Below are 115,343 nucleotides of genomic sequence, written 5' to 3' on the forward strand. Positions count from 1 at the left end.
GAGGTTGGGGTGGCTGGGGCGGCCCAAGCTACGTAAACCAATACATTGAAGGCACCATTATTATCGATTTCTTAGATCCTGCTAAAAAGATTTTATTCTGGCACGGACAGGGAAGCGGCTTTAATTTAGATAATTTTAGTAAACGCGAACAACGTCTTTATACCGGCGTTAAAGAAATATTGGCCCAATATCCACCAAATGTGGTAGCTGCCAGATAAGCTTTATTATAGGCTAAGCATATTTAAATAGCAATTCATTAATTGCTGAGTAACTACAGGGCTGTTGAATTTTTGAACAAATTCCAGCCCTTTTTCTTTCATTTCTTTTTGCAGCTGTGGCGATCCGATGATGCTGTTGATGGCTTTGGCTAAAGCACCTGCATCGTTAGGCGAAACATAGAGGCTGTTGGGGCCACCTGCTTCCTCTAAACATGAACCTGTTGCTGCCACAACCGGCACTGCGGAATATAAAGCTTCAATAATGGGGATGCCAAAGCCTTCGTAAAACGAGGGGTAGGCAAAAACATCAGCCATCTGGTATATGCCGGGTAAATCGGCAAAGGGAATGTTTTGTAAAAATACAATCCTGTTTTTTAAACCAAGCTGCTCAATCTCTTGTTCAACCGTTTTGAAATATGGGGTACGTTTGCCAATTACGACCAGTTTATATGCTTCGTTCACCTCTTTTAAAGCCTGTACCATTAGTTTCAGGTTTTTACGTGCTTCGATGGTGCCTACGCTGAGGATAAACTTTTCTGGGAGTTTGTAAGTGGCTCTAATGCGGCTTAGGTTTTCTTTTGCAAAAGGGCTTTTGAAACTATCATCACAGCTTTGATAAATAACTGAAATTTTAGCAGGGTCAATACCGTACAAATCAACAATATCTGCTTTTGTTTTTTCGCTGATGGCGATAATCCGGTCGGCACGTTCGCAGGCCGATCTGCTTTTCCATTCGTAAAGCTTACGATCTATAAATTTGTAATACTGTGGAAAACGCAAAAATATTAAATCGTGTATGGTAACAACCGATTTAATGTGGGTATGCTGTATAGCTAAAGGGATTTCGTGGCTTAAACCATGAAAAATCTGAATGCCATCCTGGTTAAGGTCTTTAAGGATATTTAAGCTACGCCATAAAAACGACCCTGTTTTAGGGAGTTTTAATTCGATGTTTGGTTGGTCAAAAAAAGCATCGATCTGTTTGGCCGCTTTCACTTTGGGCGTGTAAACCAAATACTGGTTTGCCGGAAACTGCTGTGCCAGCTGCTCGATCAGCGAACGGCTGTAATTGCCCAGCCCGGTTAAATTATTGGCTGCGCGCTTGCCGTCGAATCCAATTTTATGGGGAATGCTTAAAGCCGAAAGCTCAAAGCTTGATTGCTCAAGTTCTGTACTTTCGGCTTTTTGTGTTTGTGTTTCGCTTTTAGCTTTCACCTTAGGGTTTGGCTTAAACGGCTACATTATTTTCTCTCAACGCATCGTTAAGTGAAGTTTTCTTATCTGTACTTTCTTTACGTTTACCTATAATTAAAGCACATGGCACCTGAAATTCGCCAGCAGGGAATTTTTTAGTGTAGCTACCTGGAATTACTACCGAACGGGCTGGTACAATACCTTTGTATTCAACCGGAGTTGGGCCGGTAACATCAATAATTTTAGTTGATGCAGTTAAAACCACATTGGCACCAAGTACAGCTTCTCTTTCTACTTTAACACCTTCTACAACAATTGCTCTTGAACCTAAGAAAGCATCATCTTCGATAATTACCGGAGCAGCCTGAACTGGCTCTAATACACCACCAATACCCACACCACCACTTAAATGAACGCGTTTACCAATCTGTGCACAAGAACCTACAGTAGCCCAGGTATCAACCATAGTACCTTCATCTACATAAGCGCCAATGTTAACGTAAGATGGCATCATGATTACACCTTTTGCTAAAAACGAACCGTAACGTGCGCTGGCCATAGGCACAACACGTACACCAGTTGTTTTATAATCGGTTTTTAAATCCATTTTATCGTGGTAAACAAATGGGCCGTTTTTAATTTCTTTCATCTCGCGAATCGGGAAATATAAAATTACCGCTTTCTTTACCCATTCATTAATGCCCCAGGAGTTTAAAACTGGTTCAGCAACGCGGATTTCGCCCTTATCTAAGCCCATAATTACGGCTTCGATGGCTTCGCAATAGTTGCTGTATTTTAAAAGGGTTCTGTCCTCCCAAGCGGCTTCAATTAATTTCTTTAAATCTGAATACATGATGTTTTTAAATTTTACGCAAAATAAATCAATTTTTGCTTATTAAAGGGCTAATTGTTTAAATTGTTTTGTTATTTGGTTAACTGGTTAATTGTTTAAAGCGGTTAACTGGGTATGCAGGTGGTTAAGTGGTTAATTGTTTAAATCGGTTAACTGTGTGTAGGTGGTTAACTGGTTAATTGTTTAAATTGGTTAACTGTGTGTAGGTGGTTAACTGGTTAATTGTTTAAATTGGTTAACTGTGTATGCAGGCGGTTTACTGGTTAGTTGTATAAATTGGTTAACTGTTGGAAGTAGCACCTACAATTAACCGATTAACCAATTTATACAATTAACCAACATAGCGATTAACCAGTTTATACAATTAACCAATACAGCAATTAACCTAATTACGTACTTTTGTACCTCTATGTCAGAAACAGAAAAACTAAGGATCGATAAATATTTGTGGGCCATCAGGTTGTTTAAAACCCGCAGTTTGGCTACTGATGCCTGTAAGGCGGGTAGGGTAAAGCTTAACGGCCAGAATATTAAAGCATCGGCCATTGTGAAAATCGGCGATGTTTATCAGGTATCGAAGGGAATTGAAAAGAAGGTAATCGAAGTAGTAGAATTTTCGTACAACAGAACCGATTCGCCAACTGCATTAACCAAGTATAAAGATTTAACGCCCGTTGAAGAAACCCATGCTTTTAAGTCGGCTTTCCATGCGCCAACGCTAAAACGCGACAGAGGAACTGGCCGTCCAACCAAAAAAGACAGACGGGAAACCGACGATTTATTGGGTGGAATATTTGAAGAGGAGTAGTTAGTTTTCAATTACCAGTTTTCAGTTCGCAATTAAAAGTTTTGAGTTACCAGTTTTCTGCACGCGTACTGTTAACTGCCAATTGAAAACTGAATCGCTATTCTGTTCACTTGCCCGTATTCAATTTGCGGTTTTCTTCCTGCGTACTGGTAATTGCATACTGTAAACTGAAATGCCTCATTCTATAACTCATCATGGCAGTTCTGCCCAGTTTTTCAATCAGCTTATAATTGGCTACAGCGCCAACTGCAGCCCCAACAAAGGGGAGCATTTGGGCCAGTTTGGCCAGATCAATATAATCACGGTATTGTTGTTGAAAGGTTAGCCAGTCAAATTCATCAATATTAGTAGGCAGTTTGTGCGCCTTATTATCCCAATCCTGCATTTTAATAAAAACCTGCTGACTTTCTCCTTTACTCGAAAAAGCAAGTTGAAAAATGTGCAGGATGTACAAGCGCTCGCGGTAATCTTTTACGTCATAACCATAAACTGCCGCGATATCGAAAAGCATTTTCATTTTGATGCCGAGTAACAAGGGGAAATCGGCTAAACTCATTAAAAAACCACCCGCGCCGGTAATACCGCCTTCTGCTGCCCCTGTATTTTTGTAATTTTCGATCTTTTGTTTAATCAGGGCCTCCCGATGCATCAGTGTTAAATCGGTAACAGGCTTCGAAGTTGTAAAAGTAGAACCAAAAAGAACCGCTTTAACCATTTGTTTGATGGCTGCAGTAATGGCCTGATGCACTTTATCCGGAATAACGCTGTTAATTTTCTTTTGAACCTTATCGGTTACCTTACTCAAAAGTGATGGCTTCTGCAAGATTTTAAACTTCCAGAACTCCATTTCGCTCGTTATTTTTTGCTCGTAGGTCATGTAAAATATACTGCAATAATTATTCCTTAAAATTTAACAAAATTTAATGATAATAAAACAATAGAAAACGATATATTTAGTTATCTGAAACAATATCTAAACCTTTCATTATGAAAACATTGAAAATCTTGTCTTTGCTCGTGCTGGCAGCCGGGACAGCGCAGGCACAAGGTGTAAAATTTGCGGTTAATCAACCCGCTGCAGGTAGCAAAGTGAAGTTTACCTATACGCCAAAAGGAACCAATCTCGAAAACCTGGCCGATGTAAAATGTACCAGCTATACTTTCTTCTCGGGTACAAACCCAAAGAATGCCAAAGTTGAGCTGGTAAAAGATGGCGAAATTTATAAAGGTGAAATTAGTACACCCGATAGCGCAACCGTTGTAGGACTGGCTTTCTCGGTTGGCGACCAAAAAGATGAAGCACCAGCAGGTTATGTTTTGGAACTTACAAAAGGTGGGAAAGTAGCGCCTGAGGCCTATCTTAACGAAGCTTTCCTCTATGGTTTAGCCGGTAATTATTACCTGGGACTTACACTCGATCCTGAAAAGGCTGAAGGACTTTATAAACAAGCTTTTACACTAAAACCAGCACTTAAGAAGAAGAATTTATATGCTTATCTGTCTCTCGCATATAAAGCCGATAAAGAAAAAGGCGGCAAAATGATTAGCGAAAACATTCAGCAGCTGGCTAAAATAAAAGAACCCCAGGAGGAAGACCTGACAACCACCTTAAACTTGTATAATTTGCTAAAGCAAAGGCCACAGGTTGATTCGGTTAAAGCCATTATACTTAAAAAATATCCCATAGGTAATTATGCTTACGGGCAAGATATGAATGCACTTTTTGGCACCAAAGATTTTGCTGAGCAGGAGAAAAAAGCTTTGGATATGATTGTGAAATATCAATACGATCCGGCTAAAAAAGCAGATGAATCAAAATTAAACTCCATTTATAATATTTTAGCTAATTCGAGTATCAAAGCTAAAGCTTTAGATAAATTTGAGTTGTACAGCAGCAAAGTAACCAATAAGCAGAGTAAAGCCAGTTTGTACAATGTTTTTGCCTGGCCATCTGCCGAGAAAAAAGAGAACCTGGAATTAGCAGCAAAATTCTCTAAACAATCGCTCGATTTGATAGAAGCGGCTAAAAATGATGAAGTTCCGTCTTATTTCTCTTCAAAAGATGAGTATATAAAATCGCTCGATCGGGCTTATGCCATGTATGCCGATACCTATGCACTATTGTTGCATCATCAGGGTAATAACAAAGATGCATTGGCTTATCAGGAAAAAGCTAAAGCCTATAACGATGCCAGTGGTAACGAGCGGTATGTAATGTATTTAAATTTAACAGGTAATAAAGATAAAGCCTATACTGAAGCTGAAAAGATCATTAAAGAAGGAAAAGCCACTGACTCTTTGAAAGCTACTTTCAAAACGCTTTACACCACTTTAAAGAAAGAAGGTTCTTATGAAACCTATATCGCCAATTTGGAAAAAGCAGCAATCGAAAAAGAGAAAGCAGAGTGGACCAAGAAAATGATCAATATCCCGGCTCCGGCCTTTTCATTAACCAATTTAAAAGGCGAAACGGTTAGTTTAGCCAGTTTGAAAGGTAAAATTGTGATATTGGATTATTGGGCAACCTGGTGTGGTCCGTGTGTAGCCTCTTTTCCGGGTATGCAAAAAGCAATGGCTAAATATTCGGGCAATCCCAATGTAGTGTTTTTGTTTGTAAACACCTGGCAAACAGAAGATAACCGCGAAAAACTGGTAACCGATTTTATTGCTGAAAAGAAATACAATTTTAATGTGCTTTACGATACCAAGAATGCGAAAGATCCTTCGAAATTTGATGTGGTAAGCGCTTATAAAGTAGATGGAATCCCGACAAAATTTATCATTGATGCAGATGGAAATATCCGGTTTAAAGCAGTAGGCTTTTCTGGTTCGGATGATGGTGTAGTTAAAGAAATAGATGCAATGGTGGGCTTATTGGCGGCAAAAGAGTCAAGCAAATAGGCCGTGTTTTTATAGATATTATTAACGAGAATGATCGTCATTTCGAGCGGAGTGTAAAGCAGTCGAGAAATCTATAACAGATCTCTACACTACGTTCCAGTCGAGATGACGATCTCTTTTAATAGGTAATTCGCAAAGGCGAGGTTTCCCAAAGTTTAAAAGCTTCAAGCGCTTCATCGCGCATAAGCTGTACAATGGGTAAAGTTCTTTTATCCATGGTTTTTTCCAGCTCCTCGTAAATAAATTTATCGCTGAAACCAATGTTTTCGGCATCGGCTTTGGTATTGGCGTAGTAAATGGTTTCAATGCGTGCCCAGTAAATGGCGCCTAAGCACATAGGGCAAGGCTCACAGCTGGTATATACTACACAGCCACTCAAATCGAAAGTGCCCAGTGCTTCGCAAGCCAGACGAATGGCCGATACTTCCGCGTGGGCAGTAGGATCGTTGGTTGAAGTTACTTTATTGGCCGAACCGGCAATAAATTTGCCATCCTTTACAATCACGGCGCCGAAAGGGCCACCTATATGCTGACTTACATTCTCTACCGACAGCGCTATGGCCATCTGCATAAATTCTTCGTGTTGCCTGTTATTTTCCATGGTGATATTAAGGTACAAAAAAAATGCCCCGATTTTGTTCGGGGCATTTCATATTCAGTATTTTAATGCTTATTTTTTGCTGTATTCGGCATTTAAACCTTTAATCACTTCTGATGTTACATCTAAGCTTTCATCGGCAAATAAAATAGCACTGTTACCTTTTGAGTAAGTCAAAACCATTTTAAAGCCTTTTTCTTTGGCATAAACTTTTAAGTAAGCAGCTACTTTATCATAAAGTTTCTCGTTTTCAACAGCTTGCTCGTTTTGTAAAGCACCACCTGCATTTTGCTGATAAGTTTGTAACTCCTGTTGTTTACGGGCCAAACGCTCTTCTGTAGATTTACGTTGATCTGCTGATAGCGTTTGTGCTGATTGCTGGTACTGGGCTACTTCGCGTTGAAAGGCTTGTCCTTTAGCTTGCATATCGGCTTGTGCATTTTTGGTTTTACCCTCAAATTTCACCTTAAGATCTTTAAAATACTCGTATTTTGTTAACAAAGAATCAGAGTTAACATATACAATTTTCTCGCTTGCAGAAACTGCTGCGGTAGTATTATCTGTTTTTTTTGTTTCAGTAGTTTTAGCTTCTTTGTTTTGGCAGGCTGTGAAAGTTGTAATCAAAGCAGCTGTCGCAAATAAACCAAAGGTTTTGATGGTTCTTCTTTCCATTATTGTTTAATAAATTTTAGCAAACTTATATAAATTAGTTTTGATATGCAATTTAAGAGTTGCACAGTACTGACTTAAAACGTCATGCTTTGCAAATTATTTGAAAAGCAATAGCAGTTTTTCATTTTAAAGCTTCTTCCCGCTAATCGCTTTACTACGCAAATAGCTGTAAAAAAGCTATTTACTTCGTGTTCGCTTATATCGGGTTTAGGTGGCTAAAGCAGCTTTAAAATTGGCGGTAGCAGGTGTACAACCAATAAAAGAACCACAAGCTTTGAAAATTCAACCCTATCGGATAGCGATCGGATGAAATGGAAAGCGCCCGATTCTTCGTCGCGACTTGTAATGTAAGGCGGGATTAACGCTGAATTGAAACACAGGATTTGCTTTTCATAACCTTATTTAAACGATGCCTAACAGCTTTTTGCTTTGGCCTTTAAGGGCTCACATCTCTCCCAAAACTTATCCACATATTAGCTTAATTGCCAAAATTTCCGTATTTTTGATACTTATAGTTTTTAATTAATATATGAGCGAAGAACAGGATTTAAAGTCAAATTATTCGGCAGATAATATACAGGTTTTAGAAGGTTTAGAAGCGGTGCGTAAGCGCCCTTCGATGTATATAGGTGATACCGGTGTTAAAGGATTACACCATTTGGTTTACGAGGTTGTAGATAACTCTATTGATGAGGCTTTGGCCGGTCATGCAGATACAATCGACGTTAGGATTTTACAAGGAAACTCGATCAGGGTTGAAGATAACGGCCGTGGTATCCCGACCGGAATTAATACTAAAGAAAATAAATCGGCGCTTGAAATCGTAATGACGGTTTTACACGCGGGTGGTAAATTTGATAAAGATACTTACAAAGTTTCTGGTGGTTTACACGGTGTGGGGGTAAGTTGCGTTAACGCATTATCTACCGATTTAAAAGCAGAGGTGCACCGCGAAGGTAAAATCTGGATGCAGGAGTATAAAATTGGTGTTCCGCAATACGACGTGAAAGAAGTTGGAACTACCGATAAGCGTGGTACGATTGTAACTTTTACTCCGGATGCAACTATCTTTACCCAAACTACAGAGTATAAATACGATACTTTAGCTGGCCGTTTGCGCGAGCTGGCTTTCTTAAATAAAGGCATTAAGCTTACCTTAACAGATGAGCGTGAAACTTTAGCAGATGGCAGTTTCTTCTCAGAAACTTTCCACTCGGAAGGTGGTTTGAAAGAGTTTGTTGCCTTTTTAGATGGTACACGCACTTCAATCCTGGCTGAGCCAATTTATATTGAAGGTATTAAAAACGGTATTCCGGTTGAGCTGGCTTTCCAGTATAACGACAGTTACTCTGAAAATGTACACTCTTACGTAAACAACATTAATACGCACGAAGGTGGTACCCACATTGCAGGTTTTCGTAGAGGTTTAACCCGTACTTTAAAAAACTATGCCGATAAAGAAGGTTTGTTAAAGAACGTAAAAATGGAAATTACCGGCGATGACTTTAGAGAAGGTTTAACCGCAGTAGTTTCGGTAAAAGTACAAGAACCTCAGTTTGAAGGACAAACTAAAACCAAACTGGGTAACAGTGAGGTAATGGGTTCGGTAGATGTGGCTGTAGGTGAGGCATTGGGTAACTATCTGGAAGAAAATCCGAAAGAAGCCAAAATGATTATCAACAAGGTAATCTTAGCTGCTACTGCGCGTGCTGCGGCACGTAAAGCCCGCGAAATGGTGCAGCGGAAGAGCGTAATGGGCGGTTCGGGTTTACCGGGTAAACTGGCCGATTGCTCTGACAGTGATCCGGAAAGATGTGAAATCTATCTGGTAGAGGGTGACTCGGCGGGTGGTACCGCTAAGCAAGGTCGCGATAGAAACATTCAGGCTATTTTACCTTTAAAGGGTAAGATTCTGAACGTAGAGAAAGCGATGGAGCACAAGATTTACGAGAACGACGAGATTAAAAATATGTTTACCGCAATTGGGGTGAGCATTGGTACACCGGAAGATGATAAGGCTTTAAACTTAACGAAACTGCGTTACCACAAAATCGTAATCATGACGGATGCTGATATTGACGGTTCGCACATTACGACCCTGATTTTAACATTCTTCTACCGTTACATGCGTGCATTAATCGAAGCTGGTTATGTTTACATTGCATCGCCACCACTTTATCAGGTTAAAAAAGGTAAAGATTTCGAATATTGCTGGAATGACGTACAACGCGATGCGGCTGTACAACGTTTAAAAGGTGCAGGTAAGGAAGAAAGCGTACACATTCAACGTTACAAAGGTTTGGGGGAGATGAACGCCGAGCAGTTGTGGGATACTACTTTAAATCCGGCAACGCGTACTTTATTACAGGCTACAATTGAAAGTGCTGCAGAGTGCGATCACACTTTCTCTATGTTAATGGGCGATGAAGTTGCACCACGTAGAGAGTTTATTGAGCGTAATGCGAAATATGCGAAGATTGATGCTTAAGTGAGTTTTAAGCTTAAAGCCTAAAGCTGAAAGCAATATAATTTACCCTCTTCAAGTTAAATCCTGGAGAGGGTTTTTTGTTTACTGCCTTCTATACTGTATTTGTTTTAACAGCCCTTCGAGAGGCTACTTGACAAAACCAATAGAAGAGTCGTCATTTCGACTGAAGCCAGCCGGTTTTTCACCGGTGGCGGAACGGAGAAATCTATGGAGACAGATTTAGCTTCGCTGAGCACTTCGTGATTCTCGACTTCGTTGCACTCCGCTCGAAATAACGAGCTCAGAGGCGCTCATTCATATAGATTTATATACCTTAGATTATTCCTCAGGATCGACAAGGCTATTTACAGCTCAGGATAAAGACGCAAAAAAAAGCCATTCAAAAATTTCGAATGGCTTTTATTATTTGTACACTTAACTATAGCTGCTCCTCATCCAAGCAACAAACCATAGTACTTAACTAACCGCTATCAAACGATTTTCTTTATCGACTGGCCCTACAAAATGTAGTACGATCCTACAGGAGCCAGTTCTGTTTGAGGTTTATCCTCGTATATTTTATTGTCATCCAGCATTTGGCACAGATCGCGTTCAATGTTCCGGCAAATAGTGGTGGTAGGTGTATCAGTCGGTTTATTTTCGAAGGGATCCTGAAGGTGTACGGCCATCTTTTCTACCAAAAGGAAAAACGCGGCAATAGCTACAACCAGAGGTACCTCCATATATCCGAAGTATTCAATCAAACCAAAAGGAAGCAATACAATAAATAAATGGATAGACATATTGATGTATTTGCTATAGGTAACCGGAAAAACCGTGTTTTTGATCCTTTCCGAACCGCCCATGTGGTTACATAAGGCCGTAATGGTTTTATCGATCTCTATTTGCTGGTATTTATTTATCCAGCCTTCCTGTAAAGCTTTTTTAAGGTCCATAGCATGCAACTCTAATATAGAAGTGGTTACATTTTTACGCTTTTTAATAAAGGCCATTTCCTCGGCACTGAGGTATTCTTCCAATCCTTTTCGGGCGTTAAATCCTCTTAACGATTGGCTTAAAGCATAACACCAGGCAATTTGTCTTTTGATAAATTTTTCTTTAAAGGCTTCAATCTCATCGGAGCCATAAGGATTCTCTACGAAAGACAATATCTGGCGGGAGATTGATCTCGAATCGTTAACTATGGCCCCCCATAGGATTCTGGCCTCCCACCATCTATCGTAAGCCTGATTGGAACGAAATGCCAATAACAGGGAAATGATGGTTCCCAATAATGCCGGTACTGCAACTGGAATGGATATACGCGTAACGTGGAAGTTTTCGTATAGCACTACAATACCTATTGAGTAGCCTATAACAAACAGAAGTTCTTTCTTGATCTTCCCGAATATATAAGTGAGCGGAATATTATTTCGTAACAGCATATGATAATTTTTTATAAATAATTTTTGATTAAGCACTTGCTTCCTGCAACTGCGTTTCCTGAATCTTGGTATCGATTAAATTTTCTGTAGCCAGCACACTGCTTGATGTTAACTGCATTACCGGGCATCCGGCTCGGCCGGTTAAAATTTTCGGATCGATGCTATATTTGTTGATGGGGGTAAAATTGTAGCCATCTAAGTAGGCAATGCAGTCTACATCAAAAGCTTCGATGAAATTTTTAAAGGCGGCAACAGTGCTTCCGTAAAAATATTCAAGGCCTATAGCATTAATTTGATTAGTATATTTTGCTTTAACCTGGTCTAATTGCTGGTAAAATTCATCGCTAATGTTTTCATAATCGCGACTACGGCGGCTTAGCATCAGCATATCGGTTATCGAATCTGATAATTTAAAAGCGTGCACAAAAATGATATTCAGGGTTTCGTTACGCTGGTTCTGAACAAGCGCATCGATAATGTTAATGCTTCCTAATTTAAAATCGGTAGGTACTAAAACTGTTTTCATGGCTTTATCATTTTTTAAATGAATTAAATATTTATACAAGTTTAGCCCGATATGATTACAGCGAAATAAGAACGGTATTAGAATGAGATTAGAATGCATTCCTTATTGGAGTGGCAGGGATTAATTGTTCATTGGTTCATTCGTCATTAGTTCATTTGGGCTGGCGGTTGTTTATTAGTTCATTCGTCATTGGTTCATTTGTGTTGGTAGTAGCAGAATAATCAATTACCAATAATCAGAGGAGAGACTTTAAGTCAATGATGCATGTACAAGAAATAATAACCAAAAAACAATAATCAAAGGGAGCCTATAAATTAATGATGCATGAACAACGCAATGCCTATTGAACGATTAGGCTATTAACCAATTAGCTATTGACTAATGAACGATTATGCTATGGACTATTAACCAATGAACGATTAGGCTATGAACTATTAACTAATGAACTATTGACCAATGAACAATCAAGCTATGGTAATGAACCGTCGAACTAAATCTTAACAGGTAACAAAACCTTAATCTCAGTACCTACGCCTTCCTGCGATTTGATGGCGATGCTGCCACGGTGCAGGCGGATAATATTTAAAGAAAGGGGAAGTCCCACGCCATAACCTTTAAAATCGTTGGTGTTTGATGCGCGGTAAAAGGGCTCGAATATATGCTGAATATCGGTTTGGGGAATCCCGATCCCTCTATCGGTAACGGCAATAGAAAGGGTATTGGCATTGCTTTCAATACTAACGCTCACCAGCTTTTCATTAGAGTATTTGCAGGCATTACTCACAATGTTGTTTAAGGCCAGTTTCATCAGGTTTTTGTTCGCCCTTAAAGTAAGCAGGTTTTCATCGTCGGGGAGTTTGCTAAAGTCGATTTCGATTTTACTGTTGGGGTGCACCTGGTTAACCGAATCTTTAATTTCCCAGAGCAGTTCGTCCATTCTAACTTCTTCCCAGGGTTGGTTCTTGCCGTTAAAGCCTGATTGGGCCAGGCCAAGCAAACTGGTTAAAATATGCTCCAGCCGTTCAGCTTCGTCTTTGATTTTGGATAGTGCCTTTCCTTGTTTTTGCTCATCATTTATGGTTTTCATGGCTAGCTCTACTTCACCACTGATGATGGTTAAAGGGGTTCTCAATTCGTGCGAAGCATTGCTGATAAAATTATTTTGGGTTTCGAAAGCGGTTTCCAAACGGTTAAGCATGTTGTTAAAAGTTTGGGCCAGTTGCGACATTTCATCGTTTCCTGCTTTAACATCGAGCCTTAAGTGCAGGTTTTCGGCTTTGATTTTTTTTACGCTTTTAATGATGTTACGCAGTGGCATAAGCATGTAGTTGGAGAATTTCCAGCCTACAACAAATGATAAGATAACAGAAAGGAAAAAGCCAATGATCAGGATTCTTTGCAGGTCCTTCAACTCACGAAAGCCAAACGGATCGTTTGCCGAAACAATAACAATGTAACCACTATTTTTATTTTTAAAGAATTTGCCGGCATAAAAATGGTTTTCAACCCGGTAACGGGCCATGGCACCTGTTTTTATCCGGTTGTAAAAGCTTGCCGGCAGCTTCCGGTCGAGTGCTTTAACTTCTCCGGCCCGCATAATGTATTCTTTTTCCGAGGGTAAGCGCTCCAGGTATTGGTTACGCATTTTGGCGTAGGCAGTATTGTTAACATCTTCATAGAGTTTAATCTGCGCAGCAATTTTAACCCTGGCCTCTAAACGTTTGTAGAAATCTTCGAAAGCAAACTCATTGGAAAAATACCATACAAAACCACTTAACAGGGAAATAATAACAGCCGAAAGAATGGCAAAGAGTAAAGTGATTTTTTTAGCAATCTGCATTTATTTTTCTTTTAACACATAGCCGAGACCTACGGCCGTGTGGATGAGTTTCTCACCGGCGTTTTTATCTATTTTTTTGCGGAGGTAATTTACGTAAACATCAACTACGTTGGTGCCCAGGTTAAAGTCTATATCCCAAACATTCTCTAATATATCAATCCGCGATAAAATTTTCGATTTATTTTTGGCCAGGTATTCTAGGAGGCGGTATTCTGTTGCAGTGAGTACAATTTCCTGCTGGTTGCGTTTTACTGTTTTTGCGCTCAGGTTAATTTGCAGATCGGCAATGTTAATGATCTGATCCTGGGTAGTAATGCCGCTGTATCTTCTCAGCAGCATCCTTATCCTTGCAAAAAGCTCGGCAAATTTAAAGGGTTTAATCAAGTAATCGTCGGCACCATTGTCGAGTCCGTTTACTACATTTTCGGTAGTGCCCAATGCCGTAAGCATAATGATCGGGGTTTGGGGTTTCTGCGTTTTAATGATTTTGCAGAGCTCCAGACCGTTTATCCCTGGTAGCATGATGTCGAGAATGATCAGATCGAAATTATGTTCTGCGGCCATCTGTTTCCCGATTAAGCCATCGGGGGCAATACTAACCGTGAAGCCTTCTTCCGTAAGACCTCTCGATACCACAGAAACCACACTCGGTTCATCTTCTACTAGTAGTAAGTTCATTTAAGCAGCAAATAATCTAAAAAATAGCGAAATACAAAATATTTAGCACCAGAAGTTGTTTTTTAATGCTTTTTTAACGCCAAACCGACACAATTGTTTGATTTTTTTTGGGCTAAACAAAAAGAAGGCTCCTCAATTTTAATTGAGAAGCCTCTATAATTGGTGTTAGCTAAAATTAGCTTCCTTTTTCCGATTTTTCTTTCAGCGATTTTAAGCCATCTTCAAAATCTTTGCCGATCATTTTATCCATGCTTACAAAAACGCACATCCATTTCGAAATCATATTGTTTTCGCCACTCATGGTCCAGGTTACTTTCTGGCCGGCGCCATCAGGCTGAATATCGAATTTAGTGTCTGCTAAACTTTCGAAGGGTTTAATGAATTTAAGCTCAATGTCTACGTTGGTACTTGGTTTTGCTGTTAATATAGTCATCGATCCCTGTCCGGTTTCTTTACCTTCCCAGGCGTACACGTGGCCAGGTTGAGCAGGCGTGCCAGCGTAAGTTGTTTTGGCACTTGGTTCCATTTTAGCCCATGGATTCCATTTGTAGAATTCTTTGAAATCGGCAATGTTTTTATAAATAACACTATCAGGAGCGTTAATTACAGTGCTGCGACTAACTGAATAGGTTTTTGGTAATACCAGTCCGCCTATAACAAATATAATTGCCAGTACGACAATGATACCTACTAAGATTCTAAGAAATTTCATATTTGATTGTTTTGGTTAACTTAAATTTATAAAGAAACCAGTATAAATCAAAACAAAATTTGTTTAAACGATTTTGATTTTTGATGGTGGTGCATTTAATTTAAAATGCATTAAATCGGCAATAGACTGCGCCTTTTGTTTAATGGTTTCGGTATTTGGGCCAGCAAATAAGTCATCAACAGTTTGGTAAAAGAGGTTTTTCCAGGTATCGAACTCTGCTGTTTGCAAAGGTGCTTTATCGTTGATGGCAAAATGGGTAAGCATGGGGTTGCCTTTGTAAATGGCTTTGCCAAAAAGGATACTTTCCCAAAAATCGTGCATTTTGGGCAGGTGATGCTGCCAGTCTACCTTCGCTATCTGGGTAAATATTGGTCCGATTTTATCATTCAGCTGTACCTTTTGGTAAAAACTATCGACCAAAAGGATAATGTCTTCCCTGTTGTTAATATCGTTTTTCATAGCGCAGTGAGTTTAGGTTTAAGCATCCAAGTACAATGAGTAATAAAAGTTTGATGCTTTCGATGATGATATACAAAATATGATGATGGCTTGCTGGGGGAGGCATTCCTGCCAGTACCAGTTTTGCCCTTTCATCTAATAATGGCAACAGCCAAAAAGTATCGGCCAGTAAGATAGCCGTAAGTATAACAAGTAGCTTACTTTTTATGTTTTTGAAAGGTGCCGGAAAGGAACAAATTAAAACAATGGCTAACAGGGCAATTTCGATTTTGTTGAGTGCCTGAAAAACCAGCTGTCCAATGCCCAAACCCAATGGAATGGTAATGCCTGGAGCCAGAAACTTAAGTGGTGCTTCTAAAAAACTGATCCCGGCAATTAATCCTGCCCAGAAAATGAGGCAAAAACATGCGATTAACTTCTTCATTTGATACAAATATCACCTAAAATGAACTGTAAAAAATGATTAGGGTCATAAAAAGAAATAATCTTTATTTATACAGCCTTAAAATCATTTTGTTGTAATCGATAACGGCTTTATGCTGCATTAAAATATCGCCCCCAATAATGCCAGAAATAGGAGGGTGGCCAAACTGCTGGTAAGTATCGCTCACCGATTGGAGGTCGAAAGCAACGGTTTCGTAGTTTTTGATTTTTAACGAACCGATTTTTAGCTCAGGGATTGTTGCCTGTATGGTAGTGGTTGTGGTAAAAAGGGTGGCTGCGTTAATTTCTTCAGATACCTGAAGGGTTGCGGCCAGGTGTTTCTCGATTAGGGCTTTATCAAACACGCTGCGCGATGCTCCTGTATCGAGTACGACTAAATGGGTATCTTTAAAAACAACAACTTCTACCAACAGGTGAAAGCCATCGTCTTGCAGGTTAATCAGTTGAAGCGGTATTGAAATTGATCTCATTGATTTTCAAGCTGTAATGCTGAGATACGAAGCATCTGTTTCATTGGTTGCAGATGCTTCGTACCTCAGCATGACATGTAAATTTATACCAATTTCATTTCAGCCAGTACGCTGTTCATATTTCTAACGGCATCGGCACTTTTGTTAAATGCTGACTGTTCATCCTCGGTTAGTTTAAAGTCGATAATTTTTTCCCAGCCGCTGCGGCCAACAATTACCGGTACACCTAAACAGATATCATCCTGACCGTATTCGCCTTCTAAAGAAACGCAGCAGGTAAACAATTTTTTCTCGTCGCGTAAAATGGCTTCAACCAAAGCGGCACCGGCTGCACCGGGTGCGTACCAGGCCGAAGTTCCAATCAGGCCTGTTAGGGTTGCACCGCCAACCATTGTATCGGCAGCAACCTTATCTAAAGTGGCTTTGTCAAGCAAATTGGTTACCGGTAAACTTTGGTAAGTGGCGAGGCGTGTTAATGGAATCATGGTAGTATCGCCATGACCGCCAATTACAAAGCCTTGTAAATCGTTCGGGTTGCAGTTTAAAGCCTGCGATAAATAAAACTTAAATCGCGAGCTATCTAAGGTGCCACCCATGCCAATGATGCGGTTTTTAGGCAGACCTAACGATTTCAGGGCTAAATAAGTCATGGTATCCATTGGGTTGCTGATCACAATAATGATCGCCTCCGGAGAGAATTTTAATATATTTTCTGCAACGCCTTTTACAATACCGGCATTAATGCCAATCAGTTCTTCACGCGTCATACCCGGTTTACGTGGCAAACCAGAGGTAATTACCACCACATCCGAACCTTCGGTTTTACTGTAATCGCCCGTTACGCCGGTAATTTTGGTATCGTAACCCAAAAGGGTTGCGGTTTGCATCATATCAATGGCTTTACCTTCGGCGAAACCTTCTTTAATATCTAATAATACAAGCTCGTTCGCCAGTTCTTTTCGTGCAATGTTATCTGCACAAGTTGCGCCAACTGCGCCTGCTCCTACAACCGTTACTTTCATATATCTAAAATTTTATGGTTTGCTGTATAAATATCAATCGAAGGTATAAATAAATATAAGGTTTAAAAATGCTTTTGAAAACTTTATAGACTGATAAGTGTGCAATCGATACTAAAAGGCTCACAATTGATAGTGACAGGCTAACAATTGATGGTGTCGGGGTAGCAATTGGTAGTGGTGGGTAAGCAATTTATAGTAGCAGGCTAACAATTGATGGTGTTGGCTTAGCAATTGGTAGTGGCAGGCTAACAATTGATGATGGAGGGTTAGCAATTGATGGTGGTACGTTAGCAATTAATAGCGGTGAGTTCGCGATTGACAGTGGCAGGTTAGCAATCGATACTGGCGGGAGTTGCAACTCATAAAGGATGGGAAACATTGAGCGGTGATCATTAAAACTTTATTTCTAATCTGATGGTTATTGATTAAAGCCTATTGTCATGGAAAATAAACCTATTGCAGACCTCGATTATAAAGCCTTTGCCGGCAAATGGTATTCCCTGTATTCGATCCCAACTTTGTTGGATAAACATTGGAAACAGACAACCGAAACCTATACTTTGGCCGATAATGACCATTTTGATGTGTATACCACTTACCACAAAGCGGGTAAACCTGAAGAAAAATCAATCAGGTCGAAGCTGTTTTTTAATGAAGAGAAACACGATGGCGATATGAAAGCCCAGTTTTTATGGCCTTTTAAAATCGGCTACTGGATTATAGAACTGGCCGCCGATTACAGTTACGTGGTAGTGGGGCATCCTGACGAAAAGTACCTCTTTATTATGGCCCGCGAACCCAAAATGGAGGCTGATTTACTGGTGCATATTATTGAAAGATGCAGGCAGAAAGGTTATGAAGTGAGTAAACTGGTGAGTCAGGAGCATTTTGGCTAAACCTATAAGGTTTTTAAAACCTTATAGGTTTATTGAAAGGTTTGCTCGTCATTTTTTGTTGATAATTTGCTGACAACTTCAACCCTCAAAATCCTTATTTTTGAAGAACCGTTATTATTCCTAAACGGCTAATTCTTTACCGCACTATATGTATTTAATTTTTGATACCGAAACCACTGGTTTGCCACGTAATTACAATGCACCCATTACCGATACGGATAACTGGCCACGTTGTATTCAGATTGCCTGGCAGCTGCACGATGAGATGGGGAGATTGGTTGAACATCAGGATTATCTGGTTAAACCAGAGGGGTTTAATATTCCGTACGATGCAGAAAGAATCCACGGTATTTCTACTGAGTTGGCTGCAGAGCAGGGTATTGGCTTTGACGAAATGCTGGCGAAGTTTAACGAGGTACTAAACAAAGCCAAATTTATAGTAGGCCAAAACGTGGGCTTCGATGTAAACATTATGGGCTGCGAGTTTCACCGTTTTGGTGTAGCCAACCGCATGGCCGAAATGCCGGTGTTAGATACCTGTACCGAAGTTACCGCACAGCTTTTACAATTGCCCGGAGGTAGAGGGGGTAGGTTTAAGCTGCCAACCCTAACCGAGCTGCACTCTTATTTATTTGGCGTTCCCTTTAGTGAAGCACACAATGCTACTGCCGACGTTGAGGCCACCACGCGCTGTTTCCTGGAGCTGGTAAAAAGAGAGGTTTTTAAAAAAGAAGAATTACAGGTTGATGTTGAGTACTTTTCGCGTTTCAGGGAAGTAAATCCTGGCTTAATTGAAGGTGTTGGTTTAACACACATCAATTTAAAAGCTGCATCTGACGAAATCCGCAAACGCATTCAAAAAGCTGAAGGTGGCGGTATTTCTAAACAAGAGCTCGCCGGTAACCGGCAGGAGCTTGCCGCTGCAACTTTTGTGCATTTACACAACCATACGCAATTTTCAGTATTGCAAAGTACCATTAGTGTTTCCGATTTGGTAAAAGCTGCTGCTGCGCAAAAAATGCCTGCTGTAGCCATGACCGATCATGCGAATATGATGGGGGCTTTTCACTTTGTAAACAACGTACTTAACCACAATAAAGCTGCCGAAGCCAAAAATGCTGCGGCAATAGAAGCCGGCGAACGCCCTACAGAGGTGGTAATGACACCCATTGTGGGCGTAGAGTTTTTTGTTTGTAACAATCATTTAGATCGTACTGCAAAAGACAATGGCTACCAGATGGTATTGCTGGCGAAGAATAAAAAAGGCTACCACAACCTGGCCAAAATGTCGTCTATAGCCTACACCAAAGGGTTTTATTATGTGCCCCGTATCGACAGGCAGGTTATTGAACAATACAAGGATGATATTATTGTATTATCGGGTAACCTGGGCGGAGAGATTTCGAACAAAATCCTGAACATGGGCGAAAGCCAGGCCGAAGAAGCACTGATTTGGTGGAAGGGAATGTTTGGCGACGATTTCTATCTGGAGGTAATGCGCCACAACCAGGAAGATGAAGACCGGGTAAACGAAACGCTGGTGGCCCTGGCCCGTAAACATGCGGTTAAGCTGGTAGCCACTAACAATACTTATTACGTAAATAAAAAAGATGCCAATGCGCACGATATTTTACTCTGTGTAAAAGATGGCGAAAAGCAGGCAACGCCGATAGGCCGTGGTCGCGGGTACCGTTATGGTTTACCCAATCAGGAATATTACTTCAAGTCGGCCGATGAAATGAAAGCGCTTTTCACCGATTTACCGGAAGCAATTTTAAACATTAAAGAGATTATCGATAAAATCGAGATCTACAAGCTTGCCCGCGAAGTACTCTTACCTAAATTCGATATTTCGGAAGAGTTTTTAGTAGCCGAAGATGAAACGGATGGCGGAAAAAGGGGCGAGAACAAATACCTGAGACATTTAACCTACGAAGGTGCCAAACGCCGTTACGGAACCTTAACCGATGATGTAACCGAACGTTTGGATTTTGAGCTGGCCACCATCGAAAAAACCGGTTATCCGGGTTACTTTTTGATTGTACAGGATTTTATTGCCGAAGCACGTAACCTCGATGTATCAGTTGGTCCGGGCAGGGGATCGGCAGCTGGTTCTGCCGTAGCATATTGTTTGGGTATCACCAATATCGATCCGATTAAATACGATCTCCTTTTTGAGCGTTTCTTAAATCCCGATCGTGTATCCATGCCCGATATCGATATCGATTTTGATGATGAGGGCCGTGGCCGTGTAATGGATTATGTAATTAATAAATACGGTGCCAACCAGGTAGCGCAGATTATTACTTACGGTACTATGGCTGCCAAATCATCAATCCGCGATACGGCACGTGTATTGGATTTACCTTTGTTTGAGGCCGATAAAATTGCCAAGCTGATTCCGAACATGAAGCTGGCCAAAATCTTTACCCTCGACGAAAAGAGTTTAAAAGATGCTTTACGTCCTGATGAGTACGAAAAGGTAGTAGAGCTTAAAAACCTGGGCAGCCTGAAAGATTTAAGTGCCGAAACCATTCAGCAGGCACAGGTTTTAGAAGGATCGTTGCGGAACACGGGTATTCACGCCTGTGGGGTAATTATTACACCGAGCGATATTACCAATTTCGTTCCCGTTTCGGTTGCTAAAGATTCTGATTTATATGTTACCCAGTTCGATAACTCGGTTGTAGAGAGCGCCGGGTTATTAAAAATGGACTTCCTGGGGTTAAAAACATTAACCCTGATAAAAGATACGGTTAAACTGGTTAAGAAAAGACACCAGATTGATCTCAATCCCGATAATTTCCCGATTGATGATGTAATGACATACGAGCTTTTCCAGCGTGGCGAAACCATTGGTATTTTCCAGTACGAGAGTCCGGGTATGCAGAAGTACATGAAGGAACTTAAGCCTACGGTGTTCGACGATTTAATTGCCATGAACGCTTTATACCGCCCGGGACCAATGGAGTACATTCCGAGTTTCGTTCGCCGTAAAAATGGTGAGGAAGAAATTAAATACGATTTAGATGCCTGTGAGGAATATTTAAAGGAAACTTACGGAATTACTGTTTACCAGGAGCAGGTAATGCTTTTATCGCAAAAGCTGGCTGGCTTTACCAAAGGTGAGGCCGACGTTTTGCGTAAGGCGATGGGTAAGAAACAGAAAGAAGTACTCGATAAAATGAAACCTAAGTTTGTAAAACAAGCTTCGGAAAAAGGCCACGATGCCACCGTTTTAGAGAAAATCTGGAAAGACTGGGAGGCGTTTGCATCCTACGCTTTTAACAAATCGCACTCTACCTGTTACGCCTGGATTGCTTATCAAACTGCTTATTTAAAGGCGCATTATCCGGCAGAGTATATGGCTGCGGTACTGTCCAATAACATGAGCGATATTAAACAGGTGGCTTTCTTTATGGAAGAATGTCGCCAGATGAGTGTTACCGTATTGGGACCTGATGTGAACGAATCTGACCTTAAATTCTCGGTAAATGCCAAAGGCGAAGTGCGTTTCGGTATGTCGGCGGTAAAAGGAGTAGGAGAAAAAGCGGTAGAAAGTATCATTGAAGAGCGGTCGGCAAACGGACCCTATGCCAGTGTGTACGATTTTGCCAAACGCTCCAATACCCGTATTGTAAATAAAAAAGCTTACGAGAGTTTTGTGTATAGCGGTGCTTTCGATGCTTTTGGCGGGCATAGGGCGCAGTATTTTTATATTGGGCCGCACGATAAAATGAACGGCATCGAGAAGATCATCAAGTTCGCCAACGATTTTCAGAACAATGAGAGTACTTCGCAGGCCTCTTTATTTGGTGGTTCGAAGGCCGATCTGATTTTAGAACCTTCGTTACCCGTTTCGCCTGAATGGGCATTGATGGACAGGCTGAAGTATGAAAAAGATGCCATCGGGATTTTCCTTTCAGGGCACCCGCTGGATAATTATAAGTTAGAACTCGATAAATTCTGTACCCATAACGTTAAGCAGTTAAGTATTATTAACAAGGTGCGTATGGGCGATAGCAATGAAGAGGTGCTGGCCGAATTTGATAAACTGAAAAACCGCGAGCTTTGTGTGGGTGGTTTAGTGGTAACGGCATCTCAACGCATTACTAAAACCGGTAAACCCTTTGGTACCTTCGTTTTCGAAGATTACGACGATGCTTCAGAAATGGCGCTGTTTGGCGAAGATTTCCTAAAGTTTAAATCGTTTTTAACCGAAGGGTACTTTTTGCAGATCAGGGGTAGGGTAGGCGAACGTTTCGGCAAGGCCGGCGATTGGGAATTTAAGATTACCTCGATTAATTTAATGTCGGAACTGCGGGATAAACTGGCCAAAAGTTTAACCATACAAGTACCGATTGAGCGGGTAAACGATCAGCTGATGCGCGAAATTGAAGCGATACTAGCAGACAATAAGGCAAACTCTGAGCAGCAAAACTGCCAACTTAACTTTGCCGTTTTTGATAGCGAAAAACAGATTATGTTAGATCTTAGCTCAAAAAGTCTTAAAATAAACCCGAACAACAAGTTCCTGGAACAATTACTGGGCTTAAATGTTGTTAATTACAAGTTAAACTAGCGTTTAGCGTTTAGCGCTCAGCGTTTAGGCTTATCAAACGCTATGCGCTCTGCGAAGCCCGCTTTGCGCTTTTACCAAAATAATGTCAAATTGGCATTACAGAATTGGTGGCATTACAATTGAATACATATATTTGAACATAAAAAAAATAATTATGGCATTAGAAATCACAGATGCAAACTTCGAGGAGCTTGTATTAAAATCAGATAAACCCGTATTAGTAGATTTTTGGGCAGAATGGTGTGGCCCTTGTCGCATGGTTGGTCCAGTAGTAGAAGAGATCGCTAAAGAATATGATGGTAAAGCGGTAGTTGGAAAAGTAAACGTTGATAACAACCCTCAAATTTCAATGCAGTTTGGTATCCGTAACATTCCTGCTTTATTATACTTTAAAGGTGGCGAAGTGGTAGACAAACAAGTTGGTGCTGTTCCAAAATCAGTATTAGCCGAAAAATTAAACAAGCAACTGGCTTAGTTTAAGCTAAAACAGAAATAACAGAGCCTCCGGGCTTGTAACATATTTAAAACCCAGATCCAATTAATGGATTTGGGTTTTTTTATCCAGACTTATTTTTGTTTCTTTAATAAAAAACTAACAGTCATGTCTATTAATTTAATAAATAACAAAACTTTAGGTGTTATATTAACCGGTTTAGCACTAAACTGTATAAATATGGCCTGCGTTTCGGCACAAAATCCGGTTGAAACCAATTCACCTTCGGCTGATTATAAGCCAGCCTTTGCAGGGCAAACCAGAATTGCTGGTGTAAAAACCAAAACGGCCCTGGATGTTTCGGTTATCAACGAAAAATTAGAAAACCCATGGGCTATATCGGTGCTTCCGGATGGCAGGTTTTTAATTACCCAAAAGCAGGGTACCATGGTTATTTTAAATGCCGATGGAAAATTAAGCAAGAAGATTACCGGCTTGCCAAAAGTAGATCCATCTGGCCAGGGTGGTTTGCTCGATGTAACTTTAGATCCGAATTTCGCCAAAAACAGGATGGTTTACTGGGCTTATTCAGAACCACAGGATAAAGGTGTTTTACTCGCAATTGCTAAGGGTAAATTGGCTGCAGGTGAAACTGCAATAGAAAACCAAACGATTATTTACCGTGCTACCCCAGCGTATAACGGTAAACTGCAATACGGATCGCGTATTGTTTTTGACAAAAACGGCAATTTATTTGTGAGTACAGGAGAGCGTTCAGGAAGCGATATCCGTATGCAGGCGCAGTATTTAAATTCTTCGCTGGGTAAAATTTTACACCTTACTACCGATGGTAAGGCTGTTGCCAACGGTCCATTTGCAGGTAAGGCCGATGCCCGCCCCGAAATTTATGCACTTGGCTTGCGTAATCCTGATGGTTTGGCGATTAATCCGCAAACCGGCGATTTATGGGAAGCAGAATTTGGCCCGAAAGGTGGCGATGAAGTCAATATCATTAAACCCGGTAAAAATTATGGCTGGCCAGTTATTACTTACGGAACAGAATACAGCGGTAAGCAGGTTGGAGATGGCATTCAGCAGAAAGAAGGCATGGAACAACCGGTGTACTACTGGAATCCGAGTATTTCGCCGGGTTGTATTGCTTTTTACAACAGCAACAGCATAGCCGAGTGGAAAGGCAATTTATTTGTGGGTGGCCTCGGTGGCTCGCACATTATCCGTTTGGTAATTAAAAATGATAAAATTGTTGGCGAAGAGCGGTTACTGGAAGGTAAAGGCGAACGTTTTAGGGATATGGTAGAAAAAGATGGCGCACTTTATTCGGTAACCGATAACGGGCATTTATATCGCATCGCGAAGAAATAAACTGAAATTGTTTTTCAATACAGCCCCGCAGGTTTAAAACCTGCGGGGTATTTTTTTTCTTAGGGAAACCTCACAGGTTTTTAAAACCTGTGAGGTTTGGTAAGGTAGTGCAACCCTTTTTTATAAATCTTTTATTAGCTTTACGCTATGCAGGCAGTAAACTACGAAAACGAAACAAGCTATGGTAATTTAGAATTACTTGCCCGGCAAGTAGTAGAAGGCTTTATTACCGGTTTGCATAAAAGTCCCTTTCATGGTTTTTCGGTCGAGTTTGCCGAGCACCGCCAGTATAACAATGGCGATAATGTAAAAAATATCGATTGGAAGCTCTATGCCAAAACTGATAAACTTTACAGCAAACGTTTCGAAGAAGAAACCAATCTGCGTTGCCAGTTTGTAATCGATGCTTCCTCGTCGATGTACTTTCCGGAACCTAAAAACAACAAACTGTTTTTTGCTATACAGGCTACTGCATCGTTAATGTACCTGTTAAAAAAGCAACGCGATGCTTTTGGTTTGAGCCTGTTTACCGACGAGATCTTACTAAATTCGCCTTCTAAATCGACTACCGTACATCAGAAATTTTTATTTGCCCAGTTAGAAGAGCTGCTGCAAGAGCCTAAAGTAAATGCCAGAACCAATTTAAGTGAGTCGTTGCACCAGGTTGCCGAATTGATTCACAAACGTTCGCTGGTGGTCATTTTCAGCGATTTGTTTAATACCGAAACCAGTACCGGCAAAACGGATGAGTTTTTCGATGCTTTGCAACACCTTAAGTTTAACAAGCATGAAGTGGTGGTTTTCAATGTGGTTGATAAAACCAAAGAAGTCAATTTTGAGTTCGAAAACCGCCCTTACCAGTTTATTGATATGGAAACCGGCGAAACCATTAAAGTGCATACCAATCAGGTTAAAGAAAATTACACTGCTGCGGTGGCTAGTTATCGTCAGCAAATTGCTTTAAAATGTGCCCAATATAAAATTGACTTGATTGATGCCGATATGAACGAAGGGTTTTATCCGGTATTACAGGCTTACCTCATTAAACGGCAAAAGTTGGGGTAACTTAGCCGATTTACGCAAACAACAGTTATGCAATGTTGTTAAATATACATCCCTGATTTAAATTTAAACTCCATAATATGTTAGAAAAAGGCACCATAGCCCCCGATTTTGAATTGAATGCTACGCCCGATCAAAAAATAAAACTCAAAGATTTTAAAGGCAAAAATGTAATCCTGGCCTTTTATCCGGCCGATTGGAGCCCGGTTTGCAGCGATCAAATGGCGCTTTACAACGAAATGCTCAAATACTTTACTAAACACGATGCGCAGATTTTCGGTATATCGGTTGATAGTACCTGGTGTCATCTGGCCTTCGAAGAAAACCGTAAGTTGCATTTTTCTTTACTGGCCGATTTTGAACCCAAAGGTGCTGTTTCTAAATCCTATGGAGTTTACGACGAAAAAACCGGAACAAGTGAAAGGGCGCTTTTTGTAATTGATAAGGAAGGCAAAATTGCCTGGAGCTATTTATCGCCCATTGCGGTTAACCCTGGCGCTGATGGGATATTGGAGGCATTGGAAAAACTTGATCAGCAATAATTATGAGCACATTAAAACCCGAAGTTAACAGCAACGATCATATTCAGGGCGATGATACCGCAACTGTTACCATTGTAGAATTTGGCGATTACCAATGCCCTTATTGTGGAAATGCATATCCTATTCTTAAAGAAATTGAAGAGGCTTTTGGTCACCAGATCAAATTTATCTTCCGTCATTTTCCGCTGGCTAACGCACATCAGTATGCCCTCCCTGCAGCCTTAGCAGCCGAAGCGGCTGGTTTACAGGGCAAGTTCTGGGAAATGCACGATGCCCTTTTCGTAAACCAGTACCGGTTAAATGGCGATTTATTTGATGAACTGGCCGAAACAATCGGTTTAGACCTCGAAAAGTTTCAGCAAGACAGTGCTTCTGATGCGCTGAGCGAGAAAGTAGAAAATGATTTCGACAGTGGTGTACGCAGCGGTGTAAACGGAACCCCGTCATTTTATGTAAACGGAGCCAAGTTTGATGGAGCTGCAACCGACCTGTACCAGATGCTTAAGGAAAGTACAACGTAACAGTTTTTACTGTAATCTCCGCGACGAGGTAGGTATTCCTTTTACTAGAAGACAGTCATGCTGTCCCGAATATTTGGGATCAGTATCTTTTCAATTCAAGAGACCCTGAAATAAATTCAGGGTGACGATGAAGGTATATCTTTTTGATATCAATATGTACTTGATCAGGAGAGCTCTTTCAGTCAAGAGTGAAGTTAATATTCATGACATATTGGATGCGTAGATTTTTGACCTCGTGCACTTCACAGTCATCCTGAGCTAAACGTTGGGAAATAGTAAGGGATTGATTGGGTTTAAGCTTAATCTTCCGCTTTATTTCGTAAGCTTTATTGCATCCTTTGGCTACATTACCATCCAGCAAAAAGGAAATGTACGTTATGATTTCTTTGGTTCTGTTTTTGAATGTGATTTGGGCAAATGTTGTTGAATTGCTACCATGTGTATATTTAAGCGCTTCAAGGTAAACCGGGTTTTGCTTGTTGGTAACATCGTGTGACATTGGTTTTGAGGATTTAGGTTTTTGAGCAGCTATTTTATCTTTAATTACCGGATCATGTTGACTCTTTATTTCCTGAAATGGCATTTTTAGCACTCCATAACAAAGGATCATGAATATTCCTAATTCTTTAGCGAGCATAATTTTAGATTATTTGTTTTAAAACAGGATAACTAACCGTAAGTTATCGCTTTTTTTCAAATAAACCTATTGCAGATTTTGTAGCCGGGTATCAGGGAGTTAAAACAAAAAAAAACCTCATGTATTTTGCAATACATGAGGTATCAGATAAGGGTAACCGGAAAACTAAAAAACTAATTATGAGTTTTTAGAATTTAACAAAATAGAAATCGCTTCGTGTTTTGTTATTTCAAAGGTGCACTTCAATTATGAAGTTTTTGTGAAGAAAGCCCGCCTCGGGTGGATTGCATTATTGATGTTACAAGCTATTGATTGGGCTTATATAAGAGTTAATTAGTAGATCGTCATTTCCACGGAAGCGGGAATCTCAACTCCTTAGTTGGTAAATCAAGAATTTATTAAAAAATTAAACAGGTATTGGATCAAATGATATATTTACGTCTTAAATATATAAATATGAATTACCGCAAACTCATTGCATTAAGTACATTATTCTTATTGCTGTTTACAACCTTGCCAACTTTTGCCCAAAATACAGCAGATTCTACAACTAAAGTGCCAGCCGTTCAGTTAAAGGGGTTTTATAAATATATGGCCGCCAACGTACAGTATCCAGGTAAAGTAATCTTACAGAATGTACAGGGCACCAGTATTTTTCTATTAAAAGTAGAGCATGGCCAGATACAAAACGTAGAAATCGCTTTGAATTTAGACGGGCTGAGTGAAAATGTTAAAACTCTGATTTCAACATATACCTAGCTCCCTAAAACCATGAATGGAAAATATAGCCTTGGTGTTAGATTTATAATAGGAAATGGTTCAAACACAGAAGTTGATGAGAAGGCAATTATACCTGCTGATTATGTTAAACTACCTAGTGTGACAATAATGACATCAAGTCCTCCCAGTACTCTAACTGCACCCGATATTAATACGTATGGGATTGAAGAAGTAGATACGCCACCTAATTTTCCTGACGGATACCAGGCGCTTCAGGAGTATTTCTACAAAACCATTAAGTACCCAGCCGAAGCCCTGAAAAATAAAGTAGAAGGAAGAATTTATTTTAGCTTTAAAATAGATTATGATGGCAATGTAAAGAACGTAAGGGTATTAAGAGGGTTAGGAGCTGGTTTGGATGAAGTTGCAAAGGATGCGATGAAAGATTGCCCGAAGTGGAATGCTGCCATCAAGAATGGCCAGACGGTAAGTACCAAATTTAGCTACTTTGCAGAATGCAGATTGCCTAATCCGTAATTTTTAAAAGATTTCGTCATTTCGAGCAGTCATTGAAAGATATATAAAACAATCGTCATTGTAAGGAACGAAGCAATCTTAATGCGCTCGCTGAGTAGCGATCGTTGTAAGATTGCTTCGTCGGCTGAAAAAGCCTTCTTGCAATGACGACTCCGAAGGGGCTGTCACTAATATTGATTTTATCCAATAAATTACCCTCAGGATTGAAAATCGATGTTTAAGAAACAGTCTCTTTATGTAAATTACTAACGTGATTACAAATTACCCCTCAATTCCTGTTCGCGCTCCAGCGATTCGAAAAGGGCTTTAAAGTTACCCGCACCAAAGCTTTGTGCACCTTTACGCTGAATAATCTCGAAGAAAAGGGTTGGGCGGTCTTCAACCGGTTTGGTGAAAATTTGCAATAAATAGCCTTCTTCATCGCAATCAACCAAAATACCGAGGCTTTCTAAAAGGGCTATTTCTTCATCAATTTTACCTACACGCTGCGGCATCATGTCGTAATAAGCTTCTGGTGGTGCACTCAAAAACTCCACACCACGTGCTTTAAGTTCTTTAACCGTTTTAACGATATCTTTTGTGGCAACCGCAATATGCTGAACACCTTCACCTTCGTAATACTCCAGGTATTCTTCAATCTGCGATTTCTTTTTGCCCTCGGCAGGTTCATTAATCGGGAATTTAGAAAAACCGTTACCGTTGCTCATTACCTTGCTCATCAGGGCCGAATATTCGGTATTAATTTGTTTATCATCGAAAGATAGAATATTTACAAATCCCATCACATCTTCGTACCACTTTACAGCTTCGTTCATACGGTTCCAGCCTACGTTACCCACGCAATGGTCGATGTATAAAAGACCGGCATCGGCAGGTTGGTAATCGCTTTCCCATACTCTGTAGCCAGGCATAAATGTGCCGGTATAATTTTTACGCTCGATAAACATGTGTACCGTTTCGCCGTAAGTATAAATGCCACTCATTTTAACTTCGCCATACTCATCAGTTAAAGTTTTAGGCTCCATATACGATTTAGCTCCGCGTTTGGTCGTTTCTTCGTAAGCACTGTAGGCATCATCAACCCAAAGTGCCAATATTTTTACGCCATCGCCATGTTTTTTTACATGCTCAGATATCGGGTGATCAGATTTTAAAGCGGTGGTTAAGATCAACCTTATTTTTCCTTGCTGCAGTACATACGATGCTCTGTCGCGCACACCAGTTTCGGGGCCGGCATAAGCCAGGCTCTGAAAACCAAATGCTGTTTTATAATAATGAGCAGCTTGTTTGGCATTGCCCACATAAAATTCGATGTAATCAGTTCCATTTATTGGCAGGAAATCTTGTGCCTTGGCTATCTTTTCTGCAAATGTTTGTGTTTCCATTATATTTGTTATTGTTGTAATCGTTTTAATGTTTTAAGATTGAATGTTGTACCCCCCCCCTCAACTATTTATATTAATCTATTTTAGCTTTCTCCCCATTTTAGACTCTGGACTTAGGACTCCCAACTCCCAACTCAGCTACCCTTCTTGCCAGCTTTTGTGGTAATTTTCATCTTCAATTTCCAGGGCATCTTCGGTAATCATTAAAGGCAGAAAAGGATCGATCATTACGGCCAGCTCGTCAGTTTTCTCTTGTCCGATCGATTTTTCTACAGTCCCGGGGTGTGGTCCGTGTGGAATTCCGCCCGGGTGCAAGGTAATTTGTCCTTTTACTACACTTTTGCGGCTCATGAAATCGCCATCTACATAATACAATACTTCATCGCTATCTACATTGCTGTGGTTGTAAGGTGCTGGTATTGCATCGGGATGGTAATCATATTTACGTGGTACAAAAGAGCAGACTACAAAATTATGGCCTTCAAAAGTTTGGTGAACGGGAGGAGGTTGGTGTAAACGACCGGTAATAGGCTCGAAGTTGTGTATTGAGAAAGCGTAGGGGTAATGATAGCCATCCCAGCCTACGTAATCGAAAGGATGCGTGCCATAAGTGTAAGGATAAATTAACCCCTGTTTTTTTATCAGCACCTGAAAATCGCCATATTCATCGTGCGTTTGCAGGTTTTCGGGTAGGCGTAAATCGCGTTCGCAATAAGGAGCATGTTCCATTAACTGGCCATATTGGTTTAAATACCTTTTCGGCGACCTCAAAGGACTAAAACTTTCTACAATGAAGTGGCGGTTTTGCTCGGTATCAAATTCGAGCTGATAAATTGTTCCACGGGGAATAATCAGGTAATCGCCGTAACCAAATTTGATTTCGCCAAAACCGGTTTTCAGCTTTCCGGTACCCTCGTGGATGAAGATCATTTCGTCGGCCTGACTATTTTTATAGAAATAATCAGTCATCGATTTTTTGGGTGCAGCTAAAACGATATGCAAATCGTTATTAACCAGTACCGGCTTTCTGCTTTTTAGGAAATCATCTTCAGGCTTAATGTTAAAACCGATCAGGCTGGTGTGTTTCAGGTGCTTTGCACGGGCAATTTTTGGCTCAACACTGTAAGGTTCGCCCAGTTGTTTTACAATGGTTGGTGGGTGGCAGTGATAAACCAGCGAGTATACGCTCGAAAAACCTTCGGTAGATACCAATTCTTCGGCATAAAGATTCCCGTCTGGTTTACGAAAAACCGTGTGGCGTTTAGCTGGAATCTGCCCCAATTTATGATAAACAGGCATAATATATAATGTTATGGTTAGAAAAAAAATCCTAAGAAATAAACAATTCAAACGCCAATGCGTTTCAATTAAAAAAGAGAAAGTGAAAAGAAATTATAGAGAATATTGAGCCATGATCAGCTTGGATAGCATCTTGTAGCGACGGGCCGCAATTGCGTCGTTTACTAAAGTAATATGTAATGCTTTTAAGATCATGGTTTTAATGCAGCCAAGGTAAGTATTTTATTTAAAATTTGAAATTTTAATTACCTTTAATTACACAACAAATTATCCCGCACATGAAATTTATCTTTACGATCCTATGCTGTCTGGCCTTTGGCTATGGTGGTTTTGCGCAACAACAGCAGTTAACACCAAAAGCCAAATATAAAATCAAAATAGTAGATCGTAAAGGGAAGGTAACCCGTGGATTGTTTTATGCAGCCTACGATGATGGGCTAACTGTAATTAAAAACCGGAGAGATACTGTGAAGTTAAGTGCCGATAGTATTAGCGCGCTTTACATTCATCGACGGGGGATTGTTGGTCCACTGGCACTGGCTGGTGGTTTAACCTTTTTTGTTATTGCAGTACAGAGCGAAAAACTGGTCGAATCGGTTGTGCTTATTGCAGCAGGCGTACCTGCCGGTGTAGCCGGAGGCCTGTTAATTGGTGAACTTTTATCCAACAAAAAATTCTATAAACAACTGCAGGCAAAAGATTTTCCGCTAATCAAACCAAACCTTCAAAAATATACGGTGTTAAAATAATAACGCTTAAATTTTATTTTGAGCAGCCTAATTGCTTAGCTTTGCCGGGTATTTAACCAAATGATATATGAAATTAGTATCCTATAAAACCGAAGACAGAGAGCATCTTGGCGTGTTTGTAAACGGACATATTTATAATCTGAACAGCTGCGATAAGCTATTGCCGGATAATATGAACGAATTTTTGCAAGGTGGTGAAGTGTTAATGGAAAGGGCCAAAAGGATAGACGACCAGATAAAAGAAGGGAGTTTACAGGCCAAGGAAGAAATTTTTTATGAGCTTTTAGCACCTGTTCCACATCCTGCCAGCTGCCGTGATGGATACGCTTTCAGACAGCATGTTGCTGCCGCACGCCGGAACAGAAAGGTTGATATGATTCCGCAGTTTGATGAATATCCGATCTTCTATTTTACTAACCATAATGCCATACAGGGTACAGGCGAAATTGAATGTATGCCCGATCATTTTGATAAACTCGATTTTGAACTTGAAATTGCCGTTGTAATTGGTAAAAAGGGAAGGAATATAACTGCAGCTGAGGCCGATAGTTACATCGCCGGTTATATGGTAATGAACGATATGAGTGCCCGTACGCTACAGATGGAAGAAATGCTCTTAAACTTAGGCCCGGCCAAAGGGAAAGATTTTTCGACGGTTATTGGCCCCTGGCTGGTAACACCAGATGAGTTATTACAATATAAAGTACCTGCAAAGGAAGGTCACGTGGGTAATGCTTACGATTTAAAAATGACCTGCAGGGTAAATGGTATCGAAGTTTCGAGAGGAAATGCAGCAGATATGGACTGGACTTTCGCCGAAATTATAGAGCGTTGTGCCTACGGTGTAGATATTCTTCCTGGGGATGTAATTGGCTCGGGTACAGTAGGTACAGGCTGTTTCTTAGAATTAAACGGCACTGGTTTGCTTAACGATCCAAACTACAAAGTACAATGGTTACAACCGGGCGATGTAGTCGAAATGGAAATTACCGGATTAGGCGCTTTAACCAACAACATCACGAAAGCAGATACGGATTTTTCGATACTGGCGCTGAAGAAGTAAGATAACTTTTTGGTGTTATATCACCTTAATAACTGAGGTTGTATCGAGGTGGTTGTTATCCATAATTCAGTTCTTGATCTAATTACAAGGGATCGTCATCTCGACTGAAGCGCAGCGTAATGGAGAGATCTATTATAGATTTAGCTTCGCTGAGCACTTTGTGGTTCTCGGTTGCGTTGCACTCCACTCGAAATGACGACTTTTGCGAGTTGTAATCTCCGTTTAAATTTTTCTTCTCTATATTAAATTACCTCCAGTGCTATCACTTAACACACAAGATTTAACCCCCATACAACTGCAAAATTACCTGCAGTATGCCATTGCACCGCGGCCAATTTGCTTTGCCTCAACTATCGATGCCGAAGGGAATATTAATTTAAGTCCTTTCAGTTTCTTTAATATGTTTAGCACCAACCCACCGATTTGTGTTTTTTCACCTTCGAGGCGTGTACGTGATAATACGACCAAGCATACTTTAGAAAATGTGCTCGAAGTGAAGGAGTGTGTAATCAATATCGTTAACTATGATATGGTGCAGCAGATGAGTTTAGCCAGCACCGAGTATGCAAAAGGGGTAAACGAATTTGAAAAGGCTGGCTTTACCATGCTAAAATCTGATTTGGTACAACCACCACGTGTGGCTGAAGCACCGGTTCAGTTCGAATGTGTAGTAAATGAAGTTATTCCGCTGGGCGATAGCCATGGTGCCGGAAACCTCATTCTGGCCGAAATAAAACGCATTCACATTAGCGAAGACATTTTAGATGCAGAGGGTAAAATAGACCAGCAGAAAATAGATTTGGTAGCTCGTTTGGGTGGCGACTGGTATTGCAGGGTAACCAGCGATAATTTGTTTAAAGTGGCCAAGCCCCTGGCTAAATTGGGTATTGGTGTAGACCGTTTGCCGCAGGCTGTGCGCTATTCGAAAGTACTAACCGGTAACGATTTAGGTATGTTGGGAAATGTAGAGGTTTTACCGGGCGATGAAGAGATTGATCTGATTAGCACCAATCCGGAAGTGAAAGAAGTGCTTGATGCCACCATCGGTGATGCTACAAACCGGGAAAGGGAATTACACGAGCTGGCCAAAAAGTTTTTAAATAATGGGGAAGTAGAGCTTGCATTAAAGATTGTTTTGCTTTAAATTTATTAAAGACTTAAAGCTATGCATACAATTGTTCAGGTAGACCAGTACATTATTAAATCGGCCGAATTTGCGATTCCGATTTTGGATCATTTGCGCAATCTGGTGCGCAAGGCCGATGCCCGCATTGAAGAAAAAATAAAATGGGGCATGCCCAGTTTCGATTATAAAGGTATTGTATGCCAGATGGCGGCGTTTAAGCAACATTGCGTTTTCGGTTTTTGGAAAGCGTCTATAATGGAAGATGAGTATGGTATTTTCAAAGATAGAGGGGAAGCCATGGGTGGTTTGGGCAGAATAACTTCTTTTGATGATTTGCCGGCAGATGAAATCCTGATTGCCTACATCCAGCAAGCCATTCAGTTAAATGAAGATAACGTTAAACTACCTGCGAAGCCAAAAGCGGCTGAAAAAAAAGAACTGATTGTACCTGAATATTTTATCGATGCTTTAAAAGAAGATCCTAAAGCATTGGCTGTTTTTCAGAATTTTAGTCCATCAAACAAAAAAGATTATGTTGTGTGGTTCGAAGAGGCCAAAACTGAAGCAACCCGCTTAAAAAGACTGGAAACCGCTATTGAATGGATAGGAGAGGGTAAAAGCCGGATGTGGAAATACCAAAAGTAATTCTTTGAAGAGAGGTTAAAGGTTAGAAGGATTGAAGGATTGAAGGTTGGAATGTTGGAAGGACCGAATAACCGAACGATGTTTTAAAGTCCTGTTTCATTCACTCATTCAAAATTCACTCATTTAATTATTTAAAGTATACTCACCACTTTCATGAAACGGTTTTTGTAGTGTCCGTTAAAATCGGTAATGGTTACGCCGCGTGCTTTGCCCGATGAGGCGTGAATAAATTTGATTCCATTTTCATCAATCGAATAAATAATGCCTACATGGCCAATTCTTCTAATCCTCGAGTTACTGCCAGTAAATATCATTACATCGCCAACTTTAGCATTTTCGAGTGTAGTTTCTGTTCCGGTATAGCTAAATTCTCTTGATGAACGGGGTACCTTAAAACCAAAATTGCTGAATACATAGCTCACAAAACCCGAGCAATCGAAACCAACTTTTGGGTTACTGGTTGCATATCGGTAAGGAATGCCGAGCATACTTTTGGCAAAATCGATTAAACTTTCGGTTTGTTTCTCTGGAGCTTTATTTGTTGTTTTACCCTCGTTCGGGAGACTGGCAACCAGCTTTTTAACCAACTCCTGGTATTGGGCTGGTATTACTGTTTGGGCTTTTCCTGCGGTAGCAGACAAAATGAAAAACAAAATCGGGACTATTATTTTTTTCATAGGCTGGAGCCAAAGATATAAAAAATATCCAAAGCGCATTAAAATGTTGAAAATGAGCAGAAACAAAAAAAGTCTGAACAATTTGTCCAGACCCTGATTAATTATATTTGGTTTTGTTATATACCCGGGAACATGGTTTGCGCTCTATCGCCAATTAAGGGAATGGCTTTTTTCTCCCCTTGTGCAGCTCCGATTAAGCCAATTAGCCACAATACAAAAAGGCCGATTTGTATTATGCGGACGATGTAATAACCTACCTCGAAACCCGTGGTAAACAATACGGGGATTAAAAATAAACTTAAACCCCAGCTCAATACGGTCGATACCAGATGAAATAACAGGGTTTGCTTTAAATGATATCTGCTCAATTCGGTCTGGTTATCTTTATACATGGCAAAATAGGCTATGAGCCAGCCAATAAACCAGAAATAGCTTACTATTGCCGCGCTTTTTCCACTGTCGGCTGTTTTAAAGGGAGAATTTGTTTCCATAGTTTTTTAGATTTTAATGTAAATTACTAAAAAATAACAACTTATGGTGTGGTTACTGCAACTGGTAGTATTTTTCCGTTAAAGAATTTGTGTCCGGTTTTTGCAAAATCGCATACATATTTACCCATTTCGAAAGCCATAACCGGACTTTGGTAACCCGGAAAAGCTGCTTCGAGCATTTCGGTTTGTGCAGAGCCCAAAGCCAGGCAATTAATTTTTATACCTGTTTCGGCCAGTTCGAAAGCTAAACATTCGGTTAAAGTGTGTAATGCTGCTTTACTGGCTGAGTAAGCCGAAAGCCCTGGGAATTTAACACTGCCCTGGAAACCGCCCATGCTGCCAATGTTTACAATATGGCTTCCGCTTTGCATTAATGGGAGCACATTTTGTATCATCCTGAAATGTGAAATTACATTGCTTTGCAGCATTTCGCCCAAATCAACCTCAGTGGTTTCTAAAAAGGGTTTGTTAACCAAAGCACCAGCGTTGTTAACCAGGATGTCGACGTGGCCTAAACGTTCTTTTAAAAAGGGAATCAATGCTGCATAATCATCATTTACAATATCAAACTCAACAGGCAAAAGGGTACAGTCGGGGTTAATACCTCTCGCAATTTCTAAAAGTTTACGCAACTTATCTGCCGAACGGGCTATGGCAACAATTTTATTCTCTTTCTGTAAGGTAAATTCTAAAGCAGCTTCGAAACCGATACCACTACTTGCACCTGTAATTATAATGTTCATGAGGAAATATTAATGGTTGTAATGAAAATTCAAAGGTATTAAAAAACCTGATTTAGCATTCTTGTTCTCTAAATGATTGGTATTTTAAGTTTGATGGCTAAACACTTTAGGAAATCGTCATTCCCAACGTGATTGGGAATCTTAACCTATCACACAGCAGGCATTAAGATTCCCGCTTTCGCGGGAATGACATAGCGAAAAATGAATCCACGCCTAAAATTCAAAATCTGCCTAGTCTTCAATAATCAACTGGCTAACCGGATTCTTAATTACATGCAAGCCATCGTTAATTAATTTAGTGTGATCTGGCTCCTTACCGGCTTTAATTTCCAAATAAACCTGAATTTCTTTCTCTAGCTGATGATAGATCTTTTTGTGGTAAACAATTTCGAGTACCTCTAAAGCGCACAGCCAATCTTGCCTGTGGTTTAGCTTTAATTCATTAAAAATATGAGCTAGCTGGTCCGAATTTTCGCCATTTTCGCGTATTGTACGAACGGTTTTATAAAGTTCGTGCAGCTTTAGTGTTTTAGCATCGTAGGTAATTTGATGTGTTTTTTCTTCACTGATCAGAGTGATGGCTTCGTAGGCATCTTTATCTGCAGCACCATTAAATACAGAGGTAATTTTAGCGCCGACAGCCATATCGTAAGTACCCCACTCAGGCCTGAACAAAACATTTCCATTACTTTCGGTAACGGTACAATCGCTAAAGGCAATTAAAATAACTTTATTGTTCTCTTTTAAAACCGCTTTAACGCGGCCCACAACTTTAATTCCGCTATCAAAAAGCAGTTCGGTTTGGTTGCCAATAATTATTCCGGCACTTTCCAGATCTACAGCACTAAAATCTTCTAAAAGCTGATTAGTATTTTTAAGCTTGCCTACCGGCGATGAAAAACCATCGGCATGGTAGTCTTTGCCATGCCCATCGAGCTGTTTACCATTAAAAGCCAGGGCCGATGGACCTGTTGTTTTAATAAAGGTAACTTCATCATCAGGGTTTATGCCCATATCGGTAAAAATACCACTCACCTGTAAGCCTGAACTGTATTCGGCAGTTGCCACATTTTTGCAGGCGATGGCTTTCATGATACTTTCAGATCCACCACGCCTAAAAGCCATGGTATTGGCAAATTGTTCTAAAACATCGATCAGGTTTTGAAAGGTTTCGGTAACAAAAAGTTGCGGCTGGGGCTTGGTAATATCGTACTGATAATTAACCGTATCGATATTGTACCACAGTTTTTCTACATCTTTGTGCATGCAGGTAGCGCTTTCGCCAATTGATGAAAGTAAGCCGGCCCCATAAATTTTAGGGTTTTCTAAAGTGCCAATCAGGCCGTATTCAACCGTCCACCAGTGCAGGCGGCCTAAAAGTGCCATTTCTGAAGGCTCACCCATATTCTCGCTAATATAGCGCAGGTTTTTTTCGGCCTTAGCAATTTCAGCTGCATCTACATCTACCGCTTCTTTTAAAATGGAAAGCTTCCTAATGGCCTCGTAAAGTTCAAAATCTTTGGCCGAAAACATGGCTTTTGCACCGATTGACCCAAAATAGCTGAGGTAATTGTTATAATCGGTATCGGCAATAATTGGCGCATGACCAGCACTTTCGTGTATAATATCGGGTGCGGGCGTATATTCAATGTGGTTAATCTGGCGGATATCGGCAGCAATAACCAGCACCCGGTAAGCCTGATACTCCATAAAAGCTGCAGGTGGGATAAAACCATCTACGGTAACTGCTCCCCAGCCAATTTTACCCAGGTTATCGTTCATGGTTTGCAAATCGGGGATATGCTCAATGCTTAAACCCGCCCTTTGAAGGCCCTTTATGTAGGGGTAATAAGCCACGTTTTTAAGGTAACTGTAGTTTTGGCGCATTACGTAACGCCAAACAGCCTGATCGATAGGGGTGTACTTTTCGTAGTTCTGCGCTACAATAAATTGCTTTAAATGGTTGGGCAATTTTGCAACCTGCGCATTATTAAAATCGTTAAAATGGCTCATTGGGTTAAAGAAAATAAGTTGGTCGATAGCAAAGTTAGGTTGTAGTTTTTACCTAAGCAAGAAAGCTGCCGCATAAATTAACAGGTTAGGGTAATAAAGCTTTGGCTTGTCAGAATCCTGTTTTTAACGGGGTACCATAAAACAAAAATAGTTGCAGATTGGCAGTCAATTAAACCCGACTTAGTGAAAAGCCCGTAAGCCGAAGTATGAGGCGCGGACTTGTAACGGGGGCGGGACTGTAGTGACCGAAAAGTTACCAATTTGCTTTTCGTATAAAATCAGTGTTTTTTCTTTTCTTTCTTGCCTCCTAATTTTTTTACGCTAAAAGTAAAATAATGCTGATACAGGTAGCTGAAAAGGGCCATTAAAACCGATACCAAAATACGTGAAAGCACGGCAAGTGTTGGATAATCTCTTAACAACTCAAGTAAAAATTTTAAGAGTACGTAATTGGCCAGTATATTAATAAACTGGAGGTTTAAAAAACGGAACAGCTGCACCCTGCCTTTTAACTCGCTGTGTGTAAAGATGATATACTTGTTGAGTAAGAAGCTGGTTGGGATAGCGATAGAATAATCAACAAAAAGGGAAGCCGTTTCTCTTTGCACTACCAACAGGCCAAAATTTACTTCCTCGGTTTTGAAAATGAAAAAGTAGGCAAAATAATAGCTTAATATGCCCAGTAACAATGTGCCTCCACCTGTAGCTAAATACCTGAAATTATGCAGCGAAATATATTTTTTAAAAGGCGGGTAAAAAAAATCGATGAGGGCTAATATGGCTACGCGCATTGTTGTTTTTGTTGTTACGGCTGCAAAGGTAAATTAATTTTTAAATTGTAGGATTTTGCCTAAAAGTAAATTCCCTTGTTTTTAAAGACCGGGACTTTATAAAAATATTAAATTTTATTGGTTGTTGCTGTAAAAAGTAGGTTGGGCAACGAAGTCAATAACCGTACAATAATTAAAGGATGGATGAGGCTGTATACTAACGCCAACGGTATTGAGTTTATATTTCTGATCTAATATATTGAAACGATGGCCTAGTGATGGCACGCCACAATCTAAAAGCAGGTGGCAAACAATATCGAGGCTTTTGCTGTAGCCAAAATCGATGTTCTCGCTCATGGCCTTGTTGGGGAAATATCTGGACAGGCGTTTGGAAAATTTATCGCCGTTGCTGCTTTCGTGGGTGTCGAGGTTGTTCCGGTTTAAATCGGCAGCGTGGCCACGGCTTAACGCGGTTAGCCTCTCATCGGGGTAAAACATGGGCAGGTTTTTAATGCCCTGCAGGTGTTTGTATAATGAAGTGTAGTAAGTGTTTGTACGCGTTATTTTTAGCTGATTGTAATTGCGGTATTGCCTTACATTAGCATTGTATTTATTGATATAATCTTCTAAAAAGGTATTGTAAAACCGTGGGCCATCCAGGCGAATGAGATTCATTAACAGGATTACGTTTTTTTCTTCGTTAGTGAGGTAGCTGGCATTTACAGCAGTATTGGCCTTTCTGATTTCGGGATCCGACCATTCCTGAGCCGAAACTTTGTTGTAGGATAAAATAGATAATAACAGGGCTAAAAAAAGGCGGTGCATCCAGGTATGTTTGTCTTTGTATGTGGATAACGCCAATTGAAACCTTTTATTTTCTGGAAGCAGAAATTTAAAACAAATTTAACCGCAAAGGGAATGACATGGTAGGAGCTGTTTGCTTAAGCAGCCATATACTTTGCGGTTAAAATATCAGGGTTTATAAAAACATACCACCCGATGCTTCAATGCGTTGGGCGTTAATCCAGCATGCATCTTCGGTACATAAGAAGGCTATAATGCCACCAATATCATCGGGTAAGCCCACTCGGCCTAATGCGGTGTTGGCGGCAATACCTGCATTTAACTGTTCATTATCGCGTACTACGCCACCACCGAAATCAGTTTCTATTGCACCTGGCGCAACAATATTCGATCTGATACCCCTGGCACCTAATTCTTTAGCCTGGTATTTGGTTAAAGTTTCCATTGCGCCTTTCATTGAGGCGTAGGCGGCGTAACCGGGCGTTGAGAAACGGGCGAGTCCGCTTGATATGTTAATAATGCCTCCGCCATTGTTTAAAACCGGAAGTGTTTTCTGAGTTAAAAAGAATGGCCCTTTAAACTGGATATCAACTAAGGTATCGAACTGTTCTTCGGTGGTTTCGGCAAAGGAGGCATGGATGCCAATACCGGCATTGTTGATTAAGAAATCAAATTTATCGGCATTAAAGGTGTTTTTTAGGATTGCTTTAACCTCTGCTACAAAACTATCGAAGCTTTTGACATCAGCTACATTGAGCTGTAATGCTGCGGCCTTTACCCCAAGCTGCTTAATTTCTGCTACGGTATTTTCGGCTTCTTCTTTTTTAGATTGATAGGTAAGAATTACATTTATCCCTTTTTCTGCGATTTTTAAGGCCGCATTTTTTCCCAGTCCGCGGCTGCCACCGGTTACCAGAGCAATTTTATTTTGTTTTTCCATCTTTCTTTTAATTGGTTAAACAAAATTAGATCGAAAAGTGCTGAAAAAATGGTGACAGTTTAAGTTTTATATGGTGACAATTTCCTTATTTGCCAGCGAACTGAAATAAGCTTCGCGGTATTGTTTAGGCGTTTGACCAGAAAAATGCTTGAAAAATTTAGTGAAATTAGATGGGTCGTAGGTTAAGGTACGTGCAATTTCGGCAATGGGCATACTGATATTCTGGAGCATTGATTTCGAAATATCCATTAAACGCTCTTCGAAAAAATAACAGGGCGAATGGCCCGTGGCCGATTTAATGGTATTGCTTAAATGCGTGGGATGCACATGGATCAGCTCAGCAAAATCTCTCACCTCGAACATTTCTGTAACGCGGCCTGATACCACATCATCAAGATGCTTATCTAATTCTTTTAAGAAATCGGCAGCAATTTCGTGTTGGCGGGCAAAAAACTTTTGTGGAATTTTCATCTCCTGGCAATTGGTATAAACAAATATAATATTGCGGCCAGCAAATCGGAAATTTGCTTTATCCTTAAAACTTTTATGACCTCCTGATTATTTTATTTTTTTACCGCTACCTAGCCAAATCAGGCTGTTTAAAATCATTTGGTTCTGGTTATCATTTTCAAAAGTAAAGGATAGTGTTTTGTTGGTTTTATCGTATTTGTGTTCGTAATCCATGTCGTTATGCCCCATGTTTACATAAACCATTTTGTAGTTCTTGTTGCTCCATGCTACCGGATAATAACCATTGTGCCAAATTTCGTGCGCTTTAGGGCCTGTGCCCAGCGGGAAACTGGTAGAATCGATTGCCAGCAGGATTTGTATGTCGGGATTTTTACGCAGGTCGTTCTGCCACCTGTACCATTCGTTGGGTTGCGATTTAAAGGTTTGCGGCAGATTTTTGGTAACCGGATGTTTCCTGTTTTCTACACGGAGTACTGCCGAAGTTGGTCGCCAGGTATTGCTACCATAACCACCCGAGCCTAAAAAAGTGTTGTGGTACCAATCCCAGTTTTGATCGAAAGCAGATTTAGCCAATGCAAAGGCCGAAAAATGAAAGCCCATCCAGCCGCCACTGTTTTCCATATATTTTTGGAAAGCTTCGCGTTGTTCTGCTTTCTCTGGGCGGGTATCCAGAAACAGAACTACTTGATATTTAGCCAGGAAAGCCGCATTTAAATTATCCCAGTTAGCAGTAGAATCGTAACTGAAATGATATTTGTCGGCCATTTTCGGAAACCACTTATTGGCCTCATGTACAAAGCTGATATGTGCCAGATCGCTTTTTGCGGTATAAAACGCAATTACCCTGAATTTAGGTTTATGCTGTGCATGTAGCATTACTGTGCCCAGCACGATTAATAAAAAAGTAAGTATTGGTTTCTTGAAGCGATGCATTTGGTTAGATTATCTGTCTAAATTAACAAAGCATCTTTAAATTAAATGAATTGAAGCTAGCCATAAAACCAAAATGTGGATTGAAAAGGCGTTCAAACGATTGATAAATTTTGATTAGCTTATCTTGTATCTTTTCAAAACTCTTAACCGCTGATCTTTGATCAACGGCTAAGAGTTTTGCAATTACAATTTAGTAAATGGTAAATCAAAAGTGCCCTCAGTAACATCTACTGATGTGTTGATCGTACCATCCTCGTTAGGTGCTTTAAATGCAAATGTTCCTTTTAATTTGTTACCCGCTTCACTTGTAATAACTAAAGTGCCACTTGCAGCAGCAAATGAGCCGGTAGGACTTTGATCTTTCATGTAAACGCCGGTTCCATCGTTTGCCAAATCGTAAGTGCCTGGGCCATTATACCCAATAACAGAAAGTATCAGGCGCTTATCGCCATTGATGGTTGTAATTGTGAGTAATTTACCAAGAGGAGAAGTTATAGATGATGCTTCGCCGGTAAAGCCAATTTTGGTTCCGTCTATTTTAGCGCTTAAATTATTTGTACTGTTATTGGTTTCGGGTAGTTTAACTGGTACCAGGCTAATGCTAAACTGACCATCGGTAATGGTTTTGCTTGCTAAAGCGGCTATGTTTTCTCCTTTAAATTCGAAAGACCCTTTAATGTATTTATCGGCTAAGTAGCTGGTTACTTTTATGGTTCCGGCCGAAGTACCGTAGTAGGCATCTTGCAAACCTGCAGTACCTTCCATGTAAGTTGCAATATTATGGTCAGCTACTTTATAGGTACCTATTCCTTTAAAATCATCGATAGTTAAACCGAAACCTTTTAAATCTTTGTTACCTATTAGTTGAACGGTAGTTTTGTTATCTAGGGTGTAAAATTGTGCGGTGGCAAATGTGCATTGCAATAAATTGCCGTCGATTTTGCCGCTCATGGTTGATAAATCCCATTCAGGGTGGTAATCGATTTCTTTTTTACAAGATGAGGTAACGAATAGGCAAAATACTGCCAGTAATGCGAATTTGAAAGCTAATTTCACGAGTGCTAATTTGAAAGGTTAATTGGTTAAGGGGCAAAGATATAGAATTTATGCTATATGGTAAATAGGTGCAGTTTTTTAACAAACCTTTCGCGCTGATACCAGTCGTTGTATACCAGTTCGACTTGCTTTACTTCAAAGGTTCCAAAATCAAAATCCCGGTATTTTTCCAGAAGGTTAACCAATGCCGCCGGATTTTGCAACGGTTTTCGAAAGCGAACAATGGTGGCATGTGCCGTTTGGATAGCGTATCGCTTATCGATGCTTTGCTGTAAATCAGAATTTTTGAATGAAACTCTTAAATCGTCACGAATCTGGTTCAACGTTTCGGTTAAAAAGCCCTGTACTAAAACGCACGATGGTGAAGCTGTGAGCCCTTTGAACTGAATTTTGAAGCCTTTATGCCGGGTTAAAACCTCCTGTACCAGGTTAATGTAATCCTGTACACGAATATCATTTAAATCGAAACCTGTATAGCAGGAAATGATAGACATTAAGGTAATATGGATATCGCTGTTCTGGTAAAAATACTGATCGGGCTCAATTGCTTTTACCTCAGCCAAAAATTGCTGGATTTGGGTATTTGTTGCCAAATCAGGTCTGATCACCAGGGTAATGCCCAGGCGCTTGTCTGTTTCATCATCAATTAACGGATCTATTTCGTATTTACCTACAGCAATTTTTGTAATAGCATCTGTGTAAAGTTTATTGTAGTGTTCGTTTAAATTCATTTTCTCTTGCTATTGCCTCAACCCATTACAAATCAAGTGCACCAATAAAACTTTCATTACCCTTTTCAAATGGATAGAAATAGTACACCAGATATTGTTTTATTTTTTTTGGTATCGACTTTTTGGTTGTATCGTTATTTTTAAGCTTGTTTTCAATGCAGGCTACAAATTCTTTAGCCAGTTTTTTATTTTTGAAATCTCTAACAGGTTTAACATCTGTTACAGACAGATCTTCATTTACAACATATTCATAAATGGTAAAATCTTTATGATCTCCAGCAAAACCTTTTAGGTTTTTTAAACATTCACCTGGCAAGGAAATTCTTAAACGTGTTTTATCCGCAGGAGTCAGTTTTTTATTCCTGAAAAATTTTAAAACATCAAGTTTCAGTTTAATCGAATTTTTATGTTTCTGATCTAAACCAGGATATGTTTTTAAATCAAATTCCCGATCAATCTGTTCTGATCCATCACAGTAATGAAAAGTTAACAGCTTATCATCGTTTAAAGAAGCAAAAATTAACCAGGTTGTTCCAACGGGCGTAAAAAAAGCACAGGAGGAGCCTTGGAGACTTGATATTTTCATTTTTGTTGTTCTATCCCCTTTATAAACATCCAATAATTTAACTTCTATATCATGATATTCCTTATTGACCGGATCTTGTGTTATTTTTAAAATTTTGGCAACAGCAATAAAATCACTTCTGTAAATGTTTTCAAGTAAAGTTGGCGTGGCACAACTACAGGCCATGGCCCAATTGGCCAAAAAAACAAAAATAATGGTGCAGATTTTTTTCATATAGCATAGATGAATCAGTAGTTGTAATTCCATAAAAAAGTCGCAGGAGGTAAATCCTGCGACTCATTATTTATTTAACTAAGGTGTACTTAGATGTCTCAGGTGGTAAAACTATGCTAACAAAGTTTTCCAGCTGGTAGCTTTACCAATAATATCACTTAAATCTGCAATGGCAATACGTTCTTGTTCCATACTATCGCGGTGACGGATGGTTACGGTATTGTCTTCTAAACTCTGGTGATCTACCGTGATACAGAAAGGTGTACCTACAGCATCCTGACGGCGGTAGCGTTTACCGATTGCATCTTTCTCTTCATAAATACAGTTGAAATCAAATTTCAGTGCATCCATAATTTCGCGTGCTTTTTCAGGTAAACCATCTTTTTTCGTTAATGGGAAAATAGCCACTTTATATGGAGCCAAAGCAGGGTGTAGGCGCAATAAAGTACGGCTATCCTGTTTATCTTCGGTGCTTAAATCCTGCTCTTCAAAAGCGTTGATCATGGTTAACAGGAACATGCGGTCTAAACCAATTGAAGTTTCGATTACATAAGGAACGTAATTGCCATAAGGTTTACCTTCTTCATTTAAATCGTTGTCGAAATACTGCATTTTCTTACCCGAATATTCCTGGTGTTGCGTTAAATCGAAATCCGTACGGCTATGGATACCTTCAACCTCTTTAAATCCAAACGGGAATTCGAATTCGATATCGGTTGCAGCGTTGGCATAGTGGGCCAGTTTAACGTGGTCGTGGTAGCGGTATTTCTCTGGCGCAGTACCCAAAGCCCTGTGCCATTTTAAACGTGCTTCTTTCCAGTATTCGAACCATTTTTTGTCTTCACCCGGGCGAACGAAAAACTGCATTTCCATTTGCTCGAACTCACGCATACGCATAATAAACTGACGGGCAATTACCTCGTTTCTGAAAGCCTTACCAATTTGTGCAATACCAAAAGGAATTTTCATCCTGCCTGATTTCTGCACATTCAGGAAGTTTACAAAAATACCCTGAGCCGTTTCCGGACGCAGGTACACTTCGTCACTTCCTTCGGCCATGGCACCAAACTGGGTGCTAAACATCAGGTTAAACTGGCGTACATCTGTCCAGTTAGAGGTTTTAGAAATTGGGCAGATTACTTTATAATTTACGATTAAATCTTTTAGCTGAGCCAGGTTTTCTGATTTAAGCGCCAGGTTCATTTCTACTTCCAGTGCTAAACCTTTTTTAACAAATCTCCAGCTTGCCTCTTCAACAAAAGGATATTTGGTATGATCTAAAATCGTTTCTTCATCTTTAAAGCCCGGAACCCAGGCAGCCTGGCCTTCATCGCTTAAACCCAGTATTTCTTGTTGAAACGCTTCAAATTTAGCCCGGTTCTCTTCGCTGAAGTTGGCTAATTCAGCATATAATTCATCAATTTTGTTTTCTAATAACTGATCAGCACGGTAACGTTTTTTCGAATCCTTGTTGTCAATCATCGGGTCGTTAAAACCATCTACGTGTCCGCTGGCTTTCCATACTTTAGGATGCATAAAAATTGCAGAATCGATACCTACAATGTTTTCGTGCATTTGCACCATGGCTTTCCACCAGTAAGTTTTAATGTTGTTTTTTAACTCGGCACCCAATTGGCCATAGTCGTAAACGGCACTTAAACCGTCGTATATTTCGCTGCTCTGAAATACGAAACCGTATTCTTTAGCGTGTGAGATTACATTTTTAAATTGTTCGTCGTTATTCTTTTGAGCCATAATGGAGGCAAATATAATAAAAAGGCGGAGGGTTTAAAGGTATAAGGCTTAAGGTTTTTGGACAATGGCAAAGGAAGGGTTGATTTTCGAATTTGGCAGTTTGTCGTTTCAGTAACCAGTTAACCGATTCAAACAGTTAACCATTTTTTTCCATTTGAAAAGCAATAGTCGTGCTAGTCGGTTTCTGGGCTCCTGCTTTCCGCTTTACTTCGTTACACTCGTGCCCGCTGCAATCAGGTTTAGGTGGCCAACAAGGTAAAGCTATTTATGTTTTTACTTTATCGCATAAAAAACCGGTGCCGCTAAATAATTTTAACGGTACCGGTCTAATTGAGAGACTATATATTTTGCTTAAATGCTGATATCCCTTTCCTCCTCAACACCAAGCACGCCATCAATTTTCTTAATATCTGCAATTTTATGCTTATCCGGAACAATAAGGACTACACCAATTGAATTTAGGATTTCTACCTCTTGTATGCCTGTTTTCTTCAATGCGCTAACAACAGCATCCATGGCACCATCCTGTACAGATATTAACCATTTTGTTTTCATCGTATTATTTTTTCTATTGGGCCAATTGGATCGATAGGGAATTTTGGGTTAACCAAAATCGGAAGCTTATCAATCGGGAATTTAATTAATCGGGTTTTGGTTGGCGCCTGTACTAATCCGGCACCTACATCCCTGCCTGGTAAAGGTAATGCTTTCGCAGTTGATGTTAATTTTCGCCATAAATTAATTCCCCGAAGGCCCGATGCCTGTGCCCATAACGCAGCAATACCTGCAACGTGTGGGGTAGCCATACTGGTACCGTTCCAACTTGCATATTTGGTAGGTAATTTGGTTGATGAATATACATTAACCCCTGGAGCAGCAATATCTACCGCGCCGTAAGTTGGGTAAAGGCCGCCGTTAGAGAAAGCTGCCACGTTCATGTTTACATCTACCGCGCCTACAGCCATAATTGAAGGGCAGTTTGCAGGGTGCATTACTTGTCTTACAAGACCTGGTCTGGCCGAATCATTTCCTGCTGCGGCAATAATTAAAGTGCCTTGTGCCAGTGCACGGGCAGCGGCAGTTTCGAACACGGCAGAATAACCTGCACCGGTTACAAAACCCCTTAACGACATGCTTACCACATCGCAACGGTTTGCAATAGCCCAGTTTATACCGGCAAGAATGGCCCCGTCGCCACCAGAACCGCCATTGCTTAACACTTTTCCAATATAAATACTGGCTGCATAAGCAATACCATATCTTTCAGATGCTGCAGGAGAACTTAGCGGACCACAGGCTGTACCAGTACAGTGGGTACCATGGCCATGACCATCCTGGGTGCTTTCTCCACTGATAAAGCTTTGGTGAACGATGGGACGGCCAGCAAAATCAGGGTGGGTAAAATCGAAACCAGTATCTAATATGGCCACTTTAATGCCAGCGCCATTGTAAGGATTGTAGCGTAAAAAGCTGGTAGGCACAACATTGGTTGCTTTTAAGCCCCAGGTAGCACCAACCGATTCAACTTCAGCTTGTTGTTCCTGGTACTGGTAATCTTCGGTTTCGGCTCCAACCAGTACATTGGTTAATTGGTTTACAGCATCTCTATAGCCTTCTACGTAATTTTGAGTGCTTTCTTCCAGCATACCGATGGCATAAACAACTCTTTCTTTTTCAACGATCATTTCGTTGTCGCCGAAACTGCTGATAGAATTTTCTGCTTTTGGTTTTTCGTTTACAATAGCAATGCCGAGCTTATCTAAAACAATACCGTCTGTTTTAGCCAGATCTTTATCTGTAAAAAACTCGTTTTCAAACTCTAATGAGCTTTTTAAATTCAGACCACTGATACTGTTGATCTGGTTAATCGAATCTGAAGTGTTCGATCCTTCTGGTAGCAGTACAAGGTATCTTCCGGTGTACTCTACTTTTTCTTCTTTTTTCAAGGTTTTTGACATGGTTTAAGGTTTTTAAATTTTGCCTACTCTGTTCAGGATTTTCGGCTTTTTCCTGTTTGTGTTTTTTGGTGTGAAACACTAAGCCAAAGTTGGAACAGTTGCGCTAGAAAAACCTTAGCTAAACCACTATAAATCAATAGTGAAAGCAACAAAATAAAACGCCGTAAAAACAACGGGAAAATATGGGGAAAACCCCATCTACTTTAAGCGAAAGTTTTATCACATTTGGGAATAAAGCTTAACTTTAATTAAAACTTAAAAATTATGGAAATGCAACATTTACCTATCTATGCTGTAGTGTTTTTATGTGGGGCGCTGGCATACTATCTTTTACAAAAGTTAATTGATCTCTTAAACCGAGGTGAAGGGCGGGTAAAGCCCAATACCATGGATCCGGCAATTATCCAGCAAATGGTAGATAATTACCGGAATAACCACCTCGAAGCCATTAACAGGATAATGGAAATAAAAGATGCCCATTCTGTTTCATTTGGTTTAAAAACCTTAAAGAAATTTATCGGCGATATTGAATTTTACGCCAAAAAAGTAGATCCACGCATTGCAGATGGCGCGCTGGGCATCCGTTTTTATTATGCTGCCTATCCAAAAGCGAACGAGTGGGGTGGTTTTGAAAATGAAAAGGAAATTGGAAAAGATTATGCCCAAAGGCATACCCTGATTATGATCCCCACGTTAAAAAAGAAAGCCAGCAATGGTGCTTATCTCGATTATGATTTTAATCCTTTAGACAGAAGTACTTTCCCAATTAAAGAGCGGAGTAAAGAGCAGCCCGTTACTTTAATGGCCATGAGTTCTGATAGCAGTGATGGTCAATCGCGCGAAGTAATGGCCCAAAATCATGGTCAAACCATACCTCCGGCTGACTCAGCTATAGAAAGCTACTAATTTATTAGTAACATGAGCCGCGAACAGCAATTTTTGAGCGACAGTTTCCTTTGGGTAGAAGGAGGGGCTGCATTGATTGCGTTATATTATTTTAAACGCTTGAAGGGGCAGTATTGGCGGTACTTTATCTATTACCTGCTCCTTATTTTTACCTGCGAAATTATTGGTAAATGGGGAGGTGAGTTGATTAGTTTTTCAAAAACAAAGTATTACAATTACATCGTTATTCCCTTTCAGTTCATTTTCTTTTACTGGCTCTATACAGTAAAATCGTTCAAGAATAAAAGGTTATTCTGGGTAATTACCTTATTGTATGTGCTGTCGTTTATTCTTAGCCGGCTATTTTTTAAGGAAAGTAAAGTCTATTTTTCTTTCAATTATACATTAGGCTGCTTGTTGCTTATGTTTCTGGTTATTAAAGAGTATTATAACCAGGTTAACTCTTTAGACATTCTCAATTTTCAGGCAAACAGGATGTTTTATATCAACCTGGGGGTTACTTTGTTTTATATTGGCACATTACCCTTTTTTACTTTTTATTCGTTATTGAGGGCTTATATCCAGATTTGGGATATTTACTTCGATTATTTCCTGATTTCGGGCATTGTAATGTATATCTTATTCTCAATTTCATTTATATGGGGAAAACAGAGCTCTTAATAACGATTATCCTTTTTAACCTGTTTTTTGTACTGTTTGTAGTTGCCATCATGGTTTACATCAAAAAATACAAAGAGCGGAAGAGAGAATATTTGAATGAAATAAAAATTGCCAACGAAATACACCAGAAAGAGCTTTTAAGTACACAGTTAGAAATACAACAGGCCACCATGCAGCAGATTGGTCGCGAGCTGCACGATAACATCGGACAAAAATTAACCCTGGTAAGCCTTTATACCCAGCAGCTTGTGCACGAAAATAAAGTGCCGCAAGCCAGTAACCGGATAGAGCAGATTTATCAGATTATCAACTCATCGCTGCAAGATTTAAGAAGTTTATCGAAAAATCTAACTAATGATAACATAAGTGAAAATGAAATTGTAACTTTAATACAGGAAGAAGTAGACCATATAAACGCTTTAAAAAAATGTAAGGTATCTTTTGAACATGATTTTGAGCATATCGATCTGGAGTTTGTGAAAAAGAACGTATTGTTAAGGATAACGCAAGAGTTTCTTCAAAACAGCTTAAAACATGCACAATGCAATAATATTAGCATTCAGTTAAAATCAGCTGCAGACGTTTTTTTAACGCTAAAAATACAGGATGACGGAATGGGGTTCGATTTTGACAACCTTACTTCTGACGGTATTGGATTAAAAAACATGAAAAAAAGAGCCGAAATTATCGGTGGAGAATTCAATTTAACAAGTAAACCAAACTCAGGCACGGAACTTACTATTATTTTAAATGGCCCGGTATGAAAAAGACAATCGTTATTGTTGATGATCATATCCTGATTGCCAAGGCACTTCAGGGCATTATAGATAATTTCAAAGATTTTGAGGTTATTTATGTTTGTGAAAATGGAATGGAGCTGATTAAAAACTTCGAAAATAGCAACAAAATCCCCGATATTTTACTGCTGGATATCAGCATGCCTGTTATGGATGGCTTTGAAACCGTAACCTGGGTAACGGCAAACCATCCTGAAGTAAAAGTAATGGCCCTGAGCATGCAGGGAGAAGAAAAAAGTGTAATAAAAATGGTAAGCAATGGTGCAAAAGGCTATCTGCTCAAAAATGCGCACCCGGTTGAACTTGAAAATGCGTTGACCAAATTAAATATCAATGGATTTTTTTATCCGGATTGGGCATCAAAAATTATCTTCTCCAGTCTCAATAAAACGAATGAGGTGGAAATCAAAATTTCAGACCGCGAAAAAGAATTTTTAAAATACACGGTTACTGAGCTTAATTACAAAGAAATAGCCGATAAAATGTTTTGTAGTCCGCGTACTGTTGAAAGCTATCGCGATCAGCTATGTGAAAAACTGGAACTCAAAACCCGCGTTGGCCTGGCCGTTTTTGCCATTAAGAATGGATTTGCTTAAGAAGATGGTTAACTGTATGAACTGTAGAATTGGTTAATTGTATGAACTGGTTAACTGTTTAATTGTAATTGATCAATAGGTAAACCTACAGTTAACCGATTTAAACAGTTAACCAATTAACCTTAAAAATTCGACAATAAGTAAACCTGCAGTTAACTGATTTAAACAATTAACCGATTAACCATAAAATTAACCAGCTAAGCACCTAACAACAATTCCATTTTACCTCTTCCATCTTCCATTTTTTCCTACTTTTGAACCATGAAATTTCATTATTTGCTATTTGTGGTTATTGTTGCGCTTTTTGCTTCATGCAAACCTGAAGAAAAAAAGCATCAGTACATTAAGTTTAATACAACAAACGATTTATATCAATTTTTAAACTGGTCGCCCGAACGCCGTTTTCCGTTAATTAGCGCCCATCGTGGTGGTCCAATGCCAGGCTTCCCTGAAAATTGCATCGAAACTTTTGCCAATGCCACTACCTATAACCCCATGGTTATTGAATTTGATATTGCTTACAGTAAAGATTCGGTGATGGTAATTATGCACGATGATAACCTCGACAGAACTTCTACAGGCAAGGGGCCGATTGGCAATTACACTTACGAAGAACTGAAGGCATTTAACCTAAAAGATGATGCCGGGCAAGAAACAAAATTTAAGATCCCAACATTAGATAGTGTGTTAAGCTGGAGCAAGGGAAAAGTATTGTTAACAATCGATTTAAAGAAAGGAGTATCTTACGCCAAAGTAATTGAAAAGGTAAGGCAGTATAAAGTAGAAAGCAATTCGATTATCATTACCTATACCGCTAATCAGGCTCAGGAAGTACATCGTTTGGCTCCCGAATTAATGATTTCGGCTTCGGTACAAAAGAAAGCAGAATTGAAGCGGTTAAATAACATGGGCATTCCAAATAACCGGATTGTAGCTTTTATTGGGGTTACAGCGCCCGATAAAGCCTTGTACCAATACCTGCACAGTAAAGGTATTACAACGATTTTAGGCACTATGGGTAATATCGATAAAAGTTCGCTCGCAAACCCGGCTAAAATGGTTTATTATCACCTCAGTAACAATGGTGCCGATATTTTATCGTCAGATAATATTGCACAAGCTGCTGAGCAATTGGATAAATTAAGGTACAATAAAAAGTTAAGTTCTGCTTTCATCTTTTAACTCCAAAATTTAGCTTTCAGCTTCGGTTTATTAGCTTTCAGCTTTATTCTTTGAGCTTAATCTCCAGTTCATTACCTTTACCGATAACATAAATAATGAGTATTTCAGTTAAAAACCTTTCCAGGCATTACGATAAACAAAAAGCAGTCGATTCGATTAGTTTTGAGGCCAGGCCGGGCCGTATTCTGGGATTTCTGGGACCAAATGGTGCGGGTAAATCTACTACCATGCGCATGCTTACAGGTTACCTGGAGCCAACTTCCGGAACAGCAGAAATATCGGGCAAGAACATTTTGACAGAAGCAATTTCCGCAAAAAAACACATAGGCTATCTTCCTGAAAATACACCACTTTATAGCGATATGTATGTAAAAGAATTTTTAAGCTTTGTAGGCGAAACCTATGGCTTAACTAATTTGGCTGCAAGGGTAGATGAGGTGATTAAAATGGTGGGGCTAACACCCGAACAGCATAAAAAAATCGGGATGCTATCAAAAGGGTATCGCCAACGCGTGGGACTGGCGCAGGCCATTATCCACAATCCTGAAGTTTTAATCCTCGATGAACCTACTTCAGGCTTAGATCCAAACCAGCTGGTCGATATCAGACTGCTCATTAAATCGCTTGGGGCTGCTAAAACCGTGGTTATTTCTACACACATTATGCAGGAGGTAGAAGCCATTTGCGATGATATCATCATTATCAATAAAGGTAAAATTGTTGCCAACGATTCGCTTGAAGGGATAAAGAAAACATACGGAGGCCTTTCGTTAGAAGAAATTTTTAGAAAACTTACTGCTTAATTTCATGCTTGTAACCAAAATCAAACTCACTTTAATTATCGCTCTGGGCTTAATCCCTGCATTATTGAAAGCCCAAAATGTCGCTAACATTGGCATTGGTGGAGAAATCGGATTACCTTCCGGCAACTTCGCAGGTGTATCAGCGGTTGGGCTGGGGGCATCTGTAAAGGCTGATTTGCCTGTTGCAAATAATTTAGCCCTGAGTTTAAATGCAGGCTATATCAATTTTTTCGGTCGTCGAAACCAGGTTCTCCAGGTTCAGGATTTAAGCTACGCACCTGCAAAAGCAGGGTTAAAATACTGGTTAAGCGAAGGCTTTTATGCCGAAGGCCAACTGGGTGTTGCTTTACCGCTAAGCAGCGGACTAAAAACATTGTTTGCATGGTCGCCAGGTATAGGAACCCAGTTTAGGCTTTCAGGAGAAAATAAACTCGATTTGGGCATAAGGTACGAGGGGTGGACAGGTAAGCGCGATAGCAATCTGATTGCCGCAAATACCATCAACACCAAAGGATTTGCAGGGCTAAGATTTGCTTATGTTTTTGGTCTTTAAGCGGTGTATCCAGGCTCATTTTCCCTAAAAATATACAGTGCTTTTTAATCTTCTAACCTAATTACAACTTTTTAGAATAAAAATAGTATTGTGCTAATTAATTGTAGGTCAATTGTTTGTGTTTTGTTTTTCGCTTTTTAGAAATTGTTTGTAACGTTTTTGGCGTAATTATTGTCTATAAATGCAAAATAATTAACGAACAAATAATCTAAAAAACACATGAAAAAGTTATTACTTTCTTTAGTAATGGTTGCAGGCTTAGGCTTCGCAGCTTCAGCTCAAACAGAAGGAGCAGTAAACAAAATTAGCGTAGGACCAGATTTCGCTTTGCCAATTGGAGATTTCGGAGATGTCTACAATTTAGGCTTTGGCGGTTCAGTTCAAGGTGAGTTAAATGTTGCTAAATCTTTAAATTTAACTGGATCGGCAGGATATTTATCTTTCTCTTACAAAAAAGAATACAAGGACGCTTTTAAAGCGCTAGGTGCAGACCTTAAGAATGAAGGTGCTATTCCGGTAAAAGTTGGTGCTAAATATTATTTTGGTGGAAATTTTTACGGTGCTGGTGAATTAGGTGCTGCTTTTGGTACTGGAGAGGGATCGAGTACAGCTTTTGCATATTCTCCAACTTTAGGTGCATCTTTTTCTGTAGCTGATAAATCAAGTATTGATTTAGGCATACGTTATGAAGGTTGGGCAAGAAATGGTTCTACCTCATCATTTATTGGCATCCGTGCTGCTTTTGCATTCGGTTTATAGTAAAAACCTATAACACATTTAAAAGCCTCCAAGCAATTGGGGGCTTTTTCGTTTACAGGAATTTATTTTTTTAAATATTTTAACTATCAAATTAGTTTATTTATCATTGTGGCGTTTTATTTGTCAATCAGGCAAGTACACGGAAAATAAAAACAACTCTAACAAACTTTCTCAAAAAACAGATGAAAAAATTAGTATTATCTTTATTAACAGTTGTAGGTTTAAGTACTGCAGCTTTAGCTCAAAGTACACCGGTTAAATTTGGTTTAAAAGCAGGCGTTGCTTTTCCCAATATGACTTTCTCATCAGGTAGTGCATCATTTAGTTATGATACCAAAACCTCTTATTACGTAGGTGGAACAGTAGAATTCCAATTATCGGATTTGGTTTCTATTCAACCTGGATTAACTTTTACCGATAAGGGAACAAGAATTAACAGCAGTAGTTTTGGTTTTGATAACGATGACTTTTTTAGTGATATTGATGCCACATTAAACTTCAAATATCTTGAAGTGCCTGTTAATGCCCTTGTAAATTTCAAAGTGGCCAATTCGGGTAAATTATTTGTTGGCGCAGGCCCTTATTTTGCTTATGCTTTAAGTGCTAACGCTAAAATGGGATCGGAAAAAGAGAAAATCGAATTTGAAGATTCGGGCTTTAAACGTACCGATTTCGGATTAAATTTCCTTGCCGGTTTTCAGTTAAATAACGGTTTAAATGTTCATGCCGGTTATGGTTTGGGTTTAAGCAATATGGCTGACGACCAAGAAGCTCAAGATTTTAATGCTTCAATCAAGCATAAATTATTTACAGTTGGATTGGGTTTTTCTTTTTAAACTTACAATATTAAAAAGCCTCCTAATTTTGGAGGCTTTTTGCATATTAATAGCTTTCATCAATCTATACCTCATGAAAAAAATAGCTTTATTCTTATTTGCATTAACATTTGGCTTAGCGGTATATGCACAGCAGAAACCTGTGCCGATTTCGGTAAAAGCTGGTATCACATTCCCGAAAATTAAAACACTTCCAGATGCTGATGCGTTGAAAGGTCCTGCCATTGATGAAAGTAATATCAATACATCTTTCTATTTAGGTGCTACGGTAGACATAGCTCTGGGCAAAAATATTGTATTCCAACCAGGTTTTTCTGTTACAGGTAAAGGTACCAAAGCAACATACGTTAACTTTAAGGGAAATAGTAACTCATCTGGTAAAATCAGCCTACTGTATTTTGAGATACCAGCCAACGCAGTTAAATATATTCCAGTCGGAAAAAATAAAATATTTTTTGGTTTAGGTCCGTATTTAGGTGTCGCGTTATCCGGAACAGCCAGGTATACATTGATAAATAATGATGTTATAAAGGCCGATAAAGAAAATATCAGGTTCGGTTCTGACAAAGACTTTAAACGCCTTGATTTTGGTGGAAATGCCCTGGCAGGATTTCAATTAAGTAATGGATTAAATATACAAGCTGGTATTAGTGCCAGTGCAGTTAAAATTTCCAATTCGAAAGATGTTTATTTGAATGCTAAAAATCTGGTATATACAGTCGGATTGGGTTTTTCTTTCTAAACTGTTTAAAAAATAATGATAAGCCTCTTGATGAAAATCGGAGGCTTTTTTTGTATAATGTTATGGGTGATCAAGCTATTTACATCATCTATAAGCCATCAACTATAAACCAATAACCAGGCTAAGCCAACGAAAAAAATCCTTAACTTCGGCATTTAAATTTAACTATGTACGCAGTTTTTAAACGCGAGTTATTCAGTTTCCTCAGTTCGATGGTGGCTTACATTACCATTGGTGTTTTTTTGTTGGTTTCGGGACTTTTACTATGGGTATTTCCCGATACATCAGTTCTGGAGTACGGCTATGCCGAACTCAACGGCTTTTTTAGCCTCGTTCCTTATTTGTTCATGTTCCTGATCCCGGCCATCACTATGCGCGCCTTTGCCGAAGAAAGGAGGGAAGGTACCTACGAGCTTTTGGTTACGCGTCCCATTCAACTCTGGCATATTATCGCTGCAAAATACCTTGCTAGTTTGGTACTGGTTCTGTTTGCATTAATCCCAACAATAATTTATTACTACAGCGTTGCAAAACTGGGTTTCCCCGAAGGTAATATCGATTCCGGTTCGGTAATTGGATCGTACATTGGCCTGTTTTTACTTGGAGCGGCATTTACAGCCATCGGCATTTTTTCATCGTCACTTACTAAAAACCAGGTTATTGCTTTTGTAATTTGTGCCGCTTTGTGTGCATTTGCCTTCCTCGGCTTCGATTATACCAGTCAGGTTAGCGTATTTAAAGCTATCGAAAGCCCGATTACTAACTTAGGCATCAACCAGCATTATACCGCCATTAGCCGTGGTGTTTTAGATACAAGAGATTTGATTTACTTCATCACCTTCTCCGCTTTGTTTTTATTTTTTACCAGGTTAATGATGGGAGGGAAGCGATAATGAATCTGAAAAATAAATGGATCACCGGCATTTTGTTCATCACAGCACTGGTTGTTTTAAATATAATTGGTCAGTATGCTTTTAAGCGTTTTGACTTTACCGCAGATAAAAGGTTTACGCTAAGCGAGAAAACAAAATCGTTGCTGGCCAAAAATGATAAACCTGTTATTATCACTGTTTTTTTAAATGGCGAACTGCCGCCCGCATTTAAGCGTTTGCAAGGAGCTGTAAGTGATATTTTGTCTGATTACCAGGCTTACTCGAAAGCGGATGTAAAGGTAGTTTTTGTCGATCCTCTTGCTGGATTAAGTCAGGCAGATCAGGATACAGTGGTGAACAATTTGTACGAAAGCGGGATTGAAGCCACCAATTTAAGTGTGAAAACCGAAGCCGGATTAACGCAAAAGCTGGTATTTCCGATGGCGATGATTGAAAGTGACGGGAAACAGTTTCCGGTAAAGCTTTTTCAAAATCTTGATACCCGCGGGAGCTACGAGGATAACATTAACCGGGCGGTCGAAAACCTTGAGTATATTTTTACTTCGAGTTTAAAAAAGGTGGTTACAGGTAATAATCCCCGAATTGGTTTCTCCGAATCGAATGGCGAATTATCCGATCAGCAGCTCAATGATGCCATGCATAGCTTATCGAACAGCTATCTGGTTGGTCGAGTAGATTTAAATACGATTGATAAGGCCGGACTTGATAAATTGAAAATGCTGGTGATTGCCAAACCAACCAAGCCTTTTACCGAGACCGAAAAATACAAGATCAATTATTTTGTAATGAATGGCGGGAGGGTGCTATGGAGCATTGATCAGGTACGTGCAGAATTGGATAGTTTAAGGGGACAAAGTGGGCAAATGGCTACGAACAGTAACCTGAACCTGGATGATATGCTCTTTATGTATGGTGCCCGGATTAATTACAACATCATTGCTGATCCGGCAAACAGTGCCGAAATTCCGGTTTCCACAGGTGTAGTTGGCGGCCAGAACCAGATGCAATTGGTGCCCTGGATTTATTACCCCATTTTACTGCCCGATACCACTGAAAGTGTGGTGAAGAAACTGGATGGCGTAAGATCTGAATTTCCAAGTACTGTAGATACAATTGGTGCCAAAAACATCAAAAAATCATATATTTTAACTACTTCCGCTTTCAATAAAGTTTTTGAGGCACCAAAACTGTTTAGCCTGCAAATGGTTGGCGAACAGTTAGATCCGAGGGCTTTTCAAAGTCGCCCGCAACATGTGGGATTAATGTTGGAAGGAAATTTTCCTTCGGTTTTTGCAGGCCGGCCCTTGCCAGCAGGCATTACACAACCTTACAGCTTAGAAAATGTTGGCAAGCCGGCCAAAATGATTGTAATCGGCGACGGGGATATTTTTAAAAACCAGGTTTCGGCACAGAATGGTACTCCATTCCCCCTGGGTTATGATCGTTACTCGCAGCGCACTTTTGGAAATAAAGCTTTATTGCTAAATATTGTTGATTATTTTACTGATGATGACAACTTAATTGCCCTGCGTAGTAAAGAAGTAAAGATCAGATTGCTCGATAAAGGCAAAATTAAACTCGAAAAAACGAAATGGCAGCTCATTAATGTTGCGGCACCTTTACTATTGTTAATATTCTTTGCAATTTTTCAACATTATTACCGCAAATACAAGTACGCTAAATAATTTTTATATTTTTGAAGAAGACTAAAAGATATCATGAGATTTATTGTATCCACATCAACGCTGTTAAAACACTTACAAACTGTAAATGGTGCTTCAAGCAGCAGTACAGTTTTACCCATATTAGAAAATTTCCTTTTCGAGATTAAAGATGGAAACTTAACTATCTCTGCTACCGATTTACAAACGAGCATGACAACTGCCTTGGCTGTAGAATCAAAAGAAGAAGGTAAAGTAGCCGTTCCATCTAAAATTTTATTAGATACTCTTAAAACTTTACCAGATCAGCCAATTGCATTTAATATCGACGACAGTACTTTTGCGATCGAAATTAGCGCCGGTGATGGTAAATATAAATTGAGTGGTGAAAATGGCGACGATTTCCCGAAGATTCCGGTTGTAGAAAACGCTTCTTCTGTTAATTTACCTGCATCGGTTTTAACCGAAGCCATTACTAAAACCATTTTTGCAGTAAGTAATGATGAGTTACGTCCGGCAATGACGGGTGTATTTTGCCAGTTATCGCCACAGCACATTACTTTTGTAGCTACCGATGCACACAAGCTGGTACGTTACCGCCGTATGGATAGCAAGGCCGATAAAGCAACTTCATTTATCTTACCTAAAAAAGCTTTAACACTTTTAAAAGGTGCTTTGCCTTCTAACGATATCAATGTATCGGTAGATTATAATGCAACCAGTGCTTTTTTCAAGTTCGAAAATATCAATTTAGTGTGTCGTTTAATAGACGAACGCTATCCAGATTACGAAGCAGTAATCCCGACAAATAATCCAAATAAATTAATTATCGACAGGGTTCTGTTTTTAAATACACTTCGTAGGGTTGTAATTTTCGCCAATAAAACCACCCACCAGGTAAGGTTAAAAATTAGCGGTAGCGAGCTGAATATTTCATCAGAAGATTTAGATTTTGCCAACGAAGCACACGAGCGTTTAAGCTGTCAGTATGATGGTGAAGACCTTGAAATTGGCTTTAATGCCCGTTTCTTAATTGAAATGCTAAGTAATTTAAGCGGCGATGAAGTTACGCTGGAGCTATCTACGCCGAACAGGGCAGGGCTTTTAATTCCGCAAACCAACGATGAAAATGAAGATGTTTTAATGCTGGTTATGCCGGTTATGCTAAATAATAGTTATTAGTCTACTAATTTTTTAGTTTTTATACAAAGAATGGCTTGGTTTTTGACCGAGCCATTTTTGTTTTCAACCAAATAACAACTAACCATGAAAATCTATACCAATCTCTCAAAGGTAATTCTCCTACTTTTTACTGTTCCGATACTGGCTTTATCGGCCTGCAAAAAAAATGACCCCGATGTGGTGGTTAAAGGCGAAGCCAAAATTAAAGTGGTGAATGCCTCGTTAACAGAAATCCATCAGGAAGTTTATTTAGATGATGCTAAACTTACTGCTGCAGCCTTAGCTTTTGGCGAAACCAGCGAATACGTTAAAATACCTTCGGGCAACCGCAGTGTTGCTTATATGGGCCTGGATAATGCCAATACCAATGCTTCTTTTAATTTTACACCTTCTATAACCTATACCACTTTTTTGGTTAGTAATAAGAATGGAACGCGCGAAATTGTAAGTTATGAAGATAACCTGAGCAATGCGGAAATGGATAAAGCTAAGGTAAAGCTGATTAACCTGAGTCCGAATTTTGCTACAGGTATAAATGTGAGTGTACAGGCGGGTTTGCAATTTGTTAATGGTTTGGCTTTTAAAGAGGCTTCGAATTACTTTACGCTTGATGCCGGCTTGAATTTAAGATATTCTGTTGTGGGTTCGGGCAATATTAAAACGATTGATAATTCGAATTTTGTGGGCGGCAAAATATATACGATTTGGTTTAGCGGCACAACTGCCGCAACTTTAGAGGCGCATATCATCACCGATAATTAATTTCGGTAAATTCATAAGCTTTCTGTTATCTTTACGTTTTATTAGCGTCAGCAATTTGATATGAAAAACAGCCCTTTTATATATTTTAAAATCCTTTTCTTGTTTGCACCTGTATTGATGTTTTTTTCGTGTATTAAGAACGATAATTTCATTAAAGGAGATGCCAAGATCAGGTATTTTCATTCGGCGGTAACAGATACTATTCAAAATTTTTATTTACGGGGTATTCAGTCTGGAGCTTCTACAGCTTATGGTTCAAACAGTAATTATATTGTTGTTGCTGGCGATTCAAGTTATACCATTACCTCCAGAAATATAAACACCGCCGCCGATGTTGCGAGTACAACTAATAAATTTGATATCGGCGCCAATTATTCAATCTTTTATACCCGAAAAACGCCTACCACTCCACCAGTGTTAACGGTTTTTCAGGACGACGTGAAGCAAAATTTAGATTCTGTAAAGCTGACATTCATAAACCTTGGGTATACTTTAAACTCTAATGTTATTGTGAAAGATGATGGAGGGGCTTTTCCTCAGTTTACGATGAAATATGGCGATAGGTTGAGTCATACAATTAAATTAACTAAAGCCACAAGAATTTCATTCGCATTGGAAGCACCCATCGCAACCCAACCAGATGTAAATGCCTTAGATTCACTTCCAACTACTACATCCAAATCAATCGCAATTGCAAAAGGATTGGTTTACACAGTTTTACTGGATGGAACTAAAAAGAATGAACTCCAAATGCGTCTGGTTTCTACCAACTAATTATTATTGCATTTCACTAGCATTTATTCCCTCCGATATTCATACTTTTGCCCAAAATTAGATAAATGGAATTACTACAGCAGCTTATAGACTTTATCCTCCACATTGATGTCCATTTAGCCGAAATTGTTAATGAATACCGTACCTGGACTTACCTTATTTTATTCCTGATCATTTTCGCTGAAACCGGTTTTGTGGTAACACCGTTTCTTCCGGGCGATTCGTTGCTTTTTGCAATGGGTGCTTTAATTGCCGGCGAGCACGAAACAGGTTTAAATATCTGGGTGATGATGATTATTTTAATCGCTGCGGCCATACTAGGTAATACCGTTAACTATAAACTTGGAAGTGTTTTGGGTGCAGGGGTTTTTAAAGAAAAGAACAAAATCTTAAAACTCAAATACTACCATCAATCGCACGAATTTTTTGAAAAACATGGTGGTAAAGCCATTATGCTGAGCAGGTTTTTACCTATTTTCAGAACTATCGCTCCTTTTGTTGCTGGTATTGCCAAAATGCCTTTCGGCAGGTTTACATATTACAATATTATTGGCGGTATTACCTGGATTTTTGCCTTGTTAATTGGCGGGTATTTACTGGGACAGATTCCGGTAATCAAAAACAACTTTGAACTGGTGATTATCTTTATTGCCGTTGTAACCTTTGTTCCTGCTATATGGGCTGCAATTAGAAGCCGTTTACAATCAAAAAAAACTGAAGAAGTTGTTTAGAATTTTTTCAAAATAAGAGATAAGAGAAAAGAGGCTTTAGCAATAAAGCCTCTTTTTTGTTTGTAACTGTTTTAACGTAAATAAATAAATGGTTCAAATCAATTACCGTTAAGGTATAGCAGGTTCCTTAAATCTCTCTGCCAAGTGGTATGCCCTTCTCAAATTTTCGATCTATATCAGTTTCGGCTTTCTTTTCATCCGGAGTTGGTTCTAGCTTAATCAGGTTTTTAAGTACGGGTTGTCCGGCATCAACCCATGCTGAGTACCAGAAAGAGCCAATTTCAAGTATGGCACTGCGCATTTGCTTTTCTACCATATTATTCATCCTGTCGTGATAGCTTTTGGCATATTCTATCGAATACTGTTTTAAAATTGTATTATTCCTTTCCGAAAAACTATATTTCTTATCAGATGGGAAAGATGCATTTAAAGTAGCCTCAAAGGTTAAAACAGTATCTACCAGACTATGTGTATGTTTTACTATGCTCCATGCGGCTTTTAGTGGATTTTCGATATAAGCGGCCTTTCCCACCACAAAGTTATACCGGGTAGAAAAAAGCTCGGGGAGAGGGCTTTCCCAGAAGGCATGAATACCTACCTGATTGGTTAACTGCCCATTGTGGTTGGCTGTGGTATGCAGTGGAACGTGCGCATCGCCAATGTAGTGGCCCAAATCGGCTGAGTATTTTAAGATCTTAACCGAATCACGCGTTTTAAAAGCTTTAACTAAGCTATAGTAGGTTCGCTGAATTTGCCAGGGTAAGATTCCGCTGGCGTTCAATTGCTTTTGACCGTATTTCGCAAGTGCATCGTTCCACTTCTCCGGAATGCTGTCAATAATTTTTTCATAGTTTTCGACATCCAGGTAATGCCTTGGTGCTTCTAAGGTATCGGCATACCTTCGCTTATCAGGATCTACAGCATGCTCGGTAATGTACTTTACATGCTTTTTGTAAAACCCAATCATATCAGCGGGCAGTGTAAAAACAGCAAGATTGTTGATTCTTTGATGTGCAAAGAAACCCCAGGAGGTGCAAAGAATAGGAGGGATGATTAACGCAATTAAAATCGTTAATCTTTTCATTGATGTGAATTTTTCAGGTTAAGAACTATCATGGTTGTTCAGCTTAGCTGCCAACCACGATAGCTTTTTAATCAATTTATGAAAAATTTAAGCATTTTCCATTTTTTCCTTATCTAATTTTTTCATCTGCATCACTACAGCCATTACCCTTTGGGCTCTTTCGGGGTCGGCCATTAACTCGCCAATGTTGGATGGAATAATTTGCCATGAAAGGCCAAATTTATCTTTTAACCAGCCGCACATGCTTTCCTGCCCACCATCTTTAGTTAGGGTATCCCAGTAGTAATCTATTTCTTCCTGGCTATCGCAATTTACCATAAACGAAACCGCTTCGTCAAACTTAAATTGCGGTCCGCCGTTTAGTCCCATAAATTTACTTCCGTTAATTTCGAAAGTAACTACCATAGGGGTAACCTGGGTAATTTTCGAATCTTTAAAAACAGTACAATAATAGTTTGCTGCTGCTTCGGCCTGTCCGTCAAACCAAAGGCATGTTACAAGTCCTTTTGTCATTTTGTTTTGTTGTTGGATTTTTGTTAGTACAAGTTAAGCAAGATCTGAACAGCAGATGGGGCGTAAAAGAGACTTTTTAAGGGGGCGATAAGACCATATAGAGCTCAAAGATTAAAGCTCGGAGACTAAAGCTTAAAGCATACTTAATAAATTAAGCACCGAATTGCGAAAGATGGTGGTCTAAATGTTTATAAAACATGTTGTTCCATTCGGTTTTGTTAAGTACGCCGAAAGAGTGCGATTCTTTTCCTTCGAAATGGTTTTCTCCCAATTGCTGTGTTTTCTGCAGGTAGGCTATAAGGCGCGCTTTCTCCTTTTCAAAATTTCTTTCGTCTTTAATAATGAACTGAGGTCCGGTTGGATTATTTTTCGAATAAGGCTTTTCGCTTACCACTTTGTTTTTAGCCAGGGTTTTTAAAAGGAATTTCACGAACCTGCCAGGTTTAGGATGGATATTATCGTAAACCAATTCGTAGGTTACATTGCAATGCGCCAGCATTTGTACTACGTTCATTTTGCCCCAAAGTTGTGGGGTAGTTGGCGTAAGCTTGTTTATTCTTTCAATAATTTCGCTAGTTACTGCGGGTTGGAAAATGTTCTTCATGTCTATTTATGTTAATTGTATTATGTATACGCTAATTATGAAATGCTTGTTAAAGTTATATTAAAGCACTTGCATTACGATTCCCAATCAAGTTGGGAGTGACGGTCCTCTAAATCTAATTCCTTAACATTTTAAATGAAAACCAGCCCAGTAAGCCAATAATCAAGGCCATTAAAACCCAAAGCCAGGCTTTGTTTTCAAATAAAGGTTTAGCTGTTTTAACCGAGTAGGCCGGGTTTAGCTGTTCTTCGCCAATGCTTAGTGAATTTAGGTTTGCAGGTATTTTATTTTCAAATTTGTCGATCTCGTAACTAGGGGCTATCGCTTTGTTGTTACCATAATACAAAGCGTAAGGCAGTTTTGGGTCATCAAAACGGGCAACCAATTCATAAATACTGCCTTTTAAAGCTAAAGCACTTAAACGTAATGGCTTATTATCATTGTTTTGGATGGTAATCTTCAGTTTTGAAGTTAGGGTATTCGGAAAGCTAAATGCAGTTTTTTCGATAGAGCTAATGGTACCGGTGTAAAGCTCCATGTAATTGTACTGCATGCCTTTATCGGTTTTAAAACTATCGGTAGCGTATTCAATTTTGAACGAGCGGTAAAAATCAAAATCGCTCTGTGCATTTAAACTCAATTGCGATACCGGTACAGGATTGGTTAAATGGATATCGATAATAGTTTCCTTGTGCACTGCATCGTTTTTGATATTGTACGATTGATATTTAATATCCTGGAATACACCTTTTATGGTATCTGTTTTTAGCATTTTTGTGGCTAAAAGCTCTGGTTGGGTACTGTTTTTTACCGCGAGCCGAAAATAGGCGTATTTCGCATCCGGGAAATTTATCCTGGTAAAATGATAGTGGGTAAACTGGTTTTTGATCGACAAAATCCGGTAATCTTTTACAATGGCAAACCAGTTTTGATTATCGTTACTGCCTTCGAGCGTAACTTTCCAGTCGAAATTTTCCTGCTTGAAGTCGAGATTTATCTGGTTAATTACGCCACTTGCCGAAGGCTGAAAAGTATAATAATAAGTGTTGTTTGCTGAACTTTGGTTCAGCTGTTTAAAAACGATTTCCTGTGTATTAATCCGATTATCGCGTTGTTTTAACAGATAAGGGACCTCAACGGTATCTTTCCCCTTAATGCCAAAAATGCGCAGATCTTCAAAACCCGGCTTTAGCTTTTGGTATATGGGGTTGGGCAGTATGATACTGTGCCAGATAGTTTGTACACCTGTAATTTCCCTTTTTAACGGGTAGGGTGCAGTTTGGGCATTTGCAGCTATTGTGCAGGGTAAAAGCCAAAAAAGCAGCTTAGTTTTTAGTCTCCACATCATCTATAATTAAATGTTTGTACTTGTTGTAAAGGAAAGAAATGATCAGCAGTAATACCCCCAGCGATACGAAAACAATGGTTTTTGAAATGGTACTGAGGTAGGCAATGTCGTAAACAAAAAGCTTGATCAGCGTAATACCAAACAGAACCATTGCCCCAATACGCAGGTGTTTTTTGTTTTTGGCTAAACCAATACCTATCAAAAATAGAGAATACGAACCCCAAAGGATGCTTAAACCTAATTTATAGTTACCATCTAAACCTGCCAATGCTAAAATGTTAATCAATTCGCTGCTTACTACCCATAAAATTGAAATGTAAAGCAGGTAATCGAAGGCAGTTTTGAAGCTACTTTTAAACAGACCAGAATTGATTAACCTGTAGAAGATCACAATTAACAAAGCAAAGAAAGCGATAGCAACATAGCGGATGCCAATATTGAAGGCACCAATACTGAAATAGTTACTATCGGGGAATAAATATTCATCCCTTAGTCCGCTTAAATTGTAAAGGCCGTTGGTTAAAAATAAGGTAATAATCAGTAAGTTGATCACCAGGCAGGCAATTGCAAGCTCGCTGCTTTTTAGCTTTTTTAGATTAACATAAGACAAAGCAGCAGCAAAAAACAGGGTGTAGATATAAATCCAGGCTATTTTTAATTTTTCGTAGTTGTAATTGTAGGTATAGCTAACATAGTCTGCATTTGTTTTTGGGTGCGTGTTTATTTTAGAGATTTCGAAAAGGTTATTAAAATGTTTCGAAATCTCCAGTGAGAAAGTAATATACACTACAAACAATAATATTGAAGGAATGCTGTAACTCAATATCTGGCGCATCCAGATCCATTCGGCAGATTTCCCGGTTTCTTTTTTGCTGATGCTGAACATCCAGCTAAAACTGCCAATAAAAATAACTGCCGTTAAGAAACCCACATTAAATATCGGTTTAACGATCTGATAACTGCCATAGTAACTTGCATAAGTGGCCCAGTCTTCTAAAAGGCTTAAAAAGGCAAGAAAGATCAGCGGAAAAGAAAGCTTTTCGTAGATAGCAATTTGTTTAACCCTACCCAGATAAAAGAGTATGGCCGCCTCAACAGTCCAGAATATAGTTACCCAACCGCCATCTAACTGCACCGGAACAGCCATGGTAATAAAGGTAATAACCAAAGCCAGGATAAGATAAAACAGGTTTTTATCGGCCAGTTGTCTTTTGTAAATAATTAAGCTTACCACAAAATGAATTATCCCGTTGGCAAGGGTAAACAAGCCTAAAAATTCTGCACTATTTTTATTGTCGGCTATAATTAAATAACCCATGCCGTAAAAAATGAAGGCATTTAGGAGTATGATGACTACATCGCTTAGGCCGAATACTTCTCTCTTAATGACTTTATAAGCGAGGTTAGTGATGTAGAAAGTAATAAAGAATATCGATGCAAACAGCAGGGCAAGGCCAAAGTACTGGTTCTCAATATTTAAATCAAAGCGCCAGGCAGAAAAAATGAGCCAGCTTAATCCGAAAGAGACATAAAATAAAGGTTTCCAGTATTTTTTAAAGCTCAATACCAAAATACCGATATTGATAATTGCCATGTAGCTAAATAAAACCCCTACTTTGCCAGAGCCATCACTTAATAAGAACGGCACAGCATAGGCGCCTACCAGACCAATGTGGGCAATAACCTGTTTATTGTATTGAATTGCTGCAACTACAGTGAAGGAGGTGAAAATCACCATCAGGCCAAAGGCAAGTGCCTGCGGAATCAGTGCGTAAAAATCGTAAGCGGCATAGGTAATAAAATACATGATGGCAATGGCACCACTAACCAGCACTGCTGAAAAGTTTTCGTATTTGGCCTTTAATTTAATGGCAAAGCCCATTAAACCTGCCCCCATGGCATAGCCCAAAACAATACGGGTTAGGGGGCTAATCATATCGTGATCGATGGCGTATTTTGCGCCAATGGCTACACCGATGATTAAAATCAGGATACCTATTTTACTGATCAGATTCTCGCCAATGAACTTTTCGAAATCTGATTTAACTATATTTTCGCGCTTAAAGCGGTCGGCGAAATTAGGCTGTAACGGATTTTGAGGAGTAGGAAAAGGCGAAGGAACCGGCTGGGGAGTTGCTGCATGTGGTATTACCGGATTTGGTGGTGTATTTTTTGGAGGCGGTACAAAGGTAGGTTCAGCAGCTATAGGCGCACTTACTGATCCCGGTGATTGTAAAGCCCTAACTTCTTGTCTTAACGCCTGAATTTCAGCTTCGAAACTTTGTTGCCTCAACAATAAATTTTCGAGCTTAACTAAAAGCAGGTTTATTTTTTCCGAATTATCCATCCAATATCTGATTTGCGTAACTTATTTTATTAAATATAGGAAATGAATTTTTATAAGGTCAGGAAATTATTTCCTACGCCAGTAACAGCGCTGAATAAAAGGCTACAAATTCGCGAACCAGTGAATAACCATCGCGCCACTCTAAATATTCGGGACTGGCACCAAAAACCTTATCAAAACCATTTTTCCTGAAAAGCATTTTGGTGCGGGTAATGTGGTAATATTGCGAAACCACAATGATACTTTCAATATGGTAGTTGCTTTTTAGTTTTGCGGTGTTTTGTACTGTTTTTAAGGTGTTATCGCCCTGGTTGTCGGTAATAATGGCAGCAGCTGGAACACCCTTTCCGATCAGGAAATCACGCATTTTATCGCCTTCATTAAAACCTTCCTGGCCGTGCCCACCACTTACAAAAAGCATTTTTACCCGCCCGTTTTTATACAGGCTAAGCGCACGTTCCAGTCTTTTTTGCAACCTTTCTGATAAAGTGCCATCTTCATTTACTTTATTGCCTAACACCACACCTAAATCGGCATTTTGTGGGGTGTTGTTCATGCCATCGATAATGGTAACACTGATGTGGATGCCAAACCAAAGTAAGATGAGGATGATGAATGCTTTTGTAACTGGGCTGATTTTCAATTTACGGCCTTTAAAAACAGGCTGATGTCTTGTGTCCATTCGGTTTTATATTGGGTTAGGTAGTTGTCATGACCGGCTAGAGGATAGGTGCGTAGGGTTTTAATTCCTTTCAGGTTGTTGAAAATTTCGTTTATCTCATTGCGTGAAACCCGGGTATCTTTTTCTCCGTATAAGAGCAAAGTGGAACATTTTATACTTTTTGCATCATCAACAGGACGCAGTTTAAAACCATTAAAATGATGTTGAAAGCCTCCCCAAAACACCAGGATATTGGCGAGCGGGAAAGCCGGAATATGTAAAATTTTAAATCTGGCCTGGGTTGTTTTTAACAGACTGCTGTAAGGACATTCCATAATAATCGCAGCAGGATTGATTTTAAAATCGTTCAGTGCTTTCAAAGTAGCTACGGCCCCCATAGAAGTGCCAAACAAAATAATTTGCTTTTTTTCAGTTTGTTTAACGTATTGGTAAACGGTTTTAACTTCCTCTGCTTCGGCAAAACCAATGGTAGTTTCATTGCCTTCCGAACCACCCGAACCCATAAAATCGACCAGCATCGTATTATAGCCTAACTGGTAAAAAATGTTAGCCTTGTTTATCAACCCTGATTTTGACGCGCTGTAACCATGAAACATAATTACAGTACCCTTTGCCTCGGGGTGTTTAATAAACCAGCATTCTAATTTTTTATTGCTTTGTAGTTTAATAGTGGTATAGGGTAAATCTGGTTTCTTTTTATTCTCCGGACGGGGATTTGATACCCCGGTAAAAAGTGTCTTTATTTTTTCAGCTGGCGAGAGTTGCTCTGGCTTAGCGGTTTTGGCTACTTTTAGTGTGGTATAATGCGTGAGTTGGTAAGCCTGGTTATAGGCAATGATGTTTGCGAATACAAATAGGATTATCAGTACCCATAATAAGGTTTTAATTGTGCCCCGTAAAGATTTCTTTGGGATTCGGTTTTGTGATTTAACAGACATGTGGCAGCTTTAAATTTTAACCAGTGTTTTAAATACGCCGTCAATAACTTTGGCCATCCGGTTAATATCGAGTGTTTCCATGGTATCGGTAACCTTGTGATAGTTTTTATTCCGGTAAAAAGAAGTGTCGGTAATCATTAAGGCACTGTAGCCGAATTTCCAGTAATTTAAATGATCAGAAAAATCGATACCCGGCAAGGATGTTGGGCCGCTAAAGGTTTTAGTGAGGATGGTATTCGCTTTTTTAAAACCCGAAGTAAAGCTGTTGGCAAATTTGCCTGCACTAAACTTTTTAACCAGGGTAATGTAATCGCCCTTGTTGCCATAAAACCATGATAAAATGTCCAGTGGGTAAGACTGCGATTTCTTTTCTGTTTTAAAGTAGCCGATCATTTCTAATGAGAGCATACCATATACCTCAATTTTATTGCTTTTGAGCCATTTGGCGTGGATATAACTTCCCATATTTTCGGTCCGGAAATAGGGTGGCTCTTCTAAGGTATAGGCTACTAAATCTACCCTGTGGTTTAACTTCTGGCCTTTTAACATCCTGGCCAGTTCTAAAAGGCCTGTTACGCCGCTTGCATTATCATCTGCACCTTCTTGCTCGCCGCAACTATCGTAATGTGCACCTGCAATTATCCGTTTTTGGTTTTGTGTACCGAAAGAACAGATTACGTTTTTATAGATCTTTTGATCTACTGTATATTCCTGAATGAACACACTATCGGCATATTTCTTAAACACCGACCGGATGTAATCGGCTGTTTGGTTTAGCTGATCGATATTTTGATGACTGCGGTATTTTGACGTTTTGGTTAGGGCTTTTAAATGTGCTTTTATCACCACTGTATCGGGCAATGCAGCCGACCTACACCAAGTTGCTGATAGTAAGCATAAACTTAAAATTAAGATTTTTGAGCGCGTCATTAGTTGAGTTATGGAATACGAATATAACAAATTCGAAAATTACAAGCAGCCATAATAACTTGTTTTATGGAATGATAATGACTTTAGGGAAACCCGATCGATATAGATTTTTAATACATTTACAGCAAAATACAGTTACTATGGAATTATCCTGCCCAATATCGGCCGAAAGAATAAATGAAAATGTGGTGCGTATGATTGCCTTTATGGTAGCTATAGTGGCTACTGTTTGCTTAATTTTTGGCAATTATTGGGCAATAGTATTTTTGATTTTTGACTTTGCCAGCAGGGCCTTTACTTCGGGGAAATTCAGTGTGTTAAAATATGTGGCTGTAAGCATTAACCAAAAACTGGCACTGCCAAAGCAAATGAAAGATTTGGCCCCAAAGAAATTCGCCGCAACCTTAGGCTTTATATTTTGCCTGCTGATTACGGCGATATTCCTGTTTGATTTTCCAACTCTGGCAATGGTTTTTACAGCAGTAATGCTTGTTTTTGCGCTGCTTGAAAGCCTTTTTGCCATTTGTGTAGGCTGTTATGTATATAGTTTCCTGCAATTGTTAAAAGGAAACAAAGCTTAAATTAGGGGTGTAAAGCTTTTCTAACGGCCGGAGCAATTTTAGTCCCATAAATTTCTATCGATTTCATCATTGCGGCATGTGACGGTCCGCCAACATCCATGTGGGCCGAGAAACGGGTTAGCCCGAAAGTTTCTTCCATAGCCAGTATTTTATCTACCGATTGGTTTACATCGCCAATAATTAAAGCGCCGCTTTTGCTCATGCCGGCATCAAACTGGTTGCGCTGATAGGGTGCCCAGCCACGTGTACGACCGATTCTGTTCATCTGTGCCGAATAGAGCGGGTAATAGTAATCTGCTATTTCGCTGGTGTTTTCGCCAAATAGTGAGTGCATGTGTACGCCAACTTCGAATTTATTCATGTCGTGACCGTAAGCCTGGTAAACTTTTTTGTAATAATCGAACAAGGGCTTAAACTGTATTGGCTGACCACCAATAATGGCAAACATTACCGGTAAACCCAGTCTTCCGGCGCGTTCTACCGATTCGGGCGTGCCACCAACGGCCACCCAGATTTTTAAGCTATCGTTTACTGCACGTGGTAAAACTTCCTGATTATTTAATTCTGGCCTGAATTTACCTTTCCAGCTAATTTTAGGTGCTGCATTGATTTTTAACAGTAAATCCAGTTTTTCTTCGTAAAGCTCATCGTAATCTTGCAGGTTGTAGCCAAATAAAGGGAACGATTCGATGAAACTTCCGCGGCCAGCCATTAATTCGGCCCTGCCGTTCGAAATTAAATCGACTGTAGCAAAACTTTGGTACAGCTTTACCGGGTCTGACGAACTTAAAACTGAAACGGCGCTGCTTAACTTGATGTTTTTGGTTACGGTTGCTGCTGCCGCCAGGATAATTTCGGGGCTCGATACTGCATAATCCGGGCGGTGGTGCTCGCCAATGCCATAAAAATCCAAACCCACTTCATCCATGAGTTTAATTTCTGCTATAATTTCCTCAAGTCGTTGTTGTGCGGGTTGAATTTCTCCATTTGCATTGATTTGCAAATCGCCAAACATCCCAATACCTAATTCCATACGTTAAAATATTTTTAACAAAGGTAATGGCTTTGTGTTTGCGGGATTTTGATCTATGGTAAGAAATGGTTAACTCTTTAAATCAATTAACTGGTTAACTGTTTAGCTGAACTCCATGCCCCATGCACACAACGCTATGCTTTTAAGCAGTTTAATTATCCCGGTTGGTTAAGAAAGGATATGTTTTTAAAAATTAGCTTTTACAAGCCCGAATCAAGCTTGCCTAACGAATTTAAGATTGAGGTTAATTCTTCAAACTGATAATCGAAATTGGTAACATCGATATCGAATTTCTTTCCGTTTTTTAACGAGACAGTAATAAAATAATGAGGATGCCTTTGGAGAAAGATCGTATTGTTATCAATTGATTTAATGGTATTAATTTCTTCCCATTTAAAAGTGCCACGGTCTAGAAATGTAACTTCCGCTTCGTTTGCTACTATGGCATAAATCTCTTCATTTTTCTGTAATACTCTTAAAATGAAAACCATATAAAGGGTGTAAAGACAGAACATGATAGCGAAAGTGATTAAATAGCTAAGGTTAAAGGCTCCTGCTATTGCTAAAAATGCTATCGGAAAAAGACAAAATGGAATGATAATAAAGCCAATGTTACTATTGTCTTTTACTTTAATAGATGTGACCATTTTTTGAGCGATTGAGCGGTTAATTTAGCTATTCTTTTTTAGAAACTACAACATCAAATTCCCTGGTAATTTTCCATTTACCTCTATTGATTTGTGTGATCAAGCTGATCTTGTAAAAACTTAGTACCGTTGGGAGCGGATAAGATTTTATCTGTTCAAAAATTTCACTGGTACAGGTAGAATTTCTGGGATGCATTAGCGTGATGTGTGGTAGAAGAGGCCGTGGTGAGTCGTTTATCCCTTTCAAAATTAATTTCCTTAACTGCTGAAAGGAATCGTTACCTGCTTTCGCAGGCATATACACACCCTTCCCATTTTCAAATTGTTCAACGGCTCCAAACGTCATTTGAACCGGACTGTTTAATTTAATGTCTTTGATGTTGGCAAGTACTTGATCCAGTTGTTCAATTTCGTCTTCCCGACACAGGGTAACATGTGCAGGGATTAAGCTATGCTGAATAGGATTAAACTGTGACCTAACCTGCTCAATAACTTCGGTTTGTTGAGTAATAAATAGAGTAAGCTGTTGCCGGATTTGCTGCATAAACTAAGTTAGGCTTTATTTTTAAAGCCTGTTAAAGGAATTGAGCAAACATACTTTTCCCATTGCACGAATAAAACTCTGCAATAAGCTGATGCAATTCTGTGAGACCCTGAAACAGGTTCAGGGTAACGACCAGATTCAACCGAAAACTGCCAACTGAAAACTATTCTATCTTCTTGCCTTTCATCGCAGTTGAAATAGCTGCATCCATTACACGCTCTGCAAATGGTCGGGTAAACTCGTTCAGTTCATCGGCTTTCTTCAAAATAGTATCTTTTTCTTGAGTGGATAGCGCGGTTTTCAGTGCCTCGATGTGTGCCACGGTTTCTGCAATTTCAGTTTCAGATAAATGTTCTGCATGTTTTTTGATAAAACCTTCAGCTGTGTAAACCAATTGTTCACCTTCGCTTCGGGCTTCAATCAGCATGCGCTGTTGTACATCGCTCTGTGCATGTTCAATACTATCCAAAAGCATTTTCTCTACGGTATCGTCACTTAAACCATAGCTTGGGGTAATTTCGATTTCCTGTTTTACACCCGATCGAAGCTCGATAGCCTGTACGGTTAAAATGCCATCAGCATTAAGCAAGAAGTTGATATCTACTTTGGGCAAACCTGCCGGCATGGCTGGAATTCCTTTTAAATCGAACTCAGCAAGTTTACGGTTTTCTTTTACCAGATCGCGCTCGCCCTGGTAAACCGATATTTTCATGTTTACCTGACCATCAATAGAAGTGGTGTATTGTCGGCCGGCTTTGGTTGGTACCTTGCTGTTGCGGGCGATAATAACATCCATTAAACCGCCCATGGTTTCGATACCCAATGAGAGTGGTGTTACATCAAGCAATAAAATATCGGAGCGGTTTCCGGCCAGTACATCTGCCTGGATAGCGGCACCTAAAGCTACTACTTCATCCGGGTTAATATTATCCTGCGGGGTTTTACCAAAGAAATTTTGAACCTGCTGTTTTACAAATGGTGTGCGGGTAGAACCACCAACTAAAATCACCTCATCAATATCAGAAGCTGTTAAATCGGCATCTTTTAAGGCATTTTTGCATGCAGTAATGGTTTCTTCAACCTTAGCTGCGATTAATTGTTCGAATGTTTGCTTATCGAGGGTGCACCAGATTTCGCCTACTTTTTCGTTGTATAAATTCTGGCTCGATAGTGCTTTTTTTGCCGCCTCAGCCTGTAGCCTTAGCGTTTGCATTAAAATATTATCTTCCGCCAGGGTAGCTACATCAAGTTTGTTTTGTGCAATCCAGTAATCTAAGATTGCCCGGTCAAAATCATCGCCACCTAAATAAGTATTCCCGTTTGTAGCCAATACTTCAAAAATTCCGTTCTGGATTTGCAGGATGGAAACATCAAAAGTACCGCCACCCAAATCGTATACAGCAATGGTTTTCTGTTGCGTAGGGTCTAAACCAATTCCATAAGCCAAACTGGCTGCGGTAGGTTCGTTTACAATGCGCATTACATCTAAGCCAGCCAGTTTTCCGGCATCGCGGGTGGCCTGGCGCTGACTATCGTTAAAGTAAGCCGGAACAGTAATCACGGCGCGGTTAACGGGTGTTTTTAGTGCGTGCTCGGCCCTGGCTTTAAGCTCTTTCAGTATTTCGGCCGATAGCTCAATAGGGGTATAGAAACGATCGCCTGCATGGATTTTTACCAAGGCATCGGTATCATCGTCAATAATTTTGTAAGAAAAAGTAGCGGCATGATCAGCTACATCTTTATACGAACGGCCTAATAATCGTTTAACCGAAAATATGGTGTTCGATGGATCGGTGGTTAAAAATTCTTTGGCCTCATTACCTACTATGGCCTCGTTTTGGCTGTTGAAATAAACTACCGATGGCACCAATACGCCCTTGCCCGAATCGTTAATTACCTGTGGGTCTTTATCAGGGTTAATAAAAGCAACCAGGCTGTTGGTGGTACCTAAATCTATTCCGACGATAATTTCTTCCTTTTGAAACGAACCTGTAGCAAGGTTAATCGATATTTTTGCCATAGCCGCAAATTTACAATATTGTTGCTAGGTTTCAGAACCAGAATGTTTTTTAAAAGTCAATTCGTAGGAAGTCTTAAGTCTGGAGTCAATAGTCCAGAGTCCGAAGTCAGGTGTGCTATTACCTTTAAGTTTTATACAGATATATCTTCGGACCTCTGACTTTCTGGACCCCTGACTATTTATTCTTCTCCTCAATCCAAAGGCTCATGTATTTTGTGCTCTGAAGGGTATGGTGGTTTAAAATCTGCCCCATAAAATTAGCCTGTCGGTGTTTAGCTAAGCTTAACAGCAATTCGGTTACCTTTTGCATAAATTCATCGTCAAAAGCAGTTGAGGCGTAACGCTCGTTGATGATCTGAATGCCATGCTTTTGCGCTTCCTGCCATTCGGCTTCGTTTTGATAAAGGAGTGCAGCCTGTTCTGCGAAAGTACTTAAATCATCTTCTACAATACCGTTCCAGGGTAGCTTGCCTTTCATGGCTTCGGCGCCAACCGTTGTAGTTACCGATGGCGTACCGGTTTGCATGGCATCAATAAATTTACCCTTCACACCAGCGCCAAACTGGATCGGTGCAAGTAAAATTCTGTGTTGGGCTATGGTTTCCTGTGCATTTAAAGCTCGACCTTTAATGAAAAATTTTTCAGCTTTATTTTCGAGCTGTAATACCTTTTGAGAAGGATAAGCACCATAAATATTCAACCTCGCTTCGGGAAGTTTTTTGCGGAGCAAGGGCCATACTTTGGTTTTCAGGGTTTGAACGGTATGCCAGTTGGGTTCGTGCAGAAAGTTTCCTATGAAAATAAAATCGGTCCTGTTTGCAAAAGGAACCCAGTTTTGAGTGGTATTTGAGGTAATTTTTTGTTCAAGAAAAGGTAAATAATAAAGTAAGCTGGTTTCAATTTTAAATTGCTCTTCCAGTAGTTTCATCTCCATTTCTGAGATAATTAAGGAAAGATCGCAGCGGAGAATGGCCGCAATTTCGCGTTTGGCTGTATCGGAAAACAGGTTTAGTATTTCTTGCTTTTTGGTGCTCTGCTGCCTTGCCTGGCGTAAAAAATGTAAATCTTCGGTATCTAAAATCCGCAGTGCATCAGGGCATTCCTGCTGTACGCGCCAGCCGTATTGTTCTTCAATCATAAAGCGATCGAACAGCACAATGTCGGGTTTCAGCGCTTTTAAAAAGCTATTGAAACTTTCGTCGTTTAACTTAATTTCCTGCTCAATTACACTTGTATTGCTAAAATCGTGACTGAAATCGCTTTTCGATGCTGCCGAAGCAAAGGTAATCCGGTAGCCTTTGGCCAGAAATAAATCAACTAACTGGATCATCCGGGTACCTGCGGCCGATGAAGCAGGCTCAGGCCAAACCATTCCGATAATCAATAATTTCTTTGTAGGCATGGTTTAAAATTTGTGCAAAATAAAGGTTTTTTGTGTATGCTGAGCTAATTTCCCGCAGATTTAAAGTGATAAGATTCGCAGATCTATGTAGGATTAAAAAGATTAGCACCGATTTATGAAAATCTGTGTTTTTTTCTGCGACATCTGCGGGAAACACTTGACCTTTGTAAAGGATATTACTGAATCTGCTTTTTTCTTCGGTATCTGCGGGAAATAGTTTTAATTTTGCTTTTCGAAGAGAGAAACCACATGCTAGGATTAAAATTGTTGACAGACCCGCGTTGGGCAAATATTGCTGAATCGAATTTAGAAGAAATTTTATCCGACCATGCCTGGTGCGAACAAAAAGCAGCCAGTAACGCCATTACCTTAATTACGCAAAACTCTGAGCACCAGGATCTGGTAGATGAATTAACCGCTATTGCTATCGAAGAAATGCAACATTTTCAGATGGTGATTAACATAATTAAGGAGCGTGGATATACTTTGAGTCGCGAGCGTAAGGATGATTACGTTGGGAAATTAGTAAAATTCAGTAAAAAAGATGGTAGCCGTAACCAGGCTTTTATCGACAGGCTTTTGTTTGCGGCTATGATTGAAGCCCGGAGCTGCGAACGTTTCCGCGTACTTTCTTTGAACATCAAGGATAAAGAACTGGCTAAATTCTACCACGAATTAATGGTTTCTGAAGCTGGTCATTATACTACTTTCTTAAATTTTGCCCGTAAATACAGCATCGATGTAGATGTTGAAAAACGCTGGAAAGAATGGCTGGATTTTGAAGGTGAACTGATTCAGAGTTTTGGTACGAAGGAAGCGATACACGGTTAGATCAGTTTTCAGTTGACAGTTTTGAGTTAGTTATCCTTAACTGGCAACTGCATATTGTTAACTGCTAACTGTGATTTATGAATATTCCATAACCAGATAACGATATCCTGGTAGCTATCTATTCCTTTTTTCTGGTTATTGAGTTTTAAGAAACGATCGAAAGCGGCATCCATGTAGCCGAACATTTGTCCGTTATACTTACGCCAAAACTCTTTTTCTGCTTTAAAATCGGCTATAACCTGTGGTAAGAGTTTGTCGTACAGTATTTTATAATCATCGGGTGCTTTCATCCTGATCTCAAAAAGGATATACCTGAGCATTTCGTAATTAGCCGAGTACTGGTAATTTAAATCAGGACTATTGCTTGCCGTCAGGTAACCTAAGAGGTTGGCTTCATCTTCGTAAGCGATGCCCAGCTGATGGGCGATTTCGTGACAGGAAACATAGGGCTTAACAAAATCAGGCAAATTGGTATTCATGTTAGCCTCGCCCGATAATGGCGCGTAATAGCCCTCGATGCCTACTTTGCTAATAACCCAAGGATTTAGCACTGCTTTTAAACAAGGATTTGAATACCTGAACAATGGATTTTTCTTTTCCATTAAATTGTAGGCCTCGGCTGATGTTTTTTCAAGATCGACGATCTTATAAGCGGGAACTTTGGTCTGCTTCAGTTTTAAAGCGTTCGTTTTATCTACAAAATAATTTCCCAGTTGTACCAGTTCTTTCACTGTGTATTTTTCATAACCAATGCCCAATTCTTCGCTAACACTTGGTCTGCTATAGTTTAAGCCCCAAACTATTTTGAAGATAATGTACAGCAGCAAAAAGAAATTGAATACCTGCAAAGGAATAATAATGCGATCTTGCTTTTTTAGCGCTTTACGTTTTTTATAGAAGCAGATGATTTTATACAATACAAAACCAATTAAAATGGCGTAAATGATATCGCCAATGACAAAAGGAAAAATGCCAGATACAAACCTTAATGCAGATGAAATATAAGGGTAAAAACCGGTTGAATAATATTTTTGAACAGAAGGGGGAAAGAAGCCAAATAAGTAGATGCTAATGGCTACACTTAATATAGTAAGCGATTTTAATGTTAATGAACTAACTTTCATTAAATTATTTATAATGGCCTCTTAACTAGTGGATGTGCAAAGAATCATCAGCTATTTCATAAATGATTCTGTGCTCTTCATTTATTCTTCTAGACCAAAGGCGTGATAAATCATATTTTAGAGGCTCTGGCTTGCCAATTCCTGTATATGGATGTTCGAGAATATCAAGTATCAGTTGTTCAATTTTCTTTTGAACTATTTTATTTCCTGACTTTTTCCAAAATTTGAGATCCGCTAATGCCTCATCATAGTATATGATTTCCATACCCTGGAGCGTGTTAGATGTTTAATTGCCTAGCTATTGAAATAGATAATAAAAGTTTATTTCCACAAATCTTCTACTGCAATTTTAACACCTTTTTCTGCTTTCATTTGCGCTTGACTTCTTTTAATTTTAGCAACAAATTCTGGTTTATAGCGGCTTTTTTCTGTAGTGAAATCAATTTTTAAAGCTTTTATAAATGCCTTTATTGCTGACAGTTGTTCTTTGTTTTTAGGATGTATGATTAATGTTTCCATGTTATTTATTGTAATAAACAAATATAACAAATCTATCTGGTAAATGTTAAGCGCTTGCCTATCTGGTCGGTAGTGAATTTTCCTTTAGTGTAAGCCAGGTTTCCTGATACAAAAGTATGGGTAACGCTTGCTTTAAAAGTATCTCCATCAAAAGGGCTCCAACCACATTTATAAAAATTGTTCAGCTTGGTTACTTTCCACGGATCGTTTAAATCAACCAACACTAAATCTGCCCAATAACCTTCGCGTATAAAACCACGTTTTTCGATATCGAAGCAAATGGCGAGGCTATGCGCTGTTTTTTCAACAATTTTCTCCAGCGAGATTTTGCCCTGCAAATGCATTTCCAGTAAAGCAGGTAAAGCATGTTGTACCAGCGGTCCACCCGAAGGCGCCTGTGCGTAGGCTTGTTGTTTTTCGGCCAGCGTATGTGGTGCGTGGTCGGTAGCAATTACATCGATATTATCATTTAAAACGCCGGCTAAAATACCATTTTGATCCGCTTCTGTTTTAACCGCAGGGTTCCATTTAATAAAATTGCCTTTTTCGGCGTAATCCTGATCATTAAACCAAAGGTGGTGTACGCAGGCCTCAGCTGTAATTTTTTTGTCCTTTAACGGAATGGTATTGTCAAACAGCGCAATTTCTTTAGCTGTCGAAATGTGGAGAATGTGCAGGCGTGTTTCATAACGTTTGGCCAGTTCTACCGCTAACGAAGATGATTTGTAGCAAGCCTCAGTACTGCGAATCAGCGGATGCATTTCAATGGTTAAATCATCGCCATACTTGGCTTTAAACTCGGCCAGATTATGGCGAATAGTCGCTTCATCTTCGCAATGCGTAGCTACTAGGATAGGAGCTTTGCTAAAAATGTGCTCTAAGGTTTTTTCGTTATCAACCAGCATGTTTCCGGTTGAAGAACCCATGAAAACCTTGATTCCGCAAACATTTTTTGGGTCGGTTTTTAAAACCTCTTCAATATTATCGTTACTGGCCCCCATGTAAAACGAGTAGTTTGCTAATGAAGTTTGTGCCGCAATATTGTATTTATCGGTAAGTAATTCCTGTGTTAAAGTATTGGGTACAGTGTTGGGCATTTCCATAAAAGAAGTAATCCCACCGGCAACTGCAGCCATACTTTCGGTAAAAATATCGGCTTTGTGTGTAAGGCCCGGCTCGCGGAAATGCACCTGGTCATCAATCATACCTGGTAAAAGATATTGCCCCTCGGCATTAATTTCCTGTGCACCGTGTGCACTAAGGTTTTGGCCTATTTTGGCAATAAATCCATCTTTAATTAAAACATCGGCAACAATTTTTTGTCCTTCGTTTACAATTGTAGCAGCTTTTATCAGGTAAGTATTCATGGTTTCAAAGGTAGTAATTTGGTGTTTATTTTGCGAGTATCAAGATGCAAGTATCAAGATTTTGAGCTTAAGAATAATTACTGTTGGGAGTTTTGGAGCTATAGATTGATTTGCATTGCCAGTTTTTAAGGCTTTAGATTGTTGATTGGGATCAAACCTTCCACCTTATACCTTCAAACCCTCAACCTTAATCACTATCTTTGTGCGCTATGGCAAAATCGTTCGAAGACTTTAAGTTAAACAGACAAATTTTAAATGCTGTGGCCGATGCCGGTTACACCGTTGCAACACCAATACAGGAAAAAGCAATTGCACCTATATTATCTGGTCAGGATATTTTTGGTATTGCCGAAACCGGTACGGGAAAAACCGCCGCCTTTGTATTGCCCATTTTAATGCAGTTGAAGTATGCGCAGGGCGAAAATATCCGTGCGCTGATATTATCGCCAACCCGCGAACTGGCCATGCAGATTGAAGAACAGGTGAAACTGTTTTCTACTTATACCGACCTGCGCTCGCTGGTAATTTTTGGTGGTATTGGACCAAAAACGCAGAAAGAGCAGCTGGCAAAAGGTGTCGATATCCTGATTGCCACACCGGGTCGTTTCCTCGATTTATATTTAACAGGCGATATTAATACGCAAAGCTTAAAGTTTTTGGTACTGGATGAGGCCGATAAAATGATGGATATGGGCTTTATTGGCTCTATACACCGTATTTTAGAAATTGTACCGCGTAAGCGCCAAAACCTGCTGTTTTCGGCAACGATGAGCGATCTGGTTCAGAAAATTGCCGGCGATTTCCTTAAAAATCCAACCATTATCGAAACGGCACAGCAGGCAACCCCTGCAGCTAACGTAACACAAACACTTTATTACGTTCCGAATTTTAAAACGAAACTCAATTTATTGCAGCATTTACTTAAGAACGATGAGGCGTTTAGCCGCCTGATTATCTTCTGTAAAACCAAAACTGTTGCCGATAATATTTTTGGTTTCATTGAACGTAAATACGGTGCCGAGAACGTTCGTGTAATTCACGCCAATAAGGGGCAGAATACCCGGATTAACTCCATAAATAGCTTTAAGGAGGGAAATGTCAGGGTTTTAGTGGCAACAGATGTGGCCAGCAGGGGGATAGATGTGAGCGATGTGAGCCATGTAATTAATTTCGATGTTCCTATTATTATCGAAGATTATGTGCACCGCATTGGACGTACCGGCCGTGCATTTGCCAAAGGCGATGCCATCACTTTTGCTACAGACGGCGAAAAATACTATATCCGTAAAATCGAAAAACTGATCCGTCAGTCTATTCCGGTTGAAGCCATTCCGCAAGGCGTTTTTATAGAAGAAACTCCTTACGAGGAACGCCAGCACATAGCCAAAGAGATCGATTTGCAAAAACGTAAGGAAGATCCTGATTTTAAAGGCGCTTTCCACGAGAAGAAAAATGCGAAGGCCATTGATCAAAAAGCAAGAGATAAAGCAAAGGCAAAAGCTGGTAAAGCGGTTAAAAGTTTTAAAAAGGGTAAACGTTTTGATAAGAATAAATAACCATGAAACTTCGTGTTACTCCATTAAATATCATCGGTGCAATTGGTTTGAGCTTATTGGTGGTTAGTCTTTTTTCTGAGAAAAATACTGCCCCGAGACAAATTAACCTTAGCGGTTTCTATATGCTCATTTTGGGTTGTTTGGTTGCCGTTACCTTTGTTACTGACCTTATTTTCCGTTTTACTTTAAAAGATATTAAGCGGATCTGGTTAATCGAATCTATTTTTATTGTGATTACAGCAATCTTGATGCTAATATTACAAAAAGTAGTATAATACAAAGGCGAAGTTTTTGGTAAAATCATCATCTTTGCGCCGAATAAAATACGGATAAATCTGAGTAATCGATTTATCCGCGAAATCAATATTAAAATGAGAAAAGCAGAAATTAAAATTACCGTTGAGTTAGACGATAACAATATGCCAGAGAATATTCTTTGGGAAAGTACTGATGCACAAACGAAAGATCAGGTGCCTGTTAAATCGATGATTCTGGCCCTTTGGGACCATAATTATAAAAACTCAATGCGTATCGACCTCTGGACGAAAGACATGCCTGTTGATGAAATGAAACGTTTTTTCTACGAAACTTTACAAACCATGGGCGATAGCTTTTTAAAAGCAACCGGCGAAACCCTGATTGTAGAAGATTTGCGCGACTATTGCGCTCACTTTGCAGATAAAATGGGCATTATTGAAGGACAATAGTTTAGTTGGCAGTTAGCAGTTTCTAAAATATTAATACAAATACGATCAGATGTTAGTTGTAAAAAAAATCAATGCCTACATCGGCTTAATTCTGGGTGCCATTGCCATAACCATTGCACCAATGCTAAAGGTGCCTGTTAAGGGCAACTGGAATTTATATCAGGCAGACCCGCGTTTGCTTTATATTTCTTTGGCTATTTTAGCTTTAACGGCTTTATTCCTGTTTGTAAGGGCTTTAGGCATGTTCAGGGTAATGACTATCATAGCATTAATTTGGAGTGCCGTAATGGCGGTAGCCGTTTGGTTTAAAGTTAACAACTACTTTGGCTCTAAATTTTTTGATAAAATGTTGTCTAAAACCATTCATTTCCAGTGGGGCTGGATTGTGTTACTCGTTGCAGTACTTTTGCTAGCCACCAGCGTTAAAAAAGAGCGCCTGGAGGTAAAATAATATCAAAGCAAAACGCCGATAGCTATTAAGTTACCGGCGTTTATTTTTGAAAGGCAAGGTTATGCCGGATAATTAATTGTTCCCTTTTTTTCTATTAATTTGTTCCAAACCTTGTATAAGTATATCGCCTACCTTTTGAATGTCGGCCGAAGTTTTGGCATCTTTCTCGGCTTTTAAGCGTGCCTTTTCTTCAGCTTCCGCTTTTTCTCGTTGTTGTTGTGCAAGCAAGGCATCTTGTTTTTTGCGTTTGTTTTCAATGTCCTGTGCTTTAGAGTATATTGAAATATAATACATCCGCGATTTCTCGAATTGTTTATCGCTATAATTTACAATAACTTTCGATTTAGGGTCTTGCGCATCCTTTAACAAATCGGTTTTCATCTTTTCGTAGTAAGCCTTATCGCCCGTGCTGAAATAAATAATGCGCGACCAGTTATCACTCAATTGGTATTCGTAACTCACATAACACAAAGAATCGGCCGGCGATTTGAAATAAAAATCGTGCGGGTAAGCTCCTGCCTGATAAGTCATGTCTCTACCTGGCCAGTTAACCTTAATCGATGTGAGATAATTTTCGGCCAGGAAGGTCTTTAATGTTGCCTTTTCCATGTTTAGGTAGTAACTTACAAGCGAAGATGCATCTATGGGGTCGGTATTTTGATAACGGGTAGCAATGTCGGTAACATATGGCGAAACAGCAAACCTGATATATTTCTCTTTGTCGTTATTGGTGCATTTCAGGTTGTTTTTGCTGTAAATTAGATCACCTTCTTCATCTCCTTCACCACCATCTGTCCAATTATTTAGGCGGAACCATTTTTTAATTTTGTTGTGTATCAGCGGATCGGTAAAACTAAAGTCAATGGCATTCAGCTTTTGGTATTTGTTGCTCGAAACGGTTACAGAGGTGCCCTCGGCAAACATATAAGTTGTAGTATAGCCATTAACATTCGAAATTCCTTTACCTTGATAATTTGTTAAAATATTAGATGATTTATAAAGAAATTTGTTGCCCTGGCCTCTTAAAAACTGAACTACGCTTTGTCCGGCTTCTTCGGGGTTGTTATGAACCGTTAACGTATCGGTACTGAAAATTTTAGCCATTACCGGTAAAATAAATGGATCGGTTTTGGTTAAAGTAATGGCATAGGTTAATTGATTTTTATCTTCTCCGCTACTTCCCATTTCGGTTATCTCGGCAATTAAATTGTTGTTTAAGAAATGGTTTGGGCTAAGTGCCTCCCATTTACGGTAACCGAGTACTTTTTCAAGAGCGAGAAATCCTTCCTTCGGTACATCGTTAAGATACCAGTCGATACTCTGTATCTGGTCGCTTGCATTGGCGCGTATGTCTACCTGTATTTTATGACTGCAAATGAGTGATGTACGCACCTGTAACAGTCTGCCACTTTTTTCTCCGTTTTTCGGGTTATCGTATATCGATTCCTCCTCTATACTTTCCATCTGTACGCCCAAAGCTTTCAGTTCGTTGCTAATCATTCGGCTCGCTTGTTCTGTATTGGAACGAAGGAGTTCAATGGCTATACTTTTGGTTTCTGCCGGGGCTGTAGTGGCCTTTTTGGTTTTAACAGGGCTTACTGTTTTTTTTACCTGGGCGCTGGTCTCAGTTGCTATGCAGAATAGCATCAATATAAGGCCGTTTTGAATGAAACTTTTCATGGCTAATTGCTTAAGTTAAATGTAATGGGAAGTGTAAGTGAGTACCTTACGTTGGTGTTGTTTAATTTGGCAGGCATCCACTTTCTGCTGGTAAGCATTGTAACCCGCAGTGCTTCATCTCTTAATGCCATTGGGCCATCTATAATGGATGCACTGATGCTGCCATCGGTTTCTATTATGATTTTGATATTTACCTTTCCCTGTATGTTACTTTCAAATGCTTTTTCGGGATATTTTAGGTTTTCACCCAGAAAAGCACCTAAATCTCCATTAAATTTTGCCGGAACAACCTCAGAGCGGGTATCGTAGATTGCATTTTGGCTAAATGGGGTATGCTGATTTTGTTGGTTCTTTGCTCCGCTGGTTCCGGCATTGTTGTTTGCATTAAAAGGTTGGTTAGCTTGCTTATTTTTTTCTCCGTTATAAGCCTGGTAATTGGGTATGCCGTTATCGCATGCTGCATAATAATACCCTCTTCCGTAATTGGCAGGATCTGTTGAACAATCATCTAGTAAAGTGCCATTATATACTTTGAACGCAAAGCAGGCCGACTCAAAGATCCAGGAAAGTTCGGTTTCGCTTCCAAAGTTGCCATTTTTCCATATTGCATTTGGCTCAAACGTGTGACGCGAATTTGTTCTCGATGGTTTACCTTTAGTTTTGTCGTAAAACACCCAGCTAATGGCTACTCTTTTGCTATACCGGTTTTGTATTTGCCAGTTCCAGTACCATTGTTGCGCACTTTTGTTGAAATATGCCTTTTGAGCCCGGATATAAATGCCTTTATAACATGGATTCTGAACCCATTCGCCCCAGTTAAATTGAGGATTTGAACTCGAATATTGCTGAGCAAAGCTATTTAATGTTATACAAAAACATAATGCCATGGCAAATATAGCCCGGAGCAAAATATTTCTTTTGATTGTATACATGGTTAAGTTTTTTAGGGAAAGTGTATTAAACTTAATAAAAACCAGTCGTAAATTGCTGGTATACATTTTTCTTAATTATCTTATTTTTAAAAGTCCGTAAACTATTTTCAGCATGGCTAGCTGTTCGGCCTTATGGCCATTCTCGGCTTCAATATTGATATACGGAATATTATTTTTGGCGCAGTAAACCGATAAAGAACCATCATCGGTCGGATTATCGTTTTGCAGCACCACATTTTCACCTAAACCTTTTAAATAATTGAAATCGTTTAATGCTGTTACCAGGAAAAAATCATCTAAATCTTTGCCCTCGGCCCTGAAAACAGCCTTGGCTTCCTGATGGTATTTATTTGGTTTGATATAGTCGGTTAATGAAAGGGCACCCTCATTTGTATTATTATGAATAGAGATGGTGTAAGTATTTTGATTTCGGGCACCGTATGCTTTTAAAAGCTCTGCCGAAAAGGTTTTGATGTGGTTAATTACCGCTGCCGGAAACTTAGTTACTCCGCTATTAGACTTTTTTAACGTACTGTCGATCCCGGTATCCGAAAAAATACGGTTAGGATCAAACTCGTAGTTTCTATTTTTAAAGTTGCAGGTTAAAGTGCGTACATTATTCTGGTGTATCTCAAAAAGATTAAAGCTGGTATCTTTGGGTAAATCGTTAAAAGCATCAATCGCCGTATTTTCATTATCGTGTAGCGATAGGAGGGTTGCAATGCCTGCTTTATTTTCTTTGTATTTAGCTATGCAGGATTTTGTCCCCAGCTTAAAAGGGATCTCGGTGTTTAAAGTAAATGCGGTTATTGTGGCCAGATTTAATAAGAGGGCGCTAATTAAGATCTTTTTCATGACTACATGATTTTATGGCAAAGCGTTAATCATAATTTTCTATGCTGTTACTGAAAGTAGCTATTTTTTTGTACGATTTGATTTACAATTCAAATTTAAAATAACAATTTTTTCTTAAGCCTGCAATTGAGTGAAGTATCTGATTTTTGCTGTGAACTATGGGTTATACCATGTGTAGTAAGAAATGCTGTTGCAGTATGTGCTTTTGGAGATGTTGAAGAAACCATTTAAACATAAAACAACAGATTTCGCAAGACTAAAATAACAGCTCACTCATTTATAATGTTTATTGTAGTTTTTCTAATTAACTTTAAATTTAGGTGTCCGTTTAGGATTTTTTAGCAGGATGATTATAAAAAACAGCTCTTTAATCGCTTTCTTCATTTTAGTTTCTGCCATTTTAGGTAACAGCTTTTATTCAACGGCTCAGCCTGTTGTAAAACCTGTTGTTGTAAAGTACGAGACAAAAAAGGTCAGCCTGATCAATAATTCCTTTTACGCTGTTTCCAAAAAGGAATATAAAAATCCAAATCAACTTAAAACTTTAAAATGGCATCTGCTGGATACTACCTTGCAGGACGGTGAGTTTGCCGATACCGTAAGGCAATTCTGGCTAAATTTTAGCACAATAAGCGCACTAGAGAAAGATACCACGCTGATTTTAAAACTGGGCAACAAAAACGAAGAATCGCTGCTGTACGAACTTAAACAGAACCAGCTGGTGCTGGTTGGACGTACTGGTTTTGGTTCGCGTATTAATGATTTATCTGTTAAAGGTGATTACTGGCGAATAAACCTGCCCCTCAGGAAACAAAGTGTACAGCAATTTTATCTTTTAATCAATAAATATCAATACAACATTGCGCACCAATACCCTTATCTGGAAACTTTTGATACGGCATACCATGAGAAAGTAGAAGAACTGATCAGTGCTCCGGTTAGTTTTAAAAACTTGAAATTATGGGTAGCCGGCTTTTATTTTGCCGTATTTGTTTACTGTTGCTTAAAGTTCTTTTTGCAACGCAGGCTTAAATCTTACCTGTATTGTGCCTTAGCTTCCATTTCACTTTTTTTAAGATACTCTCTGCAGGTAGATGCATTGGTGATGGAAACAGATTGGTTCCCCTGGCTTAATAACGATTTTATTTTCCTGCTGTCTTTTATTCCCCAGAGCATTTTTTACATCCTCTTTTTGAGCGAATTTTTACAGGTTAAGCAAAGTAAGTGGTTAAATATATTCCTGAAAATATGCCTGCTGCAATGGTTATTGATGTTGATTATCATGCCGGTTCACTTTGTTTGGCCCGAGCAAAGTATCATAACCAAGATATTTTGGAAATACAATGCGCTGCCCTTTTTGGTATTACTGATTTGGTTAAGCTATTACACCCGTCCAAAGCCCAACAGGGGATATTTAAAATTTGCATTTATAGGTCTGGTTACCCTCGCAGTAGCATTTATTTTTGTAGTTGTGCCCAGGTGGTTGTTTGCATCGGCCTCTTTGCCCGGCTGGTACCATCATTTAAATGCGCAATATGATTTAATTACCCTTGCATTTGTAGTCGATACCATTTTGTTTTTAACTGCGCTTGCTTATAAAGACAGGCTGGATGAGCTGGAGCGGATTAACCTGAAAATAAAGAATACCGAAAACGAGCATAAAATTTTACGCTTGCAAATGAACCCTCATTTTATTTTTAATTGCTTAAATTCAATTAATTTATACATCGAACAAAATGATAGTACTTTAGCTTCCGATTACCTCAGTAAATTCTCTCAGCTCATGCGCTTATCGCTGGTACATTCACGAAAAGAAAAAATCGTCCTTACCGAAGAAATCACCGCGCTAAAACTATACCTAGAGATGGAAAGTATGCGGTTTAAAGGTAAGCTAAACTATGTTTTTGATATCGATGACAACGTTGATGCTGATTTTATAGAAATTCCACCCATGCTAATACAACCTTATATCGAAAACGCAATCTGGCATGGCCTAATGCACAAAAAGCAGGGCGGAAAAATTAGCATTAAAATTAGTCAGGATTTTACCACACAAACTTTAAATATAACGATCGAAGACAATGGAATAGGGCGGGTAAAAGCGGGCGAGCTGAATAGCAAGGCTGCAGAAAAAGATAAATCGTACGGCACTTTAATTACCAGTGAGCGTATAGCCGTTTTTAATAAAAAATTTAATGCCAATACCCAGGTGCATATCGAAGATTTATACAACGAAAACAAAGAAGCTTCGGGTACCCTGGTTTCCATTAACCTCCATTTGGTATGAAACGCTTAAACACCATTATTATCGACGATGAGGAAGATAGCGTTAATCTGTTACGCATCCAGCTTCAACGGCATTGCCCCGAAATTGGCGAGATCCATACTTTTAACAGCCCGTTAAAGGCCTTGCAGGAAATTGATAAGCTAAAGCCCGACCTGCTTTTCCTGGATATAGAAATGCCGGAACTTAATGGTTTCCAGTTTTTAGAAAAACTGACCCCGATAAATTTTAGTGTAATTTTTATTACTGCGTACAACGAATTTGCTTTAAGGGCATTCAGGTTTAGTGCTTTGGATTATTTGGTGAAACCGGTTTACATTAACGATTTAATTGATGCGATAAATAAAGCTGTTAACACCATTAAACCTTCTGATGCACAATTTGATCTTTTTCAGAAACAGTTTTATCTCGAACGGATTAATAAAATAGCTGTGAGCTCCTTAACAGGTATTACGTTTGTAAATCTCGACGACATTCTGTACGTAGAGGCCAGCAGTAATTACTCTATTTTGGTTTTACTGGATGGAGAAAAGGTAATCATCTCGAAAACATTGAAAGATGTACAGGAAATTCTGGAGAACAGAAACTTCTTTCGCATTCACCGTCAATACATCATCAACCTCCATAAAGTAAAGCATTTCAATAAGAACGATTGCCTGCTAACCATGGAAAATAATAAGCAGTTACAGGTAGCCCGAATTCAAAAAGATAAGCTAATCGAAAGATTTGGACTGGTTTAAGGCCACAATACTAGCTCATTTTGTGCTGCTGAGAAGTAAGTTTATCTACATCGTAACCTTTTGCCTTGCACCGGGCAACAATTTCGTCGTGGGTTTTCTTCGGCATAACCTCATTACGACTCATGATGAATAAGAATTTATGATCTGGGTGACCAACAACCACGTATGAATAATCGCTGGCCAGTTCAATAATCCAGTAATCAACCTTTATGGGCCATATAAACTGCGCCTGGAGCTCACCATTATCTCCCTCCGCTGAAGGAAACATTTTAGAATTCCTCGAATATATCTTTTCGTCGCCTGGTTTTTTGTAAGTGGTTACCACATCATAATAGCCGGTTTTGTTCAGGGTATATTTAGTAGTGGTTTCACGACTGCCTCTATCGAAAATAGTTGGGATAGAATATAAAGAATACCAGGTTCCGGCATATTTCTTTAAATCCAGTTTTGCAACAGGTGTATTTTTCTCAACGGGCGAATAACCTAGTAACACAAACAGTAATAAGCAAATCGTTTTCATCATACCGGAGTTTGGTATTATTTACGAAACCGGTTAAAAAACAGATCTTAGAATTTGTTTTTTGCCTTCCAGATAAAGCCATCTAGTACATAATGTGTGGCCTGTGGTAATGCCAAAAGCGGAACAAGGAGCGAAAGCAGTTCGCTGCTTGTTATTTGCGGTAAGGTTGTAAAAGGCTTAAATACTGCCTGGTGTTCTTTCCATACCAAACCATCCCACAGACCTTCTTCCAGGTAGGCGAAGAGGATTAAAATGAACAGGAAATAAAATATCCCCGATTTGCCAAAGCTAAGGGCTATGATTTTATTTTTAACAGCGGTTTTATCTAATTTTTTCTTCTCGAAAAACCAAACGAGGGCCATATACGGAATGCCATGCGAAACGACATTCAAGGTAGTAAAAGCCATATCACCGTTAAAATAAACGATTCCGAAATACCAGGACAGGAATGTTCCGACAACGATTAAATTCCGTGGAATATTAACCCATTTCTGTTTAATAACCACCGATAACTCTTTTATGATGTATATGGCAATAATGGCAAGGTACACCATTCCCGAACCTTTTAAAAGCGCATCGTTCTTAAACGAAAAGAAATCGCCTTCTATAAACCAGTTGAAATGCCTGGCCGTACTGAGGTGCCAGAAAAGCAGTGGATACAGGGTTGCGGTATAAATGGCCACTTTATCGATAAGCTGCTGAACAGGCGAAGCTTTTTCATTGCGCGAATACAAACGCATAAAACCATATTGCTGCCTGATGAAATGATAAACCGCCAGGTATGCCAGGATTCTCCAAAACCATAAAGCATCAAAATGGTAAATCATTACTCCTGTAACATAGCAGGCCACCGGGATGGCAACAAGCAAAGTATATTGTTTCTTAAAATTGCCAGGATTAAAATAGGTGCGGTATAAAGTGCTGTACACATGCGCAACATCAATAAAAACAATTAAAAATACCCAATAAGCCAATGGAATACCCGCTGAATTTTGAAATTGCGAAGGAAAAAGTAAAACCAGCAGCAAAGAAAAAAACGGAGGTGAAAGGATGAAAACAACATCACTTACACGCGAATTTAGCCAGGGTTGATTTGAATTAAGATCTGCCATTCAGTACCTGTTTTGCTGCATTTATACCTTGATGAAAAGCTTCTTCAAAAATAGAAACTCCACTTAAATCACTATGGGCAAAGAAAATTTTATCGTCAATGGATGTCTTTGCGTTTGCTAAATTTTCACTCCAGATAAAATCCTTCGTGGGTGCAATCATGCCGTGACCCCAAACCCAAAAATCGATATTTTCAATTGCTTTGGTAATGCCCGGATGTATTATTTCAATCTCAGGGATAACGATATCCAGCCATTGCTCATAATTTCTGGAGTAAGCAGCCAAACGGGCAATTGCAGGTTCGAAATCGCAGAGGGGGAGGTAATAGGTAATTACTTTTTTATCTTCCGAAAGTTTCAGGTGTTGTTGTGCCGAATTTACGTAGCCAACGGATGGAGTATTGTAAGCCACATTATCCCAGCAAAGGTTTATCCCTTTCGATTCTGGTAATTCGTTAATGGTAATGTTGGCAATTAGCCATGGCGAATAACTAAAAGCCTTATAATCTATGTTGCGGTCAAAATTTTGCAGTAAACGGTTGTTTACAAACTGTGGTGCGCACAGTATAATTTTTTCGGCTTCTATATTTTCCGTAACCTGTGTACCTGCATTAAATGTGGTTACCTGTGTATTTCCATTGGCCAATGACTTTAAATCGTAACACAGCGTCGAAGTTTTAATGTGATCTTTTAACGGGCCGGCCAATTGTTTCATAATCCAGCCATTGCCTTCGGGCCAGGTTAAAATCGCATTTTGCTCTGCATTGGCGGCTCTGCCCCTGCGTGCAGCGAAATAATGCAGACCTGCCCAGGCCGATATATGCGTTATTTTTTGGCCATAATCATCTTTACAGGCATAGTTTAAGTACCAAAGCAGGTATTTAGAATGGTAACCCTTTTCTTTCAGGTAAGCCTCGAAAGTAATCTTATCCAGTTTTCTGTAGTTTTCATCATTCGATGAGGTACTTAAAGGGATATTGAATAAAAATTTACCATCGCTACCTTTGGTATTTTTAAGCTGATCAACAGCTGATAAAAAGCGTCTGATTTCCTTTTTGTCTGCAATGGGCACACCAAAATCCGGAATTAAACCTTCCTGCCATTCGCCGTTTATTAACAACCTTTCTTCCGGATCGAAAGTTAAATAGTAATCGTTGTAGTAGGGTAGCTGTTTTTCAAAGTGGGTGATAACATTAATTTCCTGTAAAAAATCAATCAGTAAAGCATCGTCGTTATTGGCTATGGTGATGTAATGCGCACCGAGTGGATAAGCCGCTATTTTATTGGTGCCATAATATGAATTTCCTCCTGTATGTTTTTCCAATTCCAGGATTTCGAAATTTGTTTCGCCATTCTTTTTTAGCCATCGCCCGGCCGATAGGCCCGAAATACCACTGCCAACAATGAGTGTTTTTACTTTTCTTGTGTTTTTTGCTGCAGGTATTTTTATTTTATCGCGCAAAATATGGCCAGCTTTTGCATCCGGACCTTGTAAGGTTCCCTTAATATTGTAGCCTGCCGACCGTATTTTTTTATAACAGCCGTTTAAAAAAATGCCGCCCGTAATTAATCCGATCCTCAATAAAAAAGAGCGACGCTTTAAATAGGCCGATAATTCATCCTTATAAAACGTTTGCCCACTCATCTTCAAAGTACTTAACTAAAATTTGGTTGTTAAGCTTATTTACATCGGTTTCTACTTTGCCCATATCTTTAGGGAAATAGAGCATTAAATCTAAACTTTCTTTCGATATGAACTTTAAACCTGGTAAATATTGCTGCGGTTTTTTATATACATTATCGGGTTCGGTAGCCATAATATAGCCCCACTCGCCAAATGATGGCACATAGTTGTGATAAGGGATTGTTTTTAAACCAACACTTTCTAAAGTTTTGTTTACCGTCCAGAAAGATTTTGGCGCAACAAAGGGCGAGGTAGACTGGATAACCATCAAACCTTTTGGGGCAAGAATACCCTTAACCAGTTTGTAAAATGCATTGGTATAAAGTTTTCCAACGGCATAATTAGATGGATCAGGAAAATCGATCACAATAAAGTCGAATTTTCTGTGCTGTGCCTTAATCCAGCTAAAAGCATCGGCATTAATCACTTTTACTTTTGGCGATAGCAGCGCATTTTTATTAAGCCCCAGCAAAATTTTGTTCGATTGGAAGAGGCCCGTCATTCCCTTATCCAAATCTACCAGCGTTACCGAGTCGACATTTGGATATTTTAAAATCTCTCTAACGGCAAGGCCATCGCCGCCACCCATTACCAAAACATGTTTGGCAAAAGGTAAGGCATGTAAACCTGGATGTACCAAAGCCTCGTGGTAGCGGTATTCATCATCAGAGCTGAACTGAAGGTTCCCGTTTAGGAAAAGCCGCAAAACTTTGTTTTTTTTGGTTAAAATTATGCGCTGGTAAGGAGTACTTTTCGAATAGATAATGGTATCGCTATAAGTCTGGCTTTCAGAAAAACTGGTTATTTTGTCGGCGTAAATGAACCCGGCAAGTAATGCTATAATACTGATGAAAGAAGCGCTTTGCAGGTATTTAGAGGCCCTGATTTCTGCTTTAAAACTCAGGCAAACAATCAATGCTACGGCAACGTTCAGCATCCCAAACAAATAGGCTGTTTTTACCAGACCCAGGTGCGGAATTAACAGCAGCGGGAAAATTAAGGAAGCCAGTAGTGCGCCAATATAATCGAAGGTGAAAACTTTCGAAACCAGATCTTTAAATTCATAGCGGTCTTTAAGAATGCGCATGAGTAATGGGATTTCTAAACCAACCAGAATACCGGTTAGGCTTACAAAACCATACAGCACTATCCTGAAGGAAGCAATGCTTTCGAAAACTAGGAACAGTACGGTTGAGCTAAAGCCACCAACCAGCCCAACCAGGATTTCGATTTGAATAAACCACGAAAGGATATTCTTCTCAAAATATTTAGATACCCACGAGCCTATACCCATCGAAAAAAGGTAAACCCCAATAATGGTCGAAAATTGGGTTACCGAATCGCCAAGCAGGTAGCTCGCCAGGGTACCGGCAATTAATTCGTAAATTAAACCACAGGTAGCAACAACAAAAACTGAAATTAATAAAAGTGCAGGTAACTTTTTGTTCATGCTAACTGTGAATGGCTGAGCTTATAATAATTGCAATAGCAATAATAAAGGCTGCAAAAACAATGGCTAAAGCTAAATTTTGCTTTTCGAGTATTTCTTTCCAAAGGTTCTCGGGCGTAATTTTTTCGATAATCCAGAATGCGATAAAGAGTACAACAATACCCAATATAGAGTAAACCAGTGATGCAATAATGTACTTGATGTTGATTAGTTCGTTTAAGCTCATAATTTTTTATTTATGGTAAAATCTGTTTACATGGCCACTGTGACCTTTACTTCCATTAAAATCAGTGTTTTTTTCTACGTTATCCTGGTAAAAGGCATGACCACGGAGACCGCTATAGCCATAAAAACCTAAAATAATCAGTAGTACAATGAGGTAATATTTAATCGGTTTTAAATTCATTTAGTCTCCTTCTACAAAGGGTGAAAAATCGCTGTTATTCCATCTTCTTTTCTCGTAATTGCGCATTAAATACCAGCAAATGGCCGGGAAAATGCAAAGCAGCAGTATGGTTATCAGTGTATTGCGGAACATGCTCACATTAGTAGTGGCCCTGATGTAAAGGCTATTCCGGTAAACATCTCCTGATGATGGATATACATTTAAGTGGTATTTGCCTTTTGGTATATCTGATAAAAGAACGGATTCTTTGGTTGAGCCTTCAGACCAGCTTTCGCCATCTTCTACGCCATGGTAATATTCTATGCCCTTGCTTACTTCCCAGGTTCGATTATCGGCTTCATTAACCAGTACAATTGTGGTTTCCAGCCAGTTATTGTCAACACCCGAAGCAATTTCGAACTCAATATTCGATGATTCATCATCAATAGCAAAGGAAGGGGTGATAAAAGATTTGAAAGCATCGGCACCTCCTTTGGTATCGTAAGTGATGGAAAAATCGTCGTTTATTAATTCCTTTTCCGGTTTAACTGCATCAAAAAGCAAATGCAAAAGCAAAACTGCAATTATGGCTATACCGGTTATTTTTAAAGAAGAGGTCCACCTGTCGAAAGCTTTAGAAGGCTCATTGGCACCAATGCCAATCTGCTCCGGAAGACTGCTTTTATCCAGGTTAAATGCCTTGGCAATTTCATCCCTGGTGAGGTATTCGCCAATGTAGTAATTAGTAAGATTTGCAGATTTATTAATCACCTCTTTAACAACCATAAATGGGGGAGCGATATACTCGGTAGCTTTAACCTTTTCATTCACCACATCCCAATCTACCTCGCCAAGCATAGCAGTAACCACTGGCGTGTACCTGTTAAAAAGTTTGTATTCCACATCTTTATAGCCTACACTCGTACCATAAGATATGGGTTGTTTATAATCGGGGAGAAAGTCTTCGCCGGCGATGAAATTCCAATGTCCTTTAAATTCGGATAAGGTAACATAGCCCTGATCATGGCTTGTTAAAATATATTCCCTCCAGTGGTAACTCGTACCTGCTTCTTTCTTTTCGAGGTAGGCAATTATTTTTAAATCGACACCATGGATGTTTGTTGTTGCGCCTAATTTTAAAACCGGAGATTTTTCGGGTTTTTCTAATTTCCTGTTCAGCCTTGTTTCTGCCCTGGTAAAAATATGTAAGTAAGAAAAACAAAAGGGGCAAACTACGTATTCGCTTTTAGCCGGTTCGTAGAGCACAATATTTTGTTTGCACTTGGAACAAGATATTGTTTCCGATAATCTAAAAAATGATTTAACTGAATTTTCCATTAACGCACAATTTCAGTTTTTTGCATTTCCTTACCTTCGAAAAAGTGCAATACAGCATCGTAAATATCCTTAACCTTTTGGGTATTATCTTTCTGGTAATTAGATAGAAAAATATCGAAGGTAGCCAGTTTAAACTCTGGCCAGGTGTGGATAGATAAATGAGATTCGGTTAAGCAGATTACAGCGGTAAAACCTCCGTTAGGGAAATTGTGATAAACTTCTCCTACTTTTTCAAGGTTCTTACCGGCAATTAGTTCGTTAAAAAGATCTTTACAGTCTTGAAAGGAAGAGAGTTGTTCGGCTTTTTCAGAAGAAAATTCAGCTAAAATATGTAATCCTGGATTGTAGGTCATTGAGCGTTTGGTATCTTTCAAAATTAGAAAAGTATTTTTAAAGTAGGCATTAGAAATGTGAATTTTATTTATGTGCTTTTTCCGGCAATAAAATGATCTTCTACGTCTTCTTCAAGTGGGATATAAATCCTTTCCCATTCGTTACCATCTAAAATTTCCCAGGTGTGTCCAACTCCTTTGGTGTCGTTTGCGATTAAAATAATGCCTGGTTCAATGATAAAAGTTTCGCCGTTACTTACGGTAAAACGGAGTTTACCTTTCAGTGTAAGCACATATTGCCGGCGTGGGGCAGGGTGGGGGATTTTCTCCAGCGTTGAAACATCGGTTTGTGCAAAGAAATAACTGGCATTGATGTGTTGGCGTATGGGGATTGTACCCACTTCAAAGCTACATTGGTTGTTTTCTGTGTTAATTAAACGGATGGCTTTAAGGTAATTTGGGGTATCGGCTAGTGCTGTATTCATCTGCAAATAAAAAGTATTGGTTTTAAAATTTTAGTTCTGTTTGTCCGCGTTGCATTACTTCACTTTCGTGTTGCAACAACCATTTTTTACGCCATAAGCCGCCTGCATAACCCACCAGTTTACCATTGCTGCCAATAACCCGGTGACAGGGCACTACAATAGCAATGTTGTTTTTTCCGTTTGCGGCTGCAATGGCACGGATCGCCAATGGCTGATGTGCCGAAAATTTAGCATAGGATGTAGTTTCTCCATAAGGGATAGCCAATAAATTTTGCCAAACGCCTTGTTGAAACTCCGTACCTTTCTGTTTCATAGGGAAATCGAAATGCTGTAGTTTGCCATTAAAATAATCATTTAACTGTTGGGCAACGTTTTGTGTAAGCGGGTTTTCGGTTAATCCGGTAATGTCTTTTTCGGCAAAGGTTACAACATGCACAAATTCGTCATCGGCGAGGATAGTAATTTGGCCAACCGGCGATGTTATAACTGATGCGTAGTTCATATTTTTTATTCCAGATTCTAATTTTTTGCCACATATTTCACGGATCAACACTGATTTTTATTTATTTCTTCGTGCTTTCCGTACCTCCGCGGTTATTTTTTTTGCCACAGATTTCACAGATTAACACGGATTTTTGCCTGGTCTATTTCTCTGTGTTTTCTGTGCCTGCGTGGCTATTTATTTTTTTTGCCACAGATTTCACGGGTCAACACGGATTTTTGCCTGGTCTATTTCTCGGTGTTTTCTGTGTCCGTGGCTATTTTTTTGCCACTGATTTCACGGATTAACTCAGATTTTTTAACTATTGTTAATATGCTACAAACAAAAGCCATCTGTGTTTATCCTTTTTATCTGTGGTTTTAATTCTTCTGTGTTTTCTGTGCCTCCGCGGCTAAATTACCAGTAGCCAATAGCTCAAAACAAAATTACAACAATACAACAATTTAAGCATGCAATATTTATCAATAAAAGTATCTTTGCGGTTATGCAATTGGCCAAAGAGGTTAAATATTTAATTAACAAGGAAGTATTGTTAGAGTGGCGCTCCAAATATACCATCAATGGTGTGCTGTTGTATGTGGTTTCTACCATTTTTACCTGCTATTTATCGTTTGTAAGTTTGGGCGATAAGTTAACCTGGAATGCGCTTTTTTGGATTATTATGCTCTTTGCCTCCATCAACGGGGTATCAAAAAGTTTTTTGCAGGAAACCAAAGGACAACAGCTTTATAGTTACATTTTGGCGAGTCCGGCGGCGGTTTTGATATCCAAAACAGTGTACAATACGCTGCTCATGCTGGTGCTTACCACGATTGCCTTGGGCTTTTACACCCTGGTTTTCGATTCGTTTACACCGCCTGATCTGGTGATGTACTATATCGCTGTAGTGTTGGGCAGTATCAGTTTTTCGACTGTATTTACTATGGTTTCTGCTATTGCCAGTAAAGCGGGCAACGGGGGCATGCTGATGGCGATTTTAAGCTTTCCGATTATTATTCCAGTGCTTATTTTGCTGATAAAACTGGCTAAAAATGCGGTAGATGGTTTGCCCTGGGAAAACAGTTACGATGAAATTGCCATGCTTTTGGTAGTAAACGTATTGATGGTGGCCACCTCTTTATTGTTATTTCCTTACCTTTGGCGCGATTAAAAATGATTGAATGGGAGAAGGGCGGAATGAGAGAATCGGGAGGCAACTCAATCATTCAAAACCCGATAATTAAATTTTAAAATGAAGGACTGGTTGTTGATGGAATGAGAAATGGCATTCATCAATTCAATCATTCAAAACTCAATAGTTAATATATATGAAAAAAACCTGGTGGAAAATTTTAGCTTCGGTGCTGGTTGTTTATACTGCAATTGCAGGTTTATTACTGGGCGTACCCCGGCTGGCTATTTTAAACGAGACCATTCGCAATCTGTACTTTCACGTGCCCATGTGGTTTGCAATGATTATATTATTCTCCATTTCGGTTTTTTATAGCATAAAATCTTTGAGCACTAAAAGTGAAATCGATGATATAAAGGCGGTTGAAAGTGTTAATGCAGGCATAATTTTCGGTCTATTGGGTTTAGTAACAGGTGCAATCTGGGCAAAATATACCTGGGGACAGTTTTGGAGTTTCGATCCAAAGCAAAATTTCGCTGCAATTTCGGTATTGCTTTATTTTGCCTACCTAATTTTGCGTAATGCCATTGATGAAGAGCAAAAAAGAGCCAAAATATCGGCTATCTATAACATTTTTGCTTTTCCAATGATGGTGGTTTTACTTTTCGTTTTACCACGTTTAAAAGATTCTTTACACCCTGGCAACGGTGGTAACCCCGGCTTTAACAGCTACGATTTAGATAGCCGCATGCGTATGGTATTTTACCCTGCATGTTTAGGCTGGATCTTAATCGGTTATTGGGTATATACCATCCGTTTCAGAATACGTTCAATTGAAAACAAACAACAACATAACTAAAATGAAGAAGATACTTTTCTCACTGATATTAATGATGGCTAGCGTACAATTATTTGCACAGGAAAATGGTGTGGAAATGGCCGATAGTTTACGTAGCAATGGAAAGATTTACGTTGTTGTAATCTGCATTGTAATTATCCTGCTTGGCTTATTGGCTTATCTTTTCGCAATTGATAAAAGATTGAAAAAAATAGAAAAAGAGGGTAACAACGAAAAATAAGCGTTTCGGGGCAATGAGTTTACAACCTGTTTTAACTAAAAAACCGGAAAAACGTAATGTTTAAACCTTTTGGTTAGCGTGCTTTTTACCCTTATCTTATTGTAGTATAGGTTTTTATACTTTAAAAAATCGCTAATTAAATATACAAAACAGTAAAGATGTAAATTACCTACTACATAGTATTGTTTCTTGCAAATTAATTGGTGATGTTTGATTAGTTATAAATTAAATCAACGGGACGATTTAGATTAACTTTAAGAGGTGATCAATTTTACATTGATCACTTTTTTTGTGCCCCTTTCCCTTTAAAATGGCCTTTGTTGTGCCGTTAATCAGATTATTTTAAGTATATTTATTGGAGCTAAAATATTTTTTTAACTTTTTTTTATGCTTGTTTAGCGCTTCATATCTTGTCTAAATGTTTCGTTTTGTTTCGGATTTAAGCGTGGCATAACTGCCTCAAAACAGGTTTAAATATTGTTTTTGTACAGTTTGCTCAAAACGGTCTAAAGTGCCCTCAGTGGTACAAAAGATGTGGTGTTTGCTGTACACTAAGTATTTTTGCATTTGGATATGTGCGGTTTTTTTAGGCAATTTTGCAGCGAAAACTTATTCATAAAAAAAATAAATAATGGCTAATCTAGCAGACGAGAACAAGTTCTTTGCAGATGTTTGTAAGAACTTTGACAGTGCGGCTCAATTCACCAATCATCCTGAAGGTTTATTGAACCAGATTAAAACATGTAATAGTGTGTATCGTTTCCAGTTCCCAATCCGCCGCGGAAACGGTTTTGAAGTAATTGATGCCTGGCGCGTAGAACACTCTCACCACATGAGCCCTACAAAAGGTGGTATCCGTTACAGTGAAATGGTTAACGAAGATGAAGTAATGGCGCTTGCAGCGTTAATGACTTACAAATGTGCCATTGTTAACGTTCCATTTGGTGGTGCAAAAGGTGGTATTAAAATCAACACCAAACAATATAGCGTTGCCGAGTTAGAAACCATCACGCGTCGTTATACTACAGAATTAATTAAGAAAAATTTTATTGGCCCTGGTATCGACGTTCCCGCACCTGATTATGGATCGGGAGAACGTGAAATGAGCTGGATTGCCGATACGTATATGACCATGAACCCTGGTCAGTTAGATGCATTGGGTTGTGTTACCGGTAAACCAATTGCTTTGCACGGTATCCGTGGTCGTAAAGAGGCTACCGGCCGTGGTGTGGCTTACGCTGTACGCGAGTGTGTAGAGGTTGCAGAAGATATGGCTAAAATCGGTTTTAAGGCTGGTTTGGGCGATAAAAGGGTAATTGTACAAGGTTTAGGTAATGTGGGTTACCATTCTGCTAAATTCCTTGCCGAATTTGGTGCAACCATTGTTGGGCTTTGTGAGTTTGAAGGTGCCATTTACAACCCTAACGGATTAAACGTTGACGAGGTTTTTGCTCACCGTAAAAACACTGGTTCAATTCTAGGTTTCCCTGGTGCAAAAGATTTCAAAAATTCAATGGAAGGTTTAGAACAGGATTGCGATATCATCGTTCCTGCTGCTTTAGAAAACCAGTTCACTGAAGAGAATATCCGTAATATTAAAGCGAAAATTATTGCTGAAGGTGCAAACGGACCAACTACGCCGGAAGCTGAAGCAATTTTTACCGAAATGGGCGGTATCATCATTCCGGATATGTACTGTAACGCTGGTGGTGTTACCGTTTCTTATTTCGAATGGTTGAAAAACCTTTCGCACGTGGCTTTTGGCCGTATGGAAAACCGTTACGCAGCTAACTCAAATGCGAATCTGATCAATACTTTAGAAAACCTGACCGGGAAAACCATTCTTCCTGAACACCGTTTAATGATTGTGAAAGGTGCATCTGAAATGGAACTGGTTAATTCTGGTTTAGAAGATACGATGATTCATTCGTACCACGAAATACGCGAAACTTTAAAGACTAAACCAGGTACGCAAACCTTAAGAACTGCAGCTTTTGTTAATTCGATTGATAAAATTGCTGTTTCTTATATGAATTTGGGTGTTTGGCCATAAGAAGTCAATGCGCAAAGCATAAAGCTTAAAGTGAAAATCCTTGCAGATGTGAAATTTGCAAGGATTTTTTTATACTATTTTTTTAAAAAAAAACCGTCATTGCGAAGTATGAAGCAATCTTAATGCGATTGTTGCTGTAAGCCAAACCTTTCTATTTAAAAATGAACAGCCTACATTTCATAGTGCTGGCTTAGCCTTTCTGTACCTCCTGCCAATTTTTTAGATTAGCATCTGTCCCATCAGGTTTAGGCACAAAGGACGGTAAGGGAATGCGCTAATTAAAGCTTTTCAAAAGCTGGTAAAGTGCATTAATTTCCTGGTTTTTCAGTTCAAATTTACCCTCAACTTTAATTTTTTTATTTTCAATCCACTTACCTTTAATTTCTAAATATTTGGCAATATTGAAATAATGACTAATTAAAGGAATTTCAATTTGCTTATTCAATTTAATAAAATCGATACTTAGGTAAAAAGCATCATTTGATAATGTTTTTGCTGGCTTGATCCCAGAATTTTTGAATGTTGACAAATTCAGGTTTTCAGCCTCGCTGTTTATGTATATTTTATATAAAGGAAAGACATTTTTACTGATCATGTTGCTGTCGGGATTAATCAGTCCTTGTTTGGTCAAGTAACGCTTAAGCGCGTAACCATTCGAATTTAGGTTTAAGGAGATTGAAGGAATACTTCTTTTTTGCAAACTTACTTTTTCTACCTTTTCAAAATCATCATTGTATTCGTACGTAATAATAGAATCGGTTTGTGTAATGGAGTTTGTCCACACAAAATCAAGATTGCCATTGTAATACCTGCTTAAACTATCTTGTTCAAGACTAAAGTTTTTGAATTTGAAAACTTTATTTGAATCTGGTTTTAAATTAGCACGCAGCCAAAAATTAATAGTATTGCCGGGGCTTTGTCTGTGCTGGAAAGGTTTATTTGTCGGTAAAATATTAGCTGCAGAAACAATATCATTAAAATTTATCCGTCCGTCGTTAAAATCAATCCAGCCATTATGGTCTTTGTTGCTAAAAACTACATGCTTTTTTATTGATAGTTGTCCTGCAAACTTACTCGCGTTAACTTTTACTGTATTCTTTTTGTTTAAAATATTGAGCAGATCCGACTCAAGGTTTTCTACTCTTGAAGCTATTGCAAAAGCTGCTGCTTTACGGTTGTAGTAGATTACCAAATTGCCTGGAGACGATTTGGCCATGTTAATTCCTTCAGTTTTTTTTGTGATTTGAAGATGTAATACATTTTTGATAAAACTTTCAAAGCCACCAATACTCTCAATTTCCAGACGCGAAAATATAGCATCAGCTGGCTTATTGGCGAGGTTATAGAGGTAAATACTGGCGGGAATAGAAATGCCTGTAAACCGTTTATCGGGCTCTGCTGCGGCGGTATCTTTTTTTAAATGAGATTTAAAATAATACATCGGATGGCTTAACACGTTTACGGCAATTGTTTTGTAAAGTTCATCCACATTAATCTGAATCAGGCTTGTGGCACTTTTAGGAATTTCAGTCTGTTCGGCCTGGTATGTTCTATATTTACTCATGCCGGCAAAAAAAACAAGCAGCAATAAAACTATCGCTGCTGTTATTTTTAAAAATTTTACCATGATTAAGGTTAATCGGTTAATTGTCTAAATCGGTTAACGGTATTGGGTTTATTAGCTCAGTCGCCCTTGGTTAACTATTAGGATTTCTAAAGTTGTCAACTTTCTGGCAATAGCGCCATTAAAGTTGACAACTTTGAAAATGCCAACTGAAAATTACTTAGCCGCATTTTCAATTAAACTGAACAAATATTTTAAGGCGTTTTCATGACCGTTCGGAATTTCAGCACTGATATCGGCCGATACGAGATTGCCTTTAATCGGGTTCGATTTCATATACACATTACCCATTTTCTCTAAAGTGCTGTTAAATTTTTTAGCTGTTTCTTCGCCGCCAATTTCAGATGCTGGTACTTTGCCAACCAGGTTTTTAGCATTAAACAAAAAGCTGAAATTATTTTTGCTCAACAGGTTCTTGTGTGTTTTGCTAATGGTGTTGTTTACCTGATTGCTATTTATGGCTTGTATTTCGGTTAACGAATTACCGAAAAACACAATACCATCTTTAATCAGGAAATAAATATCAATCGGACTTTTCTTCTCTATTATTTTATAAATATTGCCATCAGCGCTTACAAAATTCTTGTTTACACCATACTTAATCAGTTTGTTAATAAGCCTGGTATCGTCTGATGAAAACATGAAAAGGAAATCGGGCAAGGTTTCTTTTTTGGTTTTAACCACTTCCTTCTGTTTGTAATCATCGTCGTAATCGTACGTAGTGTAAGTTACATCTTTCGTATTCAGTCCGTTAATTACAAATAAGGCATCGCCTTTAATAACTTTACTAACTGCTTCCTCATCTAATAATAACGAAAGCAGGTCCGCACCAAGGTCCATTTCTTCATCCATACGGGCACCTAGGAACGAACCATAGGTTTGTTTCATCAGTTTCGGGAATTCTTCCAGGTAAGCTTTGGTATCAATGGCATAGCTCATAAAACCAATTGCTTTATCGCTGTTTACGTACTTTAAAAAGTTCTTGTTCAGCTTTTTGTTCATGATCTTTTTGTACGAATCTGCTTGTTCCTTTGCCAGTTCTAAACCGGTAGAAATACGGAAACTCTTATTATCCATAAACAGTTTGGCATTTAAACTGCCGTAACCTTTCATCAGGCCGGTTTTGCCGTAAGTGCCAAATTCGGGTGCAACTGCATTATAAACATCCTGCAGGCTCGAAACCCAAAGCTCGGCAATGGCTTTACTATCTAAGCTGCTTGTGTAAGATTTGTTATTTTCTATCGATTCGTAATTGCCATTAAAAATCTGTTCTGCCTGTGCGGTCATCCAGATAAAGGCCAGTCTTTTTTTCTTTGCTCCCTGTTCGGCACGTTCCTGCTGATAGTGATCGTATTGGTCATTTACTTTTTCTCCTGCAGGTATAGCTTCAGCAGCATCCATAGCTGCATCTGCTATTTCTTCTTCTACCGGTTGCTGCTTTGGTTTTATTACTGATTTTTTCCTGATGGCTTTTTTCTTGCCAGTGGCTTTTTTAGCAGGCTTTTTGGTTGCTGTTTTTTGCTTCACTTTAACTTTTACAGGTGGCGCAGCTACGGTTTCTACAACAGGCTCGTCGGTTGTGGTTACATAGGTAGAATCTACAGCAACAGCAGCGCTATCAATCATTGTTGCTTCATCGTACTGAAACCGGATATCTTTAATGCCATAACGGGCCGATTTAGCCGAATCGGCAAAAAAAGAGCCTTTAATGCTACCGGTAACAAAATACATCATATTGTTATTCCACTTAATGATGCTTGTACTATCAGGCAGCACCATGGTTTTGGTATCGCCGGTGGTTTTAATTTTGCTGTCTTTGTTGTTAATCAGGCTTTCAAATTTGGCTGCATCTTTTAAAGGAATCAGGAAACAGTTGTAGCTAATGCTATCCGTTAACTGGTTAAAGTAGTACATGTTTTTATCGAGGTTGATTCCGAAATCCTCGATAGTGGTAAAGTTTTTCTCGAGCGATTTTGATGTGCCTTCCAGTAGTTTTTTACCCACAAAAGATTCGTTAAAATCTTTTACAAACATCAGTTTAAAAATGTTGTCGCCTTTAATGGTAGCAACGGTAAAAGCGTTTGCTGGTATTTTTTTAACCAAATCCTGAGCTTTGGCCAAATTGAACAATAGCAGGAGGGAGAAAGAAAGTAGAATTTTTTTCATTGGTAATTTGTTGTTGTGTGAGCATTGCAGCCTGCACAATTGCAGGTAAGCTGCTTTGTTATTTAGCTAGTTGTATTGAATTGGATACGTTAATTTTTCCGTTTATTAAATCCGTAATAGGGCTTTTCAGCATCACTGCTTTTTTTGATTTCGATACATTTGATGCCGGATTGGTGCTACTTGTTACAAGCGATTCGAAACGGTAGATGCTGGTATAGGTAGCACCGGTAAAAACAGCCTTATCTTTCGGCTTTAATTTGTTGAATTCGGTTTTGGCGGTACCAATGGCCTGGTACTTTCTGTTGAAAGTTTTTGTAGCCTTGTTGTAAGTGTAGGATGAGGTATTGGTAGCCTTAATTTTTTGCTGGGCAAGGATGTTTTTGGTGATATTATTAATGTTGGAAACGTCTTTAAACGAAAAGCTAATGGTAGCGATAAAATTGTTAAAATCTGCTGTACTTTTTACGTTGCTTATTCCTTCCGATTTTTTTAAGTAAGCAACGGCCTCGTTCAATTCTTGCTGTATTTTCTGTTTGCTGGGCACTTTATAGCCTTGCACACTATCTAACAGCATTACCGAGGCTATTTTGGTTTTACTTTGGCTCAGGTTTATGGTGAGCGCCACATCGCCGGTGCCATCATTTTTCATCGAAATTTCTTCAATTACTTCAAAACAAGAACTTAAAAAAGGTAAAAGCGCAATAAAGAATATAAGCTTATAGCATTGGTTGAGACGCATATCAATCGCAGGTTAGGGGTTCGTTAATCAGTATTGGTTATCCGATGTCAAAATTAACAATTTAGGTGATGAAATTTTATCTCCTCTGGCAGATAAAGCAGAATTACTTAAGAACCGATATAAATAGTACAGTCTATCGGAAGGTTTTCTTTCAAAAAATCAGATGATTGTCAATATAAAGACAAGAAAACGGTAAAAGAATGCTGGCTATGCCTATTTTTTTATCTTTGTTGCCAGCTTTTACAATACACATAACCATGAAGAAAAGTGCCATTATTGGATTGATTACCATCGCCATTTCGGTAGGGATTTTATTTAGCTTAAATGCCAATACCGATACCTATTCTAATTTTAAAGAAGCAGCTTCTTCCAACAAGGAAGAACATGTGATGGGCTACTGGGAAAAATCAAAAGGTACCTACTACGATGCGGTTAAAGATGCCAACCATTTTTCTTTTTACATGAAAGATGAAAAAGGCGAAATCCGTCAGGTAATTTATAACGGAACCAAACCGCAGGATTTTGAGAAATCAGAAAAACTAGTACTTATCGGTAAAATGGATAAGGACAAATTCTACGCATCGAAAATCTTAATGAAATGCCCATCTAAATATAATGATAACCTGGTAGAGGTAAATAAGGATGGTAAGGTAGACACCGTAGGGAAATACGGCGAAAAAAAATATAACTAATTTTAATGGATATTCAATTTGTAGGCGAAAACCTGCTGCCGGGTAAAATCGGACAGTTTTTTATTGTACTGGCTTTTAGTGCATCGTTATTATCAACAATCTCTTATTTTAATGCCAGTAAAGAGAAAAATTTAGAAGACAAATCGTGGCGCAATCTCGGAAGAATTGGATTCCTGGTTAACTGGGCCAGCATTATTGGCGTTGGGGCAGTACTGTTCTATTTAATTTTTGGCCATTATTTTGAATATTATTACGTTCAATCACACTCTTCAAAACAACTTCCTGTTTATTACATCATCTCTGCTTTCTGGGAAGGACAGGAAGGTAGTTTCTGGCTTTGGGCATTCTGGCAGTCGTTTTTAGGCTCACTGTTAATCTGGAAAGCCAAAACCTGGGAGCGCCCTGTAATGACTACTGTTGCATTTTCGCAGGTATTTTTAACTTCGATGATGTTAGGGGTAGAGATTTTTGGCGAGCGCGTTGGTAGTTCTCCGTTTATTCTGTTAAGAGATGCGATGGATTTAAAAGCACAGGCTCCTGTGGTTTTTGCCAATCCGGAAAATTATAAAAACTACCTGAAATTCATTACCGATGGTAAAGGCTTAAATCCATTGTTGCAAAACTATTGGATGGTGATTCACCCGCCTACTTTGTTTTTAGGTTTCGCCAGTATGGTGGTTCCTTTTGCTTATGGAATTGCAGGCCTTTGGCAAAAAAGATATAAAGAGTGGATAAAACCAGCTATGCCGTGGACGCTTTTTGCTGTAATGGTTCTGGGAACCGGTATTATTATGGGTTCTTTCTGGGCTTACGAAGCATTAAACTTCGGTGGTTTCTGGGCCTGGGATCCGGTAGAAAATGCATCATTAATTCCGTGGTTAACCTTAATCGGGGCAGTACACGTAATGATCGCCTATAAAAATACTGGTCATGCCTATTTTACAGCAATCGCCCTGGTATTTTTAAGCTTCCTTTTGGTGCTCTATGCATCGTTCTTAACCCGTAGTGGTATTCTGGGCGATACTTCGGTACACTCGTTTACCGATATGGGTATGTTTGGCCACCTGATTTTGTACAATGTTGTATTTGCCATTTTGGCTATTACTTTAATTGTTTGGCGTTGGAAAGAGTTGCCTATTACAAGTAAAGATGAAGAAACCTATTCGCGCGAGTTCTGGATGTTTATAGGTGCTTTAGTAGTAACAGTTGCCTGCATTCAGGTTATTTTCTCTACATCTGTTCCCGTATTTAACAAGGCATTCGGTACCAATTTTTCTCCTCCGATTGATGCCGTAAAATATTATAACCAGTGGCAGGCCCCTTTCGCGGTACTAATTACTTTAATATCGGGTTTTTCGCAATATCTAAAGTATAAGAGAACAGATCCACGTAAATTCTATAGCAGTTTAGTATCTGCTGTTATTTTCTCGGCTGTTTTAACTGCTGGCTTGGTGTATGTTGCAGATGTTTACACCAATACCATGTACATCTTAATCACTTTCAGTTGTTTGTTTGCAATACTTTCAAATGCAGCTGTTTTATATCAGGCATTTGGAGGGAAAGCAAAGTTAGCAGGTTCGGCAATTGCACACATTGGTTTTGCGCTCCTGGTTTTAGGAGCATTAATATCGGCAGCTACCAATAAACCGATTTCAATAAACGCCAATAAATTTATTCCTGTTAAAGATTTTGAGAAAACAGAGAAGCCAGGCGAAAACATCATGCTATACAAAAACGAGCCGAAGCAAATGGGCAAGTACACGGTAACTTATGTAAGCGATACTACTCAGGCTCCGAATACCTTTTACACCTTAAACTTCAAGGTTATAGATAAAGACGGTAAGGTTAAAGAAGATTTTAATTTACGCCCGCACACTCAGGATAATGAGAAAATGGGTTTAATTGCTTCTCCGGATACCAAACATTACCTTACTTACGATGTGTACACGCACATTACCAGCGCGGCAGTTAAGCAATCATCGCACGAGGACCATGAAGGACATTCGGACGATGAAAATTACAAAGCACCACGCATTGTTAAGGTTTCTGTAGGCGATACCATTCATACTTCGAGTGGTGTGGTTACTGTTAAAGATTTAAACAGAAAGCCTATCGCCAAAGATTTAGCATTGGCGCAGGGCGATTACGCTGTAGGTTTACCATTAGAAATTAACGCCGCAGGTAAGATTTATAACACCGAACCAATTTTCTTAATCAAAGGCAACAACACTTTCGATTTCGCACGTAAAGTAGATGAGCTGGATCTGAAATTCCGTTTCTCGAGAGTTTTACCAGATGAGAAGAAAGTAGAATTGCAGATTTTCGAAAAGCCACAACAGGCTAAAGACTGGGTAGTTTTCAAAGCAATCGAATTTCCTTTCATCAATTTATATTGGGCAGGTACGATTGTAATGGTGGTTGGTTTCTTACTGTCTATTTTTAGAAGAAGAAAAGAAGCCCGCATCGGATAAGCACATGAAAATCGTTTTATTAGGTTCGGGTAATGTTGCTACACATTTAGCAAAAGCTTTAAAAGCCAAAGGCGAAGATGTGGTGCAGGTGTACAGCCCAAACCTGGTTAATGCAAAATTGTTAGCTGATAGCATAACCGCTGAGGCGATAAATGATTTAAATGCGGTTAAAACTGATGCCGATTTGTATATCATTTCGGTTAAAGACGATGCCATTGAAAGCATTGCTGCCGGGTTAAAGGCGGTAAGCGGTTTGGTGGTGCATACCTCGGGTACAACCGATATAAAAGTGTTATCGAACCAGGTAAAACATGCAGGCGTTTTTTATCCATTGCAAACTTTTTCTAAAACGAAGGAGGTATCTTTCGATCGAATTCCGCTTTGCATTGAAGCAACAGATGCTGCCCAACTGGATATTTTACACAAACTGGCATCCAAACTGAGCCAATTGGTTTACGAACTGGGTGGCGATAAAAGAAAAGTTTTACACCTGGCTGCCGTTTTTGCCTGTAATTTCCCCAACCATTTATATGCATTAGCCAACCGGGTATTGCAGCAAAATGATCTGGATTTTGAAATCATCAGGCCATTAATAGCCGAAACAGCTGATAAGGTAATGACTAACCTGCCCGAAAATGTGCAGACCGGGCCGGCGGTTAGGGCCGACGAAACCACTATAAATAAGCACCTAAGCATGTTAAACGACATGCCCGGGTTGCAGGAAATTTATCAAACATTAAGCAATAGCATAAAATTAATGCCGAAATAGCATTTTTACGGCTTTTGCTTATTACTTTTGCAAAATAATTATGAGCATTTTTAAACTAAAAATAAATTTTGAAGAAGCAGATCACGAACCTGTAGAATTACCTATTGCTGCTGGTGAATCTGTTTTAGATGTTTGTCTGGATAACGGAATTGAATTACAACACAATTGTGGTGGTGTTTGCGGTTGCAGTACCTGCCATGTGTATGTAACCAAGGGTATGGATAATATCGAAGAGATTTCTGATAAAGAAGAAGATTTTATCGATAGGGCAGTACGTCCTAAAATTACTTCCCGTTTAGGCTGCCAGTGTATAGTAATTGATGGAGACATCGAAGTTACAATTCCGGATCAGTCTGGCTTCATGGGGCACTAATTTAGTCCTAATTCGAAAGTCTTTAGGCTGAAGTCTGGAACTTTCGAACATTAAACATTTCAACTTTACAACAAGAAACAAAACATGAACAACGATAAATTTGCCTTACCTTTTTACTGGAACGATTACGAGGATATTGCAATGTCCTTATATGAGAAATTTGGTGATGATTTTTCAGAAACCAAAATTTACCGCATCCGCTTTACCGAATTGATCGACTGGGTTTTAGAATTACCAAATTTTAAAGGAACACGCGAAGAAAGCAGCGAAGGTCATTTAGAGCAAATCCAATCGGCCTGGGTGTACGAGTGGAGAGATAATCAGTAATTAGCTATGAGTTCGGAGCCTTCAGTCTTGAGGCGGCTCCAACGCTCAAATCCATACTCCCAACAAAACATGTTTCTTCAGAAGCTAAAAGAGATTACCACTTTCATTTTTGATGTTGATGGTGTATTAACAGATGGATCTGTTCAGGTTACTGATAACGGTCAATCGTTGCGCACCTTTAACATTAAGGATGGTTATGCCATGCAATTGGCTGTTAAACGTGGTTACAACATCTGCATCATTTCGGGTGGAGATGGGATTGCCATGGGCAAGCGCTTTTTTAACCTGGGGGTAACCGATGTTTTTTTGGGAACTGGCGATAAGGTAGCCGTTTTTAACCAATACTTAGCCAATAAAAATATTACTGCCGGAGAAGTGCTTTACATGGGCGACGATATTCCGGATTTAAAAGTAATGAAGCTGGTTGGGCTCCCAACCTGTCCGGCTGATGCCGTTGAAGAAATTAAAGCCATTTCTACCTTTATTTCGCCTTATAATGGTGGTAAAACCGCAGTACGCGATATTATCGAAAAGGTAATGAAAGTACAAGGCAAGTGGCACGATGAAAACCCTAATGCTGCCGATTCGGGGGTATAGGTTTATTAGTTCATTAGTTCATTATTTGGTTAAGCGGTTAACTGTTTAAATTGGTTAACTGTCTCCCAACTCCGAACACCCAACTCCAAACTTGTTCAATCGTCATTGCGAAGCAGGGCCGGAGCTAGCTGAAGCAATCTATTTAAAGGTCAACTTACTCCCAACTCGAAACTTGTTCATCGTAACTGTAAACTGCCAATTGCAAACTGTATCGTCGGTTAACTGTCTCCCAACTCCGAACACCCAACTCCAAACTTGTTCAATCGTCATTGCGAAGCGGGGCCAGTGCGAGCTGAAGCAATCTATTTAAAGGTCAACTTACTACCAACTCTAAACTTGTTCATCGTAACTGTAAACTGCCAATTGCAAACTGTATCGTCGGTTTACTGCCTCCAAACTCCAAACGCCCAACTCCAAACTTGTTCAATCGTCATTGTGAAGCAAGGCCGGAGCGAGCTGAAGCAATCTATTTAAAGGTCAACTTACTCCCAACTCTAAACTTGTTCATCTTAACTGTAAACTGCCAATTGCAAACTGTATCGTCGGTTAACTGTCTCCCAACTCCGAACACCCAACTCCAAACTTGTTCAATCGTTCATTAGTAAGACGCTTCTTATTAGGTCGCCATTATCCCAAATCGTCATTTCGAGCGTAGCCGAGAAATCTGTTTGAATAATCAAGCCATCTAGCATTTTTAACAAAAGTAAGAGAGCTGAGAACGGGGTAGAGCTCAGTGTGCTAAATCTGCTAAGAGATCTCTCCATTTCGCTGCGCTCCAGTCGAGATGACGTATTTCTATTATACTCATAACAATAGCTGATTCTAAACTGCAATAGGAGATCTAGTTCTATTGCAACATCACCTGCAACATCAATCAGTATTGACCTTACCATTATAATTCTCATTCTTCAAAATTTGCATTCTACTTGATTATATGCGAAATTTACATTGATAAATTAATCAATCGATTGATTAATTTATCAATGTAAAAAACATTAACTTTAATCATATGAGCACATACCTCGTACCTGTCGATTTTTCCAAAACAGCAGATCACGCTGCTAAATATGCGGCCAGGCTAAGCTTCGCCATGACCAATGCTAAAATAATTTTGCTCAACGCCTATTACGTTTCAGAATGTGAAAGCATTCTGCCTACACCTGATATGCTGATCACCACCGACGATCGCATTGCAGACGAAATTTCTGACAGGCTGGCTGCTTTAGAAAAACTTAAGGCCAAACTACTCGAAATCAATCCTCAGGTAGAAGTAGAAGTTTATTTAACCCGCGATACCATTTTAAGATCAGTAATTGATCGGGTAAACCGCGAAGAAATAGAACTGATTATTATTGGTAGCAACGGTAAAAAAGCCAAAGATGAAAGCGATATCGGCTCTAATGCCATTAAAATTTCCAAATCGAGTCCGGTGCCGGTGCTGGTTGTGCCCCCTAAAGCTGATTATCAATCCATCAGGAAAGCAGTTTTAGCCTGCGATTTTAAAAAGGTTAAAGAAGTTATCCCAATGCGTGCCCTTAAAAATATCCTGAGCAAACATGCACTCGAACTTTTGGTACTCAATATCAATTCAGGGCATCATATCGATCGGGAGGAGGAACATTTTCTGCATGATATGTTAAGCGATTTTTCGCCGGCTTACCATTATTCAGATCATCCTGATACCATTAAAGGAATAGTGAAATTTGCCAAAAACGAAGCAGCACAACTCATTATCGCATTGCCTAAGAAGTATAGTTTTTTCGAGAGTTTGCTGCATGAAAGCGTTTCGCAGAAGCTAACCATCAAATCGCATGTACCGGTATTGCTGCTTAAGGATTAAAAGTAATAACGTGCAACAGCTAAGTTACATTTCGCCATTAAACTATTAATTTTTTTTAGACTCCAACCAGTCAATTTTCAACCAAAAAACAACAAAAAACATGAAAAAATTATTAATGATCTGCGGATTGATGCTAGGTATAGCTGGTTTCGCTAATGCACAACAAGGTGGTGGACAAGGTAGAATGATGATGAAACCTGAAGAACGCGTAAAACAATTAGACGAAAAATTAAAACTTTCTGACGATCAAAAAACAAAGCTTACAACTGTTTTTACCGAACAGGCAGAAGCGATGAAAAAATTTCGCGAAGAAATGCAAGGTGGCGATAGAGATGCAATGAGAGAGAAAATGCAAAAAATGCGTGCAGAGAACGATGCAAAAGTTACTGCAGTATTAACCGACGATCAGAAAAAAACTTACGAAGCCTGGCAGAAAGAGCAACGTGCCGAAATGGAAAAACGCAGACAAGGTGGCGGAAATAATTAATCTTTGAAAAATATCAAATAAGAAAAGCGGCTTTAGGTCGCTTTTCTTATTTTAGCGGAAAATTAAGATATGCCTGTTCAATTTCCACCGATTATTTTAGCCTCTAAATCGCCGCGCAGGCAAGAACTTCTAAGCCTGATGGGGCTCGATTTTAAGGTTGAACTGAAAGATGTGGATGAAAGCTATCCTGAAGGCCTTAGCCCTGCTGAAATTGCCGTTTACATAGCCGAACAAAAAGCCAAAGCCTTTACTGCTGATGATGCCATCGTAATTACTGCTGATACCATTGTGGCCTTAAACGGCGAAATTTTGGGTAAGCCTGCAGATCGGGCACATGCACAAGAGATGCTCAAAAAATTATCGGGCAGCAAACACGAGGTTTTTACGGGTGTAACGTTGGTTAAGGGCGACAGGATGTATTCTTTTTATGATCAAACTGCAGTTACCTGTAAAGCCGTTACAGCTGCTGAAATAGATTTCTACATCGATAATTATAAGCCCTTTGATAAGGCCGGAAGTTATGGCGTGCAGGATTGGTGGGGAATTGTAGTGGTTGAACGCATTGAAGGCTCTTATACCAATGTAATGGGGTTACCAACCGAAAGGCTATACAACGAATTGCTGAA

General features: G+C 39.3%; 119 protein-coding genes (1 of these 119 running past the window's edge). 54 read left to right on the plus strand and 65 right to left on the minus strand.

The window, feature by feature from the left end:
• A partial coding sequence (locus HWV58_RS19105) for a DUF4136 domain-containing protein (protein ID WP_175635627.1) occupies positions 1–218 on the plus strand: 218 nt, incomplete at its 5' end.
• A 6-nt stretch (positions 219–224) separates the two neighbouring features.
• Here HWV58_RS19105 and HWV58_RS19110 read toward each other — a convergent pair.
• Both HWV58_RS19110 and HWV58_RS19115 read right to left on the minus strand, forming a co-directional pair.
• Positions 225–1,433, minus strand: a complete 1,209-nt coding sequence (locus HWV58_RS19110) for a glycosyltransferase family 4 protein (protein WP_175635628.1) — start codon at positions 1,431–1,433, stop codon at positions 225–227.
• Positions 1,434–1,446: 13 nt separating this feature from the next.
• Positions 1,447–2,265 (minus strand): 2,3,4,5-tetrahydropyridine-2,6-dicarboxylate N-succinyltransferase, encoded by an 819-nt coding sequence (locus HWV58_RS19115; protein ID WP_175635629.1) that lies wholly within the window; start codon positions 2,263–2,265, stop codon positions 1,447–1,449.
• A 409-nt stretch (positions 2,266–2,674) separates the two neighbouring features.
• On the opposite strand from HWV58_RS19115, the gene HWV58_RS19120 reads away from it, so the two are divergent.
• Positions 2,675–3,073 (plus strand): RNA-binding S4 domain-containing protein, encoded by a 399-nt coding sequence (locus HWV58_RS19120; protein ID WP_124560717.1) that lies wholly within the window; start codon positions 2,675–2,677, stop codon positions 3,071–3,073.
• 106 nt (positions 3,074–3,179) lie between these two features.
• Here the strand turns inward: HWV58_RS19120 and HWV58_RS19125 are convergent, their stop codons facing one another.
• Positions 3,180–3,950 carry an EcsC family protein gene (locus tag HWV58_RS19125; RefSeq protein ID WP_175635630.1) on the minus strand — a complete coding sequence of 257 codons (771 nt, stop codon included), beginning with the start codon at positions 3,948–3,950 and terminating at the stop codon, positions 3,180–3,182.
• Positions 3,951–4,060: 110 nt separating this feature from the next.
• On the opposite strand from HWV58_RS19125, the gene HWV58_RS19130 reads away from it, so the two are divergent.
• Complete coding sequence (locus tag HWV58_RS19130) at positions 4,061–5,974, plus strand: TlpA family protein disulfide reductase (protein ID WP_175635631.1); 1,914 nt, start codon at positions 4,061–4,063, stop codon at positions 5,972–5,974.
• Positions 5,975–6,092: 118 nt separating this feature from the next.
• Here the strand turns inward: HWV58_RS19130 and HWV58_RS19135 are convergent, their stop codons facing one another.
• Both HWV58_RS19135 and HWV58_RS19140 read right to left on the minus strand, forming a co-directional pair.
• A complete protein-coding gene (locus HWV58_RS19135) occupies positions 6,093–6,575 on the minus strand; it encodes a nucleoside deaminase (protein ID WP_175635632.1) in 483 nt (160 codons plus the stop codon).
• Positions 6,576–6,644: 69 nt separating this feature from the next.
• Positions 6,645–7,244 carry an OmpH family outer membrane protein gene (locus HWV58_RS19140; RefSeq protein ID WP_175635633.1) on the minus strand — a complete coding sequence of 200 codons (600 nt, stop codon included), beginning with the start codon at positions 7,242–7,244 and terminating at the stop codon, positions 6,645–6,647.
• Positions 7,245–7,773: 529 nt separating this feature from the next.
• On the opposite strand from HWV58_RS19140, the gene gyrB reads away from it, so the two are divergent.
• A complete protein-coding gene (gyrB, locus tag HWV58_RS19145) occupies positions 7,774–9,732 on the plus strand; it encodes a DNA topoisomerase (ATP-hydrolyzing) subunit B (RefSeq protein ID WP_175635634.1) in 1,959 nt (652 codons plus the stop codon).
• A gap of 497 nt (positions 9,733–10,229) precedes the next feature.
• Here gyrB and HWV58_RS19150 read toward each other — a convergent pair whose 3' ends face one another.
• The 9 genes from HWV58_RS19150 to HWV58_RS19190 form a co-directional block, all read right to left on the minus strand.
• The gene (locus tag HWV58_RS19150) at positions 10,230–11,156 is read right to left on the minus strand and encodes a bestrophin family protein (protein ID WP_124560709.1); all 927 of its coding nucleotides are present in this window, start codon (positions 11,154–11,156) and stop codon (positions 10,230–10,232) included.
• 28 nt (positions 11,157–11,184) lie between these two features.
• Positions 11,185–11,682, minus strand: a complete 498-nt coding sequence (locus tag HWV58_RS19155) for a hypothetical protein (RefSeq protein ID WP_175635635.1) — start codon at positions 11,680–11,682, stop codon at positions 11,185–11,187.
• A gap of 490 nt (positions 11,683–12,172) precedes the next feature.
• Positions 12,173–13,522: a sensor histidine kinase gene (locus HWV58_RS19160; RefSeq protein WP_175635636.1), complete on the minus strand. Its 1,350-nt coding sequence runs from the start codon at positions 13,520–13,522 to the stop codon at positions 12,173–12,175.
• The gene (locus HWV58_RS19165) at positions 13,523–14,200 is read right to left on the minus strand and encodes a response regulator transcription factor (RefSeq protein WP_175635637.1); all 678 of its coding nucleotides are present in this window, start codon (positions 14,198–14,200) and stop codon (positions 13,523–13,525) included.
• A gap of 175 nt (positions 14,201–14,375) precedes the next feature.
• Positions 14,376–14,912, minus strand: a complete 537-nt coding sequence (locus tag HWV58_RS19170; RefSeq protein WP_175635638.1) for an SRPBCC family protein — start codon at positions 14,910–14,912, stop codon at positions 14,376–14,378.
• A gap of 63 nt (positions 14,913–14,975) precedes the next feature.
• Positions 14,976–15,371, minus strand: a complete 396-nt coding sequence (locus HWV58_RS19175) for a group III truncated hemoglobin (protein WP_175635639.1) — start codon at positions 15,369–15,371, stop codon at positions 14,976–14,978.
• Positions 15,355–15,795: a hypothetical protein gene (locus HWV58_RS19180; RefSeq protein WP_175635640.1), complete on the minus strand. Its 441-nt coding sequence runs from the start codon at positions 15,793–15,795 to the stop codon at positions 15,355–15,357. The genes HWV58_RS19175 and HWV58_RS19180 overlap by 17 nt, the downstream gene beginning before the upstream one ends.
• 64 nt (positions 15,796–15,859) lie before the next feature.
• Positions 15,860–16,285: an aspartyl protease family protein gene (locus HWV58_RS19185; RefSeq protein WP_175635641.1), complete on the minus strand. Its 426-nt coding sequence runs from the start codon at positions 16,283–16,285 to the stop codon at positions 15,860–15,862.
• A gap of 83 nt (positions 16,286–16,368) precedes the next feature.
• On the minus strand, positions 16,369–17,307 hold the full coding sequence (locus HWV58_RS19190) for a malate dehydrogenase (protein ID WP_175635642.1): 939 nt from the start codon (positions 17,305–17,307) through the stop codon (positions 16,369–16,371).
• 440 nt (positions 17,308–17,747) lie between these two features.
• On the opposite strand from HWV58_RS19190, the gene HWV58_RS19195 reads away from it, so the two are divergent.
• The 7 genes from HWV58_RS19195 (at position 17,748) to HWV58_RS19225 (ending at position 26,726) form a co-directional block, all read left to right on the plus strand.
• Complete coding sequence (locus HWV58_RS19195; RefSeq protein ID WP_175635643.1) at positions 17,748–18,203, plus strand: lipocalin family protein; 456 nt, start codon at positions 17,748–17,750, stop codon at positions 18,201–18,203.
• 148 nt (positions 18,204–18,351) lie between these two features.
• A complete protein-coding gene (dnaE, locus tag HWV58_RS19200) occupies positions 18,352–22,785 on the plus strand; it encodes a DNA polymerase III subunit alpha (protein ID WP_175635644.1) in 4,434 nt (1,477 codons plus the stop codon).
• Positions 22,786–22,939: 154 nt separating this feature from the next.
• Positions 22,940–23,260 (plus strand): thioredoxin, encoded by a 321-nt coding sequence (gene trxA / locus HWV58_RS19205; RefSeq protein ID WP_039482143.1) that lies wholly within the window; start codon positions 22,940–22,942, stop codon positions 23,258–23,260.
• A 126-nt stretch (positions 23,261–23,386) separates the two neighbouring features.
• The gene (locus HWV58_RS19210) at positions 23,387–24,601 is read left to right on the plus strand and encodes a PQQ-dependent sugar dehydrogenase (RefSeq protein ID WP_175635645.1); all 1,215 of its coding nucleotides are present in this window, start codon (positions 23,387–23,389) and stop codon (positions 24,599–24,601) included.
• Positions 24,602–24,748: 147 nt separating this feature from the next.
• Complete coding sequence (locus tag HWV58_RS19215) at positions 24,749–25,666, plus strand: DUF58 domain-containing protein (RefSeq protein WP_175635646.1); 918 nt, start codon at positions 24,749–24,751, stop codon at positions 25,664–25,666.
• A 77-nt stretch (positions 25,667–25,743) separates the two neighbouring features.
• Entirely contained in the window at positions 25,744–26,205 is a 462-nt protein-coding gene (locus tag HWV58_RS19220) for a redoxin domain-containing protein (protein ID WP_175635647.1), read from the plus strand.
• 2 nt (positions 26,206–26,207) lie between these two features.
• A complete protein-coding gene (locus tag HWV58_RS19225) occupies positions 26,208–26,726 on the plus strand; it encodes a DsbA family protein (protein ID WP_175635648.1) in 519 nt (172 codons plus the stop codon).
• Between the two features lie 178 nt (positions 26,727–26,904).
• On the opposite strand, the gene HWV58_RS19230 is transcribed toward HWV58_RS19225, so the two are convergent.
• The gene (locus HWV58_RS19230) at positions 26,905–27,363 is read right to left on the minus strand and encodes a hypothetical protein (protein WP_175635649.1); all 459 of its coding nucleotides are present in this window, start codon (positions 27,361–27,363) and stop codon (positions 26,905–26,907) included.
• A 456-nt stretch (positions 27,364–27,819) separates the two neighbouring features.
• Between HWV58_RS19230 and HWV58_RS19235 the strand changes: the two genes are divergently transcribed.
• Both HWV58_RS19235 and HWV58_RS19240 read left to right on the plus strand, forming a co-directional pair.
• Complete coding sequence (locus HWV58_RS19235; RefSeq protein WP_175635650.1) at positions 27,820–28,122, plus strand: hypothetical protein; 303 nt, start codon at positions 27,820–27,822, stop codon at positions 28,120–28,122.
• A gap of 129 nt (positions 28,123–28,251) precedes the next feature.
• Positions 28,252–28,620 (plus strand): energy transducer TonB, encoded by a 369-nt coding sequence (locus HWV58_RS19240; protein WP_175635651.1) that lies wholly within the window; start codon positions 28,252–28,254, stop codon positions 28,618–28,620.
• Positions 28,621–28,874: 254 nt separating this feature from the next.
• Here the strand turns inward: HWV58_RS19240 and hppD are convergent, their stop codons facing one another.
• Positions 28,875–30,005: a 4-hydroxyphenylpyruvate dioxygenase gene (gene hppD / locus HWV58_RS19245; RefSeq protein WP_175635652.1), complete on the minus strand. Its 1,131-nt coding sequence runs from the start codon at positions 30,003–30,005 to the stop codon at positions 28,875–28,877.
• A gap of 138 nt (positions 30,006–30,143) precedes the next feature.
• On the minus strand, positions 30,144–31,304 hold the full coding sequence (locus HWV58_RS19250) for a homogentisate 1,2-dioxygenase (RefSeq protein WP_175635653.1): 1,161 nt from the start codon (positions 31,302–31,304) through the stop codon (positions 30,144–30,146).
• A 278-nt stretch (positions 31,305–31,582) separates the two neighbouring features.
• Here HWV58_RS19250 and HWV58_RS19255 point away from each other — a divergent pair, with 278 nt between their 5' ends.
• The 4 genes from HWV58_RS19255 to HWV58_RS19270 all read left to right on the plus strand — a co-directional run bounded on the left by HWV58_RS19255 (position 31,583) and on the right by HWV58_RS19270 (position 34,887).
• Positions 31,583–32,053, plus strand: a complete 471-nt coding sequence (locus HWV58_RS19255; RefSeq protein ID WP_175635654.1) for a hypothetical protein — start codon at positions 31,583–31,585, stop codon at positions 32,051–32,053.
• A gap of 67 nt (positions 32,054–32,120) precedes the next feature.
• Positions 32,121–33,116: a fumarylacetoacetate hydrolase family protein gene (locus tag HWV58_RS19260; RefSeq protein WP_175635655.1), complete on the plus strand. Its 996-nt coding sequence runs from the start codon at positions 32,121–32,123 to the stop codon at positions 33,114–33,116.
• Between the two features lie 256 nt (positions 33,117–33,372).
• A complete protein-coding gene (locus HWV58_RS19265; RefSeq protein WP_175635656.1) occupies positions 33,373–34,260 on the plus strand; it encodes a flavin reductase family protein in 888 nt (295 codons plus the stop codon).
• 21 nt (positions 34,261–34,281) lie between these two features.
• The gene (locus HWV58_RS19270) at positions 34,282–34,887 is read left to right on the plus strand and encodes a YdeI/OmpD-associated family protein (RefSeq protein WP_175635657.1); all 606 of its coding nucleotides are present in this window, start codon (positions 34,282–34,284) and stop codon (positions 34,885–34,887) included.
• A gap of 131 nt (positions 34,888–35,018) precedes the next feature.
• Here HWV58_RS19270 and HWV58_RS19275 read toward each other — a convergent pair whose 3' ends face one another.
• The 15 genes from HWV58_RS19275 to HWV58_RS19345 form a co-directional block, all read right to left on the minus strand.
• On the minus strand, positions 35,019–35,564 hold the full coding sequence (locus HWV58_RS19275; RefSeq protein ID WP_175635658.1) for a C40 family peptidase: 546 nt from the start codon (positions 35,562–35,564) through the stop codon (positions 35,019–35,021).
• A gap of 116 nt (positions 35,565–35,680) precedes the next feature.
• The gene (locus HWV58_RS19280; RefSeq protein ID WP_175635659.1) at positions 35,681–36,055 is read right to left on the minus strand and encodes a DUF4870 domain-containing protein; all 375 of its coding nucleotides are present in this window, start codon (positions 36,053–36,055) and stop codon (positions 35,681–35,683) included.
• A gap of 41 nt (positions 36,056–36,096) precedes the next feature.
• On the minus strand, positions 36,097–36,798 hold the full coding sequence (locus HWV58_RS19285) for an SDR family oxidoreductase (RefSeq protein WP_175635660.1): 702 nt from the start codon (positions 36,796–36,798) through the stop codon (positions 36,097–36,099).
• Between the two features lie 231 nt (positions 36,799–37,029).
• The gene (locus HWV58_RS19290; RefSeq protein ID WP_175635661.1) at positions 37,030–38,811 is read right to left on the minus strand and encodes an aromatic amino acid hydroxylase; all 1,782 of its coding nucleotides are present in this window, start codon (positions 38,809–38,811) and stop codon (positions 37,030–37,032) included.
• A 278-nt stretch (positions 38,812–39,089) separates the two neighbouring features.
• Positions 39,090–39,602 carry a GtrA family protein gene (locus HWV58_RS19295; protein ID WP_175635662.1) on the minus strand — a complete coding sequence of 171 codons (513 nt, stop codon included), beginning with the start codon at positions 39,600–39,602 and terminating at the stop codon, positions 39,090–39,092.
• A 114-nt stretch (positions 39,603–39,716) separates the two neighbouring features.
• The gene (locus tag HWV58_RS19300; protein WP_235972771.1) at positions 39,717–40,442 is read right to left on the minus strand and encodes a CAP domain-containing protein; all 726 of its coding nucleotides are present in this window, start codon (positions 40,440–40,442) and stop codon (positions 39,717–39,719) included.
• Between the two features lie 118 nt (positions 40,443–40,560).
• Positions 40,561–41,325 (minus strand): SDR family NAD(P)-dependent oxidoreductase, encoded by a 765-nt coding sequence (locus HWV58_RS19305; RefSeq protein WP_175635663.1) that lies wholly within the window; start codon positions 41,323–41,325, stop codon positions 40,561–40,563.
• 66 nt (positions 41,326–41,391) lie between these two features.
• A complete protein-coding gene (locus HWV58_RS19310; RefSeq protein WP_175635664.1) occupies positions 41,392–41,796 on the minus strand; it encodes a helix-turn-helix domain-containing protein in 405 nt (134 codons plus the stop codon).
• An 87-nt stretch (positions 41,797–41,883) separates the two neighbouring features.
• Positions 41,884–42,729, minus strand: a complete 846-nt coding sequence (locus HWV58_RS19315) for a ThuA domain-containing protein (RefSeq protein ID WP_175635665.1) — start codon at positions 42,727–42,729, stop codon at positions 41,884–41,886.
• A gap of 183 nt (positions 42,730–42,912) precedes the next feature.
• Positions 42,913–43,785, minus strand: a complete 873-nt coding sequence (locus HWV58_RS19320; RefSeq protein WP_175635666.1) for a DUF6252 family protein — start codon at positions 43,783–43,785, stop codon at positions 42,913–42,915.
• Between the two features lie 53 nt (positions 43,786–43,838).
• Complete coding sequence (locus HWV58_RS19325; RefSeq protein WP_175635667.1) at positions 43,839–44,516, minus strand: 2'-5' RNA ligase family protein; 678 nt, start codon at positions 44,514–44,516, stop codon at positions 43,839–43,841.
• Between the two features lie 25 nt (positions 44,517–44,541).
• Entirely contained in the window at positions 44,542–45,135 is a 594-nt protein-coding gene (locus tag HWV58_RS19330; RefSeq protein ID WP_175635668.1) for a hypothetical protein, read from the minus strand.
• Between the two features lie 291 nt (positions 45,136–45,426).
• Positions 45,427–47,070 (minus strand): glycine--tRNA ligase, encoded by a 1,644-nt coding sequence (locus tag HWV58_RS19335; RefSeq protein ID WP_175635669.1) that lies wholly within the window; start codon positions 47,068–47,070, stop codon positions 45,427–45,429.
• Between the two features lie 351 nt (positions 47,071–47,421).
• Positions 47,422–47,625 carry a hypothetical protein gene (locus tag HWV58_RS19340; RefSeq protein ID WP_175635670.1) on the minus strand — a complete coding sequence of 68 codons (204 nt, stop codon included), beginning with the start codon at positions 47,623–47,625 and terminating at the stop codon, positions 47,422–47,424.
• Entirely contained in the window at positions 47,622–49,028 is a 1,407-nt protein-coding gene (locus tag HWV58_RS19345; RefSeq protein ID WP_175635671.1) for a S8 family peptidase, read from the minus strand. The genes HWV58_RS19340 and HWV58_RS19345 overlap by 4 nt, the downstream gene beginning before the upstream one ends.
• Before the next feature lie 264 nt (positions 49,029–49,292).
• Here HWV58_RS19345 and HWV58_RS19350 point away from each other — a divergent pair, with 264 nt between their 5' ends.
• The 16 genes from HWV58_RS19350 (at position 49,293) to HWV58_RS19425 (ending at position 62,865) form a co-directional block, all read left to right on the plus strand.
• On the plus strand, positions 49,293–49,934 hold the full coding sequence (locus HWV58_RS19350) for a hypothetical protein (RefSeq protein WP_175635672.1): 642 nt from the start codon (positions 49,293–49,295) through the stop codon (positions 49,932–49,934).
• Positions 49,935–49,946: 12 nt separating this feature from the next.
• Positions 49,947–50,594, plus strand: coding sequence for a hypothetical protein (locus HWV58_RS19355; RefSeq protein WP_175635673.1), 648 nt, complete (start codon positions 49,947–49,949; stop codon positions 50,592–50,594).
• Positions 50,573–51,358, plus strand: coding sequence for a sensor histidine kinase (locus tag HWV58_RS19360; RefSeq protein ID WP_175635674.1), 786 nt, complete (start codon positions 50,573–50,575; stop codon positions 51,356–51,358). Before HWV58_RS19355 ends, HWV58_RS19360 begins: the two co-directional genes overlap by 22 nt.
• Positions 51,355–51,987, plus strand: a complete 633-nt coding sequence (locus tag HWV58_RS19365; protein WP_175635675.1) for a response regulator transcription factor — start codon at positions 51,355–51,357, stop codon at positions 51,985–51,987. The genes HWV58_RS19360 and HWV58_RS19365 overlap by 4 nt, the downstream gene beginning before the upstream one ends.
• A 261-nt stretch (positions 51,988–52,248) precedes the next feature.
• Positions 52,249–53,169 carry a glycerophosphodiester phosphodiesterase family protein gene (locus HWV58_RS19370; protein WP_175635676.1) on the plus strand — a complete coding sequence of 307 codons (921 nt, stop codon included), beginning with the start codon at positions 52,249–52,251 and terminating at the stop codon, positions 53,167–53,169.
• Between the two features lie 95 nt (positions 53,170–53,264).
• Positions 53,265–53,972 carry an ATP-binding cassette domain-containing protein gene (locus tag HWV58_RS19375; protein ID WP_175635677.1) on the plus strand — a complete coding sequence of 236 codons (708 nt, stop codon included), beginning with the start codon at positions 53,265–53,267 and terminating at the stop codon, positions 53,970–53,972.
• A gap of 4 nt (positions 53,973–53,976) precedes the next feature.
• Positions 53,977–54,525: a hypothetical protein gene (locus HWV58_RS19380; RefSeq protein WP_175635678.1), complete on the plus strand. Its 549-nt coding sequence runs from the start codon at positions 53,977–53,979 to the stop codon at positions 54,523–54,525.
• 219 nt (positions 54,526–54,744) lie between these two features.
• The gene (locus HWV58_RS19385; RefSeq protein WP_175635679.1) at positions 54,745–55,284 is read left to right on the plus strand and encodes a hypothetical protein; all 540 of its coding nucleotides are present in this window, start codon (positions 54,745–54,747) and stop codon (positions 55,282–55,284) included.
• Between the two features lie 182 nt (positions 55,285–55,466).
• A complete protein-coding gene (locus HWV58_RS19390) occupies positions 55,467–56,120 on the plus strand; it encodes a porin family protein (RefSeq protein WP_175635680.1) in 654 nt (217 codons plus the stop codon).
• 73 nt (positions 56,121–56,193) lie between these two features.
• Positions 56,194–56,862 (plus strand): outer membrane beta-barrel protein, encoded by a 669-nt coding sequence (locus HWV58_RS19395; RefSeq protein WP_175635681.1) that lies wholly within the window; start codon positions 56,194–56,196, stop codon positions 56,860–56,862.
• Between the two features lie 167 nt (positions 56,863–57,029).
• Positions 57,030–57,755, plus strand: coding sequence for a gliding motility-associated ABC transporter permease subunit GldF (gene gldF / locus HWV58_RS19400; protein ID WP_175635682.1), 726 nt, complete (start codon positions 57,030–57,032; stop codon positions 57,753–57,755).
• Positions 57,755–59,440 carry a gliding motility-associated ABC transporter substrate-binding protein GldG gene (gldG, locus tag HWV58_RS19405; RefSeq protein ID WP_175635683.1) on the plus strand — a complete coding sequence of 562 codons (1,686 nt, stop codon included), beginning with the start codon at positions 57,755–57,757 and terminating at the stop codon, positions 59,438–59,440. Before gldF ends, gldG begins: the two co-directional genes overlap by 1 nt.
• A 33-nt stretch (positions 59,441–59,473) precedes the next feature.
• A complete protein-coding gene (gene dnaN, locus HWV58_RS19410) occupies positions 59,474–60,598 on the plus strand; it encodes a DNA polymerase III subunit beta (protein WP_039476649.1) in 1,125 nt (374 codons plus the stop codon).
• Positions 60,599–60,682: 84 nt separating this feature from the next.
• Positions 60,683–61,360: a DUF4397 domain-containing protein gene (locus tag HWV58_RS19415; RefSeq protein ID WP_175635684.1), complete on the plus strand. Its 678-nt coding sequence runs from the start codon at positions 60,683–60,685 to the stop codon at positions 61,358–61,360.
• A gap of 60 nt (positions 61,361–61,420) precedes the next feature.
• Entirely contained in the window at positions 61,421–62,134 is a 714-nt protein-coding gene (locus tag HWV58_RS19420; protein ID WP_175635685.1) for a DUF4397 domain-containing protein, read from the plus strand.
• Between the two features lie 65 nt (positions 62,135–62,199).
• A complete protein-coding gene (locus tag HWV58_RS19425) occupies positions 62,200–62,865 on the plus strand; it encodes a DedA family protein (RefSeq protein ID WP_175635686.1) in 666 nt (221 codons plus the stop codon).
• Positions 62,866–62,992: 127 nt separating this feature from the next.
• Here HWV58_RS19425 and HWV58_RS19430 read toward each other — a convergent pair whose 3' ends face one another.
• From HWV58_RS19430 to HWV58_RS19465, 8 genes are all read right to left on the minus strand, one after another.
• Positions 62,993–63,949, minus strand: coding sequence for a zinc dependent phospholipase C family protein (locus HWV58_RS19430; RefSeq protein WP_175635687.1), 957 nt, complete (start codon positions 63,947–63,949; stop codon positions 62,993–62,995).
• 87 nt (positions 63,950–64,036) lie between these two features.
• On the minus strand, positions 64,037–64,462 hold the full coding sequence (locus HWV58_RS19435; RefSeq protein WP_175635688.1) for a VOC family protein: 426 nt from the start codon (positions 64,460–64,462) through the stop codon (positions 64,037–64,039).
• 151 nt (positions 64,463–64,613) lie between these two features.
• The gene (locus tag HWV58_RS19440) at positions 64,614–65,066 is read right to left on the minus strand and encodes a DUF1569 domain-containing protein (protein ID WP_175635689.1); all 453 of its coding nucleotides are present in this window, start codon (positions 65,064–65,066) and stop codon (positions 64,614–64,616) included.
• A 115-nt stretch (positions 65,067–65,181) separates the two neighbouring features.
• Positions 65,182–66,414: a DUF3999 family protein gene (locus HWV58_RS19445; protein WP_175635690.1), complete on the minus strand. Its 1,233-nt coding sequence runs from the start codon at positions 66,412–66,414 to the stop codon at positions 65,182–65,184.
• Positions 66,392–68,761: a DUF2339 domain-containing protein gene (locus tag HWV58_RS19450; protein ID WP_175635691.1), complete on the minus strand. Its 2,370-nt coding sequence runs from the start codon at positions 68,759–68,761 to the stop codon at positions 66,392–66,394. Before HWV58_RS19450 ends, HWV58_RS19445 begins: the two co-directional genes overlap by 23 nt.
• Before the next feature lie 73 nt (positions 68,762–68,834).
• The gene (locus tag HWV58_RS19455; RefSeq protein ID WP_175635692.1) at positions 68,835–69,443 is read right to left on the minus strand and encodes a YdcF family protein; all 609 of its coding nucleotides are present in this window, start codon (positions 69,441–69,443) and stop codon (positions 68,835–68,837) included.
• Positions 69,401–70,381, minus strand: a complete 981-nt coding sequence (locus HWV58_RS19460) for an alpha/beta hydrolase (protein WP_175635693.1) — start codon at positions 70,379–70,381, stop codon at positions 69,401–69,403. The genes HWV58_RS19455 and HWV58_RS19460 overlap by 43 nt, the downstream gene beginning before the upstream one ends.
• A gap of 9 nt (positions 70,382–70,390) precedes the next feature.
• Positions 70,391–71,311 carry a M28 family peptidase gene (locus tag HWV58_RS19465; RefSeq protein ID WP_175635694.1) on the minus strand — a complete coding sequence of 307 codons (921 nt, stop codon included), beginning with the start codon at positions 71,309–71,311 and terminating at the stop codon, positions 70,391–70,393.
• Positions 71,312–71,451: 140 nt separating this feature from the next.
• Here HWV58_RS19465 and HWV58_RS19470 point away from each other — a divergent pair, with 140 nt between their 5' ends.
• Positions 71,452–71,892, plus strand: coding sequence for a DUF4395 domain-containing protein (locus HWV58_RS19470; protein WP_175635695.1), 441 nt, complete (start codon positions 71,452–71,454; stop codon positions 71,890–71,892).
• 1 nt (position 71,893) lies between these two features.
• Here HWV58_RS19470 and HWV58_RS19475 read toward each other — a convergent pair whose 3' ends face one another.
• The 5 genes from HWV58_RS19475 to HWV58_RS19495 all read right to left on the minus strand — a co-directional run bounded on the left by HWV58_RS19475 (position 71,894) and on the right by HWV58_RS19495 (position 77,538).
• On the minus strand, positions 71,894–72,925 hold the full coding sequence (locus HWV58_RS19475; RefSeq protein WP_175635696.1) for an LLM class flavin-dependent oxidoreductase: 1,032 nt from the start codon (positions 72,923–72,925) through the stop codon (positions 71,894–71,896).
• A gap of 200 nt (positions 72,926–73,125) precedes the next feature.
• On the minus strand, positions 73,126–73,572 hold the full coding sequence (locus HWV58_RS19480; RefSeq protein WP_175635697.1) for a hypothetical protein: 447 nt from the start codon (positions 73,570–73,572) through the stop codon (positions 73,126–73,128).
• 28 nt (positions 73,573–73,600) lie between these two features.
• Positions 73,601–74,116: a 2'-5' RNA ligase family protein gene (locus tag HWV58_RS19485; RefSeq protein ID WP_175635698.1), complete on the minus strand. Its 516-nt coding sequence runs from the start codon at positions 74,114–74,116 to the stop codon at positions 73,601–73,603.
• A gap of 163 nt (positions 74,117–74,279) precedes the next feature.
• The gene (gene dnaK, locus HWV58_RS19490; protein ID WP_175635699.1) at positions 74,280–76,136 is read right to left on the minus strand and encodes a molecular chaperone DnaK; all 1,857 of its coding nucleotides are present in this window, start codon (positions 76,134–76,136) and stop codon (positions 74,280–74,282) included.
• A 175-nt stretch (positions 76,137–76,311) separates the two neighbouring features.
• A complete protein-coding gene (locus tag HWV58_RS19495; RefSeq protein ID WP_175635700.1) occupies positions 76,312–77,538 on the minus strand; it encodes a glycosyltransferase family 4 protein in 1,227 nt (408 codons plus the stop codon).
• A gap of 249 nt (positions 77,539–77,787) precedes the next feature.
• Here HWV58_RS19495 and miaE point away from each other — a divergent pair, with 249 nt between their 5' ends.
• Positions 77,788–78,369: a tRNA-(ms[2]io[6]A)-hydroxylase gene (gene miaE, locus HWV58_RS19500; protein ID WP_175635701.1), complete on the plus strand. Its 582-nt coding sequence runs from the start codon at positions 77,788–77,790 to the stop codon at positions 78,367–78,369.
• A 26-nt stretch (positions 78,370–78,395) separates the two neighbouring features.
• Here the strand turns inward: miaE and HWV58_RS19505 are convergent, their stop codons facing one another.
• From HWV58_RS19505 to HWV58_RS19520, 4 genes are read right to left on the minus strand one after another with little or no spacing between them, the layout of a single operon-like run.
• Positions 78,396–79,493 (minus strand): DUF3810 domain-containing protein, encoded by a 1,098-nt coding sequence (locus HWV58_RS19505; RefSeq protein WP_175635702.1) that lies wholly within the window; start codon positions 79,491–79,493, stop codon positions 78,396–78,398.
• Between the two features lie 25 nt (positions 79,494–79,518).
• On the minus strand, positions 79,519–79,758 hold the full coding sequence (locus HWV58_RS19510; RefSeq protein WP_175635703.1) for a Txe/YoeB family addiction module toxin: 240 nt from the start codon (positions 79,756–79,758) through the stop codon (positions 79,519–79,521).
• Between the two features lie 56 nt (positions 79,759–79,814).
• Positions 79,815–80,012: a DUF2683 family protein gene (locus HWV58_RS19515; RefSeq protein ID WP_175635704.1), complete on the minus strand. Its 198-nt coding sequence runs from the start codon at positions 80,010–80,012 to the stop codon at positions 79,815–79,817.
• A 32-nt stretch (positions 80,013–80,044) separates the two neighbouring features.
• Positions 80,045–81,379, minus strand: coding sequence for a dihydroorotase (locus HWV58_RS19520; protein ID WP_175635705.1), 1,335 nt, complete (start codon positions 81,377–81,379; stop codon positions 80,045–80,047).
• 209 nt (positions 81,380–81,588) lie between these two features.
• On the opposite strand from HWV58_RS19520, the gene HWV58_RS19525 reads away from it, so the two are divergent.
• The 4 genes from HWV58_RS19525 (at position 81,589) to HWV58_RS19540 (ending at position 84,093) form a co-directional block, all read left to right on the plus strand.
• Positions 81,589–82,935 carry a DEAD/DEAH box helicase gene (locus tag HWV58_RS19525; protein ID WP_175635706.1) on the plus strand — a complete coding sequence of 449 codons (1,347 nt, stop codon included), beginning with the start codon at positions 81,589–81,591 and terminating at the stop codon, positions 82,933–82,935.
• A 2-nt stretch (positions 82,936–82,937) separates the two neighbouring features.
• Positions 82,938–83,210 (plus strand): hypothetical protein, encoded by a 273-nt coding sequence (locus HWV58_RS19530; protein WP_175635707.1) that lies wholly within the window; start codon positions 82,938–82,940, stop codon positions 83,208–83,210.
• 96 nt (positions 83,211–83,306) lie between these two features.
• The gene (gene gldC / locus HWV58_RS19535; protein ID WP_124562248.1) at positions 83,307–83,642 is read left to right on the plus strand and encodes a gliding motility protein GldC; all 336 of its coding nucleotides are present in this window, start codon (positions 83,307–83,309) and stop codon (positions 83,640–83,642) included.
• Positions 83,643–83,691: 49 nt separating this feature from the next.
• Positions 83,692–84,093 carry a hypothetical protein gene (locus HWV58_RS19540; RefSeq protein WP_175635708.1) on the plus strand — a complete coding sequence of 134 codons (402 nt, stop codon included), beginning with the start codon at positions 83,692–83,694 and terminating at the stop codon, positions 84,091–84,093.
• A gap of 72 nt (positions 84,094–84,165) precedes the next feature.
• On the opposite strand, the gene HWV58_RS19545 is transcribed toward HWV58_RS19540, so the two are convergent.
• The 3 genes from HWV58_RS19545 to HWV58_RS19555 form a co-directional block, all read right to left on the minus strand.
• Entirely contained in the window at positions 84,166–85,773 is a 1,608-nt protein-coding gene (locus HWV58_RS19545) for a hypothetical protein (protein WP_175635709.1), read from the minus strand.
• 2 nt (positions 85,774–85,775) lie between these two features.
• A complete protein-coding gene (locus tag HWV58_RS19550) occupies positions 85,776–86,705 on the minus strand; it encodes an energy transducer TonB (protein ID WP_175635710.1) in 930 nt (309 codons plus the stop codon).
• Between the two features lie 75 nt (positions 86,706–86,780).
• Positions 86,781–87,560 carry a hypothetical protein gene (locus HWV58_RS19555; RefSeq protein ID WP_175635711.1) on the minus strand — a complete coding sequence of 260 codons (780 nt, stop codon included), beginning with the start codon at positions 87,558–87,560 and terminating at the stop codon, positions 86,781–86,783.
• A 346-nt stretch (positions 87,561–87,906) separates the two neighbouring features.
• Between HWV58_RS19555 and HWV58_RS19560 the strand changes: the two genes are divergently transcribed.
• The gene (locus HWV58_RS19560; protein WP_175635712.1) at positions 87,907–89,847 is read left to right on the plus strand and encodes a sensor histidine kinase; all 1,941 of its coding nucleotides are present in this window, start codon (positions 87,907–87,909) and stop codon (positions 89,845–89,847) included.
• Entirely contained in the window at positions 89,844–90,584 is a 741-nt protein-coding gene (locus HWV58_RS19565) for a LytR/AlgR family response regulator transcription factor (RefSeq protein ID WP_175635713.1), read from the plus strand. The genes HWV58_RS19560 and HWV58_RS19565 overlap by 4 nt, the downstream gene beginning before the upstream one ends.
• 10 nt (positions 90,585–90,594) lie before the next feature.
• Here the strand turns inward: HWV58_RS19565 and HWV58_RS19570 are convergent, their stop codons facing one another.
• From HWV58_RS19570 to HWV58_RS19615, 10 genes are all read right to left on the minus strand, one after another.
• Positions 90,595–91,107: a lipocalin family protein gene (locus HWV58_RS19570; RefSeq protein WP_235972772.1), complete on the minus strand. Its 513-nt coding sequence runs from the start codon at positions 91,105–91,107 to the stop codon at positions 90,595–90,597.
• Positions 91,108–91,151: 44 nt separating this feature from the next.
• Positions 91,152–92,216 carry a hypothetical protein gene (locus HWV58_RS19575; RefSeq protein WP_175635714.1) on the minus strand — a complete coding sequence of 355 codons (1,065 nt, stop codon included), beginning with the start codon at positions 92,214–92,216 and terminating at the stop codon, positions 91,152–91,154.
• The gene (locus HWV58_RS19580; protein ID WP_175635715.1) at positions 92,203–93,858 is read right to left on the minus strand and encodes an NAD(P)-binding protein; all 1,656 of its coding nucleotides are present in this window, start codon (positions 93,856–93,858) and stop codon (positions 92,203–92,205) included. The genes HWV58_RS19575 and HWV58_RS19580 overlap by 14 nt, the downstream gene beginning before the upstream one ends.
• Positions 93,836–95,347, minus strand: a complete 1,512-nt coding sequence (locus HWV58_RS19585) for a polyamine aminopropyltransferase (RefSeq protein WP_175635716.1) — start codon at positions 95,345–95,347, stop codon at positions 93,836–93,838. Before HWV58_RS19585 ends, HWV58_RS19580 begins: the two co-directional genes overlap by 23 nt.
• 1 nt (position 95,348) lies before the next feature.
• Positions 95,349–95,573, minus strand: a complete 225-nt coding sequence (locus HWV58_RS19590) for a DUF350 domain-containing protein (protein ID WP_090770053.1) — start codon at positions 95,571–95,573, stop codon at positions 95,349–95,351.
• Between the two features lie 6 nt (positions 95,574–95,579).
• Positions 95,580–95,753, minus strand: a complete 174-nt coding sequence (locus HWV58_RS19595; RefSeq protein WP_158674124.1) for a hypothetical protein — start codon at positions 95,751–95,753, stop codon at positions 95,580–95,582.
• Positions 95,754–96,998 carry a DUF4178 domain-containing protein gene (locus HWV58_RS19600; RefSeq protein WP_175635717.1) on the minus strand — a complete coding sequence of 415 codons (1,245 nt, stop codon included), beginning with the start codon at positions 96,996–96,998 and terminating at the stop codon, positions 95,754–95,756. It lies immediately after the preceding gene.
• A 71-nt stretch (positions 96,999–97,069) separates the two neighbouring features.
• Positions 97,070–97,444 (minus strand): S-adenosylmethionine decarboxylase family protein, encoded by a 375-nt coding sequence (locus HWV58_RS19605; protein ID WP_235972773.1) that lies wholly within the window; start codon positions 97,442–97,444, stop codon positions 97,070–97,072.
• 47 nt (positions 97,445–97,491) lie between these two features.
• Complete coding sequence (locus HWV58_RS19610) at positions 97,492–97,887, minus strand: cupin domain-containing protein (protein WP_175635718.1); 396 nt, start codon at positions 97,885–97,887, stop codon at positions 97,492–97,494.
• Positions 97,888–97,909: 22 nt separating this feature from the next.
• On the minus strand, positions 97,910–98,389 hold the full coding sequence (locus HWV58_RS19615; RefSeq protein WP_175635719.1) for a methylated-DNA--[protein]-cysteine S-methyltransferase: 480 nt from the start codon (positions 98,387–98,389) through the stop codon (positions 97,910–97,912).
• A 484-nt stretch (positions 98,390–98,873) separates the two neighbouring features.
• Between HWV58_RS19615 and HWV58_RS19620 the strand changes: the two genes are divergently transcribed.
• The 4 genes from HWV58_RS19620 (at position 98,874) to HWV58_RS19635 (ending at position 102,632) form a co-directional block, all read left to right on the plus strand.
• Positions 98,874–99,539, plus strand: coding sequence for a heme exporter protein CcmB (locus HWV58_RS19620; protein WP_175635720.1), 666 nt, complete (start codon positions 98,874–98,876; stop codon positions 99,537–99,539).
• 157 nt (positions 99,540–99,696) lie between these two features.
• Entirely contained in the window at positions 99,697–100,359 is a 663-nt protein-coding gene (ccsA, locus tag HWV58_RS19625; RefSeq protein ID WP_175635721.1) for a cytochrome c biogenesis protein CcsA, read from the plus strand.
• Position 100,360: 1 nt separating this feature from the next.
• Positions 100,361–100,579: a CcmD family protein gene (locus HWV58_RS19630; RefSeq protein ID WP_175635722.1), complete on the plus strand. Its 219-nt coding sequence runs from the start codon at positions 100,361–100,363 to the stop codon at positions 100,577–100,579.
• Between the two features lie 631 nt (positions 100,580–101,210).
• Positions 101,211–102,632 (plus strand): Glu/Leu/Phe/Val family dehydrogenase, encoded by a 1,422-nt coding sequence (locus tag HWV58_RS19635; RefSeq protein ID WP_175635723.1) that lies wholly within the window; start codon positions 101,211–101,213, stop codon positions 102,630–102,632.
• Between the two features lie 274 nt (positions 102,633–102,906).
• Here HWV58_RS19635 and HWV58_RS19640 read toward each other — a convergent pair whose 3' ends face one another.
• From HWV58_RS19640 to HWV58_RS19650, 3 genes are all read right to left on the minus strand, one after another.
• Entirely contained in the window at positions 102,907–104,259 is a 1,353-nt protein-coding gene (locus HWV58_RS19640) for a hypothetical protein (RefSeq protein WP_175635724.1), read from the minus strand.
• A 153-nt stretch (positions 104,260–104,412) separates the two neighbouring features.
• On the minus strand, positions 104,413–106,422 hold the full coding sequence (locus HWV58_RS19645) for a hypothetical protein (protein ID WP_175635725.1): 2,010 nt from the start codon (positions 106,420–106,422) through the stop codon (positions 104,413–104,415).
• 58 nt (positions 106,423–106,480) lie between these two features.
• Complete coding sequence (locus HWV58_RS19650; protein ID WP_175635726.1) at positions 106,481–107,161, minus strand: hypothetical protein; 681 nt, start codon at positions 107,159–107,161, stop codon at positions 106,481–106,483.
• 257 nt (positions 107,162–107,418) lie between these two features.
• On the opposite strand from HWV58_RS19650, the gene HWV58_RS19655 reads away from it, so the two are divergent.
• The 9 genes from HWV58_RS19655 to HWV58_RS19695 form a co-directional block, all read left to right on the plus strand.
• A complete protein-coding gene (locus HWV58_RS19655) occupies positions 107,419–107,853 on the plus strand; it encodes a cytochrome c maturation protein CcmE domain-containing protein (RefSeq protein WP_175635727.1) in 435 nt (144 codons plus the stop codon).
• Positions 107,854–107,858: 5 nt separating this feature from the next.
• Positions 107,859–110,324 carry a heme lyase CcmF/NrfE family subunit gene (locus tag HWV58_RS19660; protein WP_175635728.1) on the plus strand — a complete coding sequence of 822 codons (2,466 nt, stop codon included), beginning with the start codon at positions 107,859–107,861 and terminating at the stop codon, positions 110,322–110,324.
• 4 nt (positions 110,325–110,328) lie between these two features.
• A complete protein-coding gene (locus HWV58_RS19665; protein WP_175635729.1) occupies positions 110,329–111,093 on the plus strand; it encodes a Rossmann-like and DUF2520 domain-containing protein in 765 nt (254 codons plus the stop codon).
• A 40-nt stretch (positions 111,094–111,133) separates the two neighbouring features.
• Positions 111,134–111,466 (plus strand): 2Fe-2S iron-sulfur cluster-binding protein, encoded by a 333-nt coding sequence (locus tag HWV58_RS19670; RefSeq protein WP_175635730.1) that lies wholly within the window; start codon positions 111,134–111,136, stop codon positions 111,464–111,466.
• Between the two features lie 84 nt (positions 111,467–111,550).
• Complete coding sequence (gene iscX, locus HWV58_RS19675) at positions 111,551–111,793, plus strand: Fe-S cluster assembly protein IscX (protein ID WP_124562269.1); 243 nt, start codon at positions 111,551–111,553, stop codon at positions 111,791–111,793.
• Positions 111,794–111,862: 69 nt separating this feature from the next.
• Complete coding sequence (locus HWV58_RS19680; protein WP_175635731.1) at positions 111,863–112,390, plus strand: KdsC family phosphatase; 528 nt, start codon at positions 111,863–111,865, stop codon at positions 112,388–112,390.
• A gap of 1,009 nt (positions 112,391–113,399) precedes the next feature.
• Complete coding sequence (locus tag HWV58_RS19685; RefSeq protein ID WP_175635732.1) at positions 113,400–114,230, plus strand: universal stress protein; 831 nt, start codon at positions 113,400–113,402, stop codon at positions 114,228–114,230.
• Between the two features lie 100 nt (positions 114,231–114,330).
• Entirely contained in the window at positions 114,331–114,717 is a 387-nt protein-coding gene (locus HWV58_RS19690) for a hypothetical protein (protein WP_124562272.1), read from the plus strand.
• Between the two features lie 69 nt (positions 114,718–114,786).
• Positions 114,787–115,343: the 5' portion of a Maf family protein gene (locus HWV58_RS19695; RefSeq protein WP_175635733.1), read on the plus strand. The gene runs 10 nt beyond the window's last position; only the first 557 of its 567 coding nucleotides appear in the window; its start codon is at positions 114,787–114,789; the stop codon falls past the right edge of the window.

It is taken from the genome of Pedobacter ghigonis (assembly GCF_903166585.1).
Taxonomy (GTDB): Bacteria; Bacteroidota; Bacteroidia; order Sphingobacteriales; family Sphingobacteriaceae; genus Pedobacter; species Pedobacter ghigonis.

What these genes read in the sequence shown, in the direction of transcription:
- HWV58_RS19115 (WP_175635629.1), bottom strand. Translation starts at nt 2,265, where the DNA reads ATGTATTCAGATTTAAAGAAATTAATTGAAGCCGCTTGGGAGGACAGA.
- HWV58_RS19120 (WP_124560717.1), top strand. Translation starts at nt 2,675, where the DNA reads ATGTCAGAAACAGAAAAACTAAGGATCGATAAATATTTGTGGGCCATC.
- HWV58_RS19125 (WP_175635630.1), bottom strand. Translation starts at nt 3,950, where the DNA reads ATGACCTACGAGCAAAAAATAACGAGCGAAATGGAGTTCTGGAAGTTT.
- HWV58_RS19130 (WP_175635631.1), top strand. Translation starts at nt 4,061, where the DNA reads ATGAAAACATTGAAAATCTTGTCTTTGCTCGTGCTGGCAGCCGGGACA.
- HWV58_RS19135 (WP_175635632.1), bottom strand. Translation starts at nt 6,575, where the DNA reads ATGGAAAATAACAGGCAACACGAAGAATTTATGCAGATGGCCATAGCG.
- HWV58_RS19140 (WP_175635633.1), bottom strand. Translation starts at nt 7,244, where the DNA reads ATGGAAAGAAGAACCATCAAAACCTTTGGTTTATTTGCGACAGCTGCT.
- gyrB (WP_175635634.1), top strand. Translation starts at nt 7,774, where the DNA reads ATGAGCGAAGAACAGGATTTAAAGTCAAATTATTCGGCAGATAATATA.
- HWV58_RS19150 (WP_124560709.1), bottom strand. Translation starts at nt 11,156, where the DNA reads ATGCTGTTACGAAATAATATTCCGCTCACTTATATATTCGGGAAGATC.
- HWV58_RS19155 (WP_175635635.1), bottom strand. Translation starts at nt 11,682, where the DNA reads ATGAAAACAGTTTTAGTACCTACCGATTTTAAATTAGGAAGCATTAAC.
- HWV58_RS19160 (WP_175635636.1), bottom strand. Translation starts at nt 13,522, where the DNA reads ATGCAGATTGCTAAAAAAATCACTTTACTCTTTGCCATTCTTTCGGCT.
- HWV58_RS19165 (WP_175635637.1), bottom strand. Translation starts at nt 14,200, where the DNA reads ATGAACTTACTACTAGTAGAAGATGAACCGAGTGTGGTTTCTGTGGTA.
- HWV58_RS19170 (WP_175635638.1), bottom strand. Translation starts at nt 14,912, where the DNA reads ATGAAATTTCTTAGAATCTTAGTAGGTATCATTGTCGTACTGGCAATT.
- HWV58_RS19175 (WP_175635639.1), bottom strand. Translation starts at nt 15,371, where the DNA reads ATGAAAAACGATATTAACAACAGGGAAGACATTATCCTTTTGGTCGAT.
- HWV58_RS19180 (WP_175635640.1), bottom strand. Translation starts at nt 15,795, where the DNA reads ATGAAGAAGTTAATCGCATGTTTTTGCCTCATTTTCTGGGCAGGATTA.
- HWV58_RS19185 (WP_175635641.1), bottom strand. Translation starts at nt 16,285, where the DNA reads ATGAGATCAATTTCAATACCGCTTCAACTGATTAACCTGCAAGACGAT.
- HWV58_RS19190 (WP_175635642.1), bottom strand. Translation starts at nt 17,307, where the DNA reads ATGAAAGTAACGGTTGTAGGAGCAGGCGCAGTTGGCGCAACTTGTGCA.
- HWV58_RS19195 (WP_175635643.1), top strand. Translation starts at nt 17,748, where the DNA reads ATGGAAAATAAACCTATTGCAGACCTCGATTATAAAGCCTTTGCCGGC.
- dnaE (WP_175635644.1), top strand. Translation starts at nt 18,352, where the DNA reads ATGTATTTAATTTTTGATACCGAAACCACTGGTTTGCCACGTAATTAC.
- trxA (WP_039482143.1), top strand. Translation starts at nt 22,940, where the DNA reads ATGGCATTAGAAATCACAGATGCAAACTTCGAGGAGCTTGTATTAAAA.
- HWV58_RS19210 (WP_175635645.1), top strand. Translation starts at nt 23,387, where the DNA reads ATGTCTATTAATTTAATAAATAACAAAACTTTAGGTGTTATATTAACC.
- HWV58_RS19215 (WP_175635646.1), top strand. Translation starts at nt 24,749, where the DNA reads ATGCAGGCAGTAAACTACGAAAACGAAACAAGCTATGGTAATTTAGAA.
- HWV58_RS19220 (WP_175635647.1), top strand. Translation starts at nt 25,744, where the DNA reads ATGTTAGAAAAAGGCACCATAGCCCCCGATTTTGAATTGAATGCTACG.
- HWV58_RS19225 (WP_175635648.1), top strand. Translation starts at nt 26,208, where the DNA reads ATGAGCACATTAAAACCCGAAGTTAACAGCAACGATCATATTCAGGGC.
- HWV58_RS19230 (WP_175635649.1), bottom strand. Translation starts at nt 27,363, where the DNA reads ATGCTCGCTAAAGAATTAGGAATATTCATGATCCTTTGTTATGGAGTG.
- HWV58_RS19235 (WP_175635650.1), top strand. Translation starts at nt 27,820, where the DNA reads ATGAATTACCGCAAACTCATTGCATTAAGTACATTATTCTTATTGCTG.
- HWV58_RS19240 (WP_175635651.1), top strand. Translation starts at nt 28,252, where the DNA reads ATGACATCAAGTCCTCCCAGTACTCTAACTGCACCCGATATTAATACG.
- hppD (WP_175635652.1), bottom strand. Translation starts at nt 30,005, where the DNA reads ATGGAAACACAAACATTTGCAGAAAAGATAGCCAAGGCACAAGATTTC.
- HWV58_RS19250 (WP_175635653.1), bottom strand. Translation starts at nt 31,304, where the DNA reads ATGCCTGTTTATCATAAATTGGGGCAGATTCCAGCTAAACGCCACACG.
- HWV58_RS19255 (WP_175635654.1), top strand. Translation starts at nt 31,583, where the DNA reads ATGAAATTTATCTTTACGATCCTATGCTGTCTGGCCTTTGGCTATGGT.
- HWV58_RS19260 (WP_175635655.1), top strand. Translation starts at nt 32,121, where the DNA reads ATGAAATTAGTATCCTATAAAACCGAAGACAGAGAGCATCTTGGCGTG.
- HWV58_RS19270 (WP_175635657.1), top strand. Translation starts at nt 34,282, where the DNA reads ATGCATACAATTGTTCAGGTAGACCAGTACATTATTAAATCGGCCGAA.
- HWV58_RS19275 (WP_175635658.1), bottom strand. Translation starts at nt 35,564, where the DNA reads ATGAAAAAAATAATAGTCCCGATTTTGTTTTTCATTTTGTCTGCTACC.
- HWV58_RS19280 (WP_175635659.1), bottom strand. Translation starts at nt 36,055, where the DNA reads ATGGAAACAAATTCTCCCTTTAAAACAGCCGACAGTGGAAAAAGCGCG.
- HWV58_RS19285 (WP_175635660.1), bottom strand. Translation starts at nt 36,798, where the DNA reads ATGAACATTATAATTACAGGTGCAAGTAGTGGTATCGGTTTCGAAGCT.
- HWV58_RS19290 (WP_175635661.1), bottom strand. Translation starts at nt 38,811, where the DNA reads ATGAGCCATTTTAACGATTTTAATAATGCGCAGGTTGCAAAATTGCCC.
- HWV58_RS19295 (WP_175635662.1), bottom strand. Translation starts at nt 39,602, where the DNA reads ATGCGCGTAGCCATATTAGCCCTCATCGATTTTTTTTACCCGCCTTTT.
- HWV58_RS19305 (WP_175635663.1), bottom strand. Translation starts at nt 41,325, where the DNA reads ATGGAAAAACAAAATAAAATTGCTCTGGTAACCGGTGGCAGCCGCGGA.
- HWV58_RS19310 (WP_175635664.1), bottom strand. Translation starts at nt 41,796, where the DNA reads ATGAAAATTCCACAAAAGTTTTTTGCCCGCCAACACGAAATTGCTGCC.
- HWV58_RS19315 (WP_175635665.1), bottom strand. Translation starts at nt 42,729, where the DNA reads ATGCATCGCTTCAAGAAACCAATACTTACTTTTTTATTAATCGTGCTG.
- HWV58_RS19325 (WP_175635667.1), bottom strand. Translation starts at nt 44,516, where the DNA reads ATGAATTTAAACGAACACTACAATAAACTTTACACAGATGCTATTACA.
- HWV58_RS19335 (WP_175635669.1), bottom strand. Translation starts at nt 47,070, where the DNA reads ATGGCTCAAAAGAATAACGACGAACAATTTAAAAATGTAATCTCACAC.
- HWV58_RS19340 (WP_175635670.1), bottom strand. Translation starts at nt 47,625, where the DNA reads ATGAAAACAAAATGGTTAATATCTGTACAGGATGGTGCCATGGATGCT.
- HWV58_RS19345 (WP_175635671.1), bottom strand. Translation starts at nt 49,028, where the DNA reads ATGTCAAAAACCTTGAAAAAAGAAGAAAAAGTAGAGTACACCGGAAGA.
- HWV58_RS19350 (WP_175635672.1), top strand. Translation starts at nt 49,293, where the DNA reads ATGGAAATGCAACATTTACCTATCTATGCTGTAGTGTTTTTATGTGGG.
- HWV58_RS19355 (WP_175635673.1), top strand. Translation starts at nt 49,947, where the DNA reads ATGAGCCGCGAACAGCAATTTTTGAGCGACAGTTTCCTTTGGGTAGAA.
- HWV58_RS19360 (WP_175635674.1), top strand. Translation starts at nt 50,573, where the DNA reads ATGGGGAAAACAGAGCTCTTAATAACGATTATCCTTTTTAACCTGTTT.
- HWV58_RS19365 (WP_175635675.1), top strand. Translation starts at nt 51,355, where the DNA reads ATGAAAAAGACAATCGTTATTGTTGATGATCATATCCTGATTGCCAAG.
- HWV58_RS19370 (WP_175635676.1), top strand. Translation starts at nt 52,249, where the DNA reads ATGAAATTTCATTATTTGCTATTTGTGGTTATTGTTGCGCTTTTTGCT.
- HWV58_RS19375 (WP_175635677.1), top strand. Translation starts at nt 53,265, where the DNA reads ATGAGTATTTCAGTTAAAAACCTTTCCAGGCATTACGATAAACAAAAA.
- HWV58_RS19380 (WP_175635678.1), top strand. Translation starts at nt 53,977, where the DNA reads ATGCTTGTAACCAAAATCAAACTCACTTTAATTATCGCTCTGGGCTTA.
- HWV58_RS19385 (WP_175635679.1), top strand. Translation starts at nt 54,745, where the DNA reads ATGAAAAAGTTATTACTTTCTTTAGTAATGGTTGCAGGCTTAGGCTTC.
- HWV58_RS19390 (WP_175635680.1), top strand. Translation starts at nt 55,467, where the DNA reads ATGAAAAAATTAGTATTATCTTTATTAACAGTTGTAGGTTTAAGTACT.
- HWV58_RS19395 (WP_175635681.1), top strand. Translation starts at nt 56,194, where the DNA reads ATGAAAAAAATAGCTTTATTCTTATTTGCATTAACATTTGGCTTAGCG.
- gldF (WP_175635682.1), top strand. Translation starts at nt 57,030, where the DNA reads ATGTACGCAGTTTTTAAACGCGAGTTATTCAGTTTCCTCAGTTCGATG.
- gldG (WP_175635683.1), top strand. Translation starts at nt 57,755, where the DNA reads ATGAATCTGAAAAATAAATGGATCACCGGCATTTTGTTCATCACAGCA.
- dnaN (WP_039476649.1), top strand. Translation starts at nt 59,474, where the DNA reads ATGAGATTTATTGTATCCACATCAACGCTGTTAAAACACTTACAAACT.
- HWV58_RS19415 (WP_175635684.1), top strand. Translation starts at nt 60,683, where the DNA reads ATGAAAATCTATACCAATCTCTCAAAGGTAATTCTCCTACTTTTTACT.
- HWV58_RS19420 (WP_175635685.1), top strand. Translation starts at nt 61,421, where the DNA reads ATGAAAAACAGCCCTTTTATATATTTTAAAATCCTTTTCTTGTTTGCA.
- HWV58_RS19425 (WP_175635686.1), top strand. Translation starts at nt 62,200, where the DNA reads ATGGAATTACTACAGCAGCTTATAGACTTTATCCTCCACATTGATGTC.
- HWV58_RS19430 (WP_175635687.1), bottom strand. Translation starts at nt 63,949, where the DNA reads ATGAAAAGATTAACGATTTTAATTGCGTTAATCATCCCTCCTATTCTT.
- HWV58_RS19435 (WP_175635688.1), bottom strand. Translation starts at nt 64,462, where the DNA reads ATGACAAAAGGACTTGTAACATGCCTTTGGTTTGACGGACAGGCCGAA.
- HWV58_RS19440 (WP_175635689.1), bottom strand. Translation starts at nt 65,066, where the DNA reads ATGAAGAACATTTTCCAACCCGCAGTAACTAGCGAAATTATTGAAAGA.
- HWV58_RS19445 (WP_175635690.1), bottom strand. Translation starts at nt 66,414, where the DNA reads ATGATGTGGAGACTAAAAACTAAGCTGCTTTTTTGGCTTTTACCCTGC.
- HWV58_RS19450 (WP_175635691.1), bottom strand. Translation starts at nt 68,761, where the DNA reads ATGGATAATTCGGAAAAAATAAACCTGCTTTTAGTTAAGCTCGAAAAT.
- HWV58_RS19455 (WP_175635692.1), bottom strand. Translation starts at nt 69,443, where the DNA reads ATGGACACAAGACATCAGCCTGTTTTTAAAGGCCGTAAATTGAAAATC.
- HWV58_RS19460 (WP_175635693.1), bottom strand. Translation starts at nt 70,381, where the DNA reads ATGTCTGTTAAATCACAAAACCGAATCCCAAAGAAATCTTTACGGGGC.
- HWV58_RS19465 (WP_175635694.1), bottom strand. Translation starts at nt 71,311, where the DNA reads ATGACGCGCTCAAAAATCTTAATTTTAAGTTTATGCTTACTATCAGCA.
- HWV58_RS19470 (WP_175635695.1), top strand. Translation starts at nt 71,452, where the DNA reads ATGGAATTATCCTGCCCAATATCGGCCGAAAGAATAAATGAAAATGTG.
- HWV58_RS19475 (WP_175635696.1), bottom strand. Translation starts at nt 72,925, where the DNA reads ATGGAATTAGGTATTGGGATGTTTGGCGATTTGCAAATCAATGCAAAT.
- HWV58_RS19480 (WP_175635697.1), bottom strand. Translation starts at nt 73,572, where the DNA reads ATGGTCACATCTATTAAAGTAAAAGACAATAGTAACATTGGCTTTATT.
- HWV58_RS19485 (WP_175635698.1), bottom strand. Translation starts at nt 74,116, where the DNA reads ATGCAGCAAATCCGGCAACAGCTTACTCTATTTATTACTCAACAAACC.
- dnaK (WP_175635699.1), bottom strand. Translation starts at nt 76,136, where the DNA reads ATGGCAAAAATATCGATTAACCTTGCTACAGGTTCGTTTCAAAAGGAA.
- HWV58_RS19495 (WP_175635700.1), bottom strand. Translation starts at nt 77,538, where the DNA reads ATGCCTACAAAGAAATTATTGATTATCGGAATGGTTTGGCCTGAGCCT.
- miaE (WP_175635701.1), top strand. Translation starts at nt 77,788, where the DNA reads ATGCTAGGATTAAAATTGTTGACAGACCCGCGTTGGGCAAATATTGCT.
- HWV58_RS19505 (WP_175635702.1), bottom strand. Translation starts at nt 79,493, where the DNA reads ATGAAAGTTAGTTCATTAACATTAAAATCGCTTACTATATTAAGTGTA.
- HWV58_RS19510 (WP_175635703.1), bottom strand. Translation starts at nt 79,758, where the DNA reads ATGGAAATCATATACTATGATGAGGCATTAGCGGATCTCAAATTTTGG.
- HWV58_RS19515 (WP_175635704.1), bottom strand. Translation starts at nt 80,012, where the DNA reads ATGGAAACATTAATCATACATCCTAAAAACAAAGAACAACTGTCAGCA.
- HWV58_RS19520 (WP_175635705.1), bottom strand. Translation starts at nt 81,379, where the DNA reads ATGAATACTTACCTGATAAAAGCTGCTACAATTGTAAACGAAGGACAA.
- HWV58_RS19525 (WP_175635706.1), top strand. Translation starts at nt 81,589, where the DNA reads ATGGCAAAATCGTTCGAAGACTTTAAGTTAAACAGACAAATTTTAAAT.
- HWV58_RS19530 (WP_175635707.1), top strand. Translation starts at nt 82,938, where the DNA reads ATGAAACTTCGTGTTACTCCATTAAATATCATCGGTGCAATTGGTTTG.
- gldC (WP_124562248.1), top strand. Translation starts at nt 83,307, where the DNA reads ATGAGAAAAGCAGAAATTAAAATTACCGTTGAGTTAGACGATAACAAT.
- HWV58_RS19540 (WP_175635708.1), top strand. Translation starts at nt 83,692, where the DNA reads ATGTTAGTTGTAAAAAAAATCAATGCCTACATCGGCTTAATTCTGGGT.
- HWV58_RS19545 (WP_175635709.1), bottom strand. Translation starts at nt 85,773, where the DNA reads ATGAAAAGTTTCATTCAAAACGGCCTTATATTGATGCTATTCTGCATA.
- HWV58_RS19550 (WP_175635710.1), bottom strand. Translation starts at nt 86,705, where the DNA reads ATGTATACAATCAAAAGAAATATTTTGCTCCGGGCTATATTTGCCATG.
- HWV58_RS19555 (WP_175635711.1), bottom strand. Translation starts at nt 87,560, where the DNA reads ATGAAAAAGATCTTAATTAGCGCCCTCTTATTAAATCTGGCCACAATA.
- HWV58_RS19560 (WP_175635712.1), top strand. Translation starts at nt 87,907, where the DNA reads ATGATTATAAAAAACAGCTCTTTAATCGCTTTCTTCATTTTAGTTTCT.
- HWV58_RS19565 (WP_175635713.1), top strand. Translation starts at nt 89,844, where the DNA reads ATGAAACGCTTAAACACCATTATTATCGACGATGAGGAAGATAGCGTT.
- HWV58_RS19570 (WP_235972772.1), bottom strand. Translation starts at nt 91,107, where the DNA reads ATGATGAAAACGATTTGCTTATTACTGTTTGTGTTACTAGGTTATTCG.
- HWV58_RS19575 (WP_175635714.1), bottom strand. Translation starts at nt 92,216, where the DNA reads ATGGCAGATCTTAATTCAAATCAACCCTGGCTAAATTCGCGTGTAAGT.
- HWV58_RS19580 (WP_175635715.1), bottom strand. Translation starts at nt 93,858, where the DNA reads ATGAGTGGGCAAACGTTTTATAAGGATGAATTATCGGCCTATTTAAAG.
- HWV58_RS19585 (WP_175635716.1), bottom strand. Translation starts at nt 95,347, where the DNA reads ATGAACAAAAAGTTACCTGCACTTTTATTAATTTCAGTTTTTGTTGTT.
- HWV58_RS19590 (WP_090770053.1), bottom strand. Translation starts at nt 95,573, where the DNA reads ATGAGCTTAAACGAACTAATCAACATCAAGTACATTATTGCATCACTG.
- HWV58_RS19595 (WP_158674124.1), bottom strand. Translation starts at nt 95,753, where the DNA reads ATGAATTTAAAACCGATTAAATATTACCTCATTGTACTACTGATTATT.
- HWV58_RS19610 (WP_175635718.1), bottom strand. Translation starts at nt 97,887, where the DNA reads ATGAATACAGCACTAGCCGATACCCCAAATTACCTTAAAGCCATCCGT.
- HWV58_RS19615 (WP_175635719.1), bottom strand. Translation starts at nt 98,389, where the DNA reads ATGAACTACGCATCAGTTATAACATCGCCGGTTGGCCAAATTACTATC.
- HWV58_RS19620 (WP_175635720.1), top strand. Translation starts at nt 98,874, where the DNA reads ATGCAATTGGCCAAAGAGGTTAAATATTTAATTAACAAGGAAGTATTG.
- ccsA (WP_175635721.1), top strand. Translation starts at nt 99,697, where the DNA reads ATGAAAAAAACCTGGTGGAAAATTTTAGCTTCGGTGCTGGTTGTTTAT.
- HWV58_RS19630 (WP_175635722.1), top strand. Translation starts at nt 100,361, where the DNA reads ATGAAGAAGATACTTTTCTCACTGATATTAATGATGGCTAGCGTACAA.
- HWV58_RS19635 (WP_175635723.1), top strand. Translation starts at nt 101,211, where the DNA reads ATGGCTAATCTAGCAGACGAGAACAAGTTCTTTGCAGATGTTTGTAAG.
- HWV58_RS19640 (WP_175635724.1), bottom strand. Translation starts at nt 104,259, where the DNA reads ATGGTAAAATTTTTAAAAATAACAGCAGCGATAGTTTTATTGCTGCTT.
- HWV58_RS19645 (WP_175635725.1), bottom strand. Translation starts at nt 106,422, where the DNA reads ATGAAAAAAATTCTACTTTCTTTCTCCCTCCTGCTATTGTTCAATTTG.
- HWV58_RS19650 (WP_175635726.1), bottom strand. Translation starts at nt 107,161, where the DNA reads ATGCGTCTCAACCAATGCTATAAGCTTATATTCTTTATTGCGCTTTTA.
- HWV58_RS19655 (WP_175635727.1), top strand. Translation starts at nt 107,419, where the DNA reads ATGAAGAAAAGTGCCATTATTGGATTGATTACCATCGCCATTTCGGTA.
- HWV58_RS19660 (WP_175635728.1), top strand. Translation starts at nt 107,859, where the DNA reads ATGGATATTCAATTTGTAGGCGAAAACCTGCTGCCGGGTAAAATCGGA.
- HWV58_RS19665 (WP_175635729.1), top strand. Translation starts at nt 110,329, where the DNA reads ATGAAAATCGTTTTATTAGGTTCGGGTAATGTTGCTACACATTTAGCA.
- HWV58_RS19670 (WP_175635730.1), top strand. Translation starts at nt 111,134, where the DNA reads ATGAGCATTTTTAAACTAAAAATAAATTTTGAAGAAGCAGATCACGAA.
- iscX (WP_124562269.1), top strand. Translation starts at nt 111,551, where the DNA reads ATGAACAACGATAAATTTGCCTTACCTTTTTACTGGAACGATTACGAG.
- HWV58_RS19680 (WP_175635731.1), top strand. Translation starts at nt 111,863, where the DNA reads ATGTTTCTTCAGAAGCTAAAAGAGATTACCACTTTCATTTTTGATGTT.
- HWV58_RS19685 (WP_175635732.1), top strand. Translation starts at nt 113,400, where the DNA reads ATGAGCACATACCTCGTACCTGTCGATTTTTCCAAAACAGCAGATCAC.
- HWV58_RS19690 (WP_124562272.1), top strand. Translation starts at nt 114,331, where the DNA reads ATGAAAAAATTATTAATGATCTGCGGATTGATGCTAGGTATAGCTGGT.